The organism is Bacteroides sp. 14(A), assembly GCF_000526555.1.
GTDB lineage: Bacteria > Bacteroidota > Bacteroidia > Bacteroidales > Bacteroidaceae > Bacteroides > Bacteroides cellulosilyticus.
Genome location: NZ_JAGH01000002.1, coordinates 230686 through 346028, shown reverse-complemented (window position 1 = coordinate 346028; position 115343 = coordinate 230686). Strand labels below are relative to the sequence as shown.

The 115343-nt window shown below is 43.0% G+C and carries 80 protein-coding genes, 1 pseudogene and 1 riboswitch (2 of these 82 only partly in view); of the genes and pseudogenes, 53 read left to right on the top strand and 28 right to left on the bottom strand.

Going from position 1 to position 115343, the window contains the following annotated elements; all coding sequences use genetic code 11:
• From K429_RS0109115 to K429_RS0109085, 6 genes are all read right to left on the bottom strand, one after another.
• On the bottom strand, positions 1-276 hold the 5' end (the start) of the coding sequence (locus K429_RS0109115; protein ID WP_026366695.1) for a glycoside hydrolase family protein. 852 nt of this gene lie to the left of the window's left edge; the window shows 276 of its 1128 coding nt (coding positions 1-276); its start codon is at positions 274-276; the stop codon falls past the left edge of the window.
• 350 nt (positions 277-626) lie between these two features.
• Positions 627-3527 (bottom strand): chondroitinase family polysaccharide lyase, encoded by a 2901-nt coding sequence (locus tag K429_RS0109105; RefSeq protein WP_026366693.1) that lies wholly within the window; start codon positions 3525-3527, stop codon positions 627-629.
• A gap of 129 nt (positions 3528-3656) precedes the next feature.
• On the bottom strand, positions 3657-5261 hold the full coding sequence (locus K429_RS0109100; RefSeq protein ID WP_007211013.1) for a RagB/SusD family nutrient uptake outer membrane protein: 1605 nt from the start codon (positions 5259-5261) through the stop codon (positions 3657-3659).
• Between the two features lie 17 nt (positions 5262-5278).
• Positions 5279-8419, bottom strand: a complete 3141-nt coding sequence (locus tag K429_RS0109095; RefSeq protein ID WP_007211012.1) for a TonB-dependent receptor — start codon at positions 8417-8419, stop codon at positions 5279-5281.
• Positions 8420-8585: 166 nt separating this feature from the next.
• Positions 8586-10145 carry an arylsulfatase gene (locus tag K429_RS0109090; protein ID WP_026366692.1) on the bottom strand — a complete coding sequence of 520 codons (1560 nt, stop codon included), beginning with the start codon at positions 10143-10145 and terminating at the stop codon, positions 8586-8588.
• Positions 10146-10290: 145 nt separating this feature from the next.
• A complete protein-coding gene (locus K429_RS0109085; RefSeq protein ID WP_026366691.1) occupies positions 10291-14370 on the bottom strand; it encodes a two-component regulator propeller domain-containing protein in 4080 nt (1359 codons plus the stop codon).
• A gap of 196 nt (positions 14371-14566) precedes the next feature.
• Here K429_RS0109085 and K429_RS0109080 point away from each other — a divergent pair, with 196 nt between their 5' ends.
• Both K429_RS0109080 and K429_RS0109075 read left to right on the top strand, forming a co-directional pair.
• Positions 14567-15652, top strand: a complete 1086-nt coding sequence (locus tag K429_RS0109080; protein WP_026366690.1) for a phosphotransferase enzyme family protein — start codon at positions 14567-14569, stop codon at positions 15650-15652.
• 169 nt (positions 15653-15821) lie between these two features.
• The gene (locus tag K429_RS0109075; RefSeq protein ID WP_044096592.1) at positions 15822-16577 is read left to right on the top strand and encodes a carbohydrate-binding family 9-like protein; all 756 of its coding nucleotides are present in this window, start codon (positions 15822-15824) and stop codon (positions 16575-16577) included.
• Here K429_RS0109075 and K429_RS0109070 read toward each other — a convergent pair whose 3' ends face one another.
• From K429_RS0109070 to K429_RS0109050, 5 genes are all read right to left on the bottom strand, one after another.
• Positions 16578-17429 carry a DNA/RNA non-specific endonuclease gene (locus tag K429_RS0109070; RefSeq protein ID WP_026366688.1) on the bottom strand — a complete coding sequence of 284 codons (852 nt, stop codon included), beginning with the start codon at positions 17427-17429 and terminating at the stop codon, positions 16578-16580.
• A gap of 82 nt (positions 17430-17511) precedes the next feature.
• Positions 17512-18279: an acyl-ACP--UDP-N-acetylglucosamine O-acyltransferase gene (gene lpxA / locus K429_RS0109065; protein ID WP_026366687.1), complete on the bottom strand. Its 768-nt coding sequence runs from the start codon at positions 18277-18279 to the stop codon at positions 17512-17514.
• 19 nt (positions 18280-18298) lie between these two features.
• The gene (locus K429_RS0109060) at positions 18299-19687 is read right to left on the bottom strand and encodes a TolC family protein (RefSeq protein WP_007211003.1); all 1389 of its coding nucleotides are present in this window, start codon (positions 19685-19687) and stop codon (positions 18299-18301) included.
• 27 nt (positions 19688-19714) lie between these two features.
• Entirely contained in the window at positions 19715-22927 is a 3213-nt protein-coding gene (locus tag K429_RS0109055; protein WP_022208120.1) for an efflux RND transporter permease subunit, read from the bottom strand.
• Between the two features lie 83 nt (positions 22928-23010).
• Positions 23011-24183, bottom strand: coding sequence for an efflux RND transporter periplasmic adaptor subunit (locus K429_RS0109050; protein WP_026366686.1), 1173 nt, complete (start codon positions 24181-24183; stop codon positions 23011-23013).
• 599 nt (positions 24184-24782) lie between these two features.
• Between K429_RS0109050 and K429_RS0109040 the strand changes: the two genes are divergently transcribed.
• Positions 24783-26705: an Ig-like domain-containing protein gene (locus tag K429_RS0109040; RefSeq protein WP_026366685.1), complete on the top strand. Its 1923-nt coding sequence runs from the start codon at positions 24783-24785 to the stop codon at positions 26703-26705.
• A gap of 43 nt (positions 26706-26748) precedes the next feature.
• Complete coding sequence (locus K429_RS0109035; protein ID WP_007210998.1) at positions 26749-27531, top strand: DUF3108 domain-containing protein; 783 nt, start codon at positions 26749-26751, stop codon at positions 27529-27531.
• 5 nt (positions 27532-27536) lie between these two features.
• Here the strand turns inward: K429_RS0109035 and K429_RS0109030 are convergent, their stop codons facing one another.
• On the bottom strand, positions 27537-27941 hold the full coding sequence (locus tag K429_RS0109030; protein WP_007210997.1) for a PaaI family thioesterase: 405 nt from the start codon (positions 27939-27941) through the stop codon (positions 27537-27539).
• Between the two features lie 155 nt (positions 27942-28096).
• On the opposite strand from K429_RS0109030, the gene K429_RS0109025 reads away from it, so the two are divergent.
• Positions 28097-29311 (top strand): glycoside hydrolase family 88 protein, encoded by a 1215-nt coding sequence (locus K429_RS0109025; protein ID WP_026366683.1) that lies wholly within the window; start codon positions 28097-28099, stop codon positions 29309-29311.
• Between the two features lie 132 nt (positions 29312-29443).
• Positions 29444-30988, top strand: a complete 1545-nt coding sequence (locus tag K429_RS0109020) for a sulfatase (RefSeq protein ID WP_007210995.1) — start codon at positions 29444-29446, stop codon at positions 30986-30988.
• 80 nt (positions 30989-31068) lie between these two features.
• Here the strand turns inward: K429_RS0109020 and cysS are convergent, their stop codons facing one another.
• Entirely contained in the window at positions 31069-32544 is a 1476-nt protein-coding gene (gene cysS, locus K429_RS0109015) for a cysteine--tRNA ligase (RefSeq protein ID WP_026366682.1), read from the bottom strand.
• 192 nt (positions 32545-32736) lie between these two features.
• Positions 32737-32958 (bottom strand): hypothetical protein, encoded by a 222-nt coding sequence (locus K429_RS30280; RefSeq protein ID WP_026366681.1) that lies wholly within the window; start codon positions 32956-32958, stop codon positions 32737-32739.
• Positions 32948-33152, top strand: a riboswitch (cobalamin riboswitch). It overlaps the preceding gene by 11 nt.
• Positions 33153-33281: 129 nt before the next feature.
• Here K429_RS30280 and K429_RS0109005 point away from each other — a divergent pair.
• The 7 genes from K429_RS0109005 to K429_RS0108975 all read left to right on the top strand — a co-directional run bounded on the left by K429_RS0109005 (position 33282) and on the right by K429_RS0108975 (position 44903).
• Positions 33282-35258, top strand: coding sequence for a TonB-dependent receptor (locus tag K429_RS0109005; protein WP_229093665.1), 1977 nt, complete (start codon positions 33282-33284; stop codon positions 35256-35258).
• Between the two features lie 17 nt (positions 35259-35275).
• Positions 35276-36454: a YncE family protein gene (locus K429_RS0109000; RefSeq protein WP_026366679.1), complete on the top strand. Its 1179-nt coding sequence runs from the start codon at positions 35276-35278 to the stop codon at positions 36452-36454.
• A gap of 5 nt (positions 36455-36459) precedes the next feature.
• Positions 36460-38166, top strand: a complete 1707-nt coding sequence (locus K429_RS0108995) for a PKD-like domain-containing protein (RefSeq protein ID WP_026366678.1) — start codon at positions 36460-36462, stop codon at positions 38164-38166.
• Between the two features lie 26 nt (positions 38167-38192).
• On the top strand, positions 38193-40223 hold the full coding sequence (locus tag K429_RS0108990) for a hypothetical protein (protein WP_026366677.1): 2031 nt from the start codon (positions 38193-38195) through the stop codon (positions 40221-40223).
• Between the two features lie 22 nt (positions 40224-40245).
• Positions 40246-42663 carry a hypothetical protein gene (locus tag K429_RS0108985; protein ID WP_155923391.1) on the top strand — a complete coding sequence of 806 codons (2418 nt, stop codon included), beginning with the start codon at positions 40246-40248 and terminating at the stop codon, positions 42661-42663.
• 198 nt (positions 42664-42861) lie between these two features.
• Positions 42862-43914 (top strand): tRNA 2-thiouridine(34) synthase MnmA, encoded by a 1053-nt coding sequence (gene mnmA / locus K429_RS0108980; RefSeq protein ID WP_026366675.1) that lies wholly within the window; start codon positions 42862-42864, stop codon positions 43912-43914.
• Between the two features lie 107 nt (positions 43915-44021).
• Positions 44022-44903, top strand: coding sequence for a DUF3078 domain-containing protein (locus tag K429_RS0108975; RefSeq protein WP_007210986.1), 882 nt, complete (start codon positions 44022-44024; stop codon positions 44901-44903).
• A 205-nt stretch (positions 44904-45108) separates the two neighbouring features.
• Here K429_RS0108975 and K429_RS0108970 read toward each other — a convergent pair whose 3' ends face one another.
• A complete protein-coding gene (locus K429_RS0108970) occupies positions 45109-46620 on the bottom strand; it encodes a GH3 auxin-responsive promoter family protein (RefSeq protein ID WP_007210985.1) in 1512 nt (503 codons plus the stop codon).
• Positions 46621-46741: 121 nt separating this feature from the next.
• Here K429_RS0108970 and K429_RS0108960 point away from each other — a divergent pair, with 121 nt between their 5' ends.
• Complete coding sequence (locus K429_RS0108960) at positions 46742-47752, top strand: ATP-dependent 6-phosphofructokinase (RefSeq protein WP_007216812.1); 1011 nt, start codon at positions 46742-46744, stop codon at positions 47750-47752.
• 18 nt (positions 47753-47770) lie between these two features.
• Here K429_RS0108960 and rnc read toward each other — a convergent pair whose 3' ends face one another.
• Genes rnc through K429_RS0108945 form a run of 3 tightly spaced genes read right to left on the bottom strand, consistent with a single transcriptional unit; the run spans position 47771 to position 50189 of the window.
• Entirely contained in the window at positions 47771-48661 is an 891-nt protein-coding gene (gene rnc / locus K429_RS0108955) for a ribonuclease III (protein WP_007210982.1), read from the bottom strand.
• Positions 48662-48667: 6 nt separating this feature from the next.
• Positions 48668-49933 (bottom strand): beta-ketoacyl-ACP synthase II, encoded by a 1266-nt coding sequence (fabF, locus tag K429_RS0108950; protein ID WP_022208106.1) that lies wholly within the window; start codon positions 49931-49933, stop codon positions 48668-48670.
• 19 nt (positions 49934-49952) lie between these two features.
• Positions 49953-50189, bottom strand: a complete 237-nt coding sequence (locus tag K429_RS0108945; protein ID WP_004291965.1) for an acyl carrier protein — start codon at positions 50187-50189, stop codon at positions 49953-49955.
• 149 nt (positions 50190-50338) lie between these two features.
• On the opposite strand from K429_RS0108945, the gene purN reads away from it, so the two are divergent.
• On the top strand, positions 50339-50914 hold the full coding sequence (purN, locus tag K429_RS0108940) for a phosphoribosylglycinamide formyltransferase (RefSeq protein WP_026366674.1): 576 nt from the start codon (positions 50339-50341) through the stop codon (positions 50912-50914).
• A gap of 1 nt (position 50915) precedes the next feature.
• Here purN and pdxB read toward each other — a convergent pair whose 3' ends face one another.
• The gene (gene pdxB, locus K429_RS0108935) at positions 50916-51959 is read right to left on the bottom strand and encodes a 4-phosphoerythronate dehydrogenase PdxB (protein WP_026366673.1); all 1044 of its coding nucleotides are present in this window, start codon (positions 51957-51959) and stop codon (positions 50916-50918) included.
• Positions 51960-52271: 312 nt separating this feature from the next.
• Between pdxB and K429_RS0108930 the strand changes: the two genes are divergently transcribed.
• The 10 genes from K429_RS0108930 to K429_RS0108885 are packed head-to-tail and all read left to right on the top strand — an operon-like array spanning position 52272 to position 61480.
• The gene (locus tag K429_RS0108930; protein ID WP_007216817.1) at positions 52272-52877 is read left to right on the top strand and encodes a DUF4254 domain-containing protein; all 606 of its coding nucleotides are present in this window, start codon (positions 52272-52274) and stop codon (positions 52875-52877) included.
• A 3-nt stretch (positions 52878-52880) separates the two neighbouring features.
• Positions 52881-53912: a glycosyltransferase family 9 protein gene (locus K429_RS0108925; RefSeq protein ID WP_007216818.1), complete on the top strand. Its 1032-nt coding sequence runs from the start codon at positions 52881-52883 to the stop codon at positions 53910-53912.
• Positions 53913-53972: 60 nt separating this feature from the next.
• Positions 53973-54719 (top strand): lipopolysaccharide kinase InaA family protein, encoded by a 747-nt coding sequence (locus tag K429_RS0108920; protein ID WP_007210976.1) that lies wholly within the window; start codon positions 53973-53975, stop codon positions 54717-54719.
• Between the two features lie 8 nt (positions 54720-54727).
• Positions 54728-55777, top strand: coding sequence for a CDP-glycerol glycerophosphotransferase family protein (locus K429_RS0108915; protein WP_007216819.1), 1050 nt, complete (start codon positions 54728-54730; stop codon positions 55775-55777).
• A gap of 35 nt (positions 55778-55812) precedes the next feature.
• Positions 55813-56850, top strand: coding sequence for an alanine--glyoxylate aminotransferase family protein (locus K429_RS0108910; protein ID WP_007216820.1), 1038 nt, complete (start codon positions 55813-55815; stop codon positions 56848-56850).
• A gap of 11 nt (positions 56851-56861) precedes the next feature.
• On the top strand, positions 56862-57356 hold the full coding sequence (locus K429_RS0108905; protein WP_007210973.1) for an adenylyltransferase/cytidyltransferase family protein: 495 nt from the start codon (positions 56862-56864) through the stop codon (positions 57354-57356).
• Between the two features lie 22 nt (positions 57357-57378).
• A complete protein-coding gene (locus K429_RS0108900; protein WP_026366672.1) occupies positions 57379-58188 on the top strand; it encodes a glycosyltransferase family 2 protein in 810 nt (269 codons plus the stop codon).
• The gene (locus K429_RS0108895; protein WP_044096589.1) at positions 58185-59423 is read left to right on the top strand and encodes a glycosyltransferase family 4 protein; all 1239 of its coding nucleotides are present in this window, start codon (positions 58185-58187) and stop codon (positions 59421-59423) included. The genes K429_RS0108900 and K429_RS0108895 overlap by 4 nt, the downstream gene beginning before the upstream one ends.
• Positions 59424-59426: 3 nt before the next feature.
• Positions 59427-60680, top strand: coding sequence for a glycosyltransferase family 4 protein (locus tag K429_RS0108890; protein ID WP_229097571.1), 1254 nt, complete (start codon positions 59427-59429; stop codon positions 60678-60680).
• Positions 60681-60685: 5 nt separating this feature from the next.
• A complete protein-coding gene (locus K429_RS0108885) occupies positions 60686-61480 on the top strand; it encodes a DUF5672 family protein (RefSeq protein WP_026366669.1) in 795 nt (264 codons plus the stop codon).
• Positions 61481-61501: 21 nt separating this feature from the next.
• Here the strand turns inward: K429_RS0108885 and K429_RS0108880 are convergent, their stop codons facing one another.
• Both K429_RS0108880 and K429_RS0108875 read right to left on the bottom strand, forming a co-directional pair.
• Complete coding sequence (locus K429_RS0108880) at positions 61502-62278, bottom strand: glycosyltransferase (protein WP_026366668.1); 777 nt, start codon at positions 62276-62278, stop codon at positions 61502-61504.
• Complete coding sequence (locus K429_RS0108875) at positions 62279-63451, bottom strand: glycosyltransferase (protein ID WP_026366667.1); 1173 nt, start codon at positions 63449-63451, stop codon at positions 62279-62281.
• Between the two features lie 161 nt (positions 63452-63612).
• On the opposite strand from K429_RS0108875, the gene K429_RS0108870 reads away from it, so the two are divergent.
• Complete coding sequence (locus K429_RS0108870; protein ID WP_026366666.1) at positions 63613-64734, top strand: glycosyltransferase; 1122 nt, start codon at positions 63613-63615, stop codon at positions 64732-64734.
• A gap of 21 nt (positions 64735-64755) precedes the next feature.
• On the opposite strand, the gene K429_RS0108865 is transcribed toward K429_RS0108870, so the two are convergent.
• The 3 genes from K429_RS0108865 to K429_RS0108855 are packed head-to-tail and all read right to left on the bottom strand — an operon-like array spanning position 64756 to position 67697.
• Positions 64756-65571 carry a glycosyltransferase family 2 protein gene (locus K429_RS0108865; RefSeq protein ID WP_026366665.1) on the bottom strand — a complete coding sequence of 272 codons (816 nt, stop codon included), beginning with the start codon at positions 65569-65571 and terminating at the stop codon, positions 64756-64758.
• 5 nt (positions 65572-65576) lie between these two features.
• Positions 65577-66698, bottom strand: coding sequence for a glycosyltransferase family 1 protein (locus tag K429_RS0108860; protein WP_026366664.1), 1122 nt, complete (start codon positions 66696-66698; stop codon positions 65577-65579).
• A 27-nt stretch (positions 66699-66725) separates the two neighbouring features.
• Positions 66726-67697: a hypothetical protein gene (locus K429_RS0108855; RefSeq protein WP_026366663.1), complete on the bottom strand. Its 972-nt coding sequence runs from the start codon at positions 67695-67697 to the stop codon at positions 66726-66728.
• A 1272-nt stretch (positions 67698-68969) separates the two neighbouring features.
• Here K429_RS0108855 and K429_RS28560 point away from each other — a divergent pair.
• The 3 genes from K429_RS28560 (at position 68970) to K429_RS0108840 (ending at position 73799) form a co-directional block, all read left to right on the top strand.
• Positions 68970-70250, top strand: a complete 1281-nt coding sequence (locus tag K429_RS28560) for an LTA synthase family protein (protein WP_231501832.1) — start codon at positions 68970-68972, stop codon at positions 70248-70250.
• Between the two features lie 365 nt (positions 70251-70615).
• A complete protein-coding gene (locus tag K429_RS0108845; RefSeq protein WP_026366662.1) occupies positions 70616-72013 on the top strand; it encodes an MAC/perforin domain-containing protein in 1398 nt (465 codons plus the stop codon).
• A gap of 139 nt (positions 72014-72152) precedes the next feature.
• Positions 72153-73799 carry a S8 family serine peptidase gene (locus K429_RS0108840; protein ID WP_026366661.1) on the top strand — a complete coding sequence of 549 codons (1647 nt, stop codon included), beginning with the start codon at positions 72153-72155 and terminating at the stop codon, positions 73797-73799.
• Between the two features lie 242 nt (positions 73800-74041).
• On the opposite strand, the gene K429_RS0108835 is transcribed toward K429_RS0108840, so the two are convergent.
• Both K429_RS0108835 and K429_RS0108830 read right to left on the bottom strand, forming a co-directional pair.
• A complete protein-coding gene (locus K429_RS0108835) occupies positions 74042-75796 on the bottom strand; it encodes an AAA family ATPase (RefSeq protein WP_026366660.1) in 1755 nt (584 codons plus the stop codon).
• A 108-nt stretch (positions 75797-75904) separates the two neighbouring features.
• Positions 75905-77668: an LTA synthase family protein gene (locus tag K429_RS0108830; RefSeq protein ID WP_026366659.1), complete on the bottom strand. Its 1764-nt coding sequence runs from the start codon at positions 77666-77668 to the stop codon at positions 75905-75907.
• Positions 77669-77864: 196 nt separating this feature from the next.
• On the opposite strand from K429_RS0108830, the gene K429_RS0108825 reads away from it, so the two are divergent.
• Positions 77865-79706 (top strand): ABC transporter ATP-binding protein, encoded by a 1842-nt coding sequence (locus K429_RS0108825; RefSeq protein ID WP_007210951.1) that lies wholly within the window; start codon positions 77865-77867, stop codon positions 79704-79706.
• A gap of 500 nt (positions 79707-80206) precedes the next feature.
• Here K429_RS0108825 and K429_RS31155 read toward each other — a convergent pair whose 3' ends face one another.
• Together K429_RS31155 and K429_RS0108815 are read right to left on the bottom strand one after the other, a co-directional pair.
• A complete protein-coding gene (locus K429_RS31155; RefSeq protein ID WP_255347630.1) occupies positions 80207-80341 on the bottom strand; it encodes a hypothetical protein in 135 nt (44 codons plus the stop codon).
• Positions 80342-80559: 218 nt separating this feature from the next.
• Positions 80560-81195 carry a viroplasmin family protein gene (locus K429_RS0108815; RefSeq protein WP_007210946.1) on the bottom strand — a complete coding sequence of 212 codons (636 nt, stop codon included), beginning with the start codon at positions 81193-81195 and terminating at the stop codon, positions 80560-80562.
• 109 nt (positions 81196-81304) lie between these two features.
• On the opposite strand from K429_RS0108815, the gene K429_RS0108810 reads away from it, so the two are divergent.
• The 23 genes and pseudogenes from K429_RS0108810 to K429_RS0108690 form a co-directional block, all read left to right on the top strand.
• Positions 81305-81913, top strand: coding sequence for a nitroreductase family protein (locus K429_RS0108810; RefSeq protein ID WP_007210945.1), 609 nt, complete (start codon positions 81305-81307; stop codon positions 81911-81913).
• A gap of 54 nt (positions 81914-81967) precedes the next feature.
• Positions 81968-82495, top strand: coding sequence for a shikimate kinase (locus K429_RS0108805; protein WP_007210944.1), 528 nt, complete (start codon positions 81968-81970; stop codon positions 82493-82495).
• Between the two features lie 107 nt (positions 82496-82602).
• Positions 82603-84495: a biosynthetic arginine decarboxylase gene (gene speA, locus K429_RS0108800; protein ID WP_007210943.1), complete on the top strand. Its 1893-nt coding sequence runs from the start codon at positions 82603-82605 to the stop codon at positions 84493-84495.
• A gap of 116 nt (positions 84496-84611) precedes the next feature.
• Positions 84612-85385 (top strand): acetylglutamate kinase, encoded by a 774-nt coding sequence (gene argB / locus K429_RS0108795; RefSeq protein WP_026366658.1) that lies wholly within the window; start codon positions 84612-84614, stop codon positions 85383-85385.
• Between the two features lie 61 nt (positions 85386-85446).
• The gene (locus K429_RS0108790) at positions 85447-85956 is read left to right on the top strand and encodes an RNA polymerase sigma factor (RefSeq protein WP_026366657.1); all 510 of its coding nucleotides are present in this window, start codon (positions 85447-85449) and stop codon (positions 85954-85956) included.
• A complete protein-coding gene (locus tag K429_RS0108785; RefSeq protein ID WP_007216837.1) occupies positions 85946-86428 on the top strand; it encodes a hypothetical protein in 483 nt (160 codons plus the stop codon). The genes K429_RS0108790 and K429_RS0108785 overlap by 11 nt, the downstream gene beginning before the upstream one ends.
• A 275-nt stretch (positions 86429-86703) precedes the next feature.
• Positions 86704-88359: a DUF6377 domain-containing protein gene (locus tag K429_RS0108780; RefSeq protein WP_007210939.1), complete on the top strand. Its 1656-nt coding sequence runs from the start codon at positions 86704-86706 to the stop codon at positions 88357-88359.
• Between the two features lie 367 nt (positions 88360-88726).
• On the top strand, positions 88727-91705 hold the full coding sequence (locus K429_RS0108775; RefSeq protein WP_022208410.1) for a SusC/RagA family TonB-linked outer membrane protein: 2979 nt from the start codon (positions 88727-88729) through the stop codon (positions 91703-91705).
• Positions 91706-91839: 134 nt separating this feature from the next.
• A complete protein-coding gene (locus K429_RS0108770) occupies positions 91840-93636 on the top strand; it encodes a RagB/SusD family nutrient uptake outer membrane protein (protein ID WP_007210937.1) in 1797 nt (598 codons plus the stop codon).
• An 18-nt stretch (positions 93637-93654) separates the two neighbouring features.
• Complete coding sequence (locus tag K429_RS0108765; RefSeq protein WP_026366656.1) at positions 93655-95334, top strand: starch-binding protein; 1680 nt, start codon at positions 93655-93657, stop codon at positions 95332-95334.
• A gap of 163 nt (positions 95335-95497) precedes the next feature.
• Positions 95498-96841, top strand: a complete 1344-nt coding sequence (locus K429_RS0108760) for an alpha-amylase family glycosyl hydrolase (RefSeq protein WP_033160336.1) — start codon at positions 95498-95500, stop codon at positions 96839-96841.
• A gap of 1 nt (position 96842) precedes the next feature.
• On the top strand, positions 96843-98168 hold the full coding sequence (locus K429_RS0108755; RefSeq protein ID WP_026366654.1) for an alpha-amylase family glycosyl hydrolase: 1326 nt from the start codon (positions 96843-96845) through the stop codon (positions 98166-98168).
• 167 nt (positions 98169-98335) lie between these two features.
• Positions 98336-100480, top strand: a complete 2145-nt coding sequence (locus tag K429_RS0108750) for a glycoside hydrolase family 97 protein (RefSeq protein WP_026366653.1) — start codon at positions 98336-98338, stop codon at positions 100478-100480.
• A 355-nt stretch (positions 100481-100835) separates the two neighbouring features.
• Positions 100836-101033: pseudogene (locus K429_RS0108745) on the top strand (acetylornithine deacetylase); the annotation flags it as partial.
• 201 nt (positions 101034-101234) lie between these two features.
• Positions 101235-102956 carry an AraC family transcriptional regulator gene (locus K429_RS0108735; RefSeq protein ID WP_026366651.1) on the top strand — a complete coding sequence of 574 codons (1722 nt, stop codon included), beginning with the start codon at positions 101235-101237 and terminating at the stop codon, positions 102954-102956.
• A 107-nt stretch (positions 102957-103063) separates the two neighbouring features.
• Positions 103064-104143 (top strand): BMP family ABC transporter substrate-binding protein, encoded by a 1080-nt coding sequence (locus tag K429_RS0108730; RefSeq protein ID WP_155923390.1) that lies wholly within the window; start codon positions 103064-103066, stop codon positions 104141-104143.
• The gene (locus K429_RS0108725; RefSeq protein WP_026366649.1) at positions 104124-106280 is read left to right on the top strand and encodes a C13 family peptidase; all 2157 of its coding nucleotides are present in this window, start codon (positions 104124-104126) and stop codon (positions 106278-106280) included. The genes K429_RS0108730 and K429_RS0108725 overlap by 20 nt, the downstream gene beginning before the upstream one ends.
• A complete protein-coding gene (locus K429_RS0108720; RefSeq protein WP_026366648.1) occupies positions 106277-107563 on the top strand; it encodes a BACON domain-containing protein in 1287 nt (428 codons plus the stop codon). Before K429_RS0108725 ends, K429_RS0108720 begins: the two co-directional genes overlap by 4 nt.
• Positions 107564-107651: 88 nt before the next feature.
• Positions 107652-109064, top strand: coding sequence for an MAC/perforin domain-containing protein (locus tag K429_RS0108710; RefSeq protein ID WP_081750854.1), 1413 nt, complete (start codon positions 107652-107654; stop codon positions 109062-109064).
• A gap of 70 nt (positions 109065-109134) precedes the next feature.
• Complete coding sequence (locus K429_RS0108705) at positions 109135-110523, top strand: MAC/perforin domain-containing protein (RefSeq protein WP_081750853.1); 1389 nt, start codon at positions 109135-109137, stop codon at positions 110521-110523.
• A 56-nt stretch (positions 110524-110579) separates the two neighbouring features.
• Positions 110580-112985, top strand: a complete 2406-nt coding sequence (locus K429_RS0108700) for a BACON domain-containing protein (protein ID WP_155923389.1) — start codon at positions 110580-110582, stop codon at positions 112983-112985.
• A 22-nt stretch (positions 112986-113007) separates the two neighbouring features.
• A complete protein-coding gene (locus tag K429_RS0108695) occupies positions 113008-115122 on the top strand; it encodes an MAC/perforin domain-containing protein (RefSeq protein WP_026366644.1) in 2115 nt (704 codons plus the stop codon).
• An 84-nt stretch (positions 115123-115206) separates the two neighbouring features.
• On the top strand, positions 115207-115343 hold the 5' portion of the coding sequence (locus K429_RS0108690) for a hypothetical protein (RefSeq protein WP_007216855.1). It continues 97 nt past the right edge of the window; the window shows 137 of its 234 coding nt (coding positions 1-137); the start codon lies at positions 115207-115209; its stop codon lies off the right edge, out of view.

Sequence of the window (115343 nt, the reverse complement as noted above, 5' to 3'; positions counted from 1 at the left end):
TGAAGCCACCATCCAGCCAGGATGGAAGGGGAGTGACTTGGGAAAACGGGATACGAACATATGATACTTGCCATCGTCTCCTTTTACCACGGAACTTCCCCAACTCCAATAACCTTCACTTTCAAAAGCAGGTGTTTCTATTGCTTTGTCCAACCGATGGAATAAAGAATTCTGTGATTTCTGTTTTAACTCTATCAAGTTATCAATCTGCTGTGCACGAAGCATACTGATTGAAGAGAGAAGTACCAGCGCAAATAAGAAATAACTCTTTTTCATGGTTGTATTCTTGTTTAATATTATGATTTAAACTCTATTACCCTCCTGAATATCTGTTGGCTGGTCTCATTATCTCTTTAACCTCCTCTGGAAGGTGTCAGAACCATATCTGAGCCATACTTGCTCCGTACCAACTCCGTGCTTTCTCCGTATAAAGGTACCTCTGAGTGGAGAATGTACGGAGCAAGTACGGCTCAGATAGGTTCCGGGTATGGAGCAGGTATACTGTGGAAGCAGAACCTACTGTATGAAAACCGGAAAAAGATAGCCAATGCTTTTTATGAATGTAACAAAGATAAATTATTAATTAAGCTCTTCCTATAATTGATACAAATATTCTTCCGTAATTCTCAATCTTGCTGGAGGCTGAATTCTACAGGTTGTCCATGTTGGCAATGAACAGTGAGAATGGTATTCTCTCCGTCTGCTGTCAGGGTTACTTTCTCATTGGGCGTACTGATTTTCCATTTTCCTTTTAATTCAAGTCTCTTTTTAAGAGCGCGGCTGGGGTTCTTGGTGGTATATGCCTTTTCCTCAATATTTAGGTTTGGATCACAAACGCTCATAATGATATTCGCTTTGTCTCTTCTATACATAACCATTGTTTCTGCAGGAATAAGGTTAAGCAGGCTATCCCGTTGCGAACGATAGGTTTCGAAGACAGCATAGGCAGTAATATCGGTTAATCGGTCGTGAACGATATGTGCACTATCATTCCGTTGTAATACTTCGTATGTTTGCGAAGCCTCATGTTCTTTTAATTCCTGATCGGTTGGCTGTATCCATACGAGGTATTCATACGTTCCATTTTTAGGGGCTTTTCCATGTTCAATCCATGCTGAAGCGAAAGTGCCCTGTGTTACAGCGCGTGTTTTTTCATGACGGGATTCTTGTTCCTTGATCTGTATTTGTACATTACCGTCTTTCACGAAATAATGATTATTGTAACCGTCTCTGATAGAAAGTAACTTTTCAGTAGTACCGGAAAGTTTCTTTTTGAAACTAATCTCTTTTTCTTCTTCTCCGTTAACGAGGATGGTGCTCTTTCCCTTTTGGAATGTACTCTGGAAGAGAGTTGTTTCGGTTGGATATTCGTTATTGCTGTTATGAATACCTGTTCCTAAACAGATCATCCGGTTTTCAAAACAGAAGACGGATTTGCGGGCCACGAAATCCGGAGTGAAGTTTTTCAGTTCACGTTCCATTAGTTTCGTAACAAACATGCCGTTTTTCCCTTCCAATGAACTACTGCCTGAGAAATTTTCTTTGGAATGTGCCATGGTAGTTCCCGGTAGCGGGCTATCCAGTAATTCGAATGGTAAGTGGATGGTCGTAGTGCCCGGTAGGCGATTCCAATCCCAACCATTCTCATCATAACCGCTGGCAAGGCGTGAGGGATATCCCATAATCTGGACGGAACCATAACTTTGATAACGTCCGTAGCGATTGTCTTTCCGGTAAATTTCAGATCCCCAAACATCAGTGGTATATCCCTTTAAGGTTACCATCCAATCGCTTCTCCGGAAAATGCCTGCCGCTCCATAGTTATATACAAAGAAGCCTTGCGGAGCAGCGGCGGGAGTGATACCTTGCGTTTTGAAGTAACGTGCTTCAGGGGTATCCTTTTCACAAAGCCGTAAATAGTCTGCTGCTAGATAATGATCGAAAGCCTTGCCTTCTCCTGATAAGTCTCCCGATAGAGCAAGATAAGCAAAAGCTGCTACATCATCCGCTTTCATCGAGCCACCGAAAGGATGTCGTCCGCTGATGCCAACTCCCCATTCATACTTGTTGGAGTAGTTGCGCATGGCAATAAAGGCGGATTTCAGTACTTGACGGGCTTCTTCGGTAGGTTCATAGACTGTCTTATTGGTTAAGGAGATGAATTGCCCTACCATGGCAAGGACACCTGTGGTATATGCCGGATAGAAACCGCCATGGTGGAAAGTGGTTCCGTCTACTTTGATACCTCCGATAGTGCCCGGAGTGTATTGAAGAGAAGAGGATACCCAACGGGAAAGACCTTTCAGTGCGCGTACTCGTTCTCGCTCGTCAGTGAACAGTAGTGTTGAAACTGTTTTAGCCATTAAGAGGGTGTGCCAACTGTCCAGTAGTTCATCTCTGCCGTATTGGTAAGGCTGACGGGTTTCTTGCAAGGCAGACCAGAAAATGAGGGTGGACAAGATATTATCGCGGTTGGGAGCTTTCCAGATGACGTCGCGCATTAACCAGGCTGTAGTATAGATTTTCCGTACCTGATATCCGTAATGATGATTGGTTCCCATTCCGCTACCGAAGGAGAACCCCTGATTGATGGCGAAGTCCCAGACGGTGAAGTAATTCTGACGGGAAATTTCGGAATGATTGTAATAAGCATCGTAAGCGAATCCGGAGAGCATTGTTTCCAGGTCATTCCAGGATATTTCTCCTTTGGAACGGTCCAATTCATCGGGAGTCAGGATAGGAGCACCTGTGAATCCAGTTCCGGAGCGTTGAATATTGGCTTTCTGAAAAATATCGTATGCTTTGGAAACAGCTTCCTTCGGTGCTTTCTGAATATCAAGGGCGGTGGTTAGCCGCTGTTCTACAGTACGCAGTTCGTCTTTTTCTGCTTGATTGAGGGTGGAAGGTAATGGAATATCATACTTATATTGCTCCCATTGCCAAACCCGGCACCAATGCCACAGGTCTCGATACGAGAGGGAGTTATTGTAAGGCATCTGCAAGTCGGGGGTAGTGCGGTCGTTCATCTTTTTCACAGGGAAAGTCAAACGATCCAGAAATATGCGGCCTTTTCGTTCAGGGGCTATCAGCCGGTAGCTTGCTATTTCTTTGTTTTGTTTATCTCCTTTCATGTGCTGGAAGCCGATCCAGCAAGCGCGCCAGCCAGCCGATGCCAACTGGAAACTGAACCAATAAGATACATCTCCTTGGGGGGAAAGGAATTCAAAACAAATGGAATCTTGTTGAGGGACTTCATTATAAATCCATAAGGTTATTCCGTATGAATTTTCCATTCGCTCATCAAGGGTGAGAGGCTGTTCAAGAGCAACGTTGAGCTTGGAACCGGAACGGAAATCCCATTTCAGACTCTGTTTCCCTTCTTTATAATACTGAGTAGATAAAGTTATCTTTCCCTTATCACTTGTTTGAAACTGCTTGGGAATCCCAGTCTCAAAACCTATCAGTTGGGCAAAGGATACTTGACCGCATAGCAGCGCAAGGATGAATAGCAAGTGTTTTCTGGTCATAAGGCATATTGTTTTTAAGTTTTTAAAAAGAGGGAGAGGAACCTCACGGTCACTCTCCCCATACATATCAAATTGATTAAGGTCTATTTGATTTCATTTTAAGGTTAGAAGTTATGCGTAACTAAATGATTATTCCCAATATTTGTTTTGTTTTAGCTTAGTATTCACACCCAGTTCTTTGGTGGGGATAGGAAGAAACTGGTGCTTTTCCGATGTTCTTTGAGCGTAGGTAGCTGCACCGATGAAATTAGTACCGGTAGCCCAACGAGAGTCTTTTGTAGCAGCACCTAAATCATCGTGGATCGCTTTCTCGTAAATTCCCCATCGTACCAAGTCATATTTACGTAAAGATTCAAAACATAATTCACGGGCACGTTCGTCACGTACAGCTTGCTGAAAATCGCTATAAGATAAATTCTTCAGAGGATCGATTCCGGCACGTTCGCGTACTTCATTAATAGCTTCGTAGGCCGATGTTGTAGGACCTTGGTTGGCTTCGTTTTCAGCTTCAGCAAGCATTAACAGTACATCTGCATAACGTAATAGTGGGTAATTCTCAGGGGTATAGTTTTTGTGCTTTGTTGCAGCACTTTCCCATTCACGACGGAATTTTCCACAGGACCGTTGTACGATTTGCTTTGCAGTCCATTCTACCTTTTCTTCTTTGGCATTGATTTGGTAAGGTGCGATAGAGAGATCGCGACGCTTGTCTTTTTCGTCAAATAGATCCCAAAGTATTAGTGTGGGGGCGTAGAAACCGTAGGCATATCCATTACCTGGATTTGCAGTACCTTTCTGGATATTACCTATTACATTGCCAATGCGTCCAGCTGTGTAGCTACCATCATCGCGTGTACCTATAAATTCGGCTTCCCAGATAGATTCATTATATTCTGTATCATAAGTATCTGAAGCCATTGCTTTCCACATGGTATAAACATCAGGATTCAAGTGATGCTTATTTGAATTTTTAACTTGGGTTGCCCAGTAAGCTGCTTTTTCGAAGTAGGCTTTTCCATCACTGGAAATTTTTCCGTCAAATGGATAACAAGCACGCCACAAGTAAACGCGGGCAAGTACGCCCATAACTGAATTCTTCTTAACATATGACGGAGATAAATCATAGTTTGTATTATCTACCATATCTACGCAATCTTCCATTTCCTGGATAATCCAATCCAAAGCTTCAACATGCGAAGTTGCTTCTTTGGATGAATTGTTTACGTCCTTGAATGATTCTGGACGAAGAGGAACTTCGTACCATCCTTGAACTAATAAGAAGTGGTAGTATGCACGAAGAAATTTGGCTTCACCTTTGATTCGGGTTTTTATAGCATCTTCCATGTCAGCACCATCTACATTCTCTATTAGCATATTGGCATTATTAATCCCTTTATATAGAGTTTCCCATGCCCCCCAGATATATTGTTCGCTAGGGCTATGATCATTACCATATACGTAGCTGGCTGTTTGGCCTTCAGGGCGTTGGTAGTAGCTCAGATCATCTACATTGGAAATCATACATGAGTAATAGTTACCATAAGTTTGTTCGTAAACTAGTGTGTAATAAACTCCGGCCAAAGCCATTGTACATTCCGATTCGTTTGTATAGAACGTTTGTGGGGCAACAAAATCATAAGGTTTCGTATCTAAAAAGCTATCGCAGGAACTGATGGCCATTGTGGCACATAGGGCGAGGCTGATATTTCTCAAGCTTTTATATATTGTTTTCATATTCTGTTTTTTATTAATTAGAATGTTACATTTAATCCCACAGACATATTGAATGAACGTGGATAAGGTGACCAGTCGAATCCTGGGGTCAAAATAGAATTACGAGTTGACACTTCAGGGTCATTACCAGAATATCCAGTGATTGTTGCTATATTTTCTGCTGACACATAAAGACGTGCACTACTGATATGAAGCGGTCTTAATGTCTTAGGCAGGAAATTGTATCCTAAAGAGATAGTTTTCAGTTTCAGGAATGAACCATCTTCTACATATAGTGAACTGTATTCTGCAGCACCATTTGCTTTTGCACGTGGAATATTACTAGTTGGATTATCTTCAGTCCAGCGGTTAACGTATCCTGCAAACATATTGGTGTTCTTTTTACCTCCAGGATTTTCGAATACAAGGCGGTTGGCATTCAGAATGTCGTTGCCATAGCTCCATTGCAGGAAGATATTCAGATCCCAGTTTTTGTAGGTGAAGTTATTGCTGAAACCACCAATATGTTTAGGCTGTCCATTACCGATTGTCGTTTTATCTTTGTCAGTAATTGTACCACTATTATCCAGATCTTTGTATTTCGGATCGCCTGGTTGAGTATTGGCTACGTAATAAGGAATACCTTCTTTAAGAGTATAAACCTTTTTTCCATTTTCTTCAGTAATATTGAAATCCTCATATTTATAAGTTCCTTCATAGATGAAACCATACATTTTGCCTGCTGCTTCACCCTTTTTGCTAATGTATGCAGGTGTGGTACGATATTTATTATCCCAAGTAATGTAGCTAGTAATATCTTCCTGACCTGAGTTCAGAGAAATAATCTTGTTCTTATTGAACGCGATATTAAAGTTGGATGTCCAGTTAAAATCTTTGGTTTTAACGTTTGTTGTTTCCAGTGTAAGTTCAAAACCGTTATTGCGCAACTTACCTACATTTAGGGTGGCTGTTGCAAAGCCGGAACTAGCTGCAATATTAGCATCAAGTAGTAAATCTTTTGTGGTTTTGATATAATAATCCATCGTAAGATTAATACGTCCGTTTAGGAAACCTAAATCAATACCGAAGTCTAACTGTTCTGTTGTCTCCCATTTTAATTTCTCATTTTCCATACTACTTAGTACATATCCTTGATTGAACTGTCCGTTCCAGGGATATTTATATACATCATCACTGGTAACAAGGTGAGCCATATATTCATAATTACCAATACGGTTGTTACCTGTTTGTCCATAACTGAAACGTAATTTACCATTTGATAGCCAGTTTACATCTGACATAAAAGCTTCACGTTGGAATGCCCAGGCCAATGAACCAGAAGGAAAGTAACCCCAGCGATTATTTTTTGCAAATTTGGAAGAACCGTCAGCACGCATAGTGGCAGTTACATAATAGCGAGAGTCATAGTTGTAGTTGATACGTCCGAAGTAGGACATCAATGTATTTTCTCCCTTTGATGATGTTACAGAAGGAGTAGATGAACCTTTGTCCAAACCTGCCATTCCATAGGAATCTTTAGCTATATGTTCTGCTGTAATGGAATAGATGTAGCTTGTATTCTTCTGGAAAGAAAGACCTGCCAGTGCATTAAAGTTATGCTTGTTTTTATTGAACTGATAGGTAAGAGTATTTTCGTTCAGATAACTTCTTGCTTCTGATTTGTACAGATAAGCATTAATACCTTTACTTTGTGTATTTGAAGGATGTGAGTTACCCGTACGGGTCATTGAACTGTTGAATTCTTCATTCGTATAGTCTCTTGAAGTGTATCCGGCAGCAATTTTCAGTTTCAATCCTTTGATGAATTCGTAATCCGCACTAACATTGAATTGTAAATTGTTAGTGGTTTTGTGACGATATTCATTACGTGCAGAATGTACTGGGTTAAAACGGTAGTCTTCTGTCATATTGACACCTTCATCATACATCTGGTTTAACATGTCTGATCCGGTAGGTGATACGGGACGAAATGCCCATACACTATACATGTAGGCTGTAGACATGGCTGTCGTAGCGGTTGAGGCAGTAGGACCATCTTGTACATTACTGGCATAGTTACCTGTGAAATCAACTTTCAATCTCTTATTTACTTTTTGGCTCAGGTTTACACGTCCTTGATAACGTTTTAAGCCAGATCTGATGATGATACCTTGCTGATCGGTATAGGATAATGAAGTAGAATATTTAAGATCGCCCTGTGAACCTGTCATAGAAACATGATGATTATGACTTAACGCTGTACGATAAATATAGTCTTGCCAATCATATGTTGGAGCATATCTATAATCTTCGAGAGAACCATAAAGGTCAGTAATATAGTTACTTTCAAAATCTGCATCATCAAGAAGTTCGCGTTGCAGTTGAACAAACTCATATGCATTCATCATATCTGCAGTGTTTTTCACCTGACCTACTGTCATGCTACCATTATAAGTGATTGTAGGTTTACCTGCGCCACCTTTTTTGGTGGTAATAATAACAACACCATTTGCACCGCGTGCACCATAGATAGCAGTTGCAGATGCATCTTTTAAAATATCAATAGATTCGATATCGTTTTGGTTAAGTGCACTCATGGTAGATGTTTCTTGAGGGAATCCGTCAACTACATAAAGAGGTGCGGTACTTCCTGTTAATGAGCCGGCTCCACGAATAACAATGTTGAAATTGTCGCCTAAACCACCATCAGAGGATGAAACTTGTACACCTGCAATACGACCACCTAAACTTTCGGCAATGTTGGTGACAGGAGCTTTAACTAGATCGCTCATATTAGCCGATCCAATAGAACCTGTCAAGTCGCGTCTTCTAACGTCACCATACCCAACAGCTACAACAACAACTTCATCCAATGCTTGAGCATCTTCCTGTAATGTAACATCGAATTTTCTTTGATTTCCGACTTTTACATCTAAAGTTTTATATCCGATAAAAGAAAATTGTAAGACATCAGAGTTTTTTACGTTACCTAACTTAAACTCACCATTTACGTCGGTAGTAGTTCCATTAGTAGTTCCTTTCACAACGACGCTGACTCCGGGAAGTTCTCCCATGGCATCAACAACTTTACCTGTAACTTGACTTCCTGTCTGTGCCTGTACGCCTAATACGCAGCAAAGAAAAGTTGCCAATAGCATTAAGGTTACTTTCTGTTTCATAAATATTAAATTAATTAGTTTTTAAAAAAGGTTGTTCTTTCTCGTTAAACGACTCGAATCACAACGCAAATGTATGTGATTGAATAGAAGTCGACTTTAGTTAATAGTTCGCAAAAAGTACGAATTTGTACATTCTTGATAAAGAAACCCTGTTCTGTACGATTCCTTACTTTGTACCCTGGTTCTTCCCGGCCCTTACCTGCTCCAGTAGTGTTGAAAGCTCTTTTACCATCTCCGGATGTGCTGCTGCAACGTTATTTTTCTCCGACGGATCTATGGAAATATTGTACAGTTGAGGTTTGGGATCATTCCCTAACTCCATTTTAGTCCAATGTTCGACAGCGGGTTTATCACTTGGCTCGATGTACTTCCATGTTCCTTGAATAATCGATAAAGTATTGTTCAAATTCTGCTGTACTACATAGTCGCATCCGGTATTATCTTTCCCTAAGAAAGTGGCTAATTGATCACGGCTGTCAGGCGCAACGGTTGCGGGTGTAAGCGGGTGATTCAACAACGCAGCCAAAGAAGCATATACATCAATCATAGAGAATAAAGCTTGCTGTTTACAAGGCTGAATACCGGCAGGCCAACGTACAATGAATGGAATACGTGTTCCGGCTTCATAGGCACTGTACTTTCCACCACGGTATTGTTTCATAGGAGTGTGACCGTTCAGTAGTTCAAGAGCCTGATCTTGATAGCCGTCGTCAATGACAGGGCCGTTATCGCTACAGAATACAAAGATGGTGTTATCCGCAAGGTTCAGACTGTCCAGAGTGTTCATAATCTCGCCCACAGTCCAGTCCAGTTGCAAGATTACATCACCACGGGTTCCCATACCGCTCTTTCCGGCGAAACGGGCGTGGGGGACGCGTGGAACATGTACATCTTGCGTACCCATGTACATAAAGAAAGGTTCGTCTTTATGCTTGATAATAAAATCTTTTGCTTTACCTGTGATGACATCTGCAATGTCCTCATCCACCCAAAGAGCAGATTTACCACCGGTCATCCAACCGATACGGGGAATACCATTTACAATCGTATTGTTATGTCCCTGACTGGGTTTCAGTTTTACAAGTTCCGGATTCTCCAATCCGGTAGGCCAGTCACCCACTTTGTAGTTATAGTTGACGGTAATGGGATCGTTAGGATCCAAACCTACTACATGTCCGTTCTCAACGAATACACAAGGTACACGGTCAACTGTGGCGGGAATGATGTATTCGTAATCAAATCCTATATCTTGAGTATTAGGCTTTATCAGATGATTGAAGTCCGTACCACCTTTAGGGCCGAGTCCTAGATGCCATTTTCCTACGGCGCCGGTAGCATAGCCTTCTGCCTTGAACATATCAGCCATGGTGACACAGGCTGTGTCGATAATCAGCTCAGAGTTACCCGGAGCGATTCCCGTGTTTTCCTGCCTCCAAGGATACATACCTGTCAACAGACCGAAGCGGGAAGGAGTACTGGTAGAGGAAGTAGCATAGGCATTGGTAAACTGTACACCTTGTCCGGCAAGACGGTCGATATTAGGAGTACTTATCTTGGTAGCGCCATAGCAACTCAAATCGCCGATACCCAAATCGTCGGCAATTAAGTATATCACATTAGGTTTCTGACGGGTGTTGTCAGTGGTTTCCTTTTTCGATGGATTTCCACATCCAGCTATCAGGGCTGCGCCCGGGAGGAGAGACCATAAAGGTGAAAAATGTTTCATAGCTCTTTGACTTTAGATTGTTATTTCTGAGGTCAAAGGTAATGGCTTTCGGGAAATTCTGTGTATAGTAGAGTACAAGTGAAGGGGAAAAACGTACAAAACACGTATCGAGTGTATGTTTGGTACTTTGCCGGCCTCTTGCCTGTTAAGTGGCAAGAGGCGGTTCTTCTTCGTTCTTTTCATCGGAGTCCATATTTTCCCCTTTACGGTATGCCAGCGGACTGATCTGGTATACGTCCTTGAAACATTTTGAGAAGTAGCGTGAAGAACTGAAACCTATTTTGTCCGATATCTCGGTAATGTTTAGTTCCGGGTTGTTCCGCAACATCAAGGCGCCTTTTTTCAGGCGGATGGTCAGGATGAAGTCATTCGGTGTTTGCCCGGTGATGGCTTTCAGCTTAGTGAACAGGTTGGTACGTGCCATAGCCATTTCGCGGGCGAAGATATTGACATTAAATTCCGTATTATCCAGATTCTTTTCGATGATGCTGATGGCGCGGTCCAGGATTTCCTTGTCTATCGGGTTGGTGGCAAGCATCTGTGCATAAGCTTGTGGTTGTTTACTGAACTTTTCTTGGAGGAGAATGCGTGAATTTACCAGGTTGTTACAACGCGAAATCAACAGATTCGTGTTGAATGGTTTGGTGATGTAATCGTCCGCACCGATACGCAGTCCTTCAATGTTTTGTTCTACGGCAGTCCGTGCGGTAAGCAGTACTACCGGTATGTGGCAAGTATTGAAATCATTTTTAATCTGTTTGCAGAGCTCGGTACCGGACATTTTGGGCATAACGACGTCGCTTACCACAATATTCGGCATTTCCTTCTGTATCAGCTCCAGACCTTCTTCACCGTCTGCGGCTGTCAGCACTTGATAGAATGGGCGGAAGATGTTTGCCAACATCTCACAAATGGAGGCATTGTCTTCCACGATAACCATCTTGACATCGGGCATGCGCTTAATCGGGGCATTTTCTTCCAATTCAGCTTTGAGTGAAGCATCTATTTCAGAAATTTGCGGTTGTTCTATTTGCTGTACGTCTTCGCTCTTTTTGCTGATTTCCTCAGTATTGAAATGGGCGTTGCCCAGGTGAAGGCGGACGATGAAACTGCTGCCCTTGCCCAGTTCGCTTTCTACCTTGATGGTGCCGTGGTGCAGTTCGACGATGCCTTTCGTCAGGGCCAGACCGATGCCGGTGCCTACACCGGTGGTGAGACTGTCCATCTGCTCTGTCTGATAGAAACGGTCGAATATCTTATCTACTTCTTTGGCATCGATACCGCTACCAGTATCAGTCACGCGAATTACGGCTTCATTGCCTTCGGTGGTGATGCTGAGTGTGATGGTATCTTCGGCTTGGGTATGCTTGATGGCATTGGATAGCAGGTTATTGACTACCTTCTGCATTTGCTTCTGGTCATACCATACTTCAAGACTTTCACAGTCTTTCTCAAAATTGAAATTGATCTGTTTGCTGCTTGCATATTCCATGAAGATGAGGTAATTCTCATAAAGGAAATGCACTATGTTGTGCGGACTGACTTTTACCTTCATGTGCCCTTGTTCCTGTTTGCGGAAGTCTAGGAGTTCGGTGATCAGTTCGCGCAGTTGGATGCTGTTCTGGTAAATGCTCAGTATCTTATTATAAATGGTGGGTGTGAAGTTTTGCAATTGCATCAGAGTTTCCACCTGCGATACGATGAGTGTAAGCGGCGTGCGGAACTCGTGTGAGATGTTGGTGAAGAAGCGTAGTTTCGATTGGTTCAGCGCTTCCACGTCTTGTATATGCTTTTGTTCGTACTTCAACGATTCACGCAGCTTAATTCTCGATTTGTATGTCTTCACCAGATACCACAAAAGGATACCGGTCACTATCAGATAAATAAGATAGGCGAGCGGAGTCTTATAATAAGGTGGCAGTACATGAATCGTAAGATGCACCTGCGGACAGATGGACTCTTCTTTTCCTTTAGGTTTAATCAGCAGATTGTATGTTCCGGCATTCAGGTTCGTGTAGGTGATGATAGGTTGGCCGCGCGTGCTGTTCCAGTCTTCGGAGAAGCCTTCCAGCTTGTAAATGATTTCGTTCTTATTGGCTGCCACGTAGTTGGAGGTGGCGAATTCGATGCTGAACATGGTTTGGTTAGCATTCAGGGTGATTTCCTGTGTATGGCATAGGGATTGCGTCAAAATGCCCGTTTCATCGCTCACTTTTACTTCGGCTCCGTTTACGATGAGGCGGGAAAGGATGATCTTGTAAGGCTTCGGGGTGAAATTAAGTTCCAGTTCATTGAATGAGAGCATACCTTGCGTACCGCCAAGGAAGATTTCTCCGTCGCGTGTCACACAAAGGGCGTTTTCATTGACAGCTGTCAGTGGGAAACCATTCTCCACGCTGTAGTTCTGAAACTTTTCCACTTTCTGATCGAAGATGGAGAAGCCCTGATTGGTAATCAGTATCAGTTTACCGCTGACGGGAGATTCTTGTGTATCGTAAATGCAATCACTGACAAGTCCGTTCTTGCCCTTGTCGAAGTTTTCGAAATCGTTGGTAGCGGAACGGTATAGGTCGAGGCCACTTCCCGAAGTAGAGAACCACAAGTTACCCTTACTGTCCTGCATGATGTTATTCACATTATTGTTACTGAGGCTGTGTGCCTGCGTTCCGTCGTGACGGTAGTTGGTCAACTTGTTCGTATCGAAGCGGTAGGAGAAGATACCTTCGCCTGTGGCGGCAATCCAGAGCGTACCGTTATTATCTACCTCTACATCTGCAACCATAGCTATTTTACGCCCTTCTTTGCTATCTTTAAAGAGCTGTTGACATTTTCCGGTCTGAGGATTGAACAGGCATACACCGTTTTGGGTAGCGACAATCAATTGGTCCTGGTAGGGGGCAATGTCACGAACGATATTGGACGGAAGAGTTTCCGGATTTCCTTCTTCCATAAGATAATGCGTGAATGTACCTGTGCGGATATCCAGTTTGTTCAGTCCGCCAAGGTGGGTTCCTATCCAGATGATTTCCTTTGCGGGATCATAATAAAGGGCTTTCACGTTACTGTGGGAGATGCTGTTGCGTCCTTGTCCGGCAAGATACCACTTGAACTCACGTGTCCGGCGGTTGTAGAAGTTCAGTCCGCCTCCTTCCGTGCCAATCCACAAATTTCCATTCTTATCTTCAATGGTGCGTCCGACTACGGGACTGCTTAATCCTTCTTTTTCATGAATGGAAGCTTTGTATCGGGTATAGATTTCATATTCAGGGTTGAAGTAATTGACACCGCCGAAGTAAGTACCCAGCCATAAAGTACCTTGATTATCTTTTACGATGCACCAGATGGACGAGTGTGTAAGTCCTTCATTCTGCATCTCGTTGGAGGTATGGTTCTGGAAAAGTCCTGTCGTTTTATTGTACCGGTTCAGACCGTTGAAGGTTCCTATCCAGATATTGCCAAGATTATCCTCACAGCAGGATCTGACAAAATCGGAAGATATGCTATGCGGGTTCTTTGGGTCGTTTCGCAGGTTCTCGATATTTCCGTCTGTTTTCACTCGGAAGAGTCCCTTTTCCCAGCTTCCGATCCACAGTTCGCCTGCATTGTCCTGGTAAATACTGGTGATATTTCCTTTCTCGATGGGGTGAGTTAGCAGATGTTCGTCTATTTTCAGATTGAATACACCTTCGCTGGTGGTTCCTATCCACATGTGTCCTTTGTCTTCGAACATGCAAGATATTTCGATGTTTTCTCCTGCCATCTGGTAGTAAAGATCAAAGTTATCGGTTTGCTCATTATAGCGGTATATTTCATTCTTTTTTCCGATGAAAAGACCGTTTTTATAATATATGCTATTGATGTTTCCTTGTAGGAGGGTGGTGAAGCGTTGGGTAGTCAGGTCGAACTGGGCAACACCTTCGGTACAGAGCAGGTAGATTTTTCCGTTCTGGTCGCCTGCCATACGGAGCACGGTGTTACAGAAAAGGCTGTAGGGATCGTTTTTGTTCAGTTTGTAAGTCTGTATATCGTTTCCATTGTAACGGTTCAAACCTTCGCGCGTAGCAATCCATAAGATACCATTTTCATCAATATACAAACTGTTGACACTAAACTGAGATAGGCCGTCGTCGGTGGTTAAATGATTGAAAGTGATATTCTGGCTGTGTACGTTTGCTGTAACTATGCTTACTAAAACAAGAAACAGCGTTCTGATAAACTTTTGCACTTTTCCTCCGGTATTTTAAGGTTTCAAACACAAATATAAGGCGTTTTGCTCAAAAGGGGGATGTTTATTGGCTGTTTTTTATGGTTATGTCTGTCGAAATGTATATTTTTGGGCGTTTGTCGGACGAATTTTGACTTTTGCTTTCATTCGGAAGGTGTATATTTGCATACCAATTTTAAATCTATTATAAAATATCATGAATAACCTCCAATCTATTGTATCCCATTTCAATACGAAGGGTACAGTTAACGAAATCCAGCCTTTGGGCAGCGGACTGATTAATGACACGTACAAAGTGACTACTTTGGAAGCCGACGCGCCCGACTATGTATTGCAACGTATCAACCACGCTATCTTCCAGAATGTGGAAATGTTGCAGACAAACATTGAAGCCGTTACCCGGCATATCCGCAAGAAACTTACGGAACAGGGAGCGGATGATATCGACCGCAAGGTACTTTCTTTTATTTCTGCCGATACGGGAAAAACGTATTGGTACGATGGCGAAAACTATTGGCGCATCATGACTTTCATTCCCAATGCAAAGACTTATGAAACGGTGGACGCGGAATATTCTTATTATGCCGGTGTTGCTTTTGGCAATTTCCAGGCGATGCTTGCGGATATTCCAGATACGCTGGGAGAGACGATTCCTGACTTCCATAATATGGAGTTTCGTCTGAAGCAGCTTCGGGATGCCGTGGCTGCGGATGCGGTAGGTCGGGTGAAAGAAGTGCAATATTATCTGGATGAGATTGAAAAGCGTGCAGACGAAATGTGTAAAGGTGAACGTTTGTATCGTGAGGGTAAATTGCCTAAACGTGTATGCCACTGCGATACGAAGGTGAACAATATGATGTTCGATGAAGAAGGGAAGGTGCTTTGCGTAATTGATCTCGATACCGTAATGCCCAATTTTATCTTTTCCGATTTCGGAGACTTCCTTCGTTCAGCAGCCAATACGGGCGCCGAGGATGATAAAGACCTGAATAATGTGAATTTCAATATGGCAATCTTTAAGGCGTTTGCAAAAGGCTATCTGGAGTCAGCAAAAGTCTTTTTGCTTCCAATAGAAATTGAGAACTTGCCGTTTGCCGCTGCGTTGTTCCCCTACATGCAGTGTGTTCGTTTTCTGGCAGATTATATTAATGGTGATACTTATTATAAGATTAAATATCCGGAACACAACCTTGTACGTACAAAAGCGCAGTTCAAATTGCTTCAGAGTGCCGAGGAATATACACCGGAGATGAAGGAGTTTATAAAGGAATCATTGGTATAAGGTCTGTTTATAACAGGATGGAAAGGAATAAGACTCACCACAGATTACACAGATTCACACAGATTTATTAATCTAATAATCAGTAAAATAAAATCTGTGTCAATCTGTGTAATCTGTGGTGAATTAATTCATAACCGAAAAGAAATGAATTCTTTAATGCAATCAAAATATGAACAAAAGAACCCCTGCATACTTGGTGTTGAAATCAGCAGTCTTGTTTTTATCTCTGCTTTGTTTTTATCCCTTGTCTGCAACTAACCCCCAAAAGAAAGAAATGAAAGAGTTGAATGTAAAGAAAGTGAGTCTGGCTAATGTGGCGGTGGAGAATGTTCCTGCCTTGCTAGACAAAGAAAAGGTGGATTTTCAGTCGATCAATACGGTGAACTGGAAAGCGTTTCCTTATCAGCCGGAAGTACAATTCCGTATTGCCCATACAGATGATGCGATTTTGATTCATTATAAAGTAAAGGAAGCTAGTGTGCGTGCTATAGCAACGGGAGATAACGGTGCTGTGTGGGAAGATGCTTGCGTAGAATTCTTTTCTATTCCTGCGGGAGATGGAATTTATTATAATGTAGAGTGTAACTGTGTGGGAACTTTGCTGATCGGTGCAGGTGGCGGACGTAGCAATCGTGAACATGCTCCACAAGAAGTAATGGATAAGGTGCAGCGTTGGTCTTCTCTGGGACGCGAATCTTTTGAAGAACGGGTAGGAGAGTGTAGCTGGGAATTGGCATTAGTCATTCCTTATTCTGCTTTCTTCAAACATCAAATCACCAGTCTTGACGGAAAGACGGTTCGTGCCAATTTCTACAAATGCGGAGATAAGTTGCAAACGCCTCATTTCCTCTCATGGAATCCCATTAATCTGGAAAAGCCTAATTTCCACTGTCCCGAATTCTTCGGCACATTGAACTTTGAGTAATTATTTCCAGTCTTTCAAATTATAACTTGCTTCTACCGCCCTTTCTATATCATCGGGAAGGGCGGGGAAGAAGTCTATCCCTGTGATTCGCTCCACTTCGTCCACAGTGTTTACATAAGAGTCCAGCGGATTGTTCCCTTCATTATTTTTGTAGATAAAGCCGATGGCTTTCGGTTTCTTGTGCAGAGAAAGTATCACTTTAAAGAAAGCATCCGGTACAGCTACTTTATGCTCACCTATAGTCTGTGGCTTTCGGTCATAGAAGATAGGGCCGGCTACAATGTAAAGACAACTGTCTTTTTTCACCCACTTGCGGCATTTCTGTTCCAGTTCGTTCCAGTCGCCCCGGTTTAGATTGTGGTGCTGGGGACAGATGTTGGTCATGTAGAAACTTTCTATCATGGCTTCACGGTCCCATTTGTTGTCACCTGCCGGACAAAGATGCCCACGATCCCAACCACTACCTTTATAGTCTTGTGTGGTGACTGCTTTGCTCTTGGGCAGATCAGGGTCGGGACGGAAGTTATTGATTCGCTCGGTATTTTCTTTTAAACGTTCGGGAGTCAGTTTCCAAGCTACCCAGTTGGCTATGCGGGTGTTGGAGTTATAGGATACGAGGTATCCGGTACGTTGCAGAAGAATTTCGGGAGTACCAGGAGTGGTCGTTTGCTTGATGTATATATCAGAATTCAGGGGAAGATTCTGAACGATGGTTTCTGTTTGCTCAGTACCAGTAACCTTTTCTTTAGAGTTCGTTGTCTGATAAGCGGTAACGATGCCGCATATGATCAGGATAATCAGGAGCGTCAGTTGTTTCTTGCTATTCGTTTGTTTTTTCTTCTTCTTTCTCATAATTGAATGGGTAAGGTGGTGCAAAGATAACAAAAAAGGCGGACGAGTAAACCCGACCGCCTTCTGAATAAGGAGTATTCTTTTATTTTACAATGCCTTTGGATTCGCGTACGAAGTTAAGGATATTGTGTATTTCGTCACTCATCGGTACTTGATCCTCAATCTTTTGCAAAGCATCCTGTATGCTGAAGTTACCTTGGTAAATCAGTCGGTAAGCATTTACAATATGGCGCAGAATGCGGTCTGTTACCTGATGCTTGTGCTGTAGCACAACAGCATTAATGCCATGATAACTTGCCGGATTACCATTCATAATAACATAAGGAGGAACGTCTTTCGCAATGCGGCATCCTGACTGGATCAATACCCAGCTTCCGATGTGGCATTGTTGTTGCAAAATGACGTTACTGCTCAGAATGGTAAAGTCACTGATACGACAATCGCCGGCTACAATAGTCTTAAGTCCTAATACGCAGTGGTTACCTATCTGCACATCATGGCAAAGGTGTACACCATCCATCAGGAAGTTCTCGCTGCCGATACGTGTGGCATCTCCTTCATGTGTAGCACGGCTCACAACTACATTTTCGCGAATGTCGTTCTGGTCGCCGATGATCAGCAGACTCTTCTCGCCCGTATAATGGAAATCCTGCGGGACGGTACCGAGTACGGCGCCATGATGCACTTTGTTCCTTTGCCCCAAGCGTGTACCGTCGAGGATACGCGCACCGGACATGATAATACAATCATCTCCAATCTCTACATCGCCTTCGATATATGCAAAAGGCTGAACTGTTACATTCTTGCCGAGCTTTGCGGCAGGATCTACAAATGCTAATGGACTTATCATAGTAATTAGTTTTTAGTTATTACTTTCTGCCTCCTCCGAGCGCTTGGTACAGGCTGATAACAGCTTGCATGCGGTCGAAAGTGTCGGATACCTCGGAGGTTTGTGCACTGAGGTAAGATTGCTCAGCAGACAGAACTTCCAGATACGTTGACGTGCCTAAGTTAAACAATTCTTTTGTATCTTCCGCAGCTTTACGGGCTGAATTTACCTGAATCTCGCGAGAAATGGCTTTTTCGGAGGTCATTTGGTATTGATACAAGGCGTTGCTCACTTCATTTCCAGCTTTCAGCAAAGTGGTCTGAAACTGGATTTTGGATTGCTCTTCCTGTGCTTTGGCCTGTTTCAGACGGGCGATATTAGCACCGCGATAGAATAGCGGTTGTGTCAACGATCCTATGGCGGAAGCCAGTAACTTGCCTGGATTTACAATTGCAGAACCTGCACTGTTAGTCCATCCTGCCGAACCACTCAATGTAATTTGTGGATAGAAAGCTGCACGTGCGCTGTTAGTATCGTAATAACTTGCAGCAAGAGACATCTCGGCAGCTTTTACATCGGGACGGTTAGATAACAGTTGCAAAGGAATACCGGCAGAGAATTCTGTTGGTAATTGCTGGTTTTCCAATACCCCACGTTCTATTTCCTGTGCCGGTTGATTCAGCATCAGGCAAAGAGCATTTTCTGTTTCACGAATACTTTGACGCATACCGGGCAGAGAAGCCAGCACCTGTGCGTAGGCGGCACGGGTTTGTTCTACTCCGGCAGAAGTCGTATTGTATATGCCTGCGTCTTTCATTGCTTCTACGGTTTCCACATTCTTTTTAAGAATATCGGCAGTGGATTCTGTAATCTGCAACTGTCGATCGAGCATCAACAATGTGTAGTACATATTGGCCACATTGGCAATTACCTGAGTTTGTACGGCTTGTTCATAGAACTGTGTTTGTTTCAGAGATACCTGTGCACCACGTTTCGGGTTCAGTATCTGACCGAAGAGGTCTATTTGCCAGCTTGCTGTGACAGGAAGCGAATAAGTTTGCGTAGCCTTTCCCTTATCCCAACTGCTTACAGTTCCCTGCGGAGACAGTGCAAGCGTGGGAGCATAAGCCAGGCGTGCAGACATCAGTGCAGCTTCCGCTTTCTTCACGTTCAGAGCGGCACTGCGCAAATCAGGATTATTGGCAAGTGCTTGTTCGATGAGCGCTTGCAACTGAGGGTCGGTAAATACTTCCCTCCAAGGCAGGTTACCGAAGTTTGCAGTATCCGCTGCCAGTGTATCGTTCACAGCAGTTGTATCACGATACAGTCCGGCAGCCGTAATATCTTCGGGTCTGTCGTATGATTTGTAGATATGGCAACTGCTTAAAAGAGCAGTTGCACACATCAGAGTTATAATTTGTTTCTTCATAATGATAAAAGTATTTATACCTAATACTTATTTAGTGTATTGCTCAATTTCAGGTTCTGCATCAGAATTATCCACATCGGCCCATTCCATCGGTTTAATCTTCTCTTGCAGATATTGGAATGCAACGAACAGAGCCGGTACAATAAAGATCTGAAGAATCATACCGATTAACATACCACCGATGGCAGAAGTACCCAGCGTACGGTTACCATTAGCACCTGCACCGGATGCCAGCATTAACGGAATCAAACCGACAATCATGGCTAGTGATGTCATCAAGATAGGACGCAGACGGGCTGCGGCACCCAGTACGGCTGCCCACGTTATACTCATACCCATCTTACGACGGTCGAGGGCAAACTCAATAATCAAGATGGCATTCTTCGCCAACAGACCCATCAACATGATTAATGCGATCTGCATATAAATGTCGTTGGACATGGACCCCATTATCATCTTTAGCATAGGGATATTACCGATAGCGCTCATACCATTGACAAACAAGAAGCTGCCTAACAGACCGAACGGAATAGACAACAATACGGCAAGCGGCAAAATGTAGCTTTCGTACTGTGCACTCAACAGCAAATAAACAAATACGAAACAGAGCACAAAGATCAACCCTGTGGTGCTACCACTGGTTTCGGCCTCTTCACGTGCCATACCGCCCAATTCATAAGAGAAACCTGTCGGCAGGTTTTCTTTAGCTACTTCAGAGATCGCGGCTAGTGCCTGACCGGAAGTGTAGCCTGTGGCAGGGGCTACCATTACTTTCATGGAAGTATAAAGGTTGAAACGGCTGATGATGTCTGGTCCATATATTTTCTTGATAGATACAAACTGAGTAATAGGGGCCATTTCATTGCCATTGCGCACCTTGATGCTTGCCAGGGACTCAAGGTTCTTGGTCGCGTCTGGTTCTGCCTGAATCATTACGCGGTACATTTTACCGAAGCTATTGAAGTTGGAGGCATACAGACCGCCGAAGTATCCCTGCATGGTACTGAGGATATCGCTCGGGCTGATACCTGCCTTCTTACAAGCAGCAGCATCAATATCCAACATATACTGTGGGAAGTTCGGGTTGAAGCTAGTTTTTGCAGAGTTGATTTCTGGACGTGCTTCCAAAGCAGCGGTATAGTTATTTACCACCTCGAAGAAATGGTTCAAGTCACCACCTGTTTTATCCTGCATATTCAATTCGATATCACTGGATGCTGAATAGCCTGGAATCATAGGTGGAGCAAAGAATAATACCTGAGCTTCCTTGATGATTTTCTGTGCACGCATGAAAAGCGTAGCATAGACAATTGTCGAATTCTGCATAGTGGATCGTTCCTCCCAGTTCTTTAGTTTGATGATGAGTGAACCGTAAGAAGGACCCTGACCACCGATGAAACTGAAACCTGAGATTACTGTGCGTGATTCTACTGCCGGATCAGCTGCTACAAGACTATCCACACGATTCAGTACTTCCATAGCGCGTTCTTGTGAAGTGCCTGGAGGTAGTGTTACTACTCCCATAATAGTACCAGTATCTTCGTTGGGTACCATACCGGTAGGTGTGATATTCATGAAGACTATAAGTAGAACGACAGAGGCTGTTACGATACCAGCAGACAACCACTTCTTCTGGATGAAGAAAAGTACATGCTTTTTGTATTTCTTTACAATGTTGTCGTAGTGCGTATTGAAAGCCGTGTGGAAGCGGTTGACAAATGTCGATTTCTTCTCGCCATGTTCTTCGTGCGGTTTTAGGAAGATAGCGCACAATGCCGGGCTCAGTGTTAAGGCGTTCAATGCAGAGAAGCCGATGGCAATGGCCATAGTCAGACCGAATTGCCGGTAGAATGTACCAGCAGTACCGCCCATAAAGCTAACCGGGATAAATACAGACATCATAACCAGTGTGATGGACACAATGGCACCGCCGAGTTCGTGCATGGCGTCGATGGAAGCTGACCGTGCGGATTTATATCCCTGGTCAAGCTTGGCATGGACACCCTCAACAACGACAATGGCATCATCCACCACAATTGCAATGGCAAGCACCATTGCGGAGAGAGTTAGCAAGTTGATACTAAAGCCAATCAGTTTCAGTACGAAGAAAGTAGCAATCAATGCTACCGGAATGGCGATAGCAGGAATCAAGGTAGAACGCATATCCTGCAAGAAAATATACACCACAATGAACACAAGGATAAATGCCTCAATCAATGTCTTGACAACTTCATGAATAGAGGCAAACAAGAAATCATTGGCACTCTGTGCAATATTAATCTTCAAGCCGGAAGGTAATGTCTCAGATGCTTTGTTAAGCACTTCTTCCAGATCGCTGATGGTCTGTGTCGCATTGGTACCTGCCATCTGGTAGACGATACAGGAAACAGCCTTATGCCCGTTTACAGTATTGTTGAAGTTATAAGACAGACGTCCCAATTCGATTTCTGCAATGTCTTTCAGGCGGAGTACTTCACCATTTTCAAGTGCTTTTACAACGATGTTCTCGAACTCTTCGGGCTGTTGTAAACGTCCTTTGTAGCGGATGGTGTATTGGAAACTTTGGTCACCACGTTCACCAAACTGACCGGGAGCTGCTTCTATGTTCTGCTCAGCCAAGACACCGGCTACGTCGTTGGGTACTAATTTGTATTGCGCCATGATGTCAGGTTTCAGCCAGATACGCATGGAGTAGTCCTGGCCCAACACGTTAGCGTCACCTACACCGCTTACACGCTTCACCTCAGGAATGAGGTTGATGTTGGCATAGTTTTCAAGGAACTCAATATTATATTGGTCAGTTTCGTCGTAGATAGAGAATACCATCAACATGGAAGTCTGACGCTTCTGGGTGGTTACACCCACTTTGGTAACTTCAGCAGGCAGCAGACCTTGTGCCATAGATACGCGGTTTTGTACGTTGACGGCTGCCATATCCGGGTCAGTGCCCTGCTTGAAGTAAATGGAGATATCAGCAGAGCCACTGTTGGAGGCATTAGAAGTCATGTACATCATATTTTCCACACCATTGATCTGGTCTTCCAGAGGTGCGATGACGGAATTCAATACCGTTTGGGCATTGGCACCTTGATAAGTGGCGCGCACCGAAACGGTAGGAGGCGCAATGTCCGGATATTGGGTGATAGGCAGTGTAGCCAAACCAATAAGTCCCAGGATAACTATCAGGATGGAGATTACCGTTGATAGTACCGGACGGTTAATAAATCTATCTAATTTCATGTTAATTATTTAGTGATTAGGGAATTAGTGATTAGCGGCTACGCTATGTTATACCGCAGATGCTTATCGCTAACCGTTAAACGTTAATTAAATGCCGTTTGGATATTACCTTCTCTCTGGTCTTTTAGAGCCTTCTGATATTCTGCTTCTTTTTCGGCAGGAGTGATGGGGGTGATGCTTTGTCCATCTCTTAGATTTTGTACACCTTCGGTAACGATTTTGTCACCTGCCTTCAGACCATCTGTTACATAATAATATTTACCATCGTTCAAGTTGAATACTTTGATTTCAATATTTTTCAGAGTGTTGTCTGGTTGCAGCACAAATACGAATTTCTTGTCCTGAATTTCCGTTGTGGCCGATTGAGGAATCATGATTATATTATGCAAAGGATTGGGGAATACTACATTACCGGTACTTCCGCTACGCAGCACATTGTGCTTGTTGGGGAAGAGGGCACGCATAGTTACCGAACCGGTAGCCTGATCGATAACACCGCTGATGGTTTCTACGCGGCCACTGTCGGCATACATGGTTCCGTCGATGAGTTGTAATTGTACATCGGGCATTCTTTCCAGAATTTCCTTGATGCTACCACCCTCGCGAATCTGAGACAGCAGTTGTCTTTCGGTCATGGAGAAGTAAGCATACATTTCAGAAATATCGGCTACAGTAGTCAGCGGGTTGGCAACGGAAGGGCTAACCAAACTACCTACACGGTAGGGGATGTTACCTACTACACCATCGCTGGGGCTGGTTACACTGGTGTACGACAGATTGTTCTTGGCGTTTACTAATTGTGCTTCAGCTTGTGCTAATTGTGCTTTTGTTTGTGCCAGTTGATTCTCTGCCATCTGCAAATCATAGTTGCTGATGATATTCTTTTTGTTCAACTCACGCTTGTTGTTTACGGTAAGTTCCTGCGTGTTTACGGCAGCTTTGGCTGTTTCAACAGCAGCTTTGGCTGAGTTCACAGCAGCTTGATACTGTACGGGGTCAATGCTGAACAACACTTGTCCCTTGCGTACTACTGAACCTTCGTCTACATGCAGTTTGGTGATGAAACCGCTTACCATGGGGCGGATTTCTACATCTTGTTTACCTCTGATCGTAGCCGGATAGCTGTTCGTTAAGTTGGCAGTGGTTGTTTCCACTGTAATCACTGCAAATTCGGGTGCTTTACCCGTAGTTTTGTCACTTTGTCCGCAACTGAACAGTGACAGGCAACATGCCAATAAAATCAATCTACTCTTCATACTTGTAATTATTCTCTGTCTTTTGGTTTATTTTTTCATCTTGGTAAAAAAGGCTTTTTATGTTTTGTCATAGTTGGATAATACGGAGGACAAAGGGGAAAACTAAAAGCACTCTTCGGGTTTTCCGGCTGCAAAATTATCTATTTTTGAACAGATTAGTTCTATTTGCGTCTATTTTTAACTATGTTTCATACATATCTTATATATAAGTCTCCAATATGCCATTCTAATCAGCTTTTACCTTTCCGGTTTCTATATTACAGAAAGGAATAATATTCTCATTACGAGTGAAGCTATTTCCCATTACGACTGAAGCTAGCTCCCACTACGACTGAAGGTACTTCCCACTACGACTGAACTCGTGTTTCATTGCGACTGATTGTTGTGGAACACCCAGTGGGTTGTCACACAGATAGTTGCCCGCTTTCTCAGGGTCTTGCTGAAGTATCTTCTCTTTCATCCTCCCGATTGAACCTTTCCTTTGTTTTATCTGTTTTTACTGTCTTCTTGCTCTTTTTTGATTAAAATACTGTAAAGCATTCTGTTTATTAAGGGATAACCTTTATTTTTGCAGCATATTACGTAATAAATATTTAGATATGAAGTCTCTTTTCAATCGTCTGGCAGGTGTTGCCGTTGTTGGTGTCGTGCTTTATTCTTGCGCCAGCATCGGTCGTCCGGAAGGTGGTGCTATTGATGAAACCCCTCCACGCTTCGTAGGTAGTACGCCTGCGCCGGGCGCCCTCAATAATAACCGGAAGAAAGTTACGATTGAATTCGATGAATTCATCAAGCTTGAGAAACCCGGGGAGAAGATCGTGATTTCTCCACCTCAGGTGCAACAACCGGAGATAAAGGCGAATGGGAAGAAGGTGGTAATCACCTTAAAGGATACTCTCAAACCGAATACTACTTATTCGATAGACTTCTCTGATGCTATTCAGGACAATAATGAAGGTAATCCGTTGCCCGATTTCGGGTTTACTTTCTCCACGGGTTCCGTTATCGACTCGATGGTGGTTTCTGGTACCGTGCTGAATGCAGCCAATCTGGAACCGGTGAAAGGTATGCTGGTAGGTATGCATTCCAATTTAGCTGACTCGGCCTTTACTACGATACCTTTTGAACGTGTAGGTCGTACCGACAGTCGCGGACGTTTCACAATTCGGGGTGTTGCTCCGGGCGAATACCGCATCTACGGATTGCAAGATGCTGACCAAAACTTCTATTATAGTCAGCCCACTGAAATGATTGCTTTCGAAGACTCCCTGATTATTCCTGCCATGGATGAACGGACACGTCTTGATACACTCTGGAAAGATTCTCTGACGATAGATACGATCATGGAGAGAGCTTATACTCATTTTTCTCCGGATGACGTTATATTGCGCTGTTTCAAAGAACGGGTTTTGTCGCAACGTCTCATCAGGAGCGAACGTCCCGAATCCCGGAAATTCTCTTTCTATTTCTCTACCCAGGCTGACAGCCTGCCGTTGTTGAAGGGACTGAATTTCGATGAAACCAACGCTTTCATCGTGGAGAAGCCTACCGGACGCATTGATACGCTTCATTATTGGATAAGAGACTCTTTGATCTATAAGATGGATACTTTGAAGATGAGTCTCACTTACCTCTATACGGATACGCTCAACCAGTTGGTACCGCGTACGGATACTCTGAGACTTGTATCGAAAATTCGGCCTAAGTCCGAGAAAGAACTTGAAAAGGAACGTGAGAAGAAAGAAAAGGAACTGGAAAAAGCCAAAAAGAAAGCGGAGAAAGAGGGGAAGGAGTATGTAGAACCGACGGTATTCTTACCTGTAGATGTATATGCACCGGGTACGATGGATATCTACGACTACATCTCTCTTACGTTTACTGAACCGTTGGCAACTGCTGCTGATGGTGCTATTCATCTGAAACAGAAAGTAGACAGCTTGTGGAATGATGTCCCTTACGATTTTGTTCCGGACTCTCTGAACCTGATGCGCTATAATGTTTATGCAGATTGGGTGCCCGGTGAAAGCTATGCTTTTGAAGTCGACTCGACGGCTTTCCATGGAATATATGGCCTTTTCACCGATAAGATAAAGAAAGAATTTAAGGTGAAGAAACCTGAAGAGTATGGGCAAATATTCTATAATGTGACGGGAGCGGATTCGATTGCTTTTGTAGAATTGCTGGACGCACAGGATAAAGTGGTACGTACAGTGCCGGTTGTCGATGGTAAGGCAGATTTCTACTTCCTGAATCCCGGCAAATATAGTGCGCGCCTTATAAATGATACGAATGGAAACGGTGTGTGGGACACCGGAAAATACGAAGACAAACGGCAACCGGAGAAAGTGTATTACTATCCTCAGGTGATAGAACTGAAAGCTAATTTCGACTTGACCCAGGATTGGAACATACATGAAAAGCCGCTGGATAAACAGAAACCGGATGAACTTAAAAAACAAAAACCAGATGAAGACAAGAAAAAGAGAAACCAGAATAACCGTAGTTCCGGCAATAACCGGTAAGCGCGGATGGGTGTTCTGCCTGTTGGGAGCACTATTACTTACAATGATGTCCACGCCTGCCAAGGCACAATGTACGGCTCAAAACACCGCATTTCAGTCCGGCGAGCACGTGATGTACGATTTATATTTTAACTGGAAGTTTATCTGGAAGAAGGTGGGGCTGGCAAGTCTGACCACCTTCTCCACTACTTATCAGTCACAACCTGCCTACCGCTTCAACCTGCTTTCAGTAGGAAGTAAAAAGACCGATTTCTTCTTTAAGATGCGTGATACGCTGACTTGCTACGTCAGTGAAAAGTTGGAGCCGCTCTACTTCCGTAAAGCGGCCGAAGAGGGTGACCGCTATACGGTGGATGAAGCTTGGTTTTCATATAAGGATGGCGTATCCAACGTGAAACAGAGGCGTATCTGGCACAATCCGGTTCGCGATCCGCAAGAGATGGAATACAGTGACAGCCGTTGCATCTTCGATATGTTGAGTATCCTGGCGCAGGCGCGTTCTTACGATCCGGCAGATTATAAAATAGGCGACCGGATTCTTTTCCCTATGGCCACCGGACGTAAGGTAGAAGAACAGACGCTGATTTACCGGGGCAAAGAAGATGTAAAAGCCAATAATGATACGATTTATCGTTGCCTCGTATTCTCTTTTGTAGAATATAAGAAAGGAAAGGAAAAAGAAGTGATTACTTTCTTTATCTCAGATGATAAGAATCATCTCCCGATTCGTCTGGATATGTATCTTAACTTCGGGTCGGCAAAGGCTTTCCTGAAGAGCGTACAAGGAAATCGTTATCCGATGACGTCGGTAGTAAAGAAGAAATGAGATAGTTATAAGCTGAACGGCAGCGGATCCCCTTTTCTGAATACGCTGGACTCGAATGTAGCAATCAATTTTCCGTCCTGATTCGTGATATCTATCTGGTAATATCCGGTAGTACGTCCTATGTACCGTTCGCGTGCTTCGGCATACAGCGTGTCGCCCGGTCCGCTGGCGCGCAAAAAGGTGATATTGGAAGACAGGGAGAAAGCCAATGTTCCATGTGAATTAGCAGCGGCGGCCAGTGCCAGGTCTGCAAGAGTGAAGATGGCTCCGCCTTGGGTGCGATGTCCTGCGTTAAGGTGATTCTCCGTGATAACGAGGCGTGCTTTACTATATCCTTCGCGTACTTCCAGTAGTTCTACGCCGGTTTGTTCTGCAAAGAGATCTTTCTTGAAAAATTCTTGTGGAGTCATGTTTTCAATATGATTAAAAAGTTCAATCTGTATGATTTATGTGCAAATGTAACAATTTTGCTCTTTTCCTGTATAATTTAGGAGGGTCTTTTCTGTAAACCTGCGCTACTTTTGCTGACGAAAGAATACGAAACTTTAATAAACAAATCATTATTATGAAAACAATCCTCACGACATTGGGAATATCCCTCCTAGTTTTGGCGGGTTGCACAAGTCAGAAGCAGACCGAGAGCAACTTTATCCAAGAGAATATTGATAATGCGGTGGCGCAGGAGACCATTCAGACCGACATTATCGAAAAGTCAGGGAAAATTCTGAATCCAAGAACTATCAACAAAGACGGTAGCATTGTTTATGTACCCATTGATGACTGGTGTTCCGGTTTTTTCCCCGGTAATATCTGGCATATGTATGAGTTGACCGGTGATAAGAAATGGTTGCCGCTGGCTGAGAAGTATACAGAAGCGCTGGATTCCGTGCAATACCTGACCTGGCATCATGATGTGGGCTTTATGATTGGTTGCAGCTATCTGAACGGATATCGTTTTGCCGGTAAAGAAGAATACAAGCCTGTGATTATTCAGACGGCTAAGTCTCTTTCTACCCGTTTCCGTCCGGCGGCAGGCGTACTTCAGTCTTGGGATGCCGATAAAGGTTGGCAGGCAGAACGCGGTTGGAAATGCCCGGTTATTATAGATAATATGATGAACCTGGAACTATTGTTCGAAGCTTCCAAGCTTTCAGGCGATTCCACTTATTATAATGTTGCCGTGAAGCATGCCGATACCACCATGAAGAACCATTTCCGTGCCAATAACAGCTGTTATCACGTAGTGGATTATGATCCCGTAACCGGTGAGGTACGTAAGAAACAAACCGCACAGGGGTATGCTGACGAATCCGCCTGGGCACGCGGACAGGCATGGGCTATTTACGGATACACCATGTGTTACCGTTATACCCACGATCAGAAGTATCTTGATATGGCTGAAAAGATTTATAACTTTATCTTCAATAATCCGAACTTGCCGGAAGACCTTGTACCGTATTGGGACTTTGATGCTCCCAATATTCCGAACGAACCCCGTGACGTTTCGGCTGCTGCATGTACGGCATCTGCTTTGTACGAGTTGAGTACATACATTCCCGGCAAAAACTATAAGGAAACAGCAGATAAGATTATGGAAAATCTCGGTTCTCCGGCTTATCGTGCAGAAGTGGGCACAAACGGTAATTTCATTCTGATGCACTCTGTAGGCAGTATTCCTCATGGCGCTGAGATTGATGTTCCGTTGAATTATGCGGACTATTACTTCCTGGAAGGAATTATGCGCAAAAGAGACTTGGAATCAAACAAGAAGCTGTTTTAATTCACATGCTGAAACTATAAATGATAATTTAGGGGCGTAGCGCCCCGGCAAAGTTTCCATTCGGTGTGATAGCAACAGTATCTCACCGATAAATTCCCATTTATAATTTCAACGTAATTTAATAAGAATAAAATGATAAATCGGTTTAGTTTGTTTTTGGGAGGCTTGGGCCTGTTTGCCCTGCAAGGCTGCAAAACTCAGCAGGGAGAGCAGGCACAACTTCCGAATGTAATTTATGTCTTCCCCGACCAGTACCGTAATCAGGCTATGGAGTTCTGGGGACAGGATGGGTTTCGCGACAAGGTGAACTTCCGCAATGATCCGGTGCATACTCCTAACTTGAATAGCTTTGCCCGTGAAGCGTTGGTGTTAAGTTCTGCCCAAAGTAACTGTCCGTTGAGTAGTCCTCATCGGGGTATGCTGTTGACGGGGATGTATCCCAATAAAAGCGGAATACCTTTGAACTGTAATTCAAACCGGCCTATCAGTTCCCTGCGTGCCGACGTGGATTGCATAGGTGATGTATTTAATAAATCCGGATATGACTGCGCTTATTTTGGTAAGTTACACGCTGACTTCCCTACACCGAACGATCCGCAACGTCCCGGTCACTATGTAGAAGATCGAATACCTGCCTGGGATGCCTATACGCCGAAAGAACGCCGTCACGGCTTTAATTACTGGTACTCCTACGGTACTTTTGATGAACATAAGAATCCCCGTTACTGGGATACGGATGGAAATCGTCACGATCCGAAAGAATGGTCACCGTTGCATGAGTCCAAGATGGTGGTTTCCTATCTGAAGAACGAAGGGAATGTACGTGATCCGAAGAAGCCTTTCTTTATAATGGTGGGTATGAATCCGCCCCACAGCCCGTATCGTTCATTGGATGATTGTATGGAAGAAGATTTCAATCTGTACAAAGATCAACCTCTGGACAGCCTTCTTATCCGTCCCAATGCAGATAAGAAGCGTGAAAAAGCAGAGAGCGTTCGCTACTACTTTGCCTCTGTTACCGGTGTAGACCGTGCTTTCGGACAGATCCTTGAAACACTGAAAGAGCAGGGTTTGGATAAGAATACGATTGTGATCTTTGCTTCCGACCATGGTGAAACAATGTGTAGCCAGTTCACGGATGATCCGAAGAATTCTCCTTATTCCGAATCTATGAATATACCGTTCCTGGTACGTTATCCCGGTCATATCCAGCCACGGGTGGACAATCTTCTGATGTCCGCGCCGGATATTATGCCGACTGTCCTGGGGCTGTGTGGTTTGGGCGATTCCATTCCGTCTAATGTGCAGGGACGCAACTGGGCACCTCTTTTCTTCGATGAAAAGGCGGAAATTGAACGTCCCGGTGGTGCTTTGTATATCCAGAATCTGGACGGAGAAAAGGATGCGGATGGTAAAGTGCAGACTTATTTCCCTTCTTCAAGAGGATATAAGACGGCACGCTATACTTTGGCTTTCTATATTGATAAGAAAGACCATAAGCTGAAGAAAAGCTTGTTGTTTGATGATGAAAAGGACCCTTATCAGATGAATAATCTTCCGTTGGAAGAAAATAAAGAAATCGTTGCAGAACTTTGCCGTGAGATGGGCAAGGAGTTGAAGGCGATAGATGATCCCTGGTATAAGGAACGTATTCTTTCCGACATGATACCTTACTAAAACTCTCTTTTCTAAATGAAACTGCCTCCCCCGATTCGCTTGGATCAGAGGGAGGCAGCTTTTTTATAGGGTAGTGGAGCTTATTTATTCAGCTTCCACTCGCAACCGTCTTTACCGTCTTTTATCTCAAAACCGAGTGCTGTAAGTTCATTGCGAATCTTATCACTGGTAGCCCAGTCTTTATTGGCTTTGGCCTTCATGCGTTCTTCCAGTAACATATCTACTACTTTACCGAAAGCAACTTCACGCTCTTCATTGGAATTGTTTTCTTCTTTCAGTCCCAGAATGTCGAAGCAGAAAAGATGGAAAGTTTCTTTCAGCTCTTTCAGATCATCGGCAGTGATGGTGTCGTTGCCTGCAATGATGTTGTTAATCATTCTGGCTCCGTCGAAAAGATGAGCAATGACTATCGGGGTATTCAAGTCATCATTCATGGCTTCATAGCACTTTTCACGCACTGCTTTCACATCTACGCTGGAAGTGGCGGACGGAGTGATCTTTTCCAGTCCGTTCACGGCATCCATCATTCGGGTTAATCCCTTTTCCGCTGCTTGCAAGGCTTCGTTGCTGAAGTCTACCGTGCTGCGATAGTGAGCTTGCAGGATGAAGAAGCGGATGGTCATCGGACTGTATGCTTGTGTCAGCAACTTATGTGTGCCGTTGAAGAACTCGTCCAGATTGATGAAGTTACCGTAAGACTTACCCATCTTCTGTCCGTTGATGGTAATCATATTGTTGTGCATCCAGTAATGTACCATGTCATTGCCCTGTGATGCAACCGATTGAGCAATCTCACATTCGTGGTGAGGGAAGATAAGGTCCATACCACCACCGTGAATATCGAAATGTTCGCCGAGGTATTTCTTACCCATGGCCGTACATTCGGCATGCCATCCCGGGAAACCGTCGCTCCATGGAGAGGGCCAGCGCATGATATGCTCCGGTTGGGCACATTTCCATAAGGCGAAATCGGCGGGGTTATGCTTTTCAGCTTGTCCGTCCAGTTCGCGGGTGGTGTTCAGCACGTCATCCAGATTGTGGCCGGATAGTTTTCCGTAATGGTAATCCTTATTGTATTTCTCTACGTCAAAGTAGACAGAGCCTTCACTGACATAAGCATAGCCATTCTTCAGGATCTCTTTCACCAGCTCTATCTGCTCGATGATGTGTCCCGAAGCGTGCGGTTCGATACTGGGTGAAAGTACGTTCAGCGCTTCCATTGCCTTGTGGTAACGGTTGATGTAGTATTGCGCTACTTCCATCGGCTCCAATTGTTCCAGTCGTGCTTTCTTGGCTATTTTGTCTTCTCCGTCGTCAGCGTCATGTTCCAGATGGCCTACATCGGTGATGTTGCGGACATAACGTACCTTATATCCCAAGTGGGTAAGGTAGCGGAAAAGCAAGTCGAAAGTAATGGCAGGACGTGCATGTCCCAAGTGCGCGTCACCGTAAACGGTAGGACCGCAGACATACATACCTACATGTGGAGCGTGCAGTGGCACGAATAGCTCCTTTTTCCTATCTAAGGTGTTGTAAATTGTCAGTTGATGTTCCATAACGTTTGAATTTTAGTTCTTTAAAGAGCACAAAGTTACAACAAATAATTTATTAAACGGTTCTGTTGTCGGATTTAATGGCTTTTAGTACAGTAATGAAGAGGTTCTTTTCTTATTTCTTTCCAAGCCGGATACTGAGTCCGAACTTCAGGTTCAGATAGTTTCCCGGTCTCTCTTTTACTTCATATTGCTTTATGATTTCTTGGGTATATATATTGTTTCGCTGATAGTGGCCTGTGAACGTGCGTGGATATATGACTTGCTCCGTATCAAAGCCGTACTTTCTTCGGTCAGAGGTACCTCTGCATGGAGAACGTACGGAGCAAGTACGGCCCAGATACGTCTCGGATATGGATCGGATAAAAAAGTATCTGTAAAAAGGTTAACTTTAATAATAATATGTATCTTTGCCATTGATTATGGTGTCACCCGTCGCTTTCGTGGCGGGTGGTGAAAAGGGAATCAGGTGTAAATCCTGAACAGACCCGCTGCTGTAAGCTTCAAACAAAGTCTGAAGACGATACTCACGCCACTGTTTTCTGCATGAACGGGAAGGGAGTCATCAGATGAAGCAAGTCAGAAGACCTGCCATGATCTGGAATCAGGAGTTCTCTGGGATTAGAAATCCGGTCGTACTTATTTTTTATAGGGTTATCATTAATTACTCTTGGCAGAGGTTTGATACTCTCTTTAATACATGAAATCGAATGTATCATCGCATTTTATTGGCAGTGGTAATGCCATTAGTATGCTGTTGCGTGGATTTGTATGCTCAAACGGTAGACTCTACAAAGACTTATCATATAGAAGAAGTCTCTGTATCAGCGCAACGCATCCGTAAAGAAGTGATTCCGGTACAAATGCTTGCCGGAGAAGAACTTCAGAAATTGAGTGTCCATTCTGTGGCTGATGCAATCCGCTATTTTTCCGGAATCCAGATAAAGGATTATGGAGGAATCGGTGGTTTGAAAACCGTCAACATACGTGGACTTGGCACTCAGCATGTGGGCGTATTCTATGACGGCGTTCAGTTGGGAAATGCTCAGAACGGACAAATCGATCTGGGACGTTTCTCGTTGGATAACATGGAGGCCGTTTCACTCTACAATGGCCAGAAGAGCGCTATCTTTCAATCGGCAAAGGATTTTGCTTCAGCCGGTTCCATCTACATGACAGCTCGTCATCCTTCTTTTGGCGAAGGACAGAACTATCGCCTGAAAGGAACTTTCAAAACCGGTTCTTTCGGTTTGGTCAATCCTTCCGTCCTGCTGGAGCATAGGCTGAGCAAGCAGGTGAGCGGTTCACTGAGTGCTGAGTATATGTACACCAGCGGGAAATATAAGTTCCGTTACCGACAGAAAAACGGATATGATATAACAGAAACCCGTAAGAACGGTGATGTGGAGGCCATTCGTGCAGAGTATGGCTTATTCGGAGATATGCAAGGGGGAGAATGGAAAGCCAAAGCTTATTTATATAATTCCGAACGGGGATTGCCCGGTGCCGCTGTGCGTGAGACGGGTGACTTTGTGCATGAAGACCGTCAATGGGATACGAACTTCTTTTTGCAGGGCTCTTTCCGGAAACATTGGGGAAACTACAGTTTACAGACGAATGGTAAGTATGCTTACGATTATCTTCATTATCTGTCCGATCCGCGCTTGGATGTTACTACAATGTATGTGAACAATCATTACCGCCAGCATGAACTCTATTTTTCGGCAGCGAATATGCTGAATATTCTTCCTTTTTGGAGTGCGGACGTTTCGGTGGATTTTCAGTGGAATAAATTAAATGCCGACCTGGTGAACTTCGTCTATCCCTGCCGTTACACGGCACTTGTGGCGGCAGCTACGGCACTGCATTTTGAACGATTCAAACTACAAGCCAGTCTGCTGGGGACATTTGTACACGAGACTACGAAGGTTCCCAACGCCGCAGCAGGTGATAAACATAAATATACGCCTACCGTCGTGGCATCTTGGCAACCTTTCAAGAACGAAGATCTGAATCTGCGTGCTTTTTACAAAAAGATATTCCGCATGCCGACGCTGAATGACCTTTACTATACCTTCATAGGAAACATTGACCTGAATCCGGAATATACCACACAATATGATATAGGTGTAACTTATTCCCGCAAATTCCGTGGAGGTTATCCTGCCCGGCTGGAGTTTCAGGCAGATGCTTACTATAACGAGGTCACCGACAAGATTGTAGCCATGCCTACTTCTAACCAGTTCCGTTGGACAATGGTAAATCTGGGCTATGTGGAGATGCGCGGGGTGGATGTGGCTCTGCAAACCGAATGGCATTTATTGAAAGACCTGAAGGCCAACCTGCGGGTGAACTATACGTATGAGAAAGCGCAGGATTTCACCGATGCAAAAAGTGACTATTACGGTGGACAGATACCTTATATTCCCTGGCACAGCGGTTCGGCTGTCCTTAATTTGAGTTATAGGGATTGGGACATGAATTACAGTTTTATCTATACCGGCGAGCGTTATGAATCGAGTGCCAACATTCCGGAGAATTATGCCAAGGAATGGTATACGAACGACCTTTCCCTTTCCCGCCGCTTGCATTGGAAAAAGATGTTGTGGAAACTGACCGCCGAAGTCAATAATGTCTTCAATCAGCAGTACGAGGTGGTACAATGGTATCCCATGCCGGGAATAAATTTCCGCTTTGTGATAAATGTAGAACTTTAAAACCAAATACACGGCTTATGAAAAGAAGTAAATTATTACTGATGTGGCTTGCGGGCATGCTGATACTGTTGGTATCCTCGTGCCGTAGCGACGACGAAGAACTGGTACTTTCCAGTGTGACGAATGTGACACCGGGCGTACAGGTGACAGGTCCGGTCAAGGGATTTTTCCTGTTGAATGAGGGGAATATGGGAAGTAACAAGGCTTCTCTGGACTATTTCGATTACGCTTCGGGTAATTACTGTAAGAACATTTATCCGGAATTGAATCCTACCATACAAAAAGCGCTGGGTGATGTGGGAAATGATATTCAGATAAATGGTGATAAACTGTTTGCTGTCATTAATGTATCCCACCTGGTGGAGGTGATGGATGTCAATACAGCAAGGCACTTGGCTGCCATCCCTATTCCTAACTGTCGCTATATCGTTTTCAACGGTCGCTATGCTTACGTCAGTTCTTATGCGGGTAAAGTGGTGATTGATCCCAATGCCAGACTGGGGTATGTGGCTAAAGTGGATCTGAATTCCTTGCAGGTGGTGGACACTTGTGATGTCGGCTATCAGCCGGAAGAGATGGTAGTGGTAGGGAATAAACTCTATGTAGCCAATTCCGGAGGTTATCGTGTACCCAATTACGATAATACCGTATCTGTGATAGACCTGAACACCTTTACCGAAATCAAAAAAATAACGGTAGGCATCAACCTTCATCGGATGGCAATTGATGCGCGTGGAAATATTTATGTTTCATCACGTGGTGATTATTACGACATACACTCCAAGGTATATGTCATAAACTCTCATAATGATATGGTGACTGATGTGCTGAACTTTCCGGCCAGTGAGTTTTGTCTGAGTGGGGACTCGCTCTTCTATTACAGTACGGAGTATAGTAAGTACACCGGGCAGAATACCATTAGTTATGGCATTTATGACACGCGGAAGAAACGTGTAGTGACTACGAACTTCATTACGGACGGTACGGAAAAGAGTATCGAGGTACCTTATGGATTGGCTGTGAATCCCGATACCAAAGAGATCTTCGTGACCGATGCCAAAAATTATGTTACCCCCGGAACACTCTATTGCTTCACGCCCGAGGGAAAAAAGAAGTGGAGCGTTACGACAGGGGACATCCCTGCGCACTTTGTATTTACAACGAAACGATTGCAAGTAACATTTTCTAATCAATAAATAGTATGTTTAAAAATCTGTATTTAAAACTATCGTTTGTCGGACTGTGCCTGTTTGCATTGGGTGCCTGTTCGGATGATGATGACGAAGCGGGGCTGGTTGGAGCTCCCGAGTGTTCGCTAAACTCCGATACCGGAGAGTATAAAGTAAAGATAGGACATGAGGTGACATTGCAGGTGACTGCGGAGAATGCCATCAATCCTGTGTATGCTTGGAAACGTGCAGGTAAGATTGTGTCTGAGCAGGAAACCTATCAGTTTAAAGGTGATCAGTTAGGAGAATTCTTTGTGAACTTCCGCCTGGATGCTGATAACGGAAGTGTGGAAAAGCAAGCCAAAATAACAGTCGTAGACCGTCTGCCGCCTGAAATTACGGTGAGTAGTTCGGCTGTGGGCTATTGCGATGTAGCTCTGAAGGTGGCTGCCGAAACCAAATACACGGACGAGAGTACCACTTTTGAGTGGAGCTATGGCGGACGTGTGGTAAGCCACGACTCCATCTATCAATTTAAAGAGAAGGAGATAGATGTTTATACGCTTGCTCTGAAAGTAACCAATGCCGATGGTGTGGATGTGAAGAACATTAATATCTCGGTGATACCGGAAGAAGAGCCGGTGTTGTTCTTTGACAACGGCCGCTATGTGGAACCTTCCACCATACATGATGTGCGAACTATGACTTGTCCTATTGGCAGAAGCCTTGTGTTGGCACCTGTAAGATTCTCAATCAGCGATGATGCGGTGTACGAATGGAGCGTGGACGGGAGTGTACAGAGCGAAACTTCCATTCATTTCAAATTTACACCTTCTGCTGAAGGCCAGACTTATGAAATAAAAGTGAAGGCTATCGACGGCGGTAAAACAGCCGAGGCTACCGTTAAAGTGGTATGTACTCCGCAAGAAGGTACCTATTTTAGGGCACCGACCGCAAAGAGTTATTGGATATCCAATCATTGCTTTGAGTTCACGCCTGCTCCGGGGCAGTTCGTTAATTTCTCTCAGGACAAGACTGCCGAAGATGCACGAATGACGATACAGAATACACTGAATAATGGTGGTGGAACCGGTTGGATCGCTTCTCTTGGCGCATGGGGCGGTTATTTTATTTTGGGCTTTGACCACAGTGTAGAGGATGACGGTAAGGGTGAAGCAGACTTTGATATTGTTGGTAATCCGCTTGGTAAATATTGGTGTGAGTGTGGTGTCGTATGGGTAAGCCAAGATGAAAACGGAAACGGTATTGCTGATGATACTTGGTATGAACTTAAAGGCAGTGAAACAGGAAAGCCCGGAATCACTCAACGTTATGCTCTGAAGTATTATCGTCCTACGCAGGATAAGCAGGATGTACTTTCGATTGACAATGATGGTAACCTGACTTTCCTGAGACGAAATGCTTACCATCCGAATAGCGGTTATTTCCCTTGGTTCATGAAAGAGGAATACTATATCCTGACAGGAACTTGCTTGGGCGATCAGTTTAAAACGGAAGGTATTGAAACTAATTGGGGCTTTGACTGGGGATATGTGGACAATATAAATGATCCGACCGGATTCCGTATTGAGAACGCCATTCAGCAGGACGGCAGCCCGGCTAATCTGAAATACATCGACTTTGTGAAAGTTCATACGGCACAAATGGGACAAGGAGCAGCTGTAGGTGAGATTTCTACCGAATCTTCTGCTGCTATGGACTTGCGATTGAAACCTTGATTTAGTAATTTAAAACAAATAGAATCATGAATAAATATATCCTTGGGAGCATTTTGTTCGTATTGGCCTGTCTCACGGGCTGCGATGACAGCAATGATCCTTTTGAGGGAACTGATAACTTTATCACTTCCTTTACCCTGAAACAGGGAGACCAATCTCTTGTAGCCTCTTTCCGGGGAGACACCATTGTGATGAACATTCCGGAAGAAGTGATACTCAGTGATGTTAAGGCTCAAGTGGTGTGCAGCGAGAACGCTACAATCAAGCCAGACCCCGCTACAGTGTATAACTGGGAGGAGGAAATGTTCTTTACCGTGACTTCCCTTTCAGGCCAGTCACGCAAATACCTCTATACGCCTCGCAGAAGCAGTGTACCCGAAACCGGTATCATCTTGCTGAATACGCAGGAAGAATTGGATGCTTTCGGTGCAAAAGGTATTTCGTATCTGGATGGTAGTTTGATTATCGGACAGCAGTTGGGTACAGATTCCATTAAGTCTCTGGCAGCATTGTCAACCTTGAAGCAGGTGTCCGGTAGTATCACCATTAATACCCGTTACCGTGGGCATGAATTTGCCGGGCTGGAGAATCTGGAAGAGATAGGTGGTTCTTTCCAGATTATTTCGGCTGACAGTTTGTGGACCGTGGATTTGAATAAGCTGACTCGTATAGGGGGTGATCTAGACATAAAGAGCGCGGCTGTGGGTGATATTTCCTGTTCTTCACTGAAGAGTGTGGGCGGTAACCTCTCGATGGAAGCTCCTTTTGTCTCTACGGAATTTTCCGCATTGCAACAGGTGAGCGGTAACCTTTCGCTGAAAGGTAAATCATCGGTAGAGAAAATGTCTTTCCAGTCTTTGAAGCATGTAGGAGGAAGTATTGAAGTGAGTATGTCAGCCATTCGTCTGGACTTCAGCGAACTGTTGTCCTGCAAAGACTTGAATGTGACCGGAAAAACTCTTCTGTTGCTCTATTGCCCGAAGTTACAGGATATTTCGGGGAAACTCAGCATTGCAGATAACCCGCTGTATGAAGTTTCTTTCCCGGCGCTGACTCATTTAGGTGAATTATCGCTTAGTTGCCCGAAAGTGAATCAGATGAATATGCCTCTGTTGAAGGCGATAGACGGTAATGCCAGTATTTCCATTGCCGGATTCAATCCCGAGCAGTTGGCTTCGCTGGAAAGTATTGGCGGAACTCTGAGTCTGACAGCTACCGGTAGCGTGAAGATGCCGGCTAAATTGAAGAAGGTGGGAAAGATCTCTTTAGGTTCAGGTATGAGTGAGATTGATTTACGCGGTGTAGAAATGGAAGAATTACTGTTGCAGGGTTCGGACATGAGTACAACTGTCGTGAAGGGTGATGATGTGTTTGCCGGAAGCATAGTCATGTCCGGTCTCTCTCCCCAATTCCAGGGTTTTAAGGAAATCGGTTCTCTAAAGCTCAACTATCTTATCAATAATGGTGGAACAACGAATATAGCTGGTATCAACAAAATCACTGGTGACTTTTCTTATTGGAATAATTCGAATATTCAGGAGATCATTATGCCCGACTTGCAAGAAGTGGGTGGCATATTCGACCTTTACTCTAATATCAAAGAGTTCCATTTCCCCGAACTGAAAACAATTGGTGGAGATACTCGGATATGTGTCAATACCACTGATGAACGTTCGTTCCCCAAGCTGGAAAAGGTAGGTGGAAATCTGCTTATTCAGACAGGTTATGAGCAATATGGCAATGTTTATGAACCGGTTCTTTACTATCCGCTACTGAAAACGGTGGGCGGGACGTTGTATCTTCGCCCTTATGGTTATAATGAAACCCAGAATATGCAGAACACTAAACTGACGGACTTGAACTTCCTTGTATCTCTGGAGAGTATTGGTGGCTTCAAAATAGTGAACCACAAGGCTCTGGCCTCTTATGAGGGATTGAAGAAAGCCATCAAGAGTTGTCCTGAAACGAACTGGATTGTTGAGGATAACCTGTATAATCCGACGTACAAGCAGCTGGCAGAGGATGGACTATGGACCCTGCCTGCCGAAGAAGAATAATCAAGTATAAAATAAAGAAAATATGAAACTAAAAAGTTTAGCATACATATTGATGATAGGCTTCATTTCGCTGCTGGCCGGTTGCGATGACGAAGACTCTGCTTTCTCCGGAAGCGAAAACTATATCACTTCATTCAGCCTGAAATTACAGGATGGAAAGACCTATGCGGCCACTATTACTGAAGATGAACTGACTCTGTCTGTGCCCGAAGGTGTTTCGGTGCAGGGAGCCAAAGCTGAGGTTTTGTGTAGTGAGCTTGCCACGATTACCCCGGATCCGTCGAATATAACAGATTGGGAAGGAAATCAGACGTTGACTGTAACCTCTTATAATGGTAAGGAACGTACATATCATTACTCTTTGAGCCGCACATTGATTGTCGGTGAGGGGGATGTGCTGCTGGAAACGGCTGAAGACGTAGAAGCTTTTGCAGCACGTGGTATCAGCCGCATAGAAGGAAATCTGATTATCGGTAAGGAAACGGGAAGCGTAAAGGAAGATTCGTTACTTTCTTTCGCTGCGCTGAGTGGTGTGAAAGAAGTATCCGGAACGGTGCTTATCAATCCTACTTACAAAGGTACTTCAGTTGCAGGACTGGAGAATCTGGAAAGGGCAGGAGCACTGAAGATTGCAGGCCGTATCGGTACGAACGGAGCGTTTGGTAATAAGGAACTGGAACACATCGAACTGTCTCAACTGAAGATGGTAGGTGGCGATCTGTATCTTTCGGCTGATACGCTTCGCACACTGAATCTGCCAAAACTGGAAAGTGTGGGCGGTACGTTGACCTTACAGGCAATCCACTTCAAACAGTTGGAATTCCCGGCTTTGGAGATTATAGGAAAGGATATCACCTTTACCGGACGACAGAACGGAACGCTTGAACTGACGGAAGAAGTTAGCTTCCCGGCTCTGAAAACGCTGGGTAATCAGCTGACTCTGAAAAGCTACAAGAAGGTGAAGAAAATAAACTTCCCTGCCTTGGTTTCCGCGGCTACTATCTCGCTTGAATCGCTTTCGGATTTGGAGGACGTGTTCTTTAGTTCGTTGGAAGAAATATCATACAGCTTCTCATTGCAATATCCAATGAACAATCTGAATGAAGTGAGTCTCCCTAAACTGACGAAAGCCAACAGTATGCGCATTTATAATAATGGTGTCAAAAAACTGGATTTAGGCTCGCTTGCTTATGTAGGTAAAAACGGACTGACCATAGAACACTGTCAAAGCCTTGGAGAACTTAATCTTTCTTCATTGACTACTGTAGACGGTGCCGCTACTATATCTTATCTTGCCATTCCTGATATGGAGCCGTTGAAAAAGTTGAAGAGTGTAGGAGGAGATCTGAAATTGACCACATTATCGAATGTGAAACAACTGGACAATGCCTGTCCCGAATTGGAGACCGTAGGTGGCGGATTCTCTTTGGGGGGCTATAGTGAAGAGGCTACTGTTTTATCTGGATTCAATGCATTGAAGACTATCGGAGGGACATTCTCTTTGTCATCCATGCCAGGGGTTACTGATATAACAGGTTTGGGCTCATTGACTTCTGTCAGTCGGGTTTCAATGGAACAGTTGCCTAAGCTGGAGAAAATATCTTTCCTGAAGAATCTGAAAGGAGCGCATTTCTCTTATTTATCTTTGGGAAATGTGACTGCTCTGAAAGAAATGGATGTTACAGGCTTGACCATTGACGAATTGAAACTGAGTTCTGTTCCTGAAGGTCTGCTATTGAAAGGTGATGACACTTTCACGGGAAAAGTGTCAGTGTCAGGTAGTAAAGGAATGCGTTTCGAAGGACTTGAGAATGCAGAGATCTCATTGGAATTTGCAATTGTGAAAGAGGAGGCGAACTTTACCTTCCCAGGTCTGAAGAAGGCTAAAAAACTGACGGTTACTCAAGGTTATAATGCCAACCTTGCCATAATCAGTTTTGAAGATCTGGAAGAGGTAACGGGGGCTATGAGTCTTCAGGAAGGTTCTTATGTGAACAATGTAGTGCAACCTGTTCAGTTTCCGAAGCTGGCCAAAGTAGGTAGCTTTACTTATGGGGGAGTACTTAAAACTCTGAGTTTGCCTGTTTTGCAGGAAGTAACAGGCGTGTGCAGCATCGGTACTTGTTTTACAAATGGAGTTCCTGCTATGCTGGAAAGTATTAATCTGCCTGCTTTGAAGCGTGTGGGTACTCTGAAACTAACAATAGGTGGTGCTACCGGAAGCAATCCTAATACAGTGATTACCAATCTGGATTGCTTTGAAAACCTGGAATCTGCCGAGTCGGTGTATATTGAAAAACAGATGGGACTGATTTCTTATAAGGGATTGGCAAAAGTTATTGCGGGCCTGAACGATGCTGAAGCGTGGGAAGTAATTGGCAATGCTTTCAATCCTACTTTTGAAGAAGTGAAAGCCGGAAAACTGGAAAAAGAAGAATAAGATAGAGATTCTCTTCATCATAAGCGGGAGATGTACTGGAAGGTTGAAAGACTGGAAAGAACATTCTCCCGCTTCTTTATTGTATAATAAGTGCGACAGCGGCTGATTTTATTTCATATTACTGATGGGTGTAAGTTCACCACAGATTCATATATATGTTTATTCTTTGCCAGAGAAATAATTCTTATTTTTGTACTCATGAAGTCTGCTAAGCGTGTATTATTAGGTATGAGTGGAGGTACGGATAGTTCTGTTGCCGCCATGCTGTTGCAAGAGGCCGGTTATGAAGTAACCGGTGTGACGTTTCGTTTCTATGATTCGGAAGGCTTTGAAGAATCTTTGGATGATGCCCGTAATCTCGCTTCCCGTCTGAATATCCCGCACATCATCTATGATGCCCGCGAATTATTCCGTGAACGAATTATCCGCTATTTTGTAGATGAATATCTTTCCGCCCATACCCCTGTTCCCTGTACTCTCTGTAACAATGAACTGAAATGGCCGTTGCTGGCAAAGATTGCCGATGAAATGGGCATTTATTGGATTTCTACCGGACACTACGTACGTAAAGTTTTCCGGGATGGCTATTACTTTATAGCCCCGGCTGCCGACCGTGATAAGGATCAGACTTTCTTCCTCTGGGGACTGCAACAGAACATTTTAGAACGTATGCTCCTTCCAATGGGTGACTGGACTAAAAATGAAGTGCGTGCCTATGCTGCTAAGCGGGGCTTTGAACGGACAGCAACCAAAAAGGATAGTCTTGGTGTATGCTTCTGCCCGATGGATTACCGCTCTTTCTTGCAGCGTGAAGTTCCGCAGAACGCTTTGCCGGGAAAAGGACAATTTCTCGATGAAAGCGGCAGTTTTTTAGGTTGGCACGAAGGATATCCTTTCTATACGATTGGTCAGCGCAGAGGATTGGGTATTCATCTGAACCGTCCTGTTTTCGTAAAAGAGATACATAAAGAGAGGAACGAAGTGATACTTGCGCCTCTGGCTTCTCTTTACAAAGAGGAAATGCTGTTGAAAGACTGGAATATTGTGGATACTTCCCGTTTACTGAATTCCGAGGATGTCATTGTCAGGATTCGCTATCGGAAGCAAGCTAATCACTGCACTGTCAGTATAACGGATGAGAATCTCTTGCATGTGCTATTGCGCGAACCACTGGAATCCATTGCTTCCGGACAGGCTGCGGCATTTTACGATGAGGCAGGTCTGTTGCTGGGAGGAGGTATCATCCTGTAATTTCCGTACAATCATTCTTTTATTTGTTTCTGAACAAAAAAATAGTTTACTCTGTTTGAAATACAAAGACGTCTTTGTTTTGCGGAACAATTAAAACGAATAACAGTATGAAACGTATATATTTAATGATACTATTTGCCACTTTGGCAACAATCGTCTCTGCCCAAACGGACGATAAGGGATATAAAGAAGGAGCTTGGGTACTGAAGGGTGTGACAGGTATAAATATGTCGCAAACTGCAATGACAAACTGGTCGGCCGGTGGTGAGAATTCTATTGCCGGGAATGCTTACCTGAATGGGTCACTGACACATAAGAGCGGAAACTGGCTATGGGTGACGAACCTGGTGCTGGATTATGGTCTTTCGAAAACCAAATCGCAAGGGATGAGAAAGAGTTCCGATAAAATAGGATTATCTACCCAGTTGGGCTATGCAGCCACTAAAGTTTGGTATTATACGCTTATGGCTGATTTGAATACTCAGTTTGCCAAAGGATATAATTATCCGGACAAGAGTCACTATATATCTAACTTCTTTGCTCCCGCCTATTCTAATGTGGCATTGGGTATGGAATATCGTCCGAAGAGTAATTATTCTATATTCCTTTCACCTGTCTCCACAAAGATGACCTTTGTGAGCGATGATTATCTTTCTGATTTAGGTTCTTTTGGTGTTGATCCGGGGGATCACTTTAAGATCGAAGCCGGAGCTTTCCTGAAAGCCCGTGCAGAGCTGCCTGTCATGGAAAATGTGAATCTGATTACTACAGCCGATTTCTTCACTCCTTATAATAAAGACTTTGGTAATGTGGATGTCAACTGGGATGTGCTCATCAGTATGAAGATCAATAAAGTGCTATCAGCAACCCTGAATATGACACTGAAGTATGATAATGATGTGAAAACCTTTAATGATGAGGGCGTTGAAAGAGGGCCGAAGGTACAGTTCAAGGAGATACTGGGCATCGGATTGGCTTATAATTTCTGATAGTCTGGGATGACTGTTAGTTTCTCGGTGTGAAACTACTGGTTTCTCGGCGTGAAACTTGCAGTTTCAAGGCATGAAACTGTTGGTTTCAAGTAATGAAACTGTGAGTTTCAAGGCATGGAACAAAAATGGAAAAGACCGCATCGGTTTTGTCTGATGCGGCCTTTCTTATTTATTATCGTATTGTCCTATGCTATTGCAGGAATCAGTTGTTCAGTTCCAGCATTTCCTCGATATATTCCCTTGTATTGCTGAGACGCGGAACTTTGTGTTGTCCACCCAACTTTCCTTTTTGTGCCAGCCAGTCATGGAATAGGTCTTTGCGGGCAACAATCACCTCCAGAGGTTGCAGGGCAATGTTTTTCTGTCGTTTTGCTTCATAATCGGAATTCACTTCTTTCAGTGTATCATCCAGTATTTTGGCAAAATTCTCTATACTGTCCGGTGCCTGTACAAACTCAATCAACCATTGGTGACGGCATTTAGCATTGGCATCCATAAATACAGGAGCAGCCGAATAATCGGAAATCAATGCTCCGGTAGCCTCGCAAGCCCTTGCCAAACCTTTTTCCGCGTTATCCACAATCAATTCTTCACCGAAAGCATTGATGAAATGCTTGGTACGTCCGGTGATGACGAATTTATATGGATCCTTTTGCGTGAACTTCACGGTGTCTCCAATCATATAGCGCCACAAACCCGCAGAAGTAGAGATAACCAATGCATAATTCTTGTCCACTTCCACTTCTTCCAGGCAGTAGATGCGGGGATTCTCTTTACCTACATCTTCCAATGGGATGAACTCATAGAATATACCGTAGTCGATCATCAACAGCATGGACGGATCATTCGGATCGTTTTGCGTACCGAAATACCCTTCGGAGGCATTGTAAGTTTCTACATAATGCATTTTGGGTGATCGGATCACTTCTTTATATTGTTCACGATAAGGGGTGAAAGCAACACCACCATGGAAGAAGACTTCCAGATTGGGCCATATTTCTTCCAGCGATTGTTTACCGGTCTTTTCAAGGATACGCTTAATGAGTACTAACATCCATGAAGGAACGCCCGAAAGGCTCGTTACATCTTTTGATATGGCACTGTTGGCGATTGCTTCTATCTTCTTTTCAAAGTCGCTCATAAGAGCAATTTTCTTGCTCGGAACACGGACGCAGTTCACTAACGGATGTATATTTTGTATCAGGATAGCAGAAAGATCGCCTACAAGCCCGTGCCTGGAGTTGAGGTTGGGGCTGTGGCTTCCACCTAAAATCAAACCTTGTCCGGAGAAAAAGCGGCTGTCAGGATTCTGACCCAGATAGAGGGCAACCGCATCTTTACCGCCTTGATAATGTGTGTCATTCAATGCTTCTTTGCTGACGGGCAGGAACTTACTTTTATCGTTCGTTGTGCCCGAGGACTTGGCAAACCAGCGTATCTCCGAAGGCCAAAGCAGATTTTGTTCTCCTGCACGCAGGCGTTCCACATACGGCTTTACCTCTTCGTAAGTCTGTATGGGTAGTCTGTTTCTAAAGTCTTCATAAGTATGAATGCTTTTATAATCATATTTCTTTCCCCATTCTGTATTTTCTGCCATGCGCACTAAGCGGTCAAGAACTCGGTGTTGAAGTTCTCCTGCGCGGTTAGCATAGAAGTCGATTTTTTTCAGGCGAGGGGCAAAATACACCTTATCCAGCAATGTTGTGATATTCATCTCTCTTAGTTAAAACTATTTTGTTGCGCAAAAATAATCTTATTTATCGGCTTCTCTATCTTTTTTCTCTTTTTTTTCTATCTTTACGGACCTAAAGAACAATAATTCAAACAAAAGTGTCATGAGAATCGGTATTTTGACTTCGGGGGGCGATTGTCCCGGCATCAATGCCACCATTCGTGGAGTGTGCAAAACTGCAATCAATCATTACGGGATGGAAGTTGTGGGCATTCATAGTGGCTTTCAGGGGTTGCTTACCAAGGATGTGGAGTCGTTTACTGATAAATCTTTGTCCGGTTTGTTGAATCAGGGCGGCACAATGCTCGGCACTTCCCGCGAGAAACCTTTCAAGAAGAACGGTGTGATATCCGATGTCAATAAACCGGCATTGATAGAACAGAATATCAAGGAATTAGGATTGGATTGTGTGGTTTGTATCGGTGGTAACGGTACGCAGAAGACTGCTGCCAAACTGGCTGCCATGGGATTGAACATCGTGTCTGTGCCTAAGACTATTGACAATGATATCTGGGGAACGGATTTCTCCTTCGGATTTGATTCGGCTGTAAGTATTGCTACGGATGCCATTGACCGCCTGCACTCTACTGCCAGTTCGCACAAACGGGTGATGGTGATCGAGGTAATGGGGCATAAGGCCGGCTGGATTGCACTGTATTCAGGTATGGCAGGTGGCGGTGATGTTATCTTGATACCCGAAATTCCTTATAATATCCATAATATTGGTGAGACTATTCTGAACCGACTGAAGAAAGGAAAACCTTATTCCATCGTGGTGGTTGCCGAAGGCATACAGACGGATGGCCGGAAACGTGCCGCTGAATACATTGCCCAGGAGATAGAGTATGAAACTGGCATTGAAACCCGCGAAACTGTGCTTGGCTATATCCAGCGGGGAGGTTCGCCCACGCCTTTCGACCGGAACCTGTCTACCCGCATGGGTGGGCATGCTACGGAACTGATTGCAACAGAACAGTTTGGCCGGATGATTACGTTGAAAGGGGATGAGATTTCTTCTGCACCACTGGAGGAAATAGCCGGAAAGTTGAAACTGGTGACAGAAGATAATGATCTGGTTGTTCAAGGGCGCCGGATGGGAATTTGTTTCGGCTGATAATGATGTGGGCGAAGGCTATTCGCCCTTACATTCGTCCGTTTCAGGATTTTCTACAGGCAGAATCGTTTCAAGATTTTCTTCAATCAGAGTCTCCTCTGTGAGTTCATCTGTTTCTTCTGTATTCTCAGGCAAATGATTCTGCGCTTTTGTGGCTTCTATTTGTTCTTTGAATGAAGCATCATTCTTTATTTTCTTCAGGGCAGCTTGTGCGGCATTCTGCTGAGACTCCTTTTTAGAGTATCCGGTTCCTTTCCCGGCCGAAATACCTTCTATGCGGATTTCGGTATGAAACATGGGGTTATAATCTTCATCAAGGAATTGCTCGATAAGTTCAAATGAAACCTCAACTTTGCTTTTTTGGCTCCATTCAATCAGCTTTGATTTGAAGTTGACCTCTTTGCGCGACATCTTGTCGAGGTCAATGTAATTCTTGAATATCTTTTCTTCCATGAACCGCTTGCAGCGCTCGTAGCCCTGATCCAGATAGATGGCACCGATAAATGCTTCGAAAGCATTTCCGTACATATAACTATTGTGCGAGGAAGAACGGGTGGAATATTTTACCAGCTTGTCCAGGCCTATTTCTACTGCCAACTTATTCAGAGTTTCCCGTTGCACGATTTTGGAACGTGTATTTGTGAGAAAACCTTCGCGACGGCCTTCGAAATGCTTATAGACAATATCTCCCACGATGGCGTCAAGAATGGCGTCACCCAGGAACTCCAGTCGTTCATTATTCAAAGGGCGTCCCTTTTCTGAGCGGATGGAGGTGGATTTGTGCAACAAAGCCTGCTGGTAGAGCTGAATGTTGCGGGGATAGAATCCCAGAATCTTATAAAAACAAAAATAAGACTCTTTGTCCTTACGGAATAAGAGCCTTATTTTGTCTATTTGATTACGTAACACGACTGATTATTCTGCGTATTTCTTAAAAATAACACATGCATTATGACCGCCAAATCCAAATGTATTGGACAGAGCTACGTTCACTTCGCGTTTTTGAGCTTTGTTGAACGTAAGGTTAAGGTCATAGTCGATGTTTTCGTCGTTATCACCCTCTTCGTGGTTGATAGTCGGAGGTACGATGCCATTCTTGATCGCAAGAATACTTGCGATGGCCTCTACCGCACCGGCGGCGCCCAGCAAGTGACCAGTCATGGATTTTGTTGAACTGATGTTCAATTCAAATGCATGTTGACCAAATACTTCTTTAATAGCTTTAGCTTCCGATATATCACCTACAGGAGTAGAAGTACCGTGTACATTGATATAATCTACTTCCTCGGGGCTCATCTCGGCATCTTCCAACGCATTTCTCATCACTAACTTGGCTCCAAGTCCTTCCGGATGAGAAGCGGTCAGATGGTGAGCGTCGGCAGACATTCCTACACCGGCAACTTCTGCATAAATCTTAGCACCACGTGCTTTGGCGTGTTCCAGCTCTTCAAGAACCAGACAACCGCCACCTTCACCCATCACGAAACCGTCACGGCTTGCGCTGAACGGACGAGATGCAGTTGTAGGAGACTCATTGCGTGTTGATAATGCGTGCATAGCATTGAAACCGCCTACACCGCCAACGGTGATTGCAGCTTCCGAACCACCACTCACAATGACGTTAGCCTTACCCAGACGAATCAGGTTGAAGGCGTCAGCAATAGCGTTCGTGGAAGTAGCGCATGCAGAACAAGTTGCATAGTTGGGACCGTGAAAACCATACATAATAGAAATCTGTCCGGCTGCAATATCCGAAATCATCTTGGGGATGAAGAACGGATTGAACTTAGGACCGTTTTCTTTGCCGGTCAAGGCATAGTTACCTACCTCTTCCTCGAATGTACGGATACCACCGATACCGGCGCCAAAGATGACACCAATTCTGTTTAAATCCTCATTTTCGATGTCAAGACCGGAATCAGTGACCGCTTCTTTTGCGACGGCGATGGCATATTGTGTATACAAGTCCATCTTACGGGCTTCTTTGCGGTCGATATATTTGGTAGCTTCGAAGTTTTTCACTTCGCAGGCAAATTGGGTCTTGAAAAGGGAAGCATCGAAATGAGTAATAGGTCCTGCTCCACTAACCCCATTCACAAGGTTTTCCCAAAAATCGGAAACATTGTTGCCAATAGGGGTAATGGCGCCGAGACCTGTTACTACAACTCTTTTTAATTCCATATTAAATTGATGGATAGGATTACTTAGCGTGTTCTTCGATGTAAGAAACGGCGTCGCCTACAGTACCAATCTTTTCAGCTTGGTCATCCGGAATAGAGATACCGAATTCCTTTTCGAATTCCATGATAAGTTCTACAGTGTCAAGAGAATCAGCTCCTAAATCGTTAGTGAAGCTAGCTTCGTTAGTAACTTCTGATTCTTCAACGCCTAATTTGTCGACGATAATCGCTTTCACTCTTGATGCAATTTCAGACATAACTTTAAGTTTTTAATTAATAATTAGTTTTATTTCTTTAAATTTGCGGGGCAAAGGAATAAATATTTATCGTCACTCGCAAATATTTAGGGAATTAAATGCAATGTTTTGCACATTTTTCACGGTTTTGTGCACTAAAAGGAAGAAATATGAGGAAAAATATCGCAGTATTAGCATCGGGAAGCGGCACAAATGCCGAAAATATCATCCGTTATTTCCGGGAAAAAAGTTCGGCTTGTGTGGCTTTGGTTTTAACTAACCGTCAGAATGCGTTTGTTTTAGAGCGTTCACGCGGGCTGGAAGTGCCTTGTTTCTATTTTCCGAAGAGTGACTGGGAGAATGGAGAGGCGATTTTATCGGTGTTGCGGGAGCATGATATTGATTTTGTAGTGCTGGCCGGTTTTCTGGCGCGCGTGCCGGATCTTATTTTGCATGCTTATCCTAATAAAATGATAAATATACATCCTTCGTTGTTGCCGAAGTTCGGCGGAAAGGGCATGTATGGAGATCGCGTGCACGAAGCTGTGATTGCTGCCGGCGAGGAGGAAAGTGGCATTACTATTCATTATACGAATGAACATTATGATGAGGGTGCCATTATTTGCCAGGTGAAATGCCCGGTGTTGCCGGAAGATACTCCTGATGATCTGGCGCATCGTATTCATGCGCTGGAATATGACACTTATCCCAAAGTGATAGAAAAGTTGCTTGAATCCGAAGGCTAAGCTACGGGGTTATTACGGAGAATGCTGTCTTTTCTCTCCGTAGCGGATAATCTCCTCTTAACTTTTCAAATAGTTCGGGATGAGCTCTCAACGCTTCGCAGTCTTTCCGCGGATCATACATTTTTAAATAGGCTTCTGTAGGGGTAGATGCTATGATGATCGGATTTTCCGGTTCGGGTGGAGCAATGTGATAGTCAGCTTGTATGCCGAAGTGTCGGCACAGGGAGCTTAGAGACATTCGCGTAGCATTTGCTTTTCCGTCTGCCGAGTATCCGGCGATATGCGGCGTTCCGATGAATACCTTATATAATAAGGTGAGATTAATGTCGGGTTCGTTTTCCCATACGTCAATGACGGCATCGGAAATCAGACCGGTCTGAAGAGCTTTCAATAAAGCTGCTGTTTCTATTACTTCTCCGCGGGAAGTATTGATGATGATAGGAGAACGTTTGAGGGAACGGAAGAATGCTTCATCGGCCAGGTGGAAAGTTTTATATTTCCCTTCTTTATATAAAGGTACGTGGAAAGTGATAACATCACATTCTTCGGCAAGAAACTGTAAAGAGCAGAAGTTAGTACTTTCTTCTTTCTCTTCTTGTGGCAAGTCGTTCAGCAATACCCGCATACCTAATTCGCGAGCCACTTTAGCCACTTTGATGCCTACGTTGCCTACTCCGACAATGCCAATGGTCATTTCTGATAAGTTTTTTCCTTTCAGGAGATTTATTAATAAAAGTGTGGATTGCAAGTACTGTGCTACGGAAGCGGAGTTGCATCCCGGTGCATTAGTCCAGGTTATGCCCGCTTCGTGGCAATACTCCGTATCTATATGATCGAAGCCGATTGTGGCTGTAGCAATGAATTGTACCCGGCTTCCTTGTAGTAATTCGCGGTTGCATTGAGTGCGTGTGCGGATTATTAGTGCATCTGCATCCTTCACTAAAGCAGGGGTGAAGTCTTTTCCGGGGACATATATTACTTCGTCGGCTATTTTCCCGATAGCTTCCTTTATAAAAGGTATTTTATTGTCAACAATAACTTTCATGGAATTCTGTTTTTTTGAATACAGGCAAATTTAGAAATTAATTATATGTATGGGGTCATGTTATAGTAATAAAGTATAGCTGGTTTCTATTTTCTTATGAAAGTTGCTTTGATTTGTTAACGTATTCTTCATACGGATCTTTTGATCTTATCTTATTGAAGGTGTTATGGGGTAGTAAAAATATGAAATAAATAAGGAAGAGGATATTTTGCTTTTGGAGCAAGATGGGAATAAAAAGTGGGGAACGGTTGCTTGTGTGGGAAATATTGCATAACTTTGTATTATTGTATAACTGTAAAGTTCGTTAAGATTATGGCATTTAGTAACCTTTGCAACAGCATTTTTGAGAAGTCAGTCGCGGATTATCATGTAACGGATAGCGTGGATGCGCCAATGAACAATCCTTACGAGTTGAAGACGATTGAGTATTATCTATATTTGAAGAATTGGATTGATGCCGTACAATGGCATTTTGAAGATATTATACGTGATCCGCAGATTGAACCGAATGCGGCATTAACTTTGAAACGAAGAATAGACAAGTCTAATCAGGACAGAACAGACTTGGTGGAACTGATCGATAGCTATTTCCTGGATAAATATAAAGATGTGAAACCGATGGCGGAGGCTACCATTAATACGGAAAGTCCCGCATGGGCGATAGACCGTCTTTCTATTCTTGCATTAAAGATCTATCACATGCAAAAGGAGGTGGAACGTACGGATACTACTCCCGAACATCATGCTCAATGTAAGGCTAAACTGGACATCCTTCTGGAACAAAAGCAAGATCTTTCGTCGGCCATTGACCAATTGCTGGCTGATATTGAATCCGGAAAAAAATATATGAAAGTATATAAACAGATGAAGATGTATAATGACCCGGCCTTGAATCCGGTGCTTTATGCAAAAAGATAACGAATGGCACGTATCCTCATTATCCGTTTCTCTGCGCTTGGCGATGTAGCCATGACGGTTCCGGTAGTGCATTCGCTGGCAGCCGAATATCCTCAGCATGAAATCATAGTGCTGAGTCGTACTGCATTGCAACCTCTTTTTCTGAAGTTGCCGGAGAATGTAAGCTTTTACGGTGCCGATTTGTCGGGGAAACATAAAGGATTACGAGGATTAAACAGTCTGTATGCAGAACTAAAAGGGCTACATTTTGATTATGTGGCCGATTTTCATGATATACTTCGCGCGAAATACTTACGATGGCGTTTTCGGTTGGATGGCGTGCCTGTAGCTGCAATATGCAAGGGGCGGGCAGGTAAGAAGAAACTGGTTCGTCGTCATCATAAGGTTTTTGAAAAGCAGGAAAGTTCTTTCCGGCGCTATGCTGATGTACTGGAAAAGCTGGGGCTTCCGGTTCAATTGAAGTTCACTTCCATCTACGGAGAGGGGAAAGGTGACTTCTCGCAAATAGAACCGGTGGTAGGATCGAAAGGGAATAATAAATGGATAGGTATTGCTCCTTTTGCTAAACACAAAGGTAAGATTTATCCGGTAGAACAGCAGGAACGGGTTGTTGCCTATTTTGCTGCAATGCCGGATGTGAAAGTTTTCCTTCTGGGTGGAGGGAAGAGTGAAAAGGAGGTATTCGACCGCTGGACCGCTAAGTATCCTTCCGTCCTATCGTTGATTGGTAAGCTGAAAATGGATACGGAATTGAATCTGATGAGTCATTTGGATGTGATTCTTTCCATGGACTCCGCTAATATGCATTTGGCATCTCTGGTCAATGTGCCTGTTGTTTCTGTATGGGGTGCTACGCATCCTTATGCCGGATTCATGGGCTGGAAACAGTTGCCGGCCAATACGGTGCAACTAGACTTGTCCTGCCGTCCATGTTCGGTTTACGGGCAGAAGCCTTGCTGGCGTGGCGATTATGCTTGCTTGAGAGAGATAAAACCTGAAGAGATTATTGCGAAGATTGAAGAGAATATAAGGTAAATGATGGATAAATATTTTAGAATGACGGGACCGTCTAAAAAGGTGAAGGCAGAGTAAAATATGAAAATAATAGTAAATCCTGCATACGAGCATTTGCGGAAATTTGTAGAAAGCATTCCTGATATCTTTGAAAGTGAGGGGAGGGTGATCTACTCTGGAAGAAACCTCATCAAAGTGATGACGGTGGATGATGGATTGGAGATCAATATAAAACGTTATGGAGTTCCGGCTTTGGTAAATCGGATTGCTTATTCTTTTTTTCGTGCCCCGAAAGGAAGGCGCGCCTTTTCATATCCCAACATACTGCTTCAGAGAGGCTTTGAAACCCCGGTTCCTATCGCTTATATCGAAGAATGTAAGTGGGGCTTGATCAAGTACTCTTATTTTATCAGTCTTCAATCTTCCTATCGAAGAAATTTTTATGAATTCGGCAATGCCGATGTTAACGATTGCCGGGATGTTGTTATAGCCTTTGCCCGTTATACGGCTCGTCTGCATGAATCTGATATTATGCACCGGGATTATTCTCCCGGAAATATTCTGTTTGATAAGATAGATGGTGAGTATCATTTTATGTTAGTGGATATTAACCGCATGAGCTTCGGTAAGATCAGTATTGATATGGGTTGTGCCAATTTTGCCCGTTTATGGGGACAGAAAGCCTTTTTTGAATTACTTGCCAGAGAATATGCACGTGCACGCAATACTGATGAACAATACTGCGTTGATAAAGTGCTTGCACACCGGAAGAAGTTCTGGATTTATTTTGCAAAGAAACATCAAGTGAAGTATAAACTGGAGCTATAGAGAGAAGTATGCGTATTGTCTTATTCTGTGAAAATAAGTATGCTGTTGATATATTATTGCCTATATATCAGGAAGCGGTAAAGTCGGAGGCGAATCATATCTTGTGGTATGTGCATCTTCCGAAGATCCCGGTTTTCCCACTGGACGGAAAGGTCGTTTACACCTATTCGATGCAGGAGGTTTATGATTTTTCTCCGGAAGCTATATTTGTGCCGGGCAATATTGTTCCCTATTATTTGCCGGGTGTGAAGATACAGGTTTTTCATGGCTATGCGGCAGAAAAGAAAGATCATTGGGTCATTCGTCGCTATTTTGATACCTATTTCACCCAAGGTCCTTTTTTTACGAAAAAGTTTAAGGAATTAGCTGCCGAATATAAAGATTTTGAGGTCGTGGAGACCGGTTGGCCCAAACAAGATTGGATAAAAAATCATTGGCATGATTTTGACCGGGAACGTGAAGAACTGTTGAAACTGCATGGAAAAAGTCAAATTGTATTATATGCACCTACTTTTTCACCAAGTTTAACATCTCTTCCTGCATTAAAAGAGGCTTTGCTGCATTTAGTAAAGATGAGGGATGTCGTTCTGTTGTTGAAGTTGCATCCGTTGACTAAAAAAGAGTGGGTGGATGAATATAAACAACTGGCAGAACAAGAAGAACACATTATATGGGAAGACGGCTTTAATGTTACGAAGTATCAGTTAATGTCCGATGTCATGATAAGTGACACTTCCTCAACAGTATATGAATTCTTGCTTCTGGGACGTCCGGTAATTACTTATCGCACCATAGCGAAGGACATTTACTGGACTGACATAACGGATACGTCCCAATTGACAGACGCCTTTGAAAGTGTGCAGCATGATGAAAACGCTATTGCGAAAAGACGATGGGTGGTTGATAACTACGATCCGTATCTGGATGGAAATGTAGCCAGGCGAATGCTGGAAGCGGCTGAAGATTATATTCGCCGTCATGGTGTTCCGAGAGAACGGAAGTTGAACCTTTGGAGAAAATATACGAGTATAAAGACGTTCGGAAGGATAAAGAAGTGATGAAAAGTAATGTAGAACTATTAAAAAGCAGGAATATGAAATCTTATGTTTTTCCGGGAAATATAGAAGAGCGGATTCTTCGAATCGCAGGAGAACCTTTTCCGTATATGCGCACTGCTTTGTTTTCTGAAATTGTGAAAGATTCAGAGCGTATGTTGCTGGAGCTGATACATTGTCCAGGCGGGCGTGTTATCTTTTATACTGCTTCAGGAACCGGTGCGATGGATGCTGTGGTTACCAATTATGTTTCCCTGAAAAAGAAAGCTTTTATTATAGCCGGCGGTTCATTCGGCTACCGTTGGAAGAGTCTCTGCGAGTACTATCAGGTTCAGAATGAAGTTTTTGAAGTTCCTTTTGCTCGTGATATTGATTATGCCCAGCTGGAAAATGCTGTGGCTGCTTCGCGTCCGGATGTGTTTTTATGTCAACATCATGAAACCTCTACCGGTCAACTGTTTGATTTAAAGAAAATTTCTGCTATTTGCAGGAAACATAATGTTTCGCTGGTTGTTGATGCTATTAGTTCTTTCTTGTCCGATGATTTGGATATGGAAGAGTTGAATATCGATATCTGTATTACCAGCAGTCAGAAGGGGCTGAATATAGCCCCGGGTTTGTCGTTTCTGTTTCTTTCGCCTAGAATCCTGCAGACTGATTTTTTGCATAAATCTTATTATTTTGATTTTGCTGAGAATCTGAAGAATCTGGAACGCGGTCAGACACCTTACAGTCCGGCCACCAGTTTGTTTATGCAATTGCATGCCCGTTTAAAGGAGAATGTAGTCCTTGGGGTTGACAAAATCATTGCTTCCGTGCGTGCTAAAGCGCTGTATTTTCGTGAGCTGTGCAGGCAGAATGGTTGGGAGATTCCGGCGGAAGTGCCATCCAATTGCATTACGGGGTTCTTTGTTCGCCAGAATGGAGATATTCTCTTTAATGAATTGTTGAAGCAAGACATATTCATTATGCCGGGTGGTACTCCTTGTTATTTCAGGGTTTCCCATTTGGGAGTTCAAAGTGAAGAGGATCTGGATGATCTGGCAATGAGAATTAAAGAAATAGAATACCGATAAATCTATATAGCATGGAAAGAAAGAAAATCAGAGTATTCACATCCGGTAGTTTTGACCTGTTTCATATCGGTCATCTGAACATATTGGAACGTTCGGCGGCATTGGGCGATGAACTTATAGTCGGCGTAAGCACAGATGAGTTGATACAGCATTACAAGGGAATGCCGCCTATTATTCCCTTTGAACAACGTTTCCGGATTATTTCGTCTTTGAAGTGTGTGACTAAAGCTGTGAAGCAAGTGAAGCTTACTGAGGTGGCACAATTACAGAGAGAGGATATTGATATAGTAACCATAGGGGATGATTGGATAAATAAGTATCTGGAGGGGCTTGAGTGGATGAAGCAACAGCCCGGTAAGGAAGTGGTGTATTTTCCTTATACTCCCGATGTAAGCACTACAGGCATTAAGAAGAAAATAATAGAGAGTACAAGTGAGATTATCAGGGCAGCGCTACAACGTGAGGCTGAATTAGATTATAATTGGCCGGAAGATCAGAAAAAATGAAGTTGAATTAAAGAATTGATACATGTTAGTCTCATTAATGATATCTACATATAATTGGAAGGAGGCCTTGTCCCTATGTCTGTACAGCGCTTTTGCTCAGACCGTGAAGCCTTGTGAGATTCTGATTGCAGATGATGGCTCACGTGACGACACCAAACAGCTGATTGATAAGATGCGGACAAAGACCGATATTCCTATTGTGCATGTATGGCACGAGGACAAAGGTTTCCGTCTTTCTGCCATCCGTAATCGCTCTATTGAAAGGGCGAAGGGGGATTATATTATCCAGATTGATGGTGATATCCTCTTGGATAAGCATTTTATTGCGGACCATCTGGAATTGGCGGAAAAAGGTTACTTTGTGTGTGGGAGTCGTGTACTTTTAAGAAGAATGGCTACTGCCCGGTTACTTAGAGGAGTGGAAACTCATCCTGCACTTTTTAAACAAGACCTTAGCTTTTTGTTGAACGCTTTTCGTTCACACACTTTACGTTTGTATTTGGCAAATCGTTATGCAAAGAATAGCATGTTGCGAATCCGGGGCTGTAATATGGCTTTCTGGAAAGAAGACTTATTGCGCGTCAATGGTTATAATGAGTCTTTGGAGATGTGGGGGCAGGAAGATGTGGAAATTTCCTATCGCCTTATCCATGCAGGTATTCAAAAGAAACAATTGAAGATGGGTGGAGTGCAATTCCATCTTTATCATAAATTTGCTTCACGAGAGAATTTGGAATATCACGAACAGGTATTGAGGCAGGTTATTGCAGAGAGGATAGTTTGGTGTGAAAATGGAATCGTGAAAGAAGGACGAAAGGTTCAGCTATTATGAAAGATAAAGTTGCTTTTGTTGTCATTCGATATGGTCAAAATATGAATGGTGGTGCTGAACAGCATTGTAGAATGTTGGCTGAGAGGCTCGTGACTCATTATGATGTAGAAATCCTGACGACTTGTGTTAAAGATTATGTGAAAGGGACAAATGAGTTACCGGAAGGAGAAGAATGGATTGATGATATTCTTGTCCGTCGTTTTCCGGTAGCTCCAATCCAGCCGGAACTTCACAAAGAATATGAACGTAATGCAAAAGTGTCAAGACGGCTACGAAAGCATCTTTATCAACTGGGATTATTGAAATTTGTGGCTTCTATACATCCTAAATGGACTTATAATGCAGAAGTTGAACATAAATATATGCAGAGCCATCCGCTTTATTCTCCTACTTTGGTTTCGTATGTTCAGAATTATAAGGGAAAGTATAAAGCCATTATTCCCATAACAATGGTTTATCCTCCTGTATATTATGCAGCTTTATATGCTGCTGAAAAGGCTATTCTAATTCCCACTATGCATTATGAAGGTTCCACTTTTCGTTCCATTCAGACTGATGTTTTTACGAGGGTGGCTTATGTAGGTTTTAACACTACAGCCGAAGAACAGTTAGCTAAGAATATATTTGGAAACCGAATGTCACCTCATGGTATTATTAGCGTAGGAATTGAGGATTCAGTAGATGCAGATTGGAAAGTAACTAAAGAGAAGTATAATTTACCAGAAGAGTATCTTTTGTTTGTAGGACGAATTGATAAAGGGAAATTGGATCATATTATTCAATATTATTTGGATTACAAAAAGAAGTATTCAGGTTCTAGTTTGAAGTTAGTACTTGTAGGTGGACTCTTTTCAGAGACTTTTAGACATCCCGATATTTTTTATACCGGATTTGTGAGCGAAACAGAGAAATATGCAATTATTCAGCATGCTAAAGTTTTTGTTAATCCATCAAAATTTGAAAGCCTATCTTTGATTTTATTGGAAGGAATGAGCAGAGGTAAAGCAATGCTTGTGAATGGTAAGTGTGCTGTATTGAAGGAACATTGTATAAAGAGTGATGGAGCTGCTTTCTATTATAAAGGAAAGAGAGATTTTATATCTAAACTGAATCGAATAGAAAGCTCTGATGAACTACGTGTTGAGATGGGGAGAAAAGGTCGGGAGTATGTGGCAGCAAACTATAATTGGAAGATAATAATGGACCGATTGAAGAAGGCGATAGAGGCGATATAAGGTATGCAGGAAAATAAAGAGAAAGTTGCTTTTGTTGTTGTCCGCTATGGAAAAGATATCAATGGTGGGGCTGAATATCATTGTCAGATGTTGGCAGAACGTCTGACATCTGAGTATGATGTAGAGGTTCTAACTACATGTGTCAGAAATGCAGAAACTGGTAAGAATGAGTATGAGGAAGGAAATGAATACTGGAACGGAGTCTTAATTCGGCGTTTCAAGGCAGATCCGATTCATCCGGAAAATGAAAAGAGGTATGCTAAAGCGGCTAAACCTGCAAGAAAGTGGAGACGCTTTTTATATAGAATCCGCTTATTAGCTCCATTGTCTTATTTGCATCCATTATGGGAATATAAGCAGAAAGACGAAATTCAGGCTATGAATGCGTCTATTTTTTATTCTTCTGGTTTACAACTGTTTGTAAAAAAATATCGTGATGAGTATAAGGCGTTCATTGCAATGTCATTGGATTATCCAACTTTTTATTATACTGCCATTTATGCGGGTGATAAAACAATTGCTATTCCAACAATGCATTATGTGGGTATTTCATTTCGTTCGTTACTGACGACCGCCATATCAAAGATTGCTTATGTAGGTTTCAATACAGGAGAAGAACAGAAGCTTGGCGAACGAATCTTTGGTAAAGCATTAGGAAAACATGGTATTATCAGTGTAGGCATTGAAACTCCTGAAGCGGTAGATTGGAATACGACAAAGACGAAATATGGTTTGCCTGATGACTATTTGTTGTATGTTGGTAGGATTACACGTGTAAAGCTCTATCGTTTGTTACCCTATTTCTTAGATTATAAGAAAAAATATAAGGAATCTCCTCTAAAATTAGTCTTGGTGGGGGGAGTTACTATAGATAAGATAAACCATCCTGATATTATTTATACAGGCTATGTTAGCGATGAGGAGAAAATAACTATTATAAGGCATGCTAAGGCTGTAGTGAATCCTTCTAATGGAGAAAGTTTATCATTGATTCTTCTGGAAGCAATGAATGAAGAAAAACCTGTTTTGGTAAATGGATGTTGTGCTGTGTTGAAAGAGCACTGTTATAAAAGTAATTTTGCTTCACTTTACTATACTACAAATGCAGGATTTCGCAAACAGCTATACAAAATAGATCACTTTTCAGATGTTAGAAAAGAGATGGGACAAAAAGGAAAAAAATATGTAGCAGAAAATTATAATTGGACTCTAATAATTGGACGTCTTAGGAAAGCTATTGAAGAAATTGGAAAGTGATTGTTATGAATAAGAAAGATATAGCTGTTGTAATTCCTATCTATTTGCCATCCTTATCAAACTCTGAAAGGATATCTTTGGAACAATGTTTAAAACTTTTGTCTAGCTATTCTATTGTTGTCATAAAGCCGGAAAGCTTAGATCTAGATGATATTATAAATTTTTATGGTCTAACTCATATTGAAGCCTTCCCAGATAAGTATTTTGTTAGCTTGCGAGCATATAATAAGCTTGTATTGTCAGAGGAGTTTTATCGATCTTTTCAGCATTATACATATATGTTGATTTATCAATTGGATGCTTATGTGTTTAAGGATGAGCTGTTGAATTGGGCTAATAAAGGATATGATTATATCGGAGCTCCATGGTTACCTTGGAAAAAACGGCATCTTAGTGTCATAGGACGATATCGTTTGTATTGTCAACGACTTTTTTGTAGATTATTTGATGAAAAAACATTTAAGACCGATAAATATTATGCCTATCAGGTTGGCAATGGTGGATTTTCGTTGCGGCGAATTAGTAAAATGCTGGAAATAACAACTCATTATAAAACTAAAATTAGCAAACTGCTGGATGATGATGCGCCATTTTATCCAGAAGATGTGTTATTATTGTATGAACTTACAGACCGGAATTTCCATTTAAAGAAACCTTGTTTTAAAGAGGCTTTACAGTTTGCTATGGAAGAGAATCCTAAATGGGCTTATTGCTATAATGGTAACCAGCTGCCTTTTGGATGTCATGCTTGGTGTCATAAAGATTACTATCCTTTTTGGAGTTCCTTTATTAAATACTGATAGTTATATAGAAAGAAAGCATTACATGAGTGTTTCTTTTTCCTTTCTGTTTTGTTCAGACCAGTGAGTGATCGTTTTTAGATGACTAACATAATATTGTTCTTCTTCTGTTAAATTATTATTATCCACATACCAAGGTAAATGCCTAACAGAATATGGAAATCCTGTACGTAAATATAACTGTTGAATATCAATAAATTCTCCTTTGAAATAAGGCTTATATACAGCGAAAGTTGTGTCAATAGGTGCTTTAAACACATTAGGTTCTATTTCTATTTGCCAATATTGATTCTCCCAATCTTGTACTTGCTTTTTTAAACTATAACAATCTGGTAAATCATTAATGCAAATAGAAAAGCCCACTTTTAATGCTTTAGGATACTTTTTGAGTAAAAGAATGAATTTTTCGATGAAATCATCCGGACAGTCTGGGTGAATTTCCAGATCAGAATCAGTATATGCAAAATATGAATCTGTGAATTGTTTATAAATTCCAGTTTCCCATATGGAAAGATGTCCAATATTCTTGTTTAGCATATATACTGGATAGGGGCATTTCTTGTAGTATTCCAATAATGGAGGATAGGTAGAATCATTGTCGATGATATAAATGTTATTATATCCTCTTGTTTCCAGTCCTTTGATTAATATTAATAGTGTATCTATGCGATTGAAATTATTTATTACAATAGGAGTGTCTTTATAGGGTATTTCTTGCGTACTGCTGAAACGCCGTTTTAATTCAGGAATGGCCCATTTTTTGAACCTCTTATATTTTCGGATAAGTGCTCTTCTCATTTAAATTTTATCTTTTAATAAGTTACTCCATTGTTCACCTATTCTATTTAACGTGTATTGATTAGATTTTATTCTAGCCATTTCGCTTAATGAAAATAGGTTTTCATTATTTATTAATTCTATTAATTTGGAAGACATTTCTTGAAGATTGTTATCTGTTACGGTCATACCTCCTGAGCAGGATACTATGGAGCGAACTCCTTCACTTATTTCAAATGTTAATGGTACGACCCCGAATCGTAATGCCTCAATTAAACACATTGGAAATCCTTCAAAGCTTGAAGTTAAGAGAATTATTTTTGCTGATTTATAGTATTTTTCCGGATGATCGACTTGTCCGGTAAAAGTTATTCTTTGTATTTGTTTGTCTACAACCATTTGCTCCAATTCTTTGCGAATAGTACCATCGCCAACGATTGTTAAGTTCCAATTTGTTTCTTTCTCAATTCTTTTCCATACATCAAGAATAATATTTACCTGTTTTTCTTTGGATAAACGGCCTACGAAAATGACTTGATTTTCTTTTTGAGACCATTCAATAGGTTTTTGCTCAGAAAAGGATACAGATAAAGGGTTTTCAATAGCAATGATTTTGTCTTTATATTTCGTTAAGTGGTATTTTTCAGCAAAAGGAGTGATATATTCATTACACAAAACAATGACTTTATTACCTTTTATACATGCCTTACGATATGAATCGGAAAAAGAATTGATATATCGTTTATATCTGTTGTTTAGTCCGAAATAAGATAAGGTTTTTCTTTCAATCTGTTTCCATTTGCTAGCTTTAAGTATGTGTGGTAATTGCCAATATTGTGATTTCTCATATTTGGGCATTCCATGTAGAACTGAGATTATCTTGACTTCTTTCTTTCTGTTTGGATTAAAAATGATATTTGTTATATGGGGATATATGCCCTGGTTGATAATATGAGTAATTTTTTTTTCTTCAACGATTTTATTGAAAAATCGAATATTCTCTTCTTCATTGTCAGACTGACAGCAGAATGTTTCTGCAATATTAGGTGATGCTGGGATATTGGGCATCATACACATGGATAATGTATAGATAGTAAAATCCTTACTTATATAATCTATGATGTTGTTTGAAACGCTTTCTAATCCTCCAACACCAGGAAATATATTGAATATGAAAAGTATATTATCGTTCATCGTTTTTTTATTGTATGCAATATTCGCAAATTTTCTTGTAATAAGCAAACTATTTATGGGAAACTTAGATAATATTTTTACTGATGCTCTTTGTCATCTAAAATATTTTCTCTAACATTGTTGCTCTAAAATGAAATAATTTTCTTAATGTTCTGTTTGTAATGAAAAAGATTCTATTCTTAATGCCGGATTTGGAAGGTGGTGGTGCTGAAAGGGCATTAATTAATCTTCTTCGGGAATTTGATTACACAAAATATAAAGTGACGCTTTGTTTGATGTACCATCGGGGTGTTTATCTTGATGCAATACCAGCGCAAGTCCATACGATATATTTGTTTAAGAATGAGAGGAGTTTCTTTTTTCGGAAAGCGTGGAAACGCTATATAAAATATAATAAGTTGTGGCCTCTTTCTTTTCTCATAAAATGTAGGCTGAAAAAACATTACGATGTTATCATATCATATTTGGAAGGTAGTGCTGCATTCTGGCATAATATAATTATAGATAGAGGAAAAAGGAATATCTCATGGATTCATGTAGATATGCTTAAATATCATTCGTCACATAATGCTTATCGTAATCATGAAGAGGATGAAAAGAGATGCTATCAGAAGATGGATCAGCTGGTTTTCGTATCTCAGATAGCTATGGAGAATTTTTCTAAATTATATGATATAGATGTCCCTAAGTGCTGTCTTTATAATGTTATAAGTAAATCAGATATATATAAGAAAGCTTCTGTAGGTGGTATTATTACGAAATCAGTGTTTACTATAACAGCTATAGGAAGTTTGCTTGAGGTGAAAGGGTTCGATCGGTTGATACGGGTAGCCGAGATGTTAAAGAAGGATGGGATATCTTTTTGCATTCAGATTATAGGACGTGGAGAGAAAGAAGCGGAATTAAAGCGTTTAGTGCATGAACTTAATGTTGAAAATGAGGTCCATTTTCTAGGGTTTCAAGCAAATCCATACCCCTATTTGAAAGAATCTGATATATTTATCAGTACTTCAATTTCTGAGGGGTTTTCTTTAGTAATCTGTGAAGCCTTGGTATTAGGAATTCCAATTGTTGCAACTAATACAGCGGGTGCTTTAGAGTTACTTGAGGGTGGAGAATATGGAGTTATCACAGAACAGAATGATTTGTCCATATATGTAGCTCTAAAAAAATATATTACTGATGAAACATTGAGAACTGAATATCATAAGAAAAGTTTGCTACGAGCTAATATATTTGAAGTTCAGAGTGTCATGAGCCGATTTTATGAAGTTATTCAATGAGAAATCTTGTAGAATCTGATATTATTTTAAGAGTTTAGATAATAGTAGAATGACTTTTCTCATTCGTTTTTGTGTGCGGTGGCGTTTTTGACTAACTACTGGAATAACACTTCCTAAAATAGAATTTTTGAGATTGTCAAGTTCCATTAGAGAGGAGTAGATACGAGTGGGGATATTCTTCTTAATCCATTTATTACGTTCTGTTAGCCCAATGGCTCCATTAGAAGAGCTAAGTCCAGTACTATCAAAGTTGGATACTAGGATGTTGATATGCTTATAACTGCATCCTTTTAATACGATATTGTCTACCATGTGTATCCAGTCTGATATGATTCTATAATCTGTCCTGTAAGTTTGATTTTTGAACAATGAGTGGTGAATAAAAGAGGCAGGATGTGGTAAAAAACTTTTTAATAAAAATAATCCATCTACTTCTTCAGGAGGAATTATATCTTCATATTCTGTATTGGAATACAAAATTCTCAGGTTTCCGCAGATATATTGAGTTTCGTCAAAAGGAATAGCGTCCAAAACATGGTCATCAAATAGGAAATCTCCAGAATTTAGAAAGAATATATATTCTCCTTTGGCGTGTGCAATTCCTTTATTCATGCCATCATAGATCCCTTTGTCTGGTTCAGATATCCAGTAAGATAAATGAGAGGTTTCTGTAGTGTACTTGATAATAGTTTCTAGACTTCCGTCTGTAGAATTAGCATCTATGATGATATGCTCATAATCTGTATATGATTGCGATTGAATACTACGTAATGTTTTTTGTAGTCCCAAATTGTTGTTTAAATTGACTGTAATAATACTAAGTACCGGCTTTCTCATACCTATTATTTCCTTATTTGTTTTTTGTTTTCCAAGGCCTTGAAATATACTTGTTCTGTTTGGAGAGCAGCTTTTTCCCAAGAATATAATTTAATTTGTTCTGAACCTTTATGAATAAGATCTGTGCGTAGAGTGGGATTGTATATGACACTTGCAATGGTATCTGCTATTTCTATTTCAGAATATGGATTAAAATATGCAGCTGCATCTGCTGCTATTTCAGGGAAGCAGCTGGTATTACTAATGATAGCTGGACAAAGGCAAGCGTAAGCTTCCAAAATAGGAATTCCGAAACCCTCATAAAGTGATGGGAATACAAAAGCTTCTGCCTGATTGTAGAGTGTATATAGCATAGCATCAGAGGCCTGAATATGTATAAATTTGGGGGAGATGTTTAGTGATTCAAATATTTTTATTTCATTCATAGAGAAGGGGTTACCAGTACATATTGCATATAAGTCTTTATCTTTTGATGATAATAGTGAAAAGGCTTTAGCAAACCGAGTGAAATTTTTGTAGGAATATCTGGTACCAACATATAAGATAAATCTTTTTGGAAGTGTAACAAGAATTTTTTGAGTAGGTTTCTGTATATTGGTTCCGTGATAAATGACGTCAATCTTTTCTGGTGCAATATGTAGTAATTCTATTATATCTTTCTTAGTGTTTTGGCTTATTGCAATAACTCTATCAGCCTGCGTAACAACTTTTTTCTTTTGTTCAAAGATTAACTCCCTATCTTCTTTTGAAAAGAATTCGGGCAATTTCTCATAGATCATGTCATGTACGGTAATGACGTAAGGGTTATTTCCTAGCCACTCTTGGAAATATGGTTCATAGTAAGTTGCATGCAGCAAATATGTTGAAGATGATCTAAGCATGTGCTCAGAGAATTTTCTATTCTTTCCGAGAAGTTTATTTTTGTATTTATTGAATATCCACCTTGGAATAGGCAGGCGATGCTTGCACAGTTTAGATTCTTTCAAATAGATATTTTCAGAATATCGTACCGATATGTCGAATGTGATATTCATTCTGGGAATTATTTCACAGAAATATCGTGAGATACCTCCGAATGTCTGGGCATCAAATATTTGAGAATCATATATTACTTGTAGTTCTTTCATCTATTTTCTCGATTGAACGTAATTTTGTTACCAATAGCATCCAGCTTCGATTTGTTGGGCTTTTTGAGGAGTTTCGGTTTCAGAGGGTCTTACCCAATATTCGTTCATTAATTGTGCATAGTTATAAGTTTCATTATAATTGCTGTCTTCCCATCTGGCACCTTTTATCCCGAAAAGTAGCTGTAGACTACCTCCCATATGTATAGCTTTTTTTCCTGATCGCTTAATATGTGCAGCTAGTGGAAATCCGTATGCTCCACAACCTATGAGGCATATATCATACTCTCTTTTATCTATTTCGTTTTTCATAAATTCAAGGGCATCGAACCATGTCTTGAATCTACTATCTATACGATTTCCGATTGTTTGAACAGCCTTAATTGTTTGTAAATCAAAGTCAGGTAAGATTCTAGAATCTTTGTGTATGAATTCCTTTCGGAGATATTGTTTTTGTATAGTTTCAGCAAAAGGATGTACCACTAATACTTTCTGATTCTCCAAAGCAACTGTCCACGGTATATTGCTCCAAAAAGGATTGAAAGGCTCGAAATCAATTTTGTATGCATTTTGTAATTCATTAGAGAAATATTGTTCTTCATATCTCCAAGAAGCAAGTATGTCTATCAGTGGCATATCTTCAATCATCATCTCTGAGAATCGCTTTAGTTGATCGGGAGTTGCAGAAAAGAATCCGGCATTATTTTTCATAGTATGTATCGTTTCCTTTTTCCACCACCAAGGGAATGCCTCTCCCTTTATGTATCTTATAATATCTCTTTTTTGATGAAAGATACCTAAATAGTTGATTACACATCCAATTTCTACTGAACCGAATCTTGAGAACATACAAGGTTTTGATGATGATAAATTTTCTCTGATTCGATTTGATATGATATTAGGATCTATTTCTTTACACGGATTATAATACTGCGGTATACCATGCTTCTGAATATAGCGTTGGCGTAGCTTTTCTAGTAGTTTTATATATATATTCTGCATTGATTAAATTATATTTTGCAATAATATGGATTTTATAGAATATAATGCCTTGTTTGCATGTTAAAAAATGTATTGATTTTCTTTTATAGTATTAAGGCGACATGTTGATTGTAGTTATTCTTGTGGTTTCAATCGACTGTATTTACAAAAGGTTCTTAAATGCATAGAGTAATATATATTCCTACGTTATTGTGAATACTATATTATGTGTTAGATGTAGAATGATAAATATTGTATATACTACTGATATTTTTTATGTTCCTATATAATGCTGTTATTTGAAAATAATATGGAAAAAGATTACACTATTGATTTGTTTATGGAAAGTCTAAGAATGTATAATCTAATTTTTGTTTAAAATCTGCTTCATTTCAGATCTAGTTAAGATAAACTTCGGAGATAAGGTTAAAATGTTTCAAACACTATCTTTTATGTATTTATTTTGATATAAATATCAAAGTGATATCGCTACAAAGGCCTATTCCTGTATTTACTAATATACAACACAAACTATTTGAAAAGATTCATCCAGATATGAAAAGAATTACTTATACTTTAACTTTGTATTCGAAATTTGTAGGAACGTTGTTTTTACGTGCACAAAGATTTGTAGAGGCATATTGTAAGTCTACAATATAGGGTATTTAAAATTGATATATTATAAAAGGAAAGCTATAAATTAAGGGTAGCGTTATAAATTGTGGTTTTGTAGGCTTATTATATACATATATATTTTTTTCTATTTAATTACTTAAATATTTGTATGTGATGATGAAAAGTCTGACATTTGCAAAATACTTACTTTTTTAAGAGAAAACGCTATGAAACTTTTTAGTTACAACACAAATCGGTTATTTGTATATATAGTTTTGGTGATAGTTTTTTATCTGTCTTTCATGTTTCTACGCTTTAGTTTGCAAATTCATGGTTATAATGGAGGCTATTTTCGATGGCTTTTTGATTCACTTTTATTTGCATTACCAGTCTTGTTTTGTAAAAGAAGATGTCTGATTTATTTATACTTATTGCTAGTCAATTTCTATTTCTTGTCTATTATCTGGTATTATCATACATATGGTACTATAATGCCTTTGTCTTCATATTTAATGTTTTATAATTTGAAAGGATTGGGAGCTAGCATTTTTCATTCTATTCATATTAGTGATATTCTTTTATTTTTACCCTCTATTTGCTTTGTTATTTTTTTTATTAATATATAAATCGGAGAATAGGCAAATACTCAATTCTTCATCTCTACGAAGAAATACTATAATGACTTTAATTTTGATAATAGCAACTGGAGTTACCGCTCCTTATTTATTCAATAAACGATTGTCTGGTAAAGATCCTCTTTATCTTTTTAGTACTACAGAAGTTGGAGCTTTTAAGAAATATGGAATAATACACTTCTGGATTTATCAGATAGCTTCTTTTCAGAGTGTTTCTTCAGATGATGAACGATATGCTTGTATCTTTATGGAGCAATTGTCGAAAAAAGAAAGTTGCTTGGCCAAAAGTTTACCAACTGTTATGGGAAAGAATTTGATTTTAATTTTAGTGGAGTCTCTGCAGAGTTGGCCAATTGGCTTAAAAGTTGGTGAAGTAGAGTGCACTCCTAATATTAATAAGTTGGTAATTCAGGAAGATGCAGTCTTTTTTCGTAAAGTTATTCCTCAAGTCAAAGATGGACGTTCAAGTGATGCCCAGTTATTGATAAATACTGGCTTATTACCATTGACAACAGGGGCCGCATCCAGTTTGTGTGCAGCAAATACCTTTCCATCTTTGGCTGCAGCTTTGAAGATGCAAGGTTATACTTCAGTCTCTTTCATATGTGATGAGAAGAACTATTGGAATCAGGAAGCGACAACAATTGCTTACGGTTTTGATAGACTATATGCTGGAATGGAAGGTGACAGGGAGAGAAAATATGCAGATGAGAATCTTTTTAAAACAAGCCTTTCGACAATGCAGAAAATGAAAACACCATTTTATGCACAATTGGTTACTTTATCCAGTCATGAGCCATATATGGAGCCTAGCCTACTTGATACTCCATTAATCCAAGAGAAATTTGTTAATGATGAAATTAAGAACTATTTAATAGCTATACAACTTGTTGATATACGAATTATGGAATTTATTGATGGACTGAAAAGAGAGGGTTTATATGATAATAGTATTATTGTCATAACAGGTGATCATGAACAAATGACCTTCAATACATATGAAGGGCGGGAAAAGTTGAGGGCAGAGGATTGCTATATTCCATTCTTGATTATAAATTCTCCTTTAGATTCAAAACATACTGATGAGGTTATCGGACAAGTAGATATATACCCTTCCTTATTAACTTTGATGGGGTGCAGTGACTATTCTTTCAGAGGGCTGGGAGACAATGTTTTTGGAGATAATATTAGCAACTATGCAACTTTCCGGACAGGTTTGGAAGCTGGTGGTACTGGCGTTTCAGAAACTATTAAACAGCATAGAAAGGACTGTTGGAAAGTTTCAAATATTTTACTCCGTATGGATTACTTTGCTTCGCATTAATGCTTTATTGTTTCTCGGAGTAATTAGCTTGTAATATAGCTTAAATGTTGTAATTATGTGATTTTTTAATTATCTTATAAATATGGTAGAGTAGAAGTGAAGTGCTTCTGAATAACTGTTCATTTCTTAGAAAAATTTACCGATTTTGTAAGAAACGTAGTCTGTGTAAATTAATATAGTTTTTCTGGCTTATTTACTTCATTATCTGGAAAATGTAGTATATCTATGATGAACCTAAAAGATATATAAGTTTCGCTAATTCGAAATAATGTGCAATTGTTGTGCTTATAAACATGCTTTTAAAATTGGGTAAAATGATGGTATTTCTTACTTTTGATAATTGTTAATCTTTACATATTATTATTATGAAGAAATCTTATTATTTATTAGGCTTTTTGCCTCTTTTCTATTCTTGTTCAGAAATAGAGGATTTACCAAATGTTGAATCTTCGGTATCAAATGTAACAACAAGGGCAGCTGGAGATGGAGTGTATGATGTATTAGGTTATGGTTATGATATAACCGATGACTACATGGGTGAAAATTCAACAAGGTTGAAAATCTTAGATGTGGAAGCATTTGTGAAAGCAAATCCGAACAGATTTGATAAGCAATTTTCAGGGGTAATTGATCAGAGATGTTTTGCAGGAGCAGATGCGCAATCTTTTTTATCTCAGATAATAACCGATACGAATTTTAGTGGTTCTGTAGGATCTTTACCTGAGAAAAAGGATAAAGAGGGCTTTTTCTCAGGGACTATAACGACGGGATTCAAAACAAGCTCAAAATATTTCTATTCTTCAAAATACTCATTTGCAAGAGCGGAGGTTTTTAAAAAGCAAAGGAGATATTTGCTGAATACAGATATTGAAACCTTATCTAAATACTTGTTGTCTTCTTTTGTTGAAGATTTAAATAAATATTCTGCGGATAAAATTGTGGAAATGTATGGAACGCATGTTTTAACTAATATAACAGTTGGAGGGAAATATACTGCATATTATAAATCTGCTATAATAGAAGAGAATAGTAGTACGGAAAAGACAGAGATTGTCAGTGCAGGGGCAAAATATAATTTGAGCAATATTGGGCTTGATGCTCACGGTTCATGGAGCAAAACGGAAGTAGAGGAGCGTAATAAGAAAAATTCTAATTGGGAATGCTATATTAAGGCTCTTGGTGGTTCTACCTCGGGTACTACTATTACTCTCGCACCCGAGCAAGGACCAAGTTTTAGTATTAATTTGGGAGCATGGACAGAGTCAGTTGATGACCAGCATTCTAGATTATTTGATGTCAACTGGAATGCTACGTATCCTATTTATGATCTAATTTCTGATCCTATAAAGAAACAAGAAATGAAGGAGGCTGTGTTTAGGTATATTGATAGTAAAAAGATTGATGTGCTGGATTTGCATCCTTTGTATCAATTTGCTAAAGGGAGTAGTTTTCACTATAATACGGATCTTTATTCATTAGGTTGGGAAAGACAAGGGGTTATGTGTTATGTGCTACTTCAAAAAGGTAATGAAGATGCTATCCCTTTATATCAATTTGAAAAAAAAGGTGAGTTTCATTACCATACCAATGTCTACTCATTAGGTTGGTTGAATGAAGGGGTAAGATGTTATATTTATCCAAGTAAAATTTATGATGAACTTATTCCACTGTATCAATTTGAAAAAAATGGAAAATTTCATTATAATACAAATTCTTATTCATTGGGTTGGCTAAATGAAGGTATAGTTGGTTATGTTTTTTAGAGTATACATTATATTGGTGTAGTTATTTCTTTTATGAGGTATTTTATGTTAGTTCAACAGTTGATTGGCTGAGTTGTTGTTTACAATAAATGGCAACTTCGCTTCTAGCAATATAATAAAAGTTATATAATTTTTTTGTATGATACAACTCAGACTCTTTTTATGTATTATTTGTGAAGTTCTTTTGCTGGTAGCTTGTCAAAAAGATAATATGCAAGAGGAGTTTCCTGTGCCAGATGAACTGACTATTGAACCTGCTTCAGTTGTGTTGGCTGTGGGAGAATCGTGTCAATTGATTGCTAAATTGAATGGGATTCCATTGGACGGAAGTAAAGTGCGTTGGGAATCAAATAGTAATTTGGTTAATGTAGATGAGGATGGTAAAGTAACGGCTGTTTTCCAGAATGAGTTTATTTCAGGATTACAAGTTGAAGCTGTAGTGCAGGGTTTTCATGCTATATGCCCGATTACGGTGTATCAAGAGTATAATTATAAATTTCGCCTGATTCTTAAAGATAAAGGAAGTGCTGACTATTCGTTAAATCAGCCAGAAAAGTTTTTATCAACTAAAGCAATTGAAAGGCGGCGAAAAAGAAATATTGCTATAGATGATTCAGATCTACCCATATCTAAAGATTATCTGAAACAAATAGAACAGGTTGGAGGAAAAATAGTTTGCCAAAGTAAATGGTTGAAAACTGTTTGTGTGCAATGTGAAGACGAAAAACAGATTGACAAATATAAAGAGTTACCATTTGTTGAAGATATCGTGAAAGTATGGCGAGGTGAAACGGAAAAACAGAAACGAATAATTTCTTCGGTTAGCTCTTCAGCAGGGGGAAATATGTCAGGTTATTCTTCAGAAGATTATGGAGAGGCGTGGAGAAATATAATTCTTCATAATGGGCAAATATTGCATGAACGTGGATTCAAAGGAGAGGGTATTGATATTGCAGTTATTGATGCAGGATTTATGGATTTGCTTAATAATCCTACTTTAAATACTATGCATATTCAAGGTGCCAAGTCTTTTGTATATGAAGATTCGAACCCTTATAATAGCGATGAGCATGGCCTTTGGGTCACGGCTTGTATGGCGACTGATAAGCCGGGATATTATATCGGAACTGCACCGGAAGCTAATTATTGGCTTCTACGTTCGGAAGATTTGTCCGGTGAATATCCGGTAGAAGAGGATTATTGGGTAGCTGCCATAGAGTATGCTGATAGTGTAGGGGCAGATGTTGTGAATACTTCATTGTATTATACTGGGAATAGATGGCCTTTTCCTTCGCACGAGTATGAAGAGATGGATGGAAAAACTGCATTGCCAACACGAGCGGCTAATGTTGCTGCAAATAAAGGGATTTTTATTGCATGTTGTGCTGGTAATGATGGGAGTTGGGTTGGGACTCCGGCAGACTCTCCTAATGTATTGGCGGTAGGTTCTGTTACTACTACTGGTGGGATAGGCGATTTTACGGCATATGGTATGACTGTTGATGGAAGGATGAAGCCTGATGTTGTAGCTCTTGGAACTTCGGCATGTACAATTGATATTGAGGGGAGGATTGATTTTAGAAGTGGAACATCCTATGCAAGCCCTATTCTATGTGGGTTGGCAGCCTGTTTATGGCAAGCTTACCCTTGGCTGACTAATCAAGAATTATTGGAGATTTTGAAAAAGTCAGCAAATAGATATGATGTTCCGGAACTGCCTTATGGTTGTGGTATTGTTGATATTCAGAAAGCCATAGATTTAATTGAGACTATGCAGGAAGAATAATGGTATAATTATAGTCTGAAATTATAATAATGGAGCAAAGAAATAAAGGAGATTTATGATATGTCTCCTGATTTGCGAGTTGTATTTAGTACATCTTCTTTATTTAATATACTGAATGTGATTGCCAACTTATCCAAGTGTTGTATTTCCTATGAGATGCAAGGACTTTCATATTGGCAGATGATATAGAAACCCCTTATCGGCATAAATTGCCAATCTGGATTGTTGGTTTCCTATATTGATTATACCTCTTCACATACGGGCATATCCATTCCTTTATACACCACTACAATTTTATGTAGTATCGTGTTGCCAATAGCATTTCTCACCGTTTCCGTATCAGCATAGCGGTTGGCTTGGGTGATTGCTTCCTGACGCAACTCTTCCACACGGCTTTCGGAATCCTTATATTTGGCATATTTCAGTTCTACAATGTAACTGTGTTTCATGTCGGAATAGATTTCCAGCAGTGGACAGAGGAATATATCAACATAGCCGGCTTGCGTATCTTGTTCAGAAATGGGGCGGTAAAAGCGGTTTTGGGCTGTCATGGCAAGGGTGAAGCCGTGGACAAAGAACTCCCCTTTCTGTTTGTCGCGTTGAGAAGCGTAACGTTTCAGGCAGTCGGCGATGTAGCCGAAGTAAGTTTGCCAGTCACCACGATAGGCGAGTGAACTGGACAGCTCGTTCTTTTCGTAACTGCTGAAATTAAGGTCAGCTTCATCGTAGGTGCTCAGTAGATAGGCATAAAGCTGCTCACGAACCACCTGGTTGGGAATGGTGAGTTTGGTTTTACCTTCATATGTGCCGTTGATGGTAAGCATACCGAAATAATAGAGTAGGCTCACGAAGTTGTCAGGAGTGGTGATATTGACGGCAGGGAAACTTTCTTTCAAATCTCCGGTAATATAGCCTTGACTCACCAAGGTCTGGATGGTGGAAGCATCGTGGGCAAATTCTTTGTCCTTACGGATAAGCATGCGCAACTTCTCGTAGTCGACGCGGATGTTGCTTTCTATCATATTCTGCGGTGCTTTACCATCGTTGTCAAGGTAGTTTTTGATAAAATAGAGCACCATATTAGAATTGTACATGGTGGTTTCACCATAACGCCCTTGTGCAAAGCAATAGTTGTCGTACCACGGTTGCATTATGTCCAACAACTCGTCCACAGTGTGGTTGAAGTGGCTGGTGGTGGAGTAATAGGTCAACATTTGCCGTACTTCCTCTTCCGTGAATCCTATCATTTCGTTGAATTTTGGGGAGAGCGAGTAATTGGTACCGATGTTGAAGCCGCTAGTGAGGTCGTCCATCGTAACAGGGCTGACACCGGTGATGAAACAGCGCTCGATACTGGAATAGGTTCCTGCTTTCACCTTGTTGAAGAAGGCGCGTAAATAGCCTTCGCCATGTGTCTCGTTGGTGTAACGATGTAAACTCTCAGGGTCGGCGAGGATGGCATTGGTAAAGTGGTCGTACTCGTCGATGAAGAGGTAAATTCTTTGGCCGGTTTTGTTACATTCCGTAAACAGGTACTCAAATTGTTCTACGGCTCCTTCTTTTGCATCCAGTTTTTCCTTAATACCCTGAGGAAGATAGTCGGCATAGATATCGCAAAAGTAGTCGAACATGGTTTGGCAATGCGCATCCAGCCCTTTGCGGTAGTTGTGCAGTTCACCGACAATTCCGGAAAAATTGAGATAGAGCACCAGGTAGCTGTTGCGGTCACGCGTGGGATATTTCCCGATATAAAGATCACCGAACAAAGCATCAAACTTATCTTTGGCGGCTATGTCGTAATAATGTTGCAGCATACTTACCGTCAGACTTTTGCCGAAACGACGGGGACGGATGAAGAAGAAAAACTTATCCGCGTCTTCTATTATGGGAATAAAGCGGGTCTTGTCTACATAATAACAATCATCACGGCGAATCACGGCGAAGTTCATCATGCCGTAGGGGATGCGTTTTCTGTTCGGTGCTATATATTCTTCCATAACTGATGCCTTTTTAGAAGTTTGGTTTGAATGCAAACAAAGGTACGCCCTTTCTGCTGTTTCTCCAAACAAAGATTCTTAAAAACATGGAACGCTTTCTTTATTATCTTACTTTTTTCCAAAGTAATTAAACCGTATCATCTCATCCGAAATATCATATGCCTCCTTTGCAAAATCCTCATCTTCCGGACTATATCCTTCTCCTTCCACATTCATCTGTGAACCTACAGCAAATCCTTTCTTTTCAGGATTGAGGATACTTTCTCCGAGGCCGGTCCAATAATAGTCGTCAAGTTGAAGTAGGTTCAGCAGGGTGGGATACATATCTATTTGTCCCATCACTTCATCGTAACGCATACCTATGGGAGAGTTGACAACGATGAAAGGAGTAAACTGCTTGTCGGACACGATACCTTTGCCACTGGGACTTTCGCATAGTTCTGCACGATAAGACGCTAAACCTTCGTGATCTCCTGTTATTACAATCAGCGTTTCCTTATATTGAGGGAGTGTTTTCAGATACTCCACGAATTTACCGATAGCTTTATCTGTGTAGCGGGCAGTGATCATATAGTTACCCATCTTCTCCGGAATGTCAGAGGAGAATGAAATCTCTCTGAGATATTCCGGTAATATGAATGGAGCATGGCCGGAATAGGTAATAAGCTGCATATATGCGTTTTCCTCTTCTTTCCATATCTCCCCTTTTTCTATCTTTTCCTGACATTGAGCAAAGAATGAGCCGTCTCCGGTACGTTTGTGGGTACCGAAAGCTTCCGTCAGTTCGAAATCATGATAGGCGATAATCGTATCCATACCGAAGCTTTGGGCTATGGGACCCTGGTTCCAGGTGGATATCTTATCTATGGTTAGCAGATAGTTGCGCGAATGATTTTTTTCGTGCATGGCTTTCTGCAACGAAGGGTAAACATGGTTGGGATATTGGCTGCTGTACGTACCACTGTTGATAGGTAGTAGTCCGGTGCAGAGTATAAGTTGGGCATCTATGGAACGGCCGCCTTTTACCTGTGTCAGCACATGTGGGGCATAGATGGTGGTAGAATCTTTCAGTAATTTGTTCAAGTAGGGGGTGATCTCCTGTCCTTCCACTTCTTTCTCTAATACCCAGCTTTCCAATGATTCTGCCAGAATGATGATGCAATTGGTGCGGCGATTAGTACTACTGTCCGGCAGAGCAACTTCGTGTTTGGGCTTTTTACTTAACCATTCTTCTATCTTTGCTTCCAGTTCAGGAGTTAACTTTTGTTGCTGACCTGCCAAATCATAGCAAAGGCTACCGAAAACGGTATAGAGGGAGGGACCGCTTGAACAGAAATATGCTTTGTCGCGATATTCCTTGTATGCATTTGAAAATCCGCCTTTAATCAGGGTCACTGTGCCAAAGATGCAGATGATGACTGCAAGTACCACAGAATAAGCAAGCACCGGTGCGGGACGCTTCTGATGTGCAGTTTTTGTACGCCGATGAACGACGGCTGCTGCAAGGGTGGATAATGGGAAAAGTATATCATACCAGCGAAGAGAGTCGAAAACGCTTCCGGTGAAATCGGCTAAGTTTCCTGATAATCCGTAGCTGTTCAGAGGAATGGCGGTATAATAGGTTCTGAAGTACATAAGATTGGCTATCAGCAGGAAATCCAGCAGGAACATGATGAGCGTCTCTGTTTTCCACATACGGAAGAAGGCGTAAGGGATAAGCAATATAAGTGTGGCTATCAGTTTTGTTGTATAACATTCAACTGTAGAAAGAGAAGCAAAAGTAGTCGGGATACACCATAGTATGTCGAATAACATGAATTTCAGGAAAATAGTGATTCCGAATGTCAGTACGGACTTATCGATCTTTGTCATAATAAAGCGTTTGTTTTATATCCGGGCGCAAAGATACAATATATTTTTCCGATATCATTCTGTGATCTATATAAATGAGCTACAGGGCTTGTTTATTGAGGGTTGTATAGATAAATCTCGTTAATATTAAATTTATCTTCTTTATCTTAAAGATATTTCTTGTATCTTTGCGCCCCTAATTCATTAATACCAAGCAATGAAGGAATTCCTGCAATTGATGCGGCGTTTTGTGTCGCCATATAAGAAGTATATAGGGTGGGCGATTGTGCTCAATGTCTTATCGGCTGTTTTCAATGTATTCTCATTCACTCTGCTGATTCCAATTCTGAATATTCTGTTCAAGACGGGTAGCGGAGAGAAAGTATATCACTTCATGGAGTGGGGCAGCGATGACTTGAAAGATGTAGCAATAAATAATTTCTATTACTATGTTACTCAGTTGATAGAGGTTCATGGTCCGATAATGACACTTCTGTTTATGGGACTGTTCCTAGCCCTTATGACGATGCTGAAAACTTCCTGCTACTTTGGATCTTCTGCGGTAATGATTCCTTTGCGTACAGGAGTTGTTCGTGATATCCGTATCATGGTCTATTCGAAAGTGATGCACTTACCACTTGGTTTTTTCTCTCAGGAACGGAAAGGAGATATCATTGCCCGTATGAGTGGTGATGTGGGAGAAATAGAAAACTCCATTACCAGTTCATTGGATATGTTGCTGAAAAATCCGATTTTGATCCTGTTTTATTTTACAACGCTGATTATAACAAGTTGGCAGTTGACCCTGTTTACCATCGTAGTACTTCCCGGAATGGGGTGGCTGATGGGAAAGGTCGGCAAGAAGTTGAAACGCCAATCTTTGGAAGCGCAGGGCAAATGGAGTGATACCATGTCACAATTGGAAGAAACTTTGGGGGGCTTGCGCATCATTAAAGCGTTTATTGCAGAAGATAAGATGGTGGATCGCTTTACCAGATGCAGTAATGAACTGCGTGATGCAACCAATAAAGTGGCCGTTCGTCAGGCGTTGGCTCATCCGATGAGTGAGTTCCTGGGAACGCTTTTGATTGTATTGGTGCTTTGGTTTGGCGGTATGCTGATTTTGGGCGATGAGCATTCTTCGCTGGAAGCTCCTACATTCATTTTCTATATGGTTATTCTGTATAGCATCATTAATCCGTTGAAGGATTTTGCAAAAGCAGGATATAACATCCCGAAAGGTTTGGCTTCCATGGAACGTGTGGATAAGATTCTGAAGGCTGAGAATCCTATTAAGGAACCCGTAAACCCGCTTCCTCTGCATGGCATGAACCGGCAAATCGAGTTTAAGGATGTTTCTTTCAGTTATGATGGGAAGAGGGAAGTTTTGAAACATATCAATCTTGTTGTTCCGAAGGGGCAGACGATTGCATTGGTCGGGCAATCCGGGTCGGGAAAATCTACGCTGGTAGATTTGCTTCCGCGTTACCATGACATACATTTCGGTGAAATCATGATTGATGGCGTTAGTACCAAGAATTTCCGTATTCATGATTTGCGTGGCCTGATAGGAAATGTAAATCAGGAAGCGATCCTGTTTAATGATACATTCTTTAATAACATAGCATTTGGTGTGGAAAACGCCACACTGGAGCAGGTGATGGAGGCGGCGAAGATTGCCAATGCGCACGATTTCATTATGGAGACAGAGCATGGATACAACACAAATATTGGTGACCGTGGTGGCAAGCTTTCCGGAGGACAACGCCAACGCATCAGTATTGCCCGTGCTATTTTGAAGAATCCGCCTATTCTTATTCTTGATGAGGCTACTTCTGCTCTTGATACGGAGTCCGAACGTCTGGTGCAGGAAGCTTTGGAGCGTTTGATGAAAACCCGTACTACAATTGCTATTGCCCACCGTCTTTCTACCATTAAAAATGCAGATGAAATCTGCGTACTCTATGAAGGAGAAATTGTGGAACGTGGCAGGCACGAAGCTTTGTTGGAGAAGAATGGATACTATAAGCGTTTGAATGATATGCAATCTCTGTCTTGATCAAAAAACGATTCTGAATAGAAAGATTTATTAATTCTGCCTACATCCTACACCCGGAGACTTAATCGTCTCATTAATAGAACGGTGTGTGGTGTAGGCAAAATTATATGCGGGTGTAGGAAAGGTATTTGCCTACACCACCGGAATCTGTGCCTGTCTTCATGTTGCTTTGAATCAGTGCTTACCTCCTGTTTCCTAGAAGAATAATCTTCTTTTTCTTGGTTTTTAATGTACATTTCCTTTGGTCAAAACTCATGTTCTGAATATATTAGCTATATATCGGACGTGCAGCATCTATATATCGGACGTGTCACATCTATATATCGGACATGCAGTATCTATATATCCAATACCACCGATATATAGCCGCTAGACGAGGCAAGATGAAAGAAAAGTGTTCGGCCTTTTTAATGCAGATGATTGAACACATAGACCATTCGTACTATCAACTACGCTGTGTAAGGAAACCGAAAAACAGCTATTTCTCCTTTTACAAGAAGTTAGGAGTTTGACGACAGGAAGTTAACTTCTTGCCAACAAACTCCCAATTTCTTGTCGGAAAGAAATTGATCCTTTGCAACACCTTGATAATCAGCAGTAAATTCCCCTTGTGTAAAAGGAGTGTTTGTACGCATATATTACTCGCTTTTCACATGTCGCTTACAGATTTCGCTTAACGAAATCAGACTTGTCTGAAATTAGATTGCTTGTTGTGGATGAGAACAAGCAATCTAATCATCCGCAACATTGCTTATTCCGGACCATAACACTATTTGTTTTCAAGTGTTATTCTATTTTCTCAAAAATAGCGGGTGTAGGATGATGCGTCATTTAACTCAAGTCCTGTACAGGCTTATTTTCTTCCGAAGTCAGCAGGTATTTCTCCCCACTGCTTGGTTTCCCATTTCAGAATTTTGGTAGTATACGTATTTTCCCGTAGCCACTTTTCGGCACGCTCTATTAGTTTGAAAAGTTCTTCTGTTTTGGGTTCACGGGGTAGCTTTGTTTTGCATTTCTTCTGCTTGATCCAACTGATGGCATTCACACTGTCACTATAGATGGGCATATCGAAGCCTTTCTGTTTCAGTAGGGCAAGTCCGTGGACGATAGCAAGAAACTCACCGATATTATTCGTACCATATACCGGGCCGAAATGGAATATTTCTTGTCGGCTGGCTACGTGTACACCGCGATATTCCATAGCTCCGGGATTACCACTACAGGCAGCGTCTACGGCAAGGCTATTCTCTACGACAGATGAAGGAAGGGGAGCATTCACATCTTTCTTTTGGGCGGGAGCACCCGGAGAGGATCGTTTGATATATTCATACGGAGAAGATTCAAAGGCTTTTTCCGCTTCTTCGCGCGTCTCGAACGATTTATATTTCGCTCCTTCGTAACCTTTGGTTTGTAACTGACAGTCTGTCCAGGAAGTATAAATCCCCGGATTGACGCCTGACCATACAACGTAAAACTTCTCTTTACTCATAATTGGGTGCAAAGGTACAAATATATTCTACAACTTCGAACAACTTCACTCTTTCACTTGTTTCACTATATAAGACAAAAATGATAATTACGAAAAGAAAGGATTAAATATGGTCAGAGAACGGACATTTGCCGAAGCATTGGAGCATCGGCGTAGCTATTATTCTATCAGTAACGACTCTCCGGTTCAGGACGAGGAAATTGTACACATCATCCGTACAGCAGTAAAGCATGTGCCTTCGGCATTCAACTCGCAGACTACACGTATTGTGTTGTTACTGGGGGACGAACATCAGAAATTATGGAGAATCGTGAAGGATCAGTTGGAAGAACGCCTGTCCGAAGAACAATATCGTCAGTCGGAGAAGAAGATCGATACTTCGTTCTCTTGCGGATATGGCACGATACTCTTTTTTGAAGACCGTTCCATTGTAGAAGGACTGCAAAAACAATTCCCTACTTATCATGAGAATTTCCCGACGTGGTCGCAACATACTTCTGCCATGCATCAGTTAGCCATCTGGACCATGCTCGAAGATAAAGGTCTGGGCGCTTCGCTGCAACACTATAACCCGTTGATTGACGAAGATGTACGCAGCACGTGGCATCTTCCCGAAACCTGGCAGTTGATTGCACAGATGCCTTTCGGTACTCCTGTGGCCGAACCGGGCGGGAAAGAATTTGATGATTTGAGCGAACGCATTAAAATTTTTATCTGATAGTAAATCTCTCAGAATAGAATTGCTTACCTTTGTACGCAAAGGTAAGCGCTTATGATACGTATTTTCTTAACCGGCTACATGGGAGCCGGTAAAACAACTTTAGGAAAGGCTTTTGCCCGCGAACTGAATATACCGTTCATCGATCTGGACTGGTATATCGAAGAACGTCTTCACAAATCCATACGTGAATTGTTCATTGAGCGGGGAGAGGCCTCTTTTCGTGAACTGGAGCGAACCATGCTGCATGAAGTGGCTGAGTTTGAAAACGTCATTATCTCGACCGGAGGCGGTACTCCTTGCTTCTTCGATAACATGGAGTATATGAACGAGCATGGGCAGACCGTTTTTCTGGATGTTCATCCTGACGTTTTGTTCCGCCGCTTGCGAGTGGCTACGCAGCAACGTCCTATTCTGCAAGGAAAAACGGACGAAGAACTGCGGATTTTCATTATAGAAGCCTTGGAAAAACGTGCACCGCACTATGGTAAGGCAAGATACCGTTTCGATGCCGGGCAGTTGGAAAGCCGTCGGCAAATTGCGGATTCTGTGCAGCAGTTACGTAACTTGCTGAGCATTTAACCGCTTGTAAATGTGTAATTTTAGGTGGAAAACGCAATAAATATCGAGAATTATCGTATTTTTGTCGCCCTATTAAAATCAAACAACAAACATCTGAGTTACAAAAAATGAGAAAATGGCGTATTGAAGATTCAGAAGAGCTTTACAACATTACAGGTTGGGGCACTTCGTACTTTGGTATCAATGACAAAGGTCATGTAGTGGTAACACCTCGTAAAAACGGTGTCGGCGTCGATTTGAAAGAATTGGTGGATGAATTGCAATTGCGAGACGTGGCGGCTCCTATGCTGATACGTTTTCCCGATATTCTGGACAACCGGATTGAGAAGACTTCTTCATGTTTTAGGCAGGCCGCTGAGGAGTACGGCTATAAAGCGCAGAACTTTATCATCTATCCTATCAAGGTTAATCAGATGCGCCCTGTGGTAGAGGAGATTATCAGCCATGGAAAGAAATTCAATCTTGGGTTGGAAGCCGGGTCGAAGCCTGAACTTCATGCCGTGATTGCTATTAACTCAGATTCTGACTCGTTGATTATCTGCAACGGCTATAAGGATGAGAGCTATATAGAATTGGCTTTGCTTGCCCAGAAGATGGGTAAACGCATTTTTCTTGTAGTAGAAAAAATGAACGAGCTAAAACTGATAGCCAAGATGGCGAAGCAGCTGAATGTTATGCCTAATATCGGTATTCGTATCAAACTGGCTTCTTCAGGAAGTGGCAAATGGGAAGATTCAGGCGGCGATGCAAGCAAGTTTGGACTCAGTTCCAGTGAATTGCTCGAAGCACTCGACTTTTTAGACTCAAAAGGACTAAAAGATTGTCTGAAATTGATACATTTCCATATCGGTAGCCAGGTGACAAAGATTCGCCGCATTAAGACGGCCTTGCGCGAAGCATCTCAATTCTATGTGCAGCTTCATGCTATGGGATTCAAAGTCGAATTCGTGGATATCGGTGGTGGCTTGGGCGTAGATTACGATGGAACACGTTCGTCCAGTAGCGAAAGTAGCGTCAATTATTCCATTCAGGAATATGTGAATGACTCTATTTCCACTTTGGTAGATGCCAGTGATAAGAATGGTATTCCCCATCCCAATATTATTACGGAAAGCGGACGTGCACTGACTGCCCATCATTCCGTACTTATTTTTGAAGTCTTGGAAACCACCACTTTGCCCGAATGGGACGATGATGAAGAAGTAACCGAGGAAGACCATGAATTGGTGCAGGAACTTTATGGCATTTGGGATACATTGAATCAAAATAAGATGCTGGAAGCCTGGCACGATGCACAGCAAATTCGTGAAGAAGCGCTCGACTTGTTCAGTCATGGAATTGTGGATTTGAAAACACGTGCACAGATTGAGCGTCTTTACTGGTCTGTTATGCGTGAGGTGAACCAGATTGCAGGCGGCTTGAAGCATGCTCCCGATGAACTTCGCGGATTGCCGAAACTGTTGGCGGATAAATATTTCTGTAACTTCTCGCTGTTCCAGTCCCTGCCGGATTCCTGGGCTATCGACCAGATATTCCCGATTATGCCCATTCAGCGCCTGGATGAACGTCCCGACCGTGCGGCAACCTTGCAGGACATCACTTGTGACTCGGATGGAAAGATAGCTAACTTTATCTCGACTAAGAATGTGGCACACTATCTGCCCACTCATTCTTTAAAGAGTAAGGAACCTTATTATATGGGTGTGTTCCTGGTAGGTGCTTATCAGGAGATTCTGGGTGATATGCATAATCTTTTCGGCGATACGAATGCTGTGCATGTATCTGTTAACGAGAAGGGATATACCATCGAACAGGTGATTGATGGTGAAACTGTAGCGGAAGTGCTTGACTATGTTCAATATAGCCCTAAGAAGCTGGTGCGTACACTGGAGACTTGGGTGACTCAATCAGTAAAAGAGGGACGTATTTCGTTGGAAGAAGGTAAAGAGTTCCTTTCCAATTATCGTTCCGGTCTGTACGGATATACCTATTTGGAATAAGAAAAGTTGACGAGTTGAGAAGGGAACAAGTTGACAAGGAGCTGCGCTTTATTGCTTTGTTCATTTTGTCTTTTCCCCTTGTCAACTTGTTAACTAAAAAACTTGTCAACTGAATTATGAGAGAAAAACTAACAGTAATAAAGGTGGGTGGCAAAATCGTGGAGGAAGAAGCTACCCTCCATAAGTTGTTGGATGACTTTGCAGCTATCGAGGGCTACAAAGTCTTGGTACACGGAGGTGGCCGTTCGGCCACAAAATTGGCTGCCCAACTGGGCATTGAAAGCCAGATGGTAAACGGGCGTCGTATCACGGATGCCGAAACGCTGAAAGTAGTGACGATGGTGTACGGCGGGCTGGTAAACAAGAATATTGTAGCCGGACTTCAGGCGCGTGGTGTCAATGCACTGGGATTGACTGGTGCGGATATGGATGTAATCCGTTCCGTGAAACGCCCGGTAAAAGACGTCGACTATGGCTTTGTGGGTGATGTAAAGCAAGTGAATGCAGAGTTTTTGGGTGATTTGATCCATAAAGGAATAGTTCCCGTAATGGCTCCGCTGACGCACGACGGTGCAGGCAATCTGCTGAATACAAATGCCGATACTATTGCAGGAGAGACTGCAAAAGCCCTTGCTGCTTTGTTCGATGTGACATTGGTATTCTGTTTTGAGAAGAAGGGTGTGCTTCGTGACGAGAACGATGACGATAGCGTGATACCTCAGATCACTCCTGTCGAATTCAAACAATATGTAGCGGACGGTGTTATTCAAGGAGGTATGATACCCAAGCTGGAGAATTCTTTTGAAGCTTTGAATGCGGGAGTAACTGAAGTGGTAATTACCTTAGCGTCAGCAATTAACGAGAATAGCGGAACCCGCATCAAAAAATAATTCAAAAAAAGTAGTGATCAACTGTAACTTTCCATATACTTAACCGTCATTATTAATAGAGATGCAAGAAATCAGTTTTCGGAATGACATTCTCCCTCTGAAAGACAAACTCTTTCGGTTGGCTCTCCGGATTACTTTCGACAGAGCAGAGGCAGAAGACGTTGTGCAGGAAACACTGATAAGAGTCTGGAACAAACGTGATGAGTGGACGAAATTCGGTTCTATCGGGGCTTATTGCCTGACAGTGGCAAAGAATCTGGCAATAGACCGTAGCGAAAGAAAAGACGCTCAGACCGTGGAACTGACACCTGAAATGGAACAGACTTCCGGAGCATCCAATCCTTACGATCACTTGGTGGATAAAGAGCAAATGACACTCATCCATCGTCTGGTCAATGAACTCCCCGATAAACAAAGGCTGATTATGCAGCTTCGGGATATAGAGGGTAAGAGTTATAAAGAAATTGCGGTCGTCCTGCATTTGACGGAGGAACAGGTAAAAGTGAACCTCTTCAGGGCGAGGCAAAAAGTAAAACAACGGTATTTAGATATAGATGGTTATGGACTGTAAATATATAGAACAACTTTTAGAACGCTACTGGCAGTGTGAGACTTCCCTTGAGGAAGAAGCGCAGTTGCGTGCTTTCTTTAACGGAAGCGACGTTCCGGAGCATTTGCTTCGCTACAAAGATTTGTTCGTATATCAGCAACTGCAACAAGAAGTGGGGTTGGGAGCAGATTTCGACGCCCGTGTGCTTGCAGAAGTGGAGACTCCGGTGGTGAAGGCAAAACGCTTGACGCTTACCGCACGTTTCATTCCGCTGTTCAAGGCCGCCGCAGTAGTGGCAGTGGTACTTTCATTAGGGAATGTGATGCAACATTCATTCTATAGTGATATAAAAGAAGTAGCCGCAGCCGATACGATAGGCAAACAAATTACCACACCTTCGGTAGCTCTCTCGGGAGACGTGACGATTACCCATGAACAACAGATTCTGGATAGTCTGCAACGGATAGACAAGAAGGTGGAACTGAAGAAGTAACGTTTTCATTTGCTTTTAAGAATAACATTTTCATTTGCTTTAAACATAAATATAGTTAGTGTGCTTTATTAAAACAACAAATTGAGGCTGTGAAGTTTCAATTCTCTCAAATTCTTATAAAAACTAACTAAGATAGATGGGACGCCGCGAGATGCAGCGTCCCTTTTATGTATATATGCTCTTCAAAGCTGAGACGATTTATTAAAAACGAACTGGTAAGATGGTTATTATAGTAGGATTTTATATCTTTGTCCTGTTCGTAAACGTTTGTAAGCATGAAAGACCGGTACCTGCTTTTTGTAATCTCTTTGCTGTTCTGTTGCCTTCTGCAAGCGCAGGAGAAAATAGATTCTTTACTGGTAGTTCTGGACAGGACAATTGAAAACACCGCTCAATATGAGCAGGCCAGACTGAAACGCATTGATCAGATTAAAGAATATTTCCGGACTTGTAAAAGTACTTCTCCATTTGATGAGTACCATATCAATCAACAACTTTTTGATGAATATGAAGCGTATATTTGCGATTCAGCAAGACATTATATCAATCGCAATATCGAGATTGCCCTTCAGCACAACAATCAAGAGTGGCTGAATGAGGCCAAACTGAAGAAGGCAAGTATCTTGGGAAAGACAGGTCTGTATGCAGAAGGCGTGGCCTTGTTGAAGTCTATAGATAGCAAGCAACTTTCCAGAGACCAACTCATTGAATATTACATCACTTTTGAAGATATTTATCTCTATCATGCAGAGTATGCGATGGATGACGAATATCAGATTGAATATCTGAATAACCTGTATATCTACCGCGACTCTGTATTGCAGATGGTAGAAGAGGGGTCTTATCAGTATGTCATAGCTTATACTCCCGAACTTCTGCAACAAGGAAGAGGAGAGGAAGCCATTGAAATGTTGGAAGTTTATCATCAAAAACTTTCACCGGATACACGGGATTATGCAGTGGTGACCTCTATTCTTGCCTTTATCTATCAGAGTACGGGACAGCGGGAAAAGCAAAAAGAATATTTGATAAAGAGTGCAATTGCCGATATTCGTGGTGTGGTGAAAGAGAATAATTCCTTGCGTGCATTGGCGGAACTGTTATATGAAGAGGGGCAGTTACAACGGGCGGATGTTTATATGAAGCGCAGCATGGAAGATGCCAATTTCTATAATGCCCGTCTCCGGAATGTGCAGGCTTCAAGGATGCTCCCGGTCATAGACCATGCCTATCAGGTGGAGAAACAGAAGCATCAGCAGGTGTTACAGATTTTCCTGGTTGTTACCAGTTTGCTGACGCTATTTCTGGCATGTGCGGTCTGGTATGTAATTCGTCAGGTGAAGAAGCTGGCCCGTGCGCGACAGGATTTGCTGGCAATGAATGAAGAGCTGAAACTTCTGAATGAAAGATTGATCGAAGTAAATCAGAGACAGCACGAAACGAATGATTCACTGACGGAGGCTAATCATATTAAGGAGGAGTATGTCGGCCGATTTATGGGATTGTGTTCCACATACATTGACAAGTTGGAGGGATACCGTCGGATGCTTAACAAACAGGCAGCTTCGGGGAAGGTGGAAGAACTCTATAAAACGTTGAAATCGTCCCGTTTCATCGATGAAGAACTGAAAGAATTCTATCAAAACTTCGATAATTCATTCCTTAGTATTTTCCCTGATTTTGTGAAACGCTTTAATGAGTTGTTGCCGGAAGAAGAAAGAATTATTCCTAAACAGGATGAACGGCTGACAACGGAACTTCGTATATTTGCCTTAATTCGTTTGGGAATTACGGACAGTGCCAAGATTGCAGGCTTCCTGCGTTATTCCATTACTACTATTTATACCTATCGTTCCAAATTGAAGAATCGTTCTCTTTGCCGTGATAATTTTGAGGAAGAGGTGATGAAGATTGGGTCTTTTGCTGGTTAGTGAGCTATATGGTATAGTAATGAATTTGCCCACCACAGATTAACACAGATTCTCACAGAGTTTAATCAATTAAAATCAGAGAAATAAAATTCTGTGGAAATCTGTGTTAATCTGTGGTGAATTAATTCATACCCCCTCCGAAATGAACCCAAAATCCCGTTTTTTCTATTCTGCTTCCTTTGTTTTCATTTAGTTTTTTAACGCCCTTTATTTGTTTTATCTCGCTGATATATAATATTTTGATCCTTTTGTTAATCTAGATTTTCTTTAGTCTTCTTTTCTTTCCCCCTTCTTTTTACAGACATTTGCACTGTCGCCTCAACCTGTGGAGGTGAACAGAATGATTGCTAATCTAAAAACTAATAGTATGAATGTAAAAAGAACAAAGTTATGTTTGTGCCGGTCTCTTCTTCTTATGGCCGGATTACTTTTTGCAGTGGCATCCTTTGCCCAGGATTTAACCGTGAAAGGAAAAGTAACGGATACCACGGGTGAAACTGTAATTGGTGCTAACGTAACTGTGAAAGGTACAACTAATGGTATCATTACCGATATTGACGGTAACTATACTTTGTCGGGTGTGAAGCCTTCTTCCGTCCTTGTTTTCTCCTTTATTGGCTACAAAACACAAGAGATCCCCTGTAGTGGACGTCAGGAAATCAATGTAGTGCTGTCAGAAGACGCTCAGGCACTGGATGAAGTCGTTGTGGTGGGCTACGGCTCATTGAGCAAGAAAGAACTTTCCAGTTCCATTGTGCAGGTAGACAGATCGAAGTTCCTGCAAGGTTCCATGAACAATCCGATGGAGATGCTGACCGGTAAAGTTGCCGGTTTGACCGTAAACAATACGGCGGCAGCCAATCCGAATGCAAGTTCCTCTCTTCAGATTCGTGGTGCAACATCTATTTCGGCATCCAATGACCCGTTAGTGGTAATTGATGGTGTGGCAGGTGGCGATATTCGCAACCTGGCAGCACAGGACATTGAGTCGATGACCGTACTGAAAGATGCCGCTTCTGCTGCCATCTACGGAACACGCGGTGCTAATGGTGTGATCCTAATCACTACCCGTAAGGGAGCCGGAGAAGCCGGACGTGCCCAAGTGACTTACGACAGCTGGTTCGGTGTGAATCTGGCAAAGAGCGGTCCGGATATTTTGAGTGCAGACGAATTCCGTCGTTCCCGTCGTGCAACGGATTATGGGTATTCTACTGATTGGTATGACCTCTTGCTGCGTGATTTCTCTTATGATAACAACCAATATCTTTCTATCGACGGCAGTACCAAGAACGGATACTACGGCGCTTCTTTTAATTATAAGAAAGCAACCGGCCTCGATCTGAACAGCAGTCGTGAAGAATTCGGTGGACGCTTCGTCCTGAACCAGCGTATGATGGATGGAATCGTAGAACTGAACGGTTCACTCAACGCCCGTCGCGTGAATGAAGTATGGGGTAACGACGGTATGTTCGATACTGCCCTGAGCATGAACCCTACCATGCCTTTGTATAACGAGGATGGAACTTACTTCCAGCCTACTTCTCCTACCGGAGCACGCAACCCGGTGCAGGAACTGAAAGAAATCGACAATAACGGTCAGCGTGTTTACCTGCTGGGTACTGCTGAGGTAAAAGTCAACCTGATCCGTTCGGAAAAGCAAATGCTGAATACTTCATTGAGCTACTCTTTGCACTACAACGATCTGAAACAACACTATTATACCCCTTCCACTGCCGGTGAATCTTACTGGAACGGTTATAACGGACGTGCAGAAGTGACTTACCAGAAGTGGTACACGTCCCGCCTGGAGTGGTTGGGTAACTACTCGTTGGATCTGGGTGATCACAACTTCAAGGCAATGGTAGGTTACAATTATGAGCAAACCACCTGGGAACGCCTGCAAGCCGGAAACAGTGATTTCAATTTCGATGATATTCTCTGGAATAATCTTGGAAGCGGTTCTTACCTTGCCAAAGGAAAAGCAAGTATGGGTACTGGTAAATCTCTTGCCAAACTGATCGGTGTCTTCGGACGTATCAACTATAATTGGAAGAATCTGTTGATTGCTTCCGCTTCCATCCGCTACGAAGGCTCTACGAAATTCGGTGCAGATCATAAATGGGGTGCTTTCCCGTCTCTTTCCCTTGCCTGGGAAATGGCGAATATGGGTTTCCTGAAAGACCACCAAAACATCGTTCAGAGTTTGAAACCCCGTGTTTCCTATGGTGTAACAGGTCGTTCGGACTTCGATTGCTACCAGTCATTAGCCACTTACGGCTCTCATAAAAATGCCCAGTTGAATGTTACGGATACCTATCTGATGGACGGTGCCTGGGTAACAGGTTATGCTCCTTCAGTGAATGCCAATTCCAAACTGGGCTGGGAAAAGAGTGTCAGTATGAACATCGGTGTTGACTTTGCCTTGTGGAACAGATTGCGTGGTTCTGTTGAATGGTTCGACCGCCAGTCACGCGACTTGCTTTATAACTATACGGCTCCACAGCCTCCCTACATCTACTCTACAATTCTGGTAAACGTAGGAACCACTGTGAATCGTGGTATCGAAGTTTCTCTGGAAGGCGACGCTTTCAAAGGAACTCCCGTAGAATGGACAACGGGTATCAACTACTCTTACGGCACTACGAAACTGGATAAACTCTCCAACAGCCTGTACAAAGCTTCTTATGTGGAACTGTATCAGAAGCCGGGTGTAGGTACCAGTGAATACTTCTTCCGCGTGGAAGAAGGCAGCAAGATCGGCCAGTTCTATGGCTACGAGTATGCCGGTGTAGAGAATGGCGATATGATGATTTATACCGATGAAGGCGAAAAAGTTCCTGTATCCAAGGCAGATGTGAAGTACAAACGCCATATCGGTAATGGTACGCCGACCTCTTATCTTTCCTGGAGTAATACGCTCCGTTATAAGAACTTCGACCTGAGCCTGATGTTCAACGGTGCTTTCGGTTTTGAAATCTTCAATATGCGTCGTTACGGAATGGGTCTGAAAGGTTGCGGTACGGACAATGTGCTGCGCGATGCTTATGGAAAAGATGCGGATATTACAACCGGTGGCGGTGTAATCTCTTCTTTCTTCCTTGAAAAGGGTGATTACTTTAAGCTGGATAACCTGACTCTGGGATATACCATCACTCCGAAAGAAAACAAGTTCATCAAAGGTATGAGAGTTTATCTGACAGCTAAGAATCTGTTTACGCTGACCGGTTATTCCGGTAACGATCCCTCAGCCGTTGCCATCAACGGACTGACTCCGGGTGTAGATACGAACAGTGCCTATCCTTCGGCTACTCAGTTGAGCGTAGGCTTGAATATCCGTTTCAAATAGATATAGTTAACAAGGTTGCAGTTAACAAGGGAACGAGGATAATAGTTTCGTTTAGTAAGAGAGTCATTTCCCCTTGTCAACTTGTCGCCTGAAGCCTTGTCAACTCCTTTAATAACTAAATACAGAAAAGAATTATGAAATATCTGAAATATAAATGTCTGTTGGCAATCATTCTGGGTTGTTCATTGAGCGGTTGCTTCGACCTTACGGAAGAAGTGTTCGACCGTGTAGACTCCGGTGTCTATTATCAGGACGAGAATAGTGTGAAGAGTGCGGTAGCTACTATTTATTCCACAGGTGCTACCAGTTATGCCGAATACTTCTGGTACATGCAGGAATTTCCTGCCGATCAGGTGACCTGGCGTGTATGGAATGGCGGTCAGTGGGGATATGATGAAGGTGAAAAGTTTATCTTCTCCATTCAGAACTGGACTCCCGATGCTAAGATTATCCGTAGTGCCTGGGAGAATGCATGGACCACTATCGGCCTGTGTAACACCTTATTGGCTGATATGGGAAAGCTAACTTCTGCCGACCTGAAGATGACTGATGAGAAACTGAAAGCTTATGAAGGCGAAGTACGTACACTTCGTGCCTGGGCTTATTATAATATCTTTGAAATCTGGGGTGGTGCATTGCCGCTGAATATTGAACCGGCCACCGTAGACGGTGAATTGCCACCCACTGCCGACCCGGACTTCGATACAAGTTGCAAGAAGATTTATAACTTCATTGCTACCGAGCTGGATGATTGCTACGAAGGAATGGTAGAAAATCAGGTGAACCGCATGAACAAGGCCGTGAACCGTATGATCAAGGCCCGTCTGTTGCTGAATGCCGAAGTGTTCATCAAAGAAAGCCACTATACCGAATGTGCCGAACTGTGCCGTGAAATAATCAGCGGTAAATATGGAAAATATGAATTGGCAAAGGATTACCGCGATATTTACTCTATCAATAATACGGAATGTCCCGAAGTCATCATGGCTTTTGCCTGCGAAGACGGTAAACTGAATATGGGATGGATGCGCATGACTTTCTATCCTTATAATATCTGGGATTATTTTGGAGGCACTTACAGTCAGAGTGGTTGGAACTGTACTTGTCTGGTTCCTTCGTATGACAATGCGGGAACGGTGAATGAATTGGGAGGTACACAGGGAGCTACCTGCTTCCTCGATGCGGCTTACGGTGATAAACTGGGTGCAGTCTACGAACGCTTCGACGACCGCGACATCCGTAAAAAGAACTATAATTATGATAAGAAGAACGGCTACAGCGGTATCTTCCTGAAAGGTACCATAAAAGCTAACTATGGTAAGGGTGAAGCCTTGAAAGCCGATGCCGACCGTGACGGACAAGACTTGGCGTATGTAGACCAGGTAGGTACGTTTATGAACCTCGGACGCAACCTGGAAACCGTCATGTCACCGCGTTGGGGTGAGACGAACTCCGGCCTCCGTCTGGTGAAGTATCCGGTATATCCTACTTCCGCAGCCATCGACTTTCAGAACATCGATGAAGTGGAATTCCGCCTGAGCGAAGTGTACTATATGCTGGCAGAGTGTGAAATGCGTGCCGGACAAGCCGACAAGGCCAAAGAACTGGTGAACGAAGTACGTAAACGTTACTTCAGTGCCGGCGACTGGGCAGACGTGAAAGACAAACCGGGCCGTGGCTTCACTGCTTTCGATATGGACTGGATGTTGAGTCAGTGGGGTGTTGAATTCCTGAATGAAGGTCGCCGCCGCCGTACAGACCTGCGTCGTTTCGACAAATTCACGCAAGGCCAGTGGTGGTTCTTCGGACGTGCCACGGACAATGGTCAACTTTATCCCGCCAAGCGTGATCGTAAATATGAGTGGTATCCGTTGCCTGCTTCTGCATTGCTTGTCAATCAAGGACTGATACAGAACCCGAATTATAAATAACTCAAAAACAGAAAATCCATGAAAAAGATAATTTATTGGCTGTTTATGTTGCCGTTGTTTGCTCTGCTCAACGGGTGCGACGATACAGATACGATTATATTCGATGATGAACTGCCTCAGTTCGAAATCAAGGCGAACGCTATATTACTGGAAGTCATCATGCCGAAAGGCAGTGCTGCCGATGACGAATACTACATTGTGGGCGACTTCAACGGAGGAGCCGAAGCTGCTGTAGGTAATCTGGAATGGCAGTTGGAGAAAGCTACCGGTAGTGAGTCCAAGTGGGGAATCTATCTGCTACCTTCTACTTTCAAAGATGGAAAGACGCTGGCAGACGGCTTCTACTTCGTATCGGCCTCGAAAGGTGAAGAACGTTCGGTGAAGAATGAAGCTGTGGTGCATCAGTTGGATGTAAAGGTGGGAACCCGTACCAATGTATGGGTAGACCGCTGGGAGGCTTACTTTAATACGGAAGAAGAAGGACATGATGGCTTTGTGGTTTATGTGGCTGATAAGTCCGGTTGGGATAATCTTTACTTGTACGGTTGGGCCGGTGCCGGTGATGTAACACCTGCTTGGCCGGGTATTGCGGTGAAAGGTACGGAAGTGATCAATGGGGTTACTTATAAATACTTCGATATGGGGAAAGCTCTGGATGGTTATGAAGGTGTGAATCTAATTTTCAATAATAATGATGGAAAGCAGTTTGACGGTCCGGTGGTGACACTCAACAGAAACTTCTACTTCCGCATTACCGATAAAGGCTTTGAAGAGATAGACCCGGAAGCAAGTTATTGCATCTATGTGGATGACCAGTCCGGTTGGGGAGATCTGGCACTTTACATCTCCGGGGCAGGTGATAACAATGAAGACTGGCCGGGACTCGAACCTGCCGGAACGAAGGAAATCAACGGAGTAGTTTATAAATACTTTGAAACCGATGTGGAATTGATGAATCAGAGTCTGAAGCTGACATTTAATAATAACAAAAAGGAAGACGATCCGGGACTCGTGCTGTCTTTCGTAAAGAACATCACTTTCAGCCGCGATTTCTATTTCAGCATAACTCCTGAGAAGTGTGAGGAGATAGATCCTGCAACACACGGTACAAGTTATTCCCTTTATGTGGAGGATAATACCGGTTGGAATGTGTTGGCGCTGTATGGCTATGGAGAAGCGGCTATTGGTAGCAGCTGGCCCGGCATACAGGTTTCAGAAACGAAGGAAATCAACGGTACAACGTATAAGTGCTTCCATTTGACACCGGCTTGCACAAATAAGAATATCAACCTGATATTCAATGATAACGGCGTTGGAAATCAGTTGAAAGACTATAATCTGACGATAGATCGCGATTACTATCTCCGCATCTCGGAAGCGGGTTGTAGTGAAATAAAAGATTGCACCGTGTATGTACAGGATAACTCCGGTTGGGAAGCTTTGACTCTCTATGGCTGGGGCGACGCTGCAATTGGCGACAGTTGGCCGGGCATACAAGTAACCGGAACGAGGGAGATCAATGGTGTTACATATAAGTACTTTGATTTATCGGAGCACGTAGGTAAGTATTCGAATCTGATTTTCAATAACAATGGAGGCGGACAGCAAATAGAAGATGGCGGGCTGTATACAGTATTGATAGGAGATATCTACTTCTCTATCACAGCTACTTCTTATGAAAAATTGCCCAAGCCCTAAGATGCTTTGAGTTTCAAGATGGGAAACCGTTTGTTTCATGCCTTGGAACAAGTAGTTTCATTACTTGAAACTCTCTGTTTCACACCGAGAAACTCTTAGTTTCATTGCTTGAAACAGATTATTTGAAATTATAACTTATACTATCTCAATTAATTAAATAGATATGAGAATAAAGGATATCCTTAAGATTTTGTGCTCCAGCCTTTTGCTGTTGAGCTTTACCGGATGCAGTTCGGATGATGATCCTGACATGCCGCCTCCCGCAGATGACGTTACTACAGACGGAATGGTGATTTATGAAGCCAATCCGGCACTCTTCGGTGAAACGCAAGCACTGAATGGACTGACTGCCCAACTGCCGCGTATCAAAAAGCTGGAAGCCAATGTTCTTTGGCTCATGCCCATTTTCCAGCAAGGTGAAAAGAATGCTGTCGGTTCTCCGTATTGTGTGAAAGACTATCGGGCTATTAATCCTGCCTATGGAACACTGTCCGATTTGAAAGCATTAGTCACGAAGGCCCATGCCGAAGGTATGTTGGTAATCCTGGACTGGGTAGCTAACCATACCGCCTGGGATCATGCCTGGACTACGGAACATAAGGACTGGTATACGCAGGACGCCAACGGCAATATTGTTTCTCCCCCCGGAATGGGTTGGGACGATGTGGCTGATTTGAATTATGACAACACTGCCATGCGTGCCGCCATGCAGGAGGTTATGCTTTACTGGCTGACCGAAGCTGACATAGACGGATTCCGTTGCGACCATGCCGAAGGTGTGCCCAATGACTTTTGGAAGGAAACTATCACGAAGCTTCGTGCCGCCAAAAGTACCTTGCTGATGCTGGCCGAAGGTTCACAAACCGCACTCTACGATGCAGGCTTTGATATGCTGTATGCCTGGAACTTCGCTTATAAACTACAGGATGTATATGCAGGAAGCGCTTCTGTGGCTAATTTGTATGATACACATCGTAGTGAGCTTGCTTCGGTAACAGATAAACGGTTACTTATGCGTTATTCCACCAACCATGATATGGCTTCCGAGAAATCGCCCGTGCAGGCTTATCAAACCAAGGAAGGTGCTTTCTCAGCCTTTGTGGCCTCTATTTCTATGGGTGGCTGCCCAATGATTTATAGTTCGCAGGAACTGGCTTATGACAAGGCCCTCTCTTTCTTTGGCTATCAGGCGATGGACTGGAACTCTAATGCCGATTATCAGGCGGATTATACCAAACTGATGCAGTTGTATCGCAATTCTCCTGCTTTACAGAATGGAGAGATCAAACTTTATCAGACGAGTAAAGCGATATGCTCTTATCGTATCTCCAGTACGGAAAAGATACTGGTACTGATAAATACCAGTGGTAATCAGGAAAGATTGAATCTGCCTATGGAGCGGGTAGGGGATAGTGCGAAGAATCTCTGGACCGGAGAAAGCACCGTGTTGCCAAGAACGATTACGTTGGAGCCCTATCAATATTACATCTGGAAAATAGAAGGATAATATGAAGAAATATATATTTGTTGTAAGCCTGCTGTGTCTGCTTGCTGCCTGTACAGGTAAGCGGCAGGGCGAAGCGGCGGTGGAAATTGCGGCATTGCCTGCTGTGGAAGATGTGGTGATGTATCAGGTCAATCCGCGAGTGTTTGCTCCTGAGAAGTCATTCAAGGCGGTGGAGCGTCGCTTAGATTCCATTCAGGCATTGGGAATCAACGTGGTGTGGTTTATGCCGATCAATGAAGTGGGGCAGGAGAAATCTGTGAATTCCCCCTATTGTGTGAAGGACTACAAAGGAGTGAATCCGGAGTTCGGTACACTGGATGAGTTTAAGGCCTTGGTTGCCACTTGCCATCAGAAGGGGATGAATGTGATTATCGACTGGGTAGCCAATCATACTTCCTGGGACAATGCTTGGATTGCCAACAAAGAATGGTATACGCAGGATGAGGCCGGAAACATAATCTTTCCTGCCGGAACCGGTTGGAAGGATGTGGCTGACTTAAACTTTGATAATCAGGAGATGCGCCTGGCAATGATTGAAGCCATGAAGTTTTGGGTTACTGAAATCGGCATTGATGGCTTCCGTTGCGATGCGGCGGACTTTGTTCCTTTCGACTTCTGGAAACAGGCGCTCGATTCTTTGCGTGCCATCCCCGAGCGTTCGTTGCTGATGCTGGCTGAAGGGAAAAGACGCGATCACTTTGATGCAGGTTTCGATATGAATTATTCCTGGGACTTTCTGGAGTCACTTCGCGATGTATTCGTAAAAGATGCTCCGGCACAGGAACTGTTTGCTACGGATAAGGCGGAGTATGATACTATCCCCGTAGGAAAAGTGAAACTGCGTTTTACCACCAATCATGATGAGTCGGCAAAGATGTCGCCTATTAAAGAATTCGGAGATATGCGCGGCTCTATGGCAGCTTTCGTGCTGACTACTTATCTGCATGGAGGAGCATTGATTTATGGTTCACAAGAGGCGGGTTATCCCGAAGCTATCAACTTCTTTACGTATGTTCCGGTGGATTGGACCGGGAACAGTGAACTGTATCAGGAATACTGTCGTCTGATGGCTCTTTACAACGAGTATCCGGCTATCCGTAAAGGGGGATTGACAACATACCCGCAACCCGATGTGCTACTATTTGAGAAACAGGATGGTAAAGATCGTGTGTTGGTTGCTGTAAATGTACGTAATCGTGAAGTAAATGTGACGCTTCCGCAAGAGTGGAACGGACATCCAAGTAAAGATATGTATAGCGGAACAGAAGAGAAGCTGGAAGCAGAACTGAGCCTGTGCCCTTATCAGTATCGAATCTTTAAGTATTGATAATATGATGATATGAATGATAATTTATCAAGTTCGATATAATTACGAAGTATTTATAATATGGAGTAACTTAATTCTCCTCCTCTTGGGAATTGGGATAGTTCTGTCTTTCAATGTTCGTCTTGTAAATTATCAGTTTATGTATAATACTAAAACCATAATAGAATATGAAACATTCTCTTTTTATTGCCTTTTTCCTTTGCCTCGGTTCGTTCGCCTCGGCCCAGCAACTCACTTCTCCTGACGGTAACCTGTCTTTGGAGTTTATGGAGCAGGCAGACGGCGTTCCGGCATACCGGCTGGACTATAAAGGCAAACCCGTTTTAACTTCCGGTCGTTTAGGTCTCCTGACGGAAGAAGCCGACCTGACCCGAGGATTCAAACAAACAAACCTTGAACGTGCTTCTGTTGATAACTACTGGAATCCCGTTTGGGGTGAGTACAACCGGGTACGGAATCATTATAACGAAATGACCGTCACCTTAGAACAACCGGAAACAGGACGTATCCTAAATATCCGTTTCCGTCTGTTCAATGATGGTCTGGGCTTTCGCTACGAACTGCCTTTGCAACGCAAGATGAACTACCTCACCGTAAAAGATGAAGTAACCGAATTCAATCTCACGGGAAATCATAAAGCCTTTTGCATCCCCGGTGACTATGATACCAACGAGTTTGCCTATACCACCGCCCCTCTATCGGACATCGCAGTGGATATGGAGAAAAGAATTGCTAAGAAATCTTATGAATCTAAAGCCGAAGGCGGCCTGACAGTGCAAACCCCGTTAATGATGAAAAGCGAAGATGGCATCTACCTGAATATCCATGAAGCTGCTTTAGTGGATTATGCCGGTATGTTGCTAAATGTAGATGATAAGCAGTTTAAATTAAGTGCCCACCTGACTCCCGATAAATTAGGTAAGAAAGGTTACTTGCAACTGCCCGTGCTGTCTCCCTGGCGTACCGTTATTGTTAGCGATGATGCCCGTGACATTCTTGCTTCTCAATTGATTTATAATCTGAACGAACCTTGCCAATATGAAGATACCTCCTGGATTCGTCCGATGAAATTCGTCGGCGTGTGGTGGGAAATGTTCACAGGCGAAGGAAAGACCTGGGCATATAGTGATTTCTACCAGGCCAAGCCCGGCATTACGGATTATGCCAAACTGGAACCCAATGGTCATCACCCCGCCAATACCACCCATGTGAAGGAATATATCGACTTCGCCTCCGCCCATGGCATCGACGGAATACTGGTAGAAGGCTGGAACGAAGGTTGGGAAGACTGGGCTTCCTATCGAAAAGATCGTCAGTTCCTCTTCAACAAAGCCTATCCCGACTTCGACGTTAAAGAGCTGCAACGTTACGCCAAAGAAAAAGGCGTGCAAATGGTGATGCATCACGAAACAGCCGCCAATGCTGCCGACTACGAACGCCAATTGGATGAGGCCTTCCAGTTCATGGTAGACAATGGTTATCATGCTGTGAAAACCGGTTACGTAGGTTATATCATCCCCCGTAATGAATACCACTCTTCCCAATGGATGAACAACCATTACATCCATGTAGCTCGTCGCGCTGCTGATTATAAAGTAATGGTTAATAGCCACGAGGCAGTACGCCCCACCGGTTTGTGTCGTACTTACCCTAACTGGCTGGCTCAGGAATCTGCCCGTGGCGGAGAGTTCGAAACAATGGGTGGCAATGATCCCGATCATACCTGTATTCTGCCTTTTACCCGCCTGAAAGGTGGTCCGATGGACTATACCCCGGGTATTTTCGAGACAAGACTGTCTTATTACAACGGTGAGAAACCCAACGAACGTGTGCATACCACTTTGGTGAAGCAAATGGCACTCTACATGACCATGCCTTCTCCTATCCAGATGGTAGCCGACTTGCCTTCCAATTACGCCCGTTTTCCGGATGCCTTCCGATTCATTGAAGACGTTGCGGTAGACTGGGACAATAGCTGGTACCTAGAAGCCGAACCGGGAGATTATATCACCGTAGCCCGCAAGGCAAAAGGTAAAAACGAATGGTTTGTTGGCGGCATTACTGATGAGAATAGTCGTACGGCGACGATTCCTTTCTCCTGGCTTCCGGAAGGAAAACAATATATCGCTACCATTTACGAAGATGGCAAGGATGCAGATTGGGACACCAATCCCCAAAGCTATCGTATACGTAAGGTAGTAGTGACACCTAAGAGTGTACTGAAACAGAAATTAGCCGCCAGCGGTGGCGTTGCCATCAGCATCAAAGAGGCTGATAAAGCGGAGATGAAAGGTTTGAAAACCATCCGCTAAGGCATAAAGGCATTAAATGGAGATATACTCTGCATTTAATATTAAAGTTAACAATACGAATAGGGAGGCCGGGAGGTTTCCCTATTTTTTTGTGTTGAGAGATTCATTCGAGAAATTCATTCATCACTCGCATACATGCGCGCAGACGCGTATTTCCTTAACTTTTTCTTTAGACCTTGTTACACACATTTTTTTAAACTGTGGTTTTATAGCGAAAAAACAATCCTGAATATTGAATTCATGAAGAAGGGTGGTTGTAATATCACCCGCAAATTACAAACTTGCCAAATGTAAATTAAGCATATATTAAGATTTATTCATAAATTTGCATTTTAATAATTTATTTGAGAAAGATATGACTTACGATATACCTATAATGGTTTCTGAAGCAACCGGAGTCCTCAAGTCTCTGATTGCGATCCCTTCTCTTAGTCGCGACAAAGAAAAAGCGGCAGACTACCGGCAGAATTATATTGAGTTGCAGGGTATGGTAATCGGCCGTAAAGGTAATAATGTCCGGCACCTCAGCCCGATGTTTGATTTGAATAAGCCCAACGAGAGTTACAGTAATTAGGAATTGTTTGCAGAAATACAAAAAACATATCTCTTGCGAAATCAAAGCACGTTTTTCCCGTTTGAGCTCTTCTTACGTGGAAGAACGACATCCGATAGTGCAACGCGCATATGAAACTACTGGACGGAGCAACAATTCACACCTGATTTTTATAAACAATCCGATATAATATTATTCACAATGAAAAATGTCTTTTTACAATTATCAATCATAGGTATACTATTTATATTTGTACCGACCGGAATGAAGGCCAATACTGCTCCGGATTCCATCCACACACTGAAACACGTCATGAAAATACACGTTGCTGTTCCGGACAGCGCCTTAAAGTTGCTGGATGTAATGGAAAATAGAAAACTGGAAAAACCATGCCTGATAAATGCCCAACGAAGTTTGTCATATTCACAAAAAAGGCAGCCACAAATGAGTGTGAATTACGCCTTGAAGGCCCTTCAGGATACTGCATTGCGTAGCGAACGACTGTATTACCTGCAAACCATGTCATGCATAGCCGCTGCATACCAACGATTGGCAAACTACGAACAAAGTATCCATTACTTAACGGAAGGCATCCAATTCTCCCGAGAAATCGGACATAAACAAACCGAGGCCGATTTCTTGTTTACAATGGGAGAAAACTATTATGCATTAAACCAAAGACAAGAAGCATACGATTGTTTCGAACAAGCCATCCAGCTACTGGAAAATGAAAAGGAATTCCGTATGAAACCTACCCTCTCTTATTTCTACGGACAATTGACCAACTATCTGGCCGGAGAACAAAAATATAATGAAGCTATTGCCATCTCTAACAAACGGGAAGATCTTATCAACCAAATGAAAAAACAAAAAGGTATTCCACAAGGTTACATAGACCAACAGCTAAGCTACCTGTATATCAAGCAAGCCTATCTCTATGCCCAATTGGGAATACTACAAAAGGCCTCAACGCATTTTGAGAAATTCTCTGCGACTCGATACTCAAAGCATAAAGCTGCTCACATAGACATCACAGCCTACCGACTGGCAATGAAGCAGTATAAACAAATTATAGATTATTACCAAAAAACAGACCTAACCGAACTGACAGCAGATACGATAAGCCAGGAATTCATCGGAATATTGAGTAACTTGTCGGAAGCACACAGGGGGATGAACGACTTTCAGAAAGTTCTTCAATACCAACAAAGAATGCAGGTAATAGAAGACAGCCTGAACGCCCGTAACTGGAAAAATGAAGTGGCAGAACTGGCCACTATCTATAAACTGCAAGAAAAAGAATGGCACATCCGTCAGAAAGACGAACAGTTGCGCAACTCTTTCATCATTCAGACCTTGTTGGGGTGCGCCTTCGCATTGGCTTTGGTTTTATTGTGGCTTGCCGTACGCCATATAAATACCATCAAAAAGAAAAACCAACTTATAGCAGGCAAATTGGACAGCCTGATGTCGTATGAAGAGGAATTGGAAAAACTGCATAGGCAAATAGACGAAAGTAAAATATCGGTAGCAGAAGAACAAGAAAGGGAAGATTCCATCAATAAAGATTTGTTCAGAAAAATGGAACGTATTATCAAAGATGAAAAACTTTATCTGATGCCCGAACTAGTAAGGCAAGATATGTTAGCACGGCTCTCTGTTGACAAAAACCGCTTTGCCCAAATGCTACAGGAGAACACCAACATGACCTTCTCGCAATATCTCACAGATTTGAGATTGAAACATGCCTTGACAGAATTGAAGCAACATCCCAATTATACCATACAGGCCATTGCCGAGGTATCGGGCTTTTCAAACACCCGCCACTTCCAGCGCCTGTTCAAGGCAGCATACGATATGACACCCTCCGAATATAAGAGGCATATACAGGGAAAGCAGCCCTTGGAGCCTCCTACGGACTAATTGTCGCCCACTTTTTGACCAAATGTCAGTAGTGCATTTCAAACGTCACCATCCGCCATATAAAATGTTATTACATTTGCAGACAACATTTATCAGTGACAAGGGTGGTGAAAACAAGTTCAAAGGCTATACTCAAATCTGGTCTTATTTATTTAATATACTTCTTGCTGGCAGGAGGCTTCCTGCTTATGACAGGAGGCTGCGATGATAAAGACAAAATAGAAGAGGAGATTCCGGAAGTCTCACCAGAATCCCCCGACAAGTTCGTGTATGTTATTTTTCCCGTTAACGCATTGGGAGACCATGCCTATAACGACCTCGTACTGGCCGGTATTCTTGAAGCGCAGAAGAAAGCCGGGTTCTATACGATGCTCTACGCCCCTATAGATATGGAAGAAGGCATACTGATGCTCAATTTGGCTCTTGACGGCATAAACTCTGCGAAAAAAGGAGAGTGCCTTGCCATCATAGCAGGTAACGAATACGAAGAGGCCACCCGGCAATGGTTGCAAGGCAAGAAACTGCGTGATGGATTTGGAGACGACGTGCTCCTGTTCGAAACAAATGGCACCGATCTACCCATACATACCTTTCTCATCAACATGTATGGCGCATCTTATATAGCAGGTTCCATTGCCTCCCTCTTTTCATATCAGGCCGCCGTCCTCGCTGCCAACGCGCAAGATCTGTCCATACAGCGGAGCATAACAGGATTCAGCGAAGGATTTATTGACAACGGGGGGACTTCCGTATCCACTTGCTACATCTCCGACAACCATGAAGGCTATTCCATGCAGGCCCGAGCATACGAGCTGACCGACAGTCTGACCGAGACCCATCGTTTCATCTACCCTATAGCCGGTGGCTCCAATCAGGGGGTATATCGCTATTCGCGCGAAAACCCTGACAAGTTCTATACTGCTGGTATGGACGTCAACCTCTCAGCATACTCTGCACATATCGTGTTCTCGACGGTGAAACATATCGATCGGGCTGTTGCGGAATATCTCACCGCATGGAACGAACAAAAGGAGTTGCCCGACCTGCATACCACTTACGGCATAGGTAGCGGGCACGCTGATATTGCCCTTGTTGACGAATACCAATCCAGCTATAAAGACCTTGTGGAATACTACCGTCCAATCGTTAATGAAAAAGAACAGATATATGAAGAGAAACAGCCTTGATATCCACATTATATATCTAAAAACATTCCTTTGGCTATGTTGCCTGTTCAGCCTGCTCTCCGGTTGCTCATCGTCGGCAGATGAAGAGGCTGCCATACTGCCCCCCGCTCCTTCGAAGGTAAACCTATACAAAGTGGCGGTCATCATGCCTCTTTCGGACACCTCCGCCAAAGAAAAGTGCGAACGTACCGTGGCATGGGCTCAGGAGACCATCTACGAGTTGACGGTTGGTGACGAGAATTGCGTACAACTGGACGTAGAGTGGTACAATGAGGATACAGAAGATATGGAACAACTTGCTATGAGGCTTGCCTACCGCGAAGACTTGTATGCTATTATCGGCCCTTACGCCTCACAGAATGTGGAAATCATAGCCCGTGAATGTGCTGTGTCCCACAAGCCGCTTATCGCCCCTACCGCTTCTTCCGCTGACCTGGTACGGTTGTATGCACAGGAGGGCTTCTTATGGTCACTGGTGGAGACCGATATCTCCCAATGTGAAACTTTGCTCAGCATTGCCTTGGAAGAGGGCTGTCGTCGTATATCCCTCATCGCTTCCGATGATATCTATGGGCAAACATTCATTGATTGGTTTGCATTCCAGGCCAACGAGTTGGGCGTGAGCGTAGACAAAGTATTGAAATACACTATAGGGCAACCGGAAGCAGCCATGTGCGAAGCCTTGAGCACTTCACCTGAAGCTCTTATCTGCGTGCCGGGCAAGCCTGCGGACGTAAGAAAGATGCTTGAACAACATGACAAGGAGAGTGCTACGCGCCTGCTTTTTTCGGACAATGCCTTCCAGACTTCCGTCATTGAGTCGTGCGGTGATTTGGCAGAGGAGATAGAGGGGGTGGGTACATGTGCCGACCCGGAGACAGGCTTCGACATCGCCTATAAAGTACGCTTCGGCGAAGCACCTACCTGGGAAGCCTACCTGTACGATGCCGCTTTTTTGACACTGATGGGTGTTTACGACCTCCAGGTAAACGGTGGAACCGACCTGAACACGTCCCTGAGAAAAATGACGATATCCGACGAGAATACTGACAACCAGCAAGGTGCATGGATGCCCGGGCTGCTTTGGGTGAAGATGTTAGGGATTCAATTCCAGAGCTACACCTGTCTGAACGGAGCAAGCGGGTTGCTGGCTTTCGACAAGAACGTATATACCAACGTATTACACAGTACCTATTGCCACTGGATGATTTACCGTAAAAACTTCCTGGTACTGGATTATCACACAACCGACGGTTCGCACCGCACCAATGCCAATCTGGCAGGCTGGAACTGGAAGAAAGAAAAGGAGCAGGAATTCGATTCGGGTCTGAAAGAGCCCGAATACCCGGCTTTGAAGGAGCGTTGGGCAGTCGTCATCGCAGCATCGCGCGGATGGAGTAACTATCGTCACCAGGCCGATGCGCTGGCTTTCTACCAACTGCTGAAAAGCCGGGGATACGATGACGAGCACATCATTCTGATTGAAGAAGACGACATAGCTGGACACCCGTCGAACTTCGATCCCGGTAAAGTGTACATCAGCCCCGATGGTACAGACGTTTACGAAGGTGCGGTCATCGACTACAAGCTATCCGAACTATCGCCTGCCGACCTCGTGGACATCTTCTGTGGAAAACGTAGCGACCGTTTGCCTCACGTTGTCTCATCCGGTGAGCAGGACAATGTACTCGTGTTCTGGAGCGGCCATGGCATGCAGGGCAACCTGTTGTGGGGAGATGTCGACAACTTCAGTCACTGGCAGGCGGCAGAACTGTTCGATACCCTCCACCGCCAGCGGAAATACCGTAAGATGTTGTGGCTTGTGGAAACCTGCTATGCAGGCAGTGTGGCGAAAGCGTGCGAAGGCATACCGGGTATCATGTGTATGACAGCCTCCGGTGAATGGGAAACCTCCAAACCGGATATCCCTTACAAGAGTGTCTGGCTGAGCAACCGGTTCACCTATTCCCTGTTGTCCGAACTGACCGCCCGACCGGAAATATCCTTGCGGGAGCTTTACTACAGCCTGTTCCGCACCACTATCGGGTCGCACGTACAAATATATAATGAGAGGAACTACGGTTCCGTGTACCGTAACAACATGAAGGAATACCTGCAAAAAAGAATTGACGAATGAAAAGTAAGATAACATCCTCCGTCTTTCTAATTCTCTGCCTGCTGACATCGTGCAGCAAAGACGAGATGGAACTCCTGTTGGAAATACCGGATCAGACGGACTATCTGATAGACAGAGACGGGCACGAATTCAGCATCTCCGTTGCTTCTAACGCCGAATGGGTAGTGAGTGTCGATGCGGAGTGGCTCACCGTGAATAGGGCCGAAGGCACCGGCAATACCGATGTCACTGTCAATATAGGAGCTAATCCCGTGCCTGAACGGCGTTATGCCACCATCAGTGTCTGCCTGAAAAGAAGCGACAAGATGTTTGCCGTCAACGTGGTACAGAACGGGGCTTCGCGACTGCTCGGTATGCCGAGTGTCGAGAAGGGGGCAGGTTACAGCTATGATGTCAGTGCGGACTACTGCACGGGCATGCTCTATCAGGTGTTCGACATCACCCACATGGACTACAAGCAGATGCTTAATGGGAAGTTTTACGTGATGGACGATAATGAAGCCATGGTGGAAGAAGAATTCGTGACGGGCAAGACCGAAGAGGAGATATCGCAGCAGATCAGTGCCAATGCTTCCATCGGACTGGACCTGGTGAAGGTGTTCCAGGCAGGGCTGACCGGTAGCGTGGACTACTCCAAACTTGAGGCAAAGAGCACGCAGTTTGCCATGAGCCGCACCAAGCGCATCATTTACAGCCGCGACATTCAGTACCGGAATGTGCTTGCCGATGTCATGGCCGGCGACAAGGAACTATTTGCGGCAGGCTTCTATGTGGACTGGAAGAAGCTCCAGGACATGAATGAATCATCGGGGAGGGTAGACGAGCAAGCAGTCACCCGTTTTCTCAAGAAGTGGGGGGCCTGTTTCGTTTCCCGCTCCTGCTTAGGAGGCTCCATCGACTACGAAATGGAGATAGACAAGTCCGTGCTGAGCGAGAGCCTCACCATCGAGCTGGCATTGGAAGCGTCGTTGGCAGGTATCATCGAGGCGGACGCAGGCGGGAAATACGTGGAGACGATGAAAAAGATCAAGGAACACTACCGCAAGTATGTGCACGTGAAGGGAGGGGATGTGCAGGCGATATCTATACTCAACTCCGGGGGGAGCATCAGCCAAACCGACTATAAAGGTTGGTTGGAAAGCATCAGTTACGACCGCATGATTGTCGGTAGTGCCAATGTGGCTCTGATTGACGTGAAGCTGGTGGCGTTTACCGAACTGTTCACCGGTAAGGTGAGGGAAGAGATAAAAAGGCAGATAAACAATTGGGACAAAATCAAATGACCGGAACGAAGCCGGAAAAAAAACGGTATGGCACCATGAATGATCGATATGTTTATATAATTATTAATCAATTAAATTAAGTTTTAGTATGAAGAAAAGCAATCTTTTAGCAGCAGGCCTTTTAGTTGCCGGCATGTGCCTCAGCACATCTTGCAGCGACAATACGTTTGTAGCTGCGACACCGGACGAAGACGTTACGGCAGGTTTCGACAAGCCGACCCTCGCTTTGGTGAACGAAAGTGGCAAAGAAGTAAACAACCTTCCCGGTACTTTCGGTACGTATTACCTGGACATCAAGGCACAAGGCAAATGGAAACTGGAAAGTACGACTCCTTTCCTGGCATTGGACCAGAAATCGGGCGAAGGTCCTGCCCGCGTGAAGCTCTTGGTAGGTAGCAACTGGGGAGCGGCGCGCACAGGCGGTGTCACACTATATAGCGCCGATGTCGCTTCCACCCGCGCCGAAGGAGATGGAACCACAACCACTGTCAACCAGACCAGCAAATTTGACCCAAGTGATGTGAAAGACCTGCTCTCTTCCAACAAAGGTGCGGGATATTCCTATCAACCCTACTCCAATTACTGCTTGGGCACGCACATCCAACTCTTCAACATGAAGAGTCTGGCGGCAATAAGCGATTCGACAGGCGTGACGTTCCTCACTGACGAAATCTATCCGGTAGTGGAAGAGGAAGTGACTACTGCCGATTCAGAAGAAAGTTTGTCAAGCAAGCTGTCAGTAGCTGCATCTGTCAACTTGAACTTCAACGCTTTCTCTGCTGATGTAAAGGGAGCCTACAATAGTTCATCCGGCACCAGCAACACTAAGCAGTATGCCGTGAAGCGTATGAAAAGTTATCAGTACACCCGTGAAATTGACTTTATGAACATTATCGCCATGGCAGAAAGTTCGGAAGAAATGGAAGCGAAATTGCTGGCACCGGGATTCGTAAAACTGAGAAACGACTTCACGAACAACATTAAGAAGGCGACAGCTACAACGCCCATCAACGAAGAGACTGTGAAGAAGTATTGCAAATCGTTTGTAGATGAAATCGGTCCTTGCTTTGTCAGCAAGTCGGTAATGGGTTGCGTGCTCGATTACTACATCTCCATGGACAAAAGTTTAGTGACGGACACCATGTCGGTAAGCGGTGCGCTGGATATCAAGTTCCAGACCTCGGTAAGCGTAACGGGCGACGGTGCATACGATGATAACAAAAAGAATTCCGTGAAGAATGTGGAAGCCAAGATCAACGTCCGCGGAGGCGATGTAAGCCAAGTGTCTATCCTCACCACCGGCGGCACGCTCAAAAACGAGGACCTGCTGGCTTGGCAACAAAGCATAGAGCCGAAATCGGCCGTAATGATCGACATGAAGTTGGTGCCCATCTATCTGCTCATCTCCGACCAGGCGGCAAAAACTTATTTGCAGTCATATCTTGAAAGCATAGCGACGGTACCACCGAAGTTGCCGGGGGAAGAGCAAAAGCAACAGTAAGATTACCTATAGCAAGAAGGAGGAGCTGTTTTAGCGCACTCCTTCCTGCTTCACCTCATACATAGAAGTCATGATTAAGAAAAAATACTTAGCGGCAGGCATACTTGCCTTGTCGATATCAGTCGGCATCACATCATGCGGCAGTGATACGTCGTTCGTGCAGTATCCCGATGTGGAAGAGGAAGTTCCCGCAACTTCTCCGTTTACCTTGGTGGACGGTGGGGGGAATGCCGTAGACAACCTTTCTTCGGAATACGGCGAATATTTCATAAAAGTAAATGCCGAAGGTCCGTGGAAACTGGAAGTGGACAAAGATTTCTTGGCGCCACTACGCACCGAAGGCGAAGGTCCCGACCTCATACCCATCTACGTGGGATGCAATTGGAGCGAAGCCCGGCAGGGGAACATCACCCTGCACCTCAACGGAGCCGCTACCCGCAACGGTGAAAGCACCTTCACACGTGCTGCCAGCCAAAAGGCTACACCCGATATGGAAGCCGTTAAGAAAATGATTTCTTCCAATAAAGGGGCGGGCTACTCCTATCAGCCTAACTCTAACTACTGCCTGGGCACCAATATGCAGCTCTTCAACCTGGGACGCCTCGACAGTCTGCAACAGGCGATACGCTATGATCTTATCACCGATGAGTATTACCCGCAGGTGGAAGAAGAGGTGAGCACCGCTACTTCGCAAGAAGACCTGTCAAGAAAACTTTCCGTGGCCGCTTCCGTCAACCTGAACTTCAATGCGTTCGCCATCGACGTAAAGGGACACTACGGTAGTTCGTCTACCAATACGCAGGACAAGGAATATGGCGTGAAACGGCTGAAAAGCTACCAGTTCACGCGCGAAATTAACTATATGAACATGGTGGCGTTGGTGAACGAGAGACCCGAACTGAGAAACGAAGTCTATGCGCCGGGATTCATCCAGAAGGTAGAGGAATTCACCAAAGACATAAAGGCGGCAGGCAATTCGCAGACCACCATCGAGAAACTTTGCAAGGACTTCTGTAGCGAGGTGGGACCCTGCTTCATCAGCAAGTCCGTCATGGGGTGCGTGCTCGACTACTACATCTCCGTGGACAAGTCATTGCTGAAAGACGGTATGACCGCCGGAGGCGCGCTCGAATTCAAACTGAAAGTCAGTATCGGCATCGACGTCAAAGGCGAAGGGGACTATAGCCAGGACCAAAAGAATATCCTGGAGAAGACCGAAGCCAAAGTGAACATACGTGGCGGCAACGTGAACGAGGTCTGCATCCTGGCGACGGGAGGTGTATTGGAGAACGAGCAAGTGCTGTCGTGGCAACAGAGCGTGGAGCCTTCCACAGCTGTCATGATAGACATGAAATTGGTACCCATCTACCTGCTCATCAACGACCAGACCGCCCACGATGCACTGAAAGCCTATGTGGACAAAGAAGGAAGTTTGGATAAAAAAGAAGATGATAAATAGAAGATTGCAACCGACGGTTGCCTGAAAATAAGAGACTCATAAATCAAGAATCAAAGATGCTGAAACGTTTACTCTTTCCTCTCACCCTGCTGTTGTGCCTTGCCGTCGCCACAACCTCTTGCCGCGATGATGATGACGGACTTATCGACCTGCCCGAAGAACTGGTTTCAGGACCCATCCGCATATCCGTGCCCGAAAATCCCTGGCGCATCAAGAGTGCGGCGGACTATTACGCGTTCTATGTGGAGTGTCAGGGCAGCGGCTGGATTGCCACCTGCGAATCGGAATGGCTCACCCTCACGCCTACGGAAGGGAGCGAGTCGCAGTATATACGTTTCGACGTGGGAGAGAACACGGAACCCTTTGCCCGCGTGGCGGTCATTACCATTGCCGATGCCAAGGAGCCGGACACTTACAGGGTGCAGGTACGCATCCGTCAGTCGGGCTACAACGACGAGGATAACGCCACCCTGACGGGAGATATGCAGAAAAAACACCGTATGGGATATGGGTATGACATCATGAAAGAGTATGCGTCGGATGGAAGCTATTCCGACAATCCGGTATTGGATTATGACAAGGTGGTGGAAGCGGAAGAAGCCAAAGGTATCACCATCATCTCCGAAGACCGTCGCCACTATCAGGATCTGGAGATATTCTCCGGTACCACCATCACCGAACTGGCTGGAAAGCTGACAAGAAACATGGATAGCAAGGCTACCTTTTTAGGCTGTGGAAAGATCTCGGATACCCAGACCGACATCTACCGTAACAAGACTATCGAAGAGGTGTGCGGTCTTGTGCGCTTGAAGCAGATTATTTCCTCACGTACCATTGATATAGGTATGCTCCGTTCCCAAGCCACAAGTGATGATTCCCCGCTCTACTCACAGGAATTCCGCAAAGCCTTGAAAGAACTTAATGAAAACAACGCCTACGCTTTTCTCAATAAATTCAGAACCCACTTGGTGGTATCTGCTGACTTGGGGGGAAGCCTCGAACTGCATACAACGATCACTCGCGAGACCTCCATCGAAACGCAGCATTCGGTCACTACCGTCACGAAGAAGGTGTTCGGAAAAAACAAAGGACAAAGCAGCCAATCATACGATACATACCAAGGAGAGATAGGCATCGACTACAAGGCCGACCTGACTTGCGTAGGCGGAGACTCCAAGACACATGGAGTCATGCAGGCAGCAGTCAATGCGAAACGCCAGATCACCCCTGACGAGATAAAGAAATGGCAGGCGTCGTTCAACATTGACCCCGCCGATACCGGAAAAGAGTACAATGTGGGTATGGTGGGATGCCGTCTGATACCCATATACGAGATAATCAACGACCCCGACAAGCGCAGATTGGTGCAGATTGCTTTTTCCAAATATACCAATTCACCGGAGATGGCGCCAAAGCCGGAAGATACACCGGCCCGGATAGAAATAGATATTGTACGCAAGGAATGGTTACAAAGACAAAGTTCATGTGCCTTGAAAGCAGATACCCGCAACAAAAACAGATACTTTATATTTGTAAAGGAGTATGTGCCGGCCATTCGTCGTGATGACGCCGTCATAATAGCTTACCCATTCATCGAAGAGAAACCATACTTTTATTGCGGTGTTTTCATAGGCGATGCGGATAACCATCCGGGTGCAGTACGCTGGTTGGGCAATAATTGCCTCTATGAGCCCAACGATTCTGTCAGGTACGACAATGCCCAATTTGCGCATTTGTTCGACGCAAATAGCAAATCGCTGAAACAATTATATTTCTATAACGCTGCCGTACAGATAATGCCCCCAAAACAAAACAACAAATACATCGTAGAAGATAGTATACATTCGATAACCTCCGTACACCCTCTTCGGGCCTCATCTAAAAAGATAATATATAGCGCAGGAGACGACGAGAACGACAAGCTCTATTTAATTAAGGTAGGTCCCTTGATGTGGTTCGAAGCCAGTTATAGCCTGCAAAAGAGAGATATTATAGATAATACAGATTATGTTCCTTTCAATAAGTCCGAAGGTGCCAATAAATTTCACATGTGCAAGCCAACGAACGATCTATATCAAGCATTTTATTGGTCTGACATTAATCATTATCTCCCCACTGACAATCAGATAAACAGTCTGATGAAAGTATGTAACGGAAACGAAAAGGTTCTTTTCGAACTAAATCCCGGCAATCTAAGCAATTTATTAGGACTAAAATGGGGCAAAGGGGCTTTTCGCCATTTATCCGGTAGTTCTTATGATAAATTTGACACGGAAGCTATTGTCTTCCCCATTCGGGACATGACCTCCAAACAGGATTCCCTTCTCGATATTGCCAGAATAACCAAATCAGGAAGAGCCAGCCGGATATCCATGAAAGATTATCAATTAGCAACGATAGGTTCCACCGATTGTGCTACCTTGCTTTTACCGATTTATATGGTAGCTGAAACTTTTGATTAACAAATAACGCCAACAAAACCTTATGAAAATTCTTAAGCTGCAATATATCCTTATCCTGGCTGTACTGACTGCCTGCCAAGATGAGAGCTTTCAAGTTCCAATGGAGGAGAATGAAGTTCATATCGCAACGGAAAATGAGATTCTCCTGAAACGCGGATATTCTGATTACACTCTGACGGCAGAGAGACTGGCCGGATTGGAAGGATGCCGCATACGGACAAAGGAAGGTTTTGTATTCCTGTCCGATTCTATCGTACGGAGCGGCGAGCCACTCACCATCGAAGTGGAGCAAAATCCTTATCAAGAGGAACGCCTCGGTGAACTTGAATTCACTGACCGGCAAGGCGCGATAATCCGCACCTACTCCTTGCGTCAGGCAAGCAGCCTGAGCCAGACGGTGGGAGAAGCCTATTCGGGAGCCTTGATGCGTTCATACGGTGTGGGCTATGGCTACGATGCCTTCGGTAAATATGCAAGCTACAACAGCGTACGCGACCAAGTGATAAGCTTGCCTGCCTTGCGGCTGTACGAACGGGAGAACAAGACCTCATGTATCGTGGATGACTCCGCGCCCGATATGGTAACCACCATTCTGGAAGGAAAAGACAGTGAACAACTCCTCAAGTCGCTATCCGCCCATGCCGGATTGGGACTGGATGTCGGTTTCTTCCAAGCACACGTGGAGGGGAGCTATGCACGTAGTGATCTCAAGACCAATGCCTACTCATTTTGCACCATCATGAACAACTATAAAGCCCTTTCCCGACATATCGACCCTTACAGTCTGATAGAGATAGCACGGGATAATCCAAAGATATTGACCGAAGGCTTCCGAAACTGTATTAATAAAATCAGTGATGCCATTGGAAAAGACAATCTTGACGAGGCTACAGAATATACGGACGAACTATTCCGCATTTACGGTACCCATGTCATCTATCATGCCGATTTGGGCGGAAAACTTGAGTTCTGTTCCACCTTCGAGCGTGCTGCCTTAGACAGCAAGACAACGCTTTCCGTAGCCGCCGAAGCCTCATTCCTCAACATGTGTGGATTCAAAATGGAAGAGGGACAGACCAATACTTACAGCCAGACATCGACCCGCCAGTCGCGCAGCATCTCGGCGCGTGGAGGAGATGTGACCTACATAACGGAAATCATCAATTGCGAAAAAGACGTGCTTGGCGACAATATTGTAGACAAATGGTATAAATCCATCCGTCTTGATCTTCAAGACCCCGTAAAGAACAATGTGGAACTGATAGACTTCAAGCTATTCCCCATCTACGAGTTCATAACCGATGAAAAAGCGCGGAACTTCGTCTTTACACAACTTGGCATAGAGATTCAGTATGAAGACGACATGTTCCCGAAAGTGTACGACAAGAAATACCGGCAGATCGACTGCCAGAAGCTCATAACGGATGATATGAAATACCATAATCAATGGTGGTTGGAATATCTGAGAGCCGATGACCAGGCTATCGTAGAGACCATATCCGAATATATATGGATAAAGGGAAAACAATATGCGCTCCGTTCTTTCTACCCCATCATATCGGGAGAGGTGCGGAACGAAGGACTTGCTGTGACAAGCGATTCGCTCTACCGTATCCTATGGAAAGACTTGGAATGTACTTTGACACCTATAGGGAAACGAAGCGAATATCCCACACTTTATTACAACGCCGGTGACTTGGACATCACCCCCACCGACAGCACAGAAACCTATTCGGCCGACTATGTATTAAGGCAAACTATTTTATACAGTTTGGGAAAAGAGCTTCGATTGTTCTATAAATACGGTCCGTATATGTTTGTGGCAAGTCCTAATATGTGGTCGGGTAACCCGATGGTAGCTTTCGCCGACAGGCCAAAGGATTGGGAGATATTTACACAAGAAAAGACACTGAAGGATCTGGAAGAATTACACCGGAAATACAACATTAAAGAAAGAGATTCCGACAGGCAAAGCGGATTGGAAGTTTCTAGCAATTATATCATTGGCAGGAACAGTGCCAGCGAACCTGAATTTATAACCATGACATACAATAAGACAACCGAATGCAGCACATCGGACGAGGTAGCAAGCGGAACTCGGTTTCTTTATATGCGCAGTTCCTCTTTCCGCTATTGACGCAACAAACGGACTGGCATGCGAAACAATCTGAGTATAAAGGATAAAAACTATCAAATAACCAACATCAAAAGAATAATTAGTATGAATACAGAAAATCACTTGAAAACAGCATCCTCCAAAGAGCCATACACGGCTCCGGCCATAGAGATCATTCCGTTGGAAACCAGCGAACCGGTGATGCAAGGCAGTTTCTCGGTGCCCGGTTACGGCGACGGCAG

Coding starts and splice junctions, on each gene's coding strand:
- K429_RS0109020 (WP_007210995.1), top strand. CDS start 29,444: ATGATAAATCGGTTTAGTTTGTTTTTGGGAGGCTTGGGCCTGTTTGCC.
- K429_RS0109040 (WP_026366685.1), top strand. CDS start 24,783: ATGAAGTCTCTTTTCAATCGTCTGGCAGGTGTTGCCGTTGTTGGTGTC.
- K429_RS0109095 (WP_007211012.1), bottom strand. CDS start 8,419: ATGAAACAGAAAGTAACCTTAATGCTATTGGCAACTTTTCTTTGCTGC.
- argB (WP_026366658.1), top strand. CDS start 84,612: ATGAGAGAAAAACTAACAGTAATAAAGGTGGGTGGCAAAATCGTGGAG.
- K429_RS0108975 (WP_007210986.1), top strand. CDS start 44,022: ATGAAACGTATATATTTAATGATACTATTTGCCACTTTGGCAACAATC.
- lpxA (WP_026366687.1), bottom strand. CDS start 18,279: ATGATAAGTCCATTAGCATTTGTAGATCCTGCCGCAAAGCTCGGCAAG.
- purN (WP_026366674.1), top strand. CDS start 50,339: ATGAGGAAAAATATCGCAGTATTAGCATCGGGAAGCGGCACAAATGCC.
- K429_RS0108920 (WP_007210976.1), top strand. CDS start 53,973: ATGAAAATAATAGTAAATCCTGCATACGAGCATTTGCGGAAATTTGTA.
- K429_RS0109030 (WP_007210997.1), bottom strand. CDS start 27,941: ATGACTCCACAAGAATTTTTCAAGAAAGATCTCTTTGCAGAACAAACC.
- K429_RS0109105 (WP_026366693.1), bottom strand. CDS start 3,527: ATGACCAGAAAACACTTGCTATTCATCCTTGCGCTGCTATGCGGTCAA.
- K429_RS30280 (WP_026366681.1), bottom strand. CDS start 32,958: ATGGCAAAGATACATATTATTATTAAAGTTAACCTTTTTACAGATACT.
- K429_RS0109000 (WP_026366679.1), top strand. CDS start 35,276: ATGAAAAGAAGTAAATTATTACTGATGTGGCTTGCGGGCATGCTGATA.
- K429_RS0108915 (WP_007216819.1), top strand. CDS start 54,728: ATGCGTATTGTCTTATTCTGTGAAAATAAGTATGCTGTTGATATATTA.
- K429_RS0108785 (WP_007216837.1), top strand. CDS start 85,946: ATGGACTGTAAATATATAGAACAACTTTTAGAACGCTACTGGCAGTGT.
- K429_RS0109075 (WP_044096592.1), top strand. CDS start 15,822: ATGAACAAAAGAACCCCTGCATACTTGGTGTTGAAATCAGCAGTCTTG.
- K429_RS0108750 (WP_026366653.1), top strand. CDS start 98,336: ATGAAACATTCTCTTTTTATTGCCTTTTTCCTTTGCCTCGGTTCGTTC.
- K429_RS0108725 (WP_026366649.1), top strand. CDS start 104,124: ATGAAGAGAAACAGCCTTGATATCCACATTATATATCTAAAAACATTC.
- K429_RS0108790 (WP_026366657.1), top strand. CDS start 85,447: ATGCAAGAAATCAGTTTTCGGAATGACATTCTCCCTCTGAAAGACAAA.
- K429_RS0108870 (WP_026366666.1), top strand. CDS start 63,613: ATGAAAAAGATTCTATTCTTAATGCCGGATTTGGAAGGTGGTGGTGCT.
- K429_RS0108930 (WP_007216817.1), top strand. CDS start 52,272: ATGGCATTTAGTAACCTTTGCAACAGCATTTTTGAGAAGTCAGTCGCG.
- pdxB (WP_026366673.1), bottom strand. CDS start 51,959: ATGAAAGTTATTGTTGACAATAAAATACCTTTTATAAAGGAAGCTATC.
- K429_RS0108970 (WP_007210985.1), bottom strand. CDS start 46,620: ATGAATATCACAACATTGCTGGATAAGGTGTATTTTGCCCCTCGCCTG.
- K429_RS0108770 (WP_007210937.1), top strand. CDS start 91,840: ATGAAATATCTGAAATATAAATGTCTGTTGGCAATCATTCTGGGTTGT.
- K429_RS0108890 (WP_229097571.1), top strand. CDS start 59,427: ATGCAGGAAAATAAAGAGAAAGTTGCTTTTGTTGTTGTCCGCTATGGA.
- K429_RS0108880 (WP_026366668.1), bottom strand. CDS start 62,278: ATGAGAAGAGCACTTATCCGAAAATATAAGAGGTTCAAAAAATGGGCC.
- K429_RS0109005 (WP_229093665.1), top strand. CDS start 33,282: ATGCCATTAGTATGCTGTTGCGTGGATTTGTATGCTCAAACGGTAGAC.
- K429_RS0108945 (WP_004291965.1), bottom strand. CDS start 50,189: ATGTCTGAAATTGCATCAAGAGTGAAAGCGATTATCGTCGACAAATTA.
- K429_RS0109090 (WP_026366692.1), bottom strand. CDS start 10,145: ATGAAACATTTTTCACCTTTATGGTCTCTCCTCCCGGGCGCAGCCCTG.
- K429_RS0108765 (WP_026366656.1), top strand. CDS start 93,655: ATGAAAAAGATAATTTATTGGCTGTTTATGTTGCCGTTGTTTGCTCTG.
- K429_RS0109025 (WP_026366683.1), top strand. CDS start 28,097: ATGAAAACAATCCTCACGACATTGGGAATATCCCTCCTAGTTTTGGCG.
- K429_RS0108760 (WP_033160336.1), top strand. CDS start 95,498: ATGAGAATAAAGGATATCCTTAAGATTTTGTGCTCCAGCCTTTTGCTG.
- K429_RS0108960 (WP_007216812.1), top strand. CDS start 46,742: ATGAGAATCGGTATTTTGACTTCGGGGGGCGATTGTCCCGGCATCAAT.
- K429_RS0108845 (WP_026366662.1), top strand. CDS start 70,616: ATGAAGAAATCTTATTATTTATTAGGCTTTTTGCCTCTTTTCTATTCT.
- K429_RS0108855 (WP_026366663.1), bottom strand. CDS start 67,697: ATGCAGAATATATATATAAAACTACTAGAAAAGCTACGCCAACGCTAT.
- K429_RS0108825 (WP_007210951.1), top strand. CDS start 77,865: ATGAAGGAATTCCTGCAATTGATGCGGCGTTTTGTGTCGCCATATAAG.
- K429_RS0108700 (WP_155923389.1), top strand. CDS start 110,580: ATGCTGAAACGTTTACTCTTTCCTCTCACCCTGCTGTTGTGCCTTGCC.
- K429_RS0108695 (WP_026366644.1), top strand. CDS start 113,008: ATGAAAATTCTTAAGCTGCAATATATCCTTATCCTGGCTGTACTGACT.
- K429_RS0108805 (WP_007210944.1), top strand. CDS start 81,968: ATGATACGTATTTTCTTAACCGGCTACATGGGAGCCGGTAAAACAACT.
- K429_RS0108830 (WP_026366659.1), bottom strand. CDS start 77,668: ATGACAAAGATCGATAAGTCCGTACTGACATTCGGAATCACTATTTTC.
- K429_RS0109100 (WP_007211013.1), bottom strand. CDS start 5,261: ATGAAAACAATATATAAAAGCTTGAGAAATATCAGCCTCGCCCTATGT.
- K429_RS28560 (WP_231501832.1), top strand. CDS start 68,970: ATGACTTTAATTTTGATAATAGCAACTGGAGTTACCGCTCCTTATTTA.
- K429_RS0108815 (WP_007210946.1), bottom strand. CDS start 81,195: ATGAGTAAAGAGAAGTTTTACGTTGTATGGTCAGGCGTCAATCCGGGG.
- K429_RS0109055 (WP_022208120.1), bottom strand. CDS start 22,927: ATGAAATTAGATAGATTTATTAACCGTCCGGTACTATCAACGGTAATC.
- K429_RS0109050 (WP_026366686.1), bottom strand. CDS start 24,183: ATGAAGAGTAGATTGATTTTATTGGCATGTTGCCTGTCACTGTTCAGT.
- K429_RS0108910 (WP_007216820.1), top strand. CDS start 55,813: ATGAAATCTTATGTTTTTCCGGGAAATATAGAAGAGCGGATTCTTCGA.
- K429_RS0108710 (WP_081750854.1), top strand. CDS start 107,652: ATGAAGAAAAGCAATCTTTTAGCAGCAGGCCTTTTAGTTGCCGGCATG.
- K429_RS0109035 (WP_007210998.1), top strand. CDS start 26,749: ATGATGTCCACGCCTGCCAAGGCACAATGTACGGCTCAAAACACCGCA.
- K429_RS0108775 (WP_022208410.1), top strand. CDS start 88,727: ATGAATGTAAAAAGAACAAAGTTATGTTTGTGCCGGTCTCTTCTTCTT.
- K429_RS0108905 (WP_007210973.1), top strand. CDS start 56,862: ATGGAAAGAAAGAAAATCAGAGTATTCACATCCGGTAGTTTTGACCTG.
- K429_RS0108925 (WP_007216818.1), top strand. CDS start 52,881: ATGGCACGTATCCTCATTATCCGTTTCTCTGCGCTTGGCGATGTAGCC.
- fabF (WP_022208106.1), bottom strand. CDS start 49,933: ATGGAATTAAAAAGAGTTGTAGTAACAGGTCTCGGCGCCATTACCCCT.
- K429_RS0109080 (WP_026366690.1), top strand. CDS start 14,567: ATGAATAACCTCCAATCTATTGTATCCCATTTCAATACGAAGGGTACA.
- K429_RS0108865 (WP_026366665.1), bottom strand. CDS start 65,571: ATGAGAAAGCCGGTACTTAGTATTATTACAGTCAATTTAAACAACAAT.
- K429_RS0108985 (WP_155923391.1), top strand. CDS start 40,246: ATGAAACTAAAAAGTTTAGCATACATATTGATGATAGGCTTCATTTCG.
- K429_RS0108900 (WP_026366672.1), top strand. CDS start 57,379: ATGTTAGTCTCATTAATGATATCTACATATAATTGGAAGGAGGCCTTG.
- K429_RS0108780 (WP_007210939.1), top strand. CDS start 86,704: ATGAAAGACCGGTACCTGCTTTTTGTAATCTCTTTGCTGTTCTGTTGC.
- K429_RS0108810 (WP_007210945.1), top strand. CDS start 81,305: ATGGTCAGAGAACGGACATTTGCCGAAGCATTGGAGCATCGGCGTAGC.
- K429_RS0108840 (WP_026366661.1), top strand. CDS start 72,153: ATGATACAACTCAGACTCTTTTTATGTATTATTTGTGAAGTTCTTTTG.
- cysS (WP_026366682.1), bottom strand. CDS start 32,544: ATGGAACATCAACTGACAATTTACAACACCTTAGATAGGAAAAAGGAG.
- K429_RS0108990 (WP_026366677.1), top strand. CDS start 38,193: ATGAATAAATATATCCTTGGGAGCATTTTGTTCGTATTGGCCTGTCTC.
- K429_RS0108720 (WP_026366648.1), top strand. CDS start 106,277: ATGAAAAGTAAGATAACATCCTCCGTCTTTCTAATTCTCTGCCTGCTG.
- K429_RS0108705 (WP_081750853.1), top strand. CDS start 109,135: ATGATTAAGAAAAAATACTTAGCGGCAGGCATACTTGCCTTGTCGATA.
- mnmA (WP_026366675.1), top strand. CDS start 42,862: ATGAAGTCTGCTAAGCGTGTATTATTAGGTATGAGTGGAGGTACGGAT.
- K429_RS0108885 (WP_026366669.1), top strand. CDS start 60,686: ATGAATAAGAAAGATATAGCTGTTGTAATTCCTATCTATTTGCCATCC.
- K429_RS0108860 (WP_026366664.1), bottom strand. CDS start 66,698: ATGAAAGAACTACAAGTAATATATGATTCTCAAATATTTGATGCCCAG.
- K429_RS0108895 (WP_044096589.1), top strand. CDS start 58,185: ATGAAAGATAAAGTTGCTTTTGTTGTCATTCGATATGGTCAAAATATG.
- K429_RS0108835 (WP_026366660.1), bottom strand. CDS start 75,796: ATGGAAGAATATATAGCACCGAACAGAAAACGCATCCCCTACGGCATG.
- K429_RS0108875 (WP_026366667.1), bottom strand. CDS start 63,451: ATGAACGATAATATACTTTTCATATTCAATATATTTCCTGGTGTTGGA.
- K429_RS0108755 (WP_026366654.1), top strand. CDS start 96,843: ATGAAGAAATATATATTTGTTGTAAGCCTGCTGTGTCTGCTTGCTGCC.
- speA (WP_007210943.1), top strand. CDS start 82,603: ATGAGAAAATGGCGTATTGAAGATTCAGAAGAGCTTTACAACATTACA.
- K429_RS31155 (WP_255347630.1), bottom strand. CDS start 80,341: ATGCGTACAAACACTCCTTTTACACAAGGGGAATTTACTGCTGATTAT.
- K429_RS0108735 (WP_026366651.1), top strand. CDS start 101,235: ATGAAAAATGTCTTTTTACAATTATCAATCATAGGTATACTATTTATA.
- K429_RS0108995 (WP_026366678.1), top strand. CDS start 36,460: ATGTTTAAAAATCTGTATTTAAAACTATCGTTTGTCGGACTGTGCCTG.
- K429_RS0109060 (WP_007211003.1), bottom strand. CDS start 19,687: ATGAAGAAACAAATTATAACTCTGATGTGTGCAACTGCTCTTTTAAGC.
- K429_RS0109070 (WP_026366688.1), bottom strand. CDS start 17,429: ATGAGAAAGAAGAAGAAAAAACAAACGAATAGCAAGAAACAACTGACG.